Raw genomic sequence first — 115,343 nt, 5'->3', positions numbered from 1 at the left:
GAGGCGGGGAAGACGTAGATCGAGTCGTCCTGGCTGATGATCTCGCCGGTGAGCGGGTGCAGCGTGTAGAGCGCCTCGATCTCGTCGCCGAACATCTCGATCCGCACGGCCAGCTCCTCGTACACCGGGAAGATCTCCACGGTGTCGCCGCGGACCCGGAAGGTGCCGCGGGTGAAGGCCAGGTCGTTGCGGGTGTACTGGATGTCGACGAAGCGGCGCAGCAGCGCGTCCCGGTCGATCTCCTCGCCGACCTTGAGCGGGACCATCCGGTCCACGTACTCCTGCGGGGTGCCGAGGCCGTAGATGCAGGAGACCGAGGCGACCACCACGACGTCCCGCCGGGTGAGCAGCGAGTTGGTGGCGGAGTGGCGCAGCCGCTCGACCTCCTCGTTGATCGAGGAGTCCTTCTCGATGTAGGTGTCCGTCTGCGGGACGTAGGCCTCGGGCTGGTAGTAGTCGTAGTACGAGACGAAGTACTCGACCGCGTTGTTCGGCAGCAGCTCGCGGAACTCGTTCGCCAGCTGGGCGGCCAGCGTCTTGTTCGGCGCCATCACCAGGGTGGGGCGCTGGAGCTTCTCGATCATCCACGCGGTGGTGGCCGACTTGCCGGTACCGGTCGCGCCGAGCAGGACGACGTCCTTCTCGCCCGCGCGGATCCGGCGCTCCAGCTCGGCGATCGCCGCCGGCTGGTCGCCGTTGGGCTGGTAGGGGCTGACGACCTCGAAGGGCGCCTTGGTCCGCTCAATGCTCGTGATGGGTCGCACGGTCCCACCGTACGACCCGGCACCGACAGCGCGGGTCGATTAAGAACCGCAGCTGCCCTATCGGGCGCTGTCCCTATCGGGCGCTGTCCCGGGCCAGCGCGACCAGGCGGGAGATCGCCCGCAGGTACTTCTTGCGGTAGCCGCCCTTCAGCATCTCCTCGGAGAAGACCTGGTCGAACGGGATGCCGGAGGCGGTGATCGGCAGCTCCCGGTCGTACATCCGGTCGGCCAGCACCACCAGGCGCAGCGCGGTGGACTGGTCCTCCACCGGGCGCACCCCGCGCAGGAAGACCGCGTGCACGTCGTCCAGCATCGCGCCGTAGCGGCTCGGGTGGACGGCCGAGAGGTGGCCGAGCAGGTCGCCGAAGTCGTCCAGCGAGGCGCCCGGGGTGCGCGCGGCGCGCTCCTCGACCACCTCGTCCGGGTACGGCGCCGGGGCGTCCGGCAGGCCGCGGTGGCGGTAGTCCTGGCCGTCGATCCGCAGCGGGCGGAAGTGCGCCGAGAGGCCCTGGATCTCGCGCAGGAAGTCGGTGGCCGCGAACCGGCCCTCGCCGAGCTTCTCCGGCAGCGTGTTCGAGGTGGCGGCCAGCTTGACGCCCGCGTCCACCAGGCGGCCGAGCAGCGTGGAGACCAGGACCGTGTCGCCCGGGTCGTCGAGCTCGAACTCGTCGATGCAGAGCAGCTTGTGACCGGAGAGGGTCTGCACGGCCTGCTGGAAGCCGAGCGCGCCGACCAGGTTGGTCAGCTCGACGAAGGTGCCGAAGGCCTTCGGGCCGGGCGCCGCGTGCCAGAGCGAGGCGAGCAGGTGGGTCTTGCCGACGCCGTAGCCACCGTCCAGGTAGACGCCGGCCGGGCCGGCCGGCGCCGGGGCGGAGCGGCGGAACCAGCCGCGCTTGGGTGCCTCGGCGGCGTTCAGGCCGGCCGCGAACTCCTCCAGCACCCGGATCGCCTCGTACTGGCTCGGCTGCGAGCTGTCCGGCAGGTACGAGCCGAAGCTCACCCCGGCGAACCGCGGCGGCGGGACCATCTCGGCCACCAGCCGCTCGGCCGGGACGACCGGACGGCGCGCGGTGAGCGCCACCGGGGCGGCCGCGACGGCGGTCGGGGCGACTATGGCATCGGGGTGCGAGGCAGCGGACACGGTAGTAAAGGGTACGCGCCGTGGAAGACTCGGGATCATGCGCAGCCTGATCCCTCCGTCACACTCGGACATCGACCTCGGCACTCTGCACGGACTCGCCGCGGCCTACGCCTACCCCGGGCAGGTCGACCGCGGCCGCCCGTGGCTGCGGGCGAACATGGTCAGCGGGCTGGACGGCGCGGCCCGGCTGGACGGCCTCTCGGAGGGACTCTCCAGCGAGGCCGACAAGCGGATCTTCGGCGTGCTGCGGGCACTCAGCGACGTCGTGCTGGTCGGCGCCGAGACGGTCCGGGCCGAGGGTTACCGCCCGGCCAGGGCGCGGGCCGACTTCGCCGCCGCCCGGGAGGCGGCCGGGCAGGCGCCGGCCCCGGCGATCGCGATCGTCAGCCGCAGCCTGGCGCTGGACCTGACCGCCCCGCTCTTCACCGAGCCGCTGGTGCGCACCGTGGTGATCACCACCGAGGACGCGCCCGCGGCGGCGCTGGCCGCGGTGGCCGAGGTCGCGGACGTGGTCACGGCCGGCCGCGGCACGGTGGACCTGCCGGCCGCGCAGGCCGCGCTGACCGCCCGCGGCTGGACCCGCCAGCTCACCGAGGGCGGGCCGCGGTTGCTGGCCCAGCTCACCGCGGCCGGACTGCTGGACGAGCTCTGCCTCTCGCTCGCCCCGCTGCTGACGGCCGGCGACGCGCCGCGGATCTCGCACGGTGCCGAGTTGGCTGACGCGCAGCAGATGCAGCTGGTCTCATTGATCGAGCAGAAAGGTTTCCTCTTCGCCCGCTACTGTCGTACCGGCGGGTAATCACTCCCTCGTGGCCCCTGTGCCGCGTGAGCCGCGTGAGGAAAGCTTCCTCCGGGCACTATGGGAGGGGACACCGGACCCACGGGGGCCTGCAGGATGGAAGGGACTCTTGTGTTCAAGACCGTACTGATGATCGAAAAGGCGCTCTCCGACGCCGATGTGGAGCTGGTGACCACGCTCCACGGCGATGAGAAGGTCTCCTTCGTCGTCCTGATGCAGCCGCGCGGCAAGCAGGACGAACTGCTCCGCGCCCTCGACGACGTCGCGCTCGGACATCTGGACAAGGCGGTGCACGAGCACGACGACGCGCAGGGGCCGACGGTGGCCGGGGAGTCCCTGGAGCACAGCCTGCGCCACCTGCGGGCGTCCGGCGCGGAGGCGGTCGGCAAGGTGGTCGAGCAGCACCCGCTGGACACCCTGCGTGCGGTGGTCGAGGAGACCGGCGCGGACGAGGTCCTGGTGCTCACCGCCCCGCACTTCGTGGAGGAGTTCTTCCACCGCGACTGGGCCTCGCAGGCCCGGCACAAGGTCGGCGTCCCGGTGCTGAAGCTCTTCGCCAGCGAGGCCTGAGCCGGCTGCCGCGCCGGAGCGGCACGGGGCTCGGTGGGCCGTGGTGCAGAATCGTCCTTGCGGCTTCGCTCGCGAGGACGATTCGCCGCTTCACGGCACCCCACCGGTTCGGACATGTACGGAGTACTCCCTTGAACGACGCCGCCCACGACCTGCACGCCCCGCACTTCATCGGCATCGGCGGGGCCGGCATGTCGGGTCTTGCGAAGATCCTCGCGGTGCGCGGTGCCAAGGTCTCGGGGAGCGACGCCAAGGAGTCCGACACCGTGCTGGCGCTGCGCGAGCTCGGCGTGAACGTGCGGGTCGGGCACGCCGCCGAGAACGTGCCGGACGGCGCGAGCAGCATCGTGGTCTCCAGCGCGATCCGGGCCGACAACCCCGAGCTGGTCGCCGCCGGCGAGCGCGGCATCCCGGTGGTGCACCGCTCCGACGCGCTGGCCGCGCTGATGGGCGGGCGCCGCGCGCTCGCGGTCGCCGGCACGCACGGCAAGACGACCACCACCAGCATGCTCGCGGTCGCGCTCGACGCGCTCGGCATGGACCCGTCGTACGCGATCGGCGGCGACCTGGACGCTCCCGGCAGCAACGCCCGGCACGGCGCCGGCGAGATCTTCGTCGCCGAGGCGGACGAGAGCGACCGCAGCTTCCACAAGTACGCGCCCGAGGTCGCGATCATCCTCAACGTGGAGCTCGACCACCACGCCAACTACGCGTCGATGGACGAGATCTACGACTCCTTCGAGACCTTCGTCGGGCGGATCCAGCCCGGCGGCACGCTGGTCGTCTCGGCCGACCAGGCCGGCGCCCGGGAGCTGACGCAGCGGGTCGCGGGCCGGGACGGCCTGCACGTGGTCAGCTACGGCGCCGCCGAGGACGCCACCGTTCGAGTGGTCTCGGTGACCGCCCACGGCATGACCAGCAAGGTCACCGTCGAGCTGGACGGCGCCGAGCTCTCCTTCACCGTCTCGGTGCCGGGGCGGCACTACGCGCACAACGCGGTCGCCGCGCTGGCCGCCGGCGTCGCGCTCGGCGTGCCGGCCGCCGAGCTGGCCGAGGCGCTCGGCCGCTACACCGGCGTGCGCCGCCGGCTACAGCTCAAGGGCGAGGTGGCCGGCGTGCAGGTGATCGACTCCTACGCGCACCACCCGACCGAGATGACCGCCGACCTGGAGGCGATCCGCGAGGCCACCACCGGCCGGGTGCTGGCCGTCTTCCAGCCGCACCTCTTCAGCCGCACCCAGCAGCTGGCCGAGGAGATGGGCCAGTCGCTCGCGCTGGCCGACGCCTCGGTGGTGCTCGACATCTACCCGGCCCGCGAGGACCCGATCCCCGGCGTGACCAGCGAGCTGATCCTCGACGCGGCCCGCCGCGCCGGCGCCGACACCGCCGCCGAGCACGACTTCGCCGCCGCCCCCGCGGTGCTGGCCGGAATGGCGAAGCCCGGCGATCTGGTTCTCACCATGGGCGCCGGCGACGTGACCAACCTCGGGCCGGCCATCCTGGACGAGCTGGGGAAGGTGTCACGATGAGTTACGAGATCGAGAAGACCGAGGCCGAGTGGCGCGCGGAGCTGAGCCCGGAGGAGTACCACGTACTCCGCGAGGCCGGCACCGAGCGGCCGTTCGTCGGCGAGTACACCGACACCAAGACCGTCGGCGTCTACAGCTGCCGGGCCTGCGGCTCCGAGCTGTTCAGCTCGGAGACCAAGTTCGACAGCCACTGCGGCTGGCCGTCCTACTACGCCCCGCTCGCCGGCGACCGGGTGCAGTACATCGAGGACGTCTCGATGGGCATGCGCCGCGTCGAGGTCCGCTGCGCGAAGTGCGGCGGGCACCTCGGCCACGTCTTCGAGGGCGAGGGCTACGGCACGCCGACCGACCAGCGGTACTGCATCAACAGCATCTCGCTGACGCTGAAGCCGGCGGAGAACGGCTGAGAGCGGCCGAGCAGGGCTGAGCAGGGCTGAGCACAGCCGAGTCCGGCTGAGTCCGGCTGCGTACGACTGACCGGCGGCGGTACCTCAGCACGGGGTGCCGCCGCCGAGTCGTTGTGACTTGTCCGTACAACTCAACCCAGTTCCCGGCCATTTCGGCCAGAGCGCGTTGGCCCGGCGTTCTTCCCGTGGACAGCGGGGGACGCCATCCTGACCCGACGCGGACAAGGGTCCGCCATGTTCGGAAGGGTCAGCAGGATGAGACGACTTTGGCGGGCACTGGGCGGCGTGTTCGCGCTGCTGGGCGCGCTGCTCGCGGTGATGACACCCGCGAGTGCGGCCACCAGCAGTGGGAACCTGATCGTGAACGGCGATGCCGAGGCGGGGTACTGCACCAAGGACTGGACCGCGGCCACCACGATGCCGGGCTGGACCGTGCTCTCCGGTAGCCCGGACGTGGTCTGTTACTCGGCCGGCAGCTTCGGCCACCCGAGCAGCCCGGCGCCCGGGACGGCGTTCTTCGCCCCCGGCAACCAGGGCGACGGCGCGATGGAGCAGACGGTCGACGTCTCCTCCGCCGCGAGCGCGATCGACGGCGGCGGCGTCAGCTACAACCTGTCCGGCTGGCTGGGTGGTTGGACCACCTACGCGGGCTACGCGCAGGTCTCGCTGCAGTTCCAGAACGGGTCCGGCCAGCAGGTCGGCGCCACGGCCACGCTGCCCACCGTCTCCGCGAGCGACCGCGGCCTGGCCACCTCGTTCCTGGCCCGCAGCAGCACCGGCGCCGTCCCGGCCGGCACCCGGTCGATCCAGGTCGAGGTGCAGTTCCTGCAGAGCTCCGGCGAGTCCGGCTACCTGGACAACCTGTCGCTGACCCTCAACACCCCGGTCACGGCGGCCCGGTTGGCGCCCCCGGTGTCCAAGGTCCCCGGCTACGACCACGTCTTCACGGTCATGATGGAGAACACCGACTACTCCGAGGTGATGAACGACCCGACGGACACCCCGTTCATCCACAGCCTGATGGCCCAGGGCGCGTCGATGGACAACTACCACGGCGTCTACCACCCCAGCGACGAGAACTACCTGGCCGTCGCGGGCGGTGACACCTACACCACCGGTGCCACCTACTTCCCCAACATCAACGACCCGAAGACCAACCTGGGCGACACCCTCGAGGCCGCCGGCAAGAGCTGGAAGGCCTACGAGCAGGGCATGGGCACCCCCTGCAACACCAGCACCCAGTACGACGCGAAGTACGAGCCGGACGACGCGCCGTTCTTCAACTACACCGACGTCAGCGGCAACGCGAGCCGGTGCGCGGCCCACCTCTTCGACACCACGCAGCTGACCACCGACCTGAAGAGCGCGGCCACCACCCCGAACTTCTCCTGGCTCGCCGCCGACGACTACTACGACGGTGAGGCCTCCGGCAACGGCAACGCCACCAGCCTGCAGACCCAGGACGGCTGGCTGAAGCAGACGCTGACCCCGATCATGAGCTCGCCGGCCTGGACCACGCAGACGTCGCTGATCATCCTCACCTGGGACGAGGACAGCAGCCAGGCCGACAACCAGGTGGCCACGGTCGTCGTCGGCTCGCAGGGCACCGTCCCGGCCGGCACCACCAGCACCAGCCGCTACGACCACTACAGCACCGCCCGCACCATCGAGGCGGCGCTCGGCCTGCCCGGCATCACGGCCAACGACACCTACGCGACGCCGCTGAACGACGCCTTCGTGCCGTCCTCGGCCCCGGCGCCGACCAGCACGCTGACCACCGGCACGCCGAGCGTGGCGAACGGGTCGAGCTTCAGCGTCCAGTACTCGACGCCCGCGGCGAGCGTCAGCTCGACCAACTGGATCGGCATCTACCCGGTCGGCGTGACGCCGGGCCAGCAGTCCTCGCTGACCTGGCAGTACGCCCCGAACGGCAGCGGCAGCCTGAGCTTCGCCACCAGCAGCCTGTCCGGCCCCGGCTCCTACGCGATCTGGTACCTGGCCAACGACGGCTACACGCCGCTGGCCGGCCCGCTCGCGCTGACCGTCAGCTGACCGCGAGCTGAGCGTCAACTGACCCACGGCACGGGCCGCCCGGCCGTCCCCGCCTGAACCGTTCGCCTACCGCATATAGTTGCGCGGTAGGCGAACGGCCGTCACACCGCACGCGACCGGCCGCCGAACGGATCCAGTACATTGAGCTGGTCCCCGCTCACCTGCGACCGAGCCGGGGCTGCGACCCGTCCTGATGATCAGAGCCCCGCGTCATGCGGGTCCGCATGGCCGGCGTGCGGTTGACATCCAAGGGAAGCGCAACCTCGATGAACGACGAGTTCCGCACCACTCTGAGCGAGGAGTTGTCCTCGCTCGATCCACCTCCCCTCGGGGACCTGGTCGGTGAGGCGACCCGGCGCGGTCGCAGAGTCCGCCGACGCCGAACCATCGCCACGGTCGGCGGATCGGCGGCCGCACTGGCCGTCGTCACGCTGCTGCTGACCGGCCAACTGGGCGGCGGACCGGCCGTGATCGGCCCCGCCGCCGAGGCGACCATCGCCGTACCGGCGGCGGGCCCGAACAGCACGCCCGATCCGGTACCCACGCCGACACCGACGGCAGCGCCGACCATCGGCGCGCTGGTGGACACCACGCCCGCGGCGCTGCTCGCGGCCGTGCGCAAGGTGCTGCCCGAGGGCCTGACCGTCTCCTCCTACGCCGGCGATCCGGCCAAGGCGGACCAGGGCGTCTCCGTGCAGATCTACCTGACCAACGCCCAGGGCACCGGCATGATCCGGGTCGGGCTCGGAAAGACCGCGGCGGACTGCTCGGACCCCGGCTGCCAGCCGAGGACCAGCATCACGCACGAGCCCGGCAACTGCGTCCAGCAGACCGTCGTCAGCGCCAACCACCGAGACGGCACCGGCGTGTTCGTCGAGGTGGGCAGCTGCCTGGCCTGGGACGGTTCGGGGAACCCACCCGGCGTCGTGCAGCTGACCGACGCGCAGGCGGAGATGCTGGCCGCCGACCCCGGCATCAGCAACCGAATGGACTCGGCCTTCGTCCAGGACTCTGACAACCGCTACACCAACCTGCCCACCTTCAGCTGACCCGTCATCAGCCGGCTGATCGCCAGCGCCGCGGCTCCGCCCCCACGGGGCCGCGGCACCCACCCTGCCCCACGCAACAGAGAAGATCGGGACCGCCGGTGCGCAACGAAGCCGAGTTCACCGCGTTCGCCGAGGCCAGCGCCACCCGCCTGCGGCAGATCGCCTACCTGATGTGCCGCGACTGGCACCTGGCGCAGGACCTGACCCAGACCACGCTCACCAAGATGTACGTGCACTGGAACAAGCTCGCCCGCCGCGACGGCAGCGACCCGTTCCTGTACGCCCGCAAGGTGCTTCTGAACAGCCTGCTCGACCACAAGCGGCTGCGCAGCAGCACCGAACTGGCCGTGGACAACTTCCCGGACCGGCCGACCGGCGACGCCGATCCGACGGCCGTGCGGCTCACGCTGCTGGACGCGCTGGAGCTGCTGCCCAAGCGGGAGCGGGCGATCGTGCTGCTGCGCTACTGGGAGGACCAGAGCGTGGAGCAGACGGCGGAGACGCTCGGTGTGAGCGTCTCGGTGGTCAAGTCGCAGAGCATGCGGGCGCTGAACGTGCTGCGCGCCCACCTCGGCGAGGACCGGCTGCTGCTGCTCGAACACTGACCACAGAATTGTCGCAGTGTCCCGATCGGTTTGACGTAATCCCGTCCCGGGTCACGATTCGGTATCACGGCACCGGTTTACTCTCCCATGGCCCGCCCAAGAGGCATACAAAAGCGCCATGTGGCTGCTCTTCCTGGTCCCGGCCTGCGTACTCGCCGTGCTCTCCTGCCTGCGTCTGGTCCGGGCCGCGGCCACGGCCGACGCACTGGCCGGTCCCGAGAGCGAGCCGTCCGATCCGGTCGCGATCGGACTCTACGAAACCGCCTATCTGGCCGGCGGCCCCGAACGCGTGGTGGACCTGGCGCTGGTGCTGATGAGCGGACGCGGCCGGCTCCACCTCGCGCACACCGGCTGGACCACGGTCGTCGACCCGCGCGGCCGCACCCGGCTGGAGCGGGCGCTGATCGGCGAGATCGGACCGGAGGGGCAGTGCCGCACCGGTGAACTGCGCGACGCGCTGTGCGAGCACCCGGCGGTCACCGAGATCGGCGCCCGGCTCGTCCACGCGGGTCTGGCCACCCCGCCCCCGGTGCGCGAGAGCACCGTGCTGGCGGTGCGCCAGGTCCGGCAGGCGCTGATGCTCTCGCTGGTGCTGCTGATCGCGGCGGTCACGCTGACCGGCACCGGCACGGCCGGGATCGGCACCACGGCCGCCACCCTCGCCTGGTTCTCGCTGCCGCTGATCCTGACCACCGGCACGCTGCTGATGGCCCGGGTCGATGTGCACCCGTACACCCGGTGGGCCGCGCCGGCCGGCCAGCAGGTGCTGCGCGAGCTGCGGGTGCCGCAGCAGCACGGCCGCGGCGAGGCCGCGGCCGATGCCGAGCGCCGGCTGCTCACCGCGGTCGCGATCGGCGGCACCGACGCCGTGCCGGACGCCCGGCTGCGCGCCGCGCTGCGCCCGCTGCGGCGCCGGCTGGTCCGCGAGGACGAGGACCAGTGACCCAGGGCGGTAGCAGCGCGGCGCAGCGGGCGTTCGGCGCCGAGGAAGGGACCGTCAGACCAGGCCGGCGAGCAGCTCGCTGATCGGCTTGCGGCGGCCGGTGTAGAACGGCACCTCCTCGCGGACGTGCAGCCGGGCCCGCGAGGGGCGCAGGTCGCGCATCAGGTCCACGATCCGGTGCAGCTCGTCGGCCTCGAAGGCGAGCAGCCACTCGTAGTCGCCGAGCGCGAACGAGGCGACCGTGTTGGCCCGCACGTCCGGGTAGCCGCGCGCCATCTTGCCGTGCTCGGCGAGCATCGCCCGGCGCTCCTCGTCGGGCAGCAGGTACCACTCGTAGGAACGCACGAACGGGTAGACGCACACGTAGCCGCGCGGCTCCTCGTCGGCCAGGAAGGCCGGGATGTGCGACTTGTTGAACTCGGCCGGGCGGTGCAGCGCCATGTTCGACCAGACCGGCTCCAGCAGCCGGCCCAGGCCGGTGCGGCGGAAGCGGTTGTACGCCTCCTGCAGGTCGTCGGAGTCCTCGGCGTGCCACCAGACCATCAGGTCGGCGTCGGCGCGCAGCGCGGAGACGTCGTACGTGCCGCGGACCGTGACGTCCTTCGCGGCGAGCTGCTCGAACAGCTCCTCGACCTCGGTGGCCAGCGCGGCGCGGTCCTCGGGGAGCGCGCCCTTCAGCTTGAACACCGACCACATGGTGTAGCGGATGACCTGGTTGAGGTCCCGGGCCTTCTTCTTCGGCGTCTGCTCAGCGGTCTCAGCGGTCTCAGTCATGCCCTCATTGTCCCCATCTCGATCGGTGTCCCCGCCGCCGGGGTCAGCAGCTCGTCAGCAAGTCGTCAGCGGTTCGTCAGCAGTTCGTCGGCCGCCCGGCGGGCGCTCGCGATGCAGGCCGGGATGCCCACGCCGTCGTACGCGGCGCCGGCCAGCGCGAGGCCGCCGACGGCGGCGACCCCGGCCCGGATCCGGGCCACCCTGGCCTGGTGGCCGACCGGGTACTGCGGCAGGCCGGACCGCCAGCGGGTCACCGCGGTGTCGTACGGCCGGGCGGTCAGGCCGACCGCGCTGCGCAGGTCGGCCAGCGAGAGGTCGACCAGCTCCCGGTCGTCCAGGTCCAGCGCGGCCTCGTCGCGGTGCCGGCCGAGCGAGGTGCGCAGCACGAAGGTGTCGGGGGCCGAGCGGTCCAGCCAGCCCCACTTCTGCGAGGAGAAGGTCGACGCCTTGATCGAGCGGCCGTCCACCGGCGGCACCAGGAAGCCGCTGCCCGGCAGCGGCTCGGCCAGGTCGGCGCGCCGGAAGGCGAGCGTGACCAGCGCCATCCCCGCGTACTCGACCTCGGCCAGCTCGGCCGCCGCGCCGGGGGCGTCGGCGGCCAGCAGCCGGGCGGCCGCCGGGGCGGGCACGGTGAGCAGCACGGCGTCGAACGAACGGCCGTCCACCAGCCAGCCGTCGGGGGTGCGGCGCAGCTCGCCGACGGGGGTGTTCAGCAGCAGCTCGGCGCCGGCCTTCTCGCAGGCCGCGGCGAGCGCGAGCGGCAGCGTGCCGAGGCCGCCGCGCAGGCCCTGGAAGACCGGGCCGCCGGCCTGCGGCCGGTCCAGCATCGCGTGCACGCCGGCCACCAGCGAGCCGCCGCCCTGGGCGATCTGCAGCAGCTGCGGCACCGCGGCGCGCATCGAGATCTCGTCGGCCCGGCCCGCGTAGACGCCGCCGAGCAGCGGTTCGACCAGCCGGTCGACCACCTCGCGGCCGAGCCGCTCGGCGACGTAACGGCCGATCGCGACGTCCTCGCCGAGCTCGGCCGGGCGCTCCTCGCCCACCCGGCGCAGCCCGTCCTCGGTGAGCACGGTGGAGGCGGCCAGCGCCGCCAGATCGCCGGGCACGCCCATCAGCTGACCGGCCGGCAGCGGGCGCAGCGCGTCCCTGGTCCAGATCGCGGCCTTGGCGGTGCTGGGCGGCTCCAGGAAGTCGGCCAGGCCGACTTCCCGGGCGAGCTGGACGGCCTCGGGACGGCGGGCCAGCATCGACTCGGCGCCGAGGTCCACCTGGACCCCGCCGACCTCGCCGAGCTGCAGCTTGCCGCCGAAGCGCGGCCCCGCCTCCAGCAGCGTGACGGTTGCCCGGGCCGGACCGCCGGCGGCGCCGCTCAGGCAGGCCGCGGCCGTCAGGCCCGCGATGCCGCCACCGATCACCGCGACCCGCGGCAGCGCGGCGGGCGTCAGTGCGGCAGCCATCAGCGCGCGCTGGCCTCGTGCACGAAGGCGACCAGGCGGCTGAGCGCGTCCGGGTCCATGCTCGGCACCACGCCGTGGCCGAGGTTGAAGATGTGGCCGCTGGTGCCGAGCGAGTTCGCCGCGTGCAGCACCTCGCGGGCCTTCGTCTCCACCACCTTGGTCGGCGCGAAGAGCACCGCCGGGTCGAGGTTGCCCTGCAGCGCCTTGCCGGGGCCGACCCGGACCGACGCCTCGTTCAGCGGCACCCGCCAGTCGACGCCGACCACGTCCGCGCCGGCCCGGCCCATCAGACCGAGCAACTCGCCGGTGCCGACACCGAAGTGGATCCGCGGCACGCCGTAGTCGGCGACCGCGTCGAAGACCTTGCTGCTGGCCGGCATGACCGAGCGGCGGTAGTCGTCGGGGGCGAGCGAGCCGACCCAGGAGTCGAACAGCTGGACCGCCGAGACGCCCGCCTCGATCTGCACCTTCAGGAAGCTCGCGGTGATGTCGGCCAGCCGGTCCAGCAGCTCGGCCCACAGCTCGGGCTCGCCGTACATCATGGCCTTGGTGCGCTCGTGGTTCTTCGACGGGCCGCCCTCGATCAGGTAGCTGGCCAGCGTGTACGGCGCGCCGGCGAAGCCGATCAGCGGCTTCTCACCGAGCTCGTCGACGAGCAGGCCGACCGCCTCGGTGATGTAGGGGACGTCGTCGGGCTCGAGCGCGCGCAGCCGCTGCAGGTCGGCCCTGGTGCGGATCGGGTCGGCGATCACCGGGCCGACGCCGGGCTTGATGTCCACGTCGATGCCGACCGCCTTGAGCGGCACCACGATGTCGCTGAAGAAGATCGCGGCGTCCACCTTGTGCCGGCGCACCGGCTGCAGGGTGATCTCCTTGACCAGGTCGGGGCGCATGCAGGAGTCGAGCATCGGGACGCCCTCGCGCACCTTGTGGTACTCGGGCAGCGAGCGCCCGGCCTGTCGCATGAACCAGACCGGTGTGTGCGGCACCGGCTCGTGCCGGCACGCGCGCAGGAACGCGGAGTCGGCCGCGGCACTGCGGCGCGCGGCCGCCTGCTCTACGGCGGAGGACGGCACGGCGGGCTGGGCTGCGGTTGTCTCACTCACGCGGCCATCCTCCCACGCGCTTTGGTGATCAAGTCGTCGGCCCGCTCGTGTGATCCTCCACCGGGCCAGGGGGCCTCGCCCGGCGGGTCTGCGTGCCGGTACGCCGGGAAGCGGCGGGCAGGGCCTAGTCTTCAGATCATGGCAGCGGTCGGCGGGAACCCCGCACAGAATGGCGGAACGAGCAAGGAGTCGGCGTCGATCCCCGCGGCAGAGCCGCCCGTCAACGCCTTCCGCAGCGCGGTCGAGGCGCTGACGGCCGTGCGGCCGCGCCCCGAGGTGCTGCTCGAACCGGCCCCCGCGCCGCGCCGGCTGGCCCCGTACAGCTGGGCGGTGACCGCCTCGGTCGAGCTGGACGGCGAGGAGCTGGCCGACGGGCGCTTCGTGCTTCTGCACGATCCGGCGGCGCCCGAGCCGTGGCAGGGCGAGTTCCGGGTGGTCACGATGACCCGGGCCGAGCTGGAGCCGGAGATCGCCGGTGACCCGCTGCTCTCCGAGGTCGGCTGGTCCTGGCTGATGGACGCGCTGCAGACGCACGGCGCCGGCTTCACCGAGCCGGGCGGCACGGTGACCCGGGCCGCCTCGCAGTACTTCGGCGCGCTGGCCGAGCGCCCGCCGTCCACCGAGATCGAGCTGCGGGCCTCCTGGACGCCCGCCGACGGCCGGTTCGAGCGGCACCTGACCGCCTGGACCGACCTGCTCTGCGTCTGCGCCGGACTGCCGCCGACCACACCGGTGCCGCTGCCGTCGACCGACGCGCCGTCACTCGGCGGAGTGGTCCCGATGCCGGCCCGGCGTCGGCCGCGCTCACACTGAAGGCTGACGGACGCTCAGTCACCCCCGGCATGCCGTAATCGGGCCACCACCTGCGCACGGGGCATCACGGCGCGTCAACTACCGCCCACCGCATGACCGTTTCGCTCCGAAGACGACCGATTTCTTCCGACTTGCGGGCATGTCATGGCAATCGTCCACGCGATTTGTCCGTATTGTGACTCACTAGATCGTGATCATTCGCTAAAGCCGGACACGGTTGATGCCGAAGCAGTCTGTGACCCTATTCCACACGCGGAACACTCCGACTCCTTCGCCCATCGGGGTTCCGTCCGCCACTCCCCCAGGAGGCACGGTGTCGGTCCTTCTCGAGCACCCCGCAAACGTGGTCGCCTACCGCCCGACCAAGCCCACCGCGATGGTGGTGATCGCCGACCCCCGGGTCCGCAGCACCGTCACGCGGCACCTCTGGGCGCTCGGCGTGCGCGACGTCATCGAGGTGTCGTCCATCGCGGAGGCCCGGCCCCGGGTCTCCACCCCGCGCGACATCTGCGTGGCCGACGTCCACCTGCCGGACGGGTCGGGGCTCACCATCCTGGCCGAGACCCGCGCCGCGGGCTGGCCGAACGGCCTGGCGCTGTCCGCCGCCGACGACATCGGCGCGGTGCGCAGCGCGCTGGCCGGCGGGGTGAAGGGTTACGTGGTCACCGGCACCCGGACCAACGTCGCGATGCCGGGCCGCCCCGGGCTGCCGCTCGGCGCCGCGGGGCTGGCCGGACGGCTGCGCCGGCCGGGGATGCCCGGCTCCCCCGGCCACGTCGGAGCGCCCGGCGCACCCGGCGCCACCGGTGCGCCCGGGGCCCCGCCGGCCGCCTACCGGGAGCTGTCCGGGCGCGAGGTCGAGGTGCTGCGGCTGGTCGCGGAGGGTCAGTCGAACAAGGCGATCGGGGTCGCGATGGGACTCTCCGCGCTCACCGTGAAGAGCCACCTGGCCCGGATCGCGCGCAAGCTCGGCACCGGCGACCGGGCCGGCATGGTCGCGGTCGCGCTGCGGACCGGGATCATCCACTAGTGGTCCGCAGGCGGTCCGGAGGAACGTTTCCTCCGGACCGCCGCGCGTATCCGGGCAGGTCCGCGCCCGACGATCAGGCTCCCGCCGGCAAGGCTCGTCGTACCCTTGGGGGGTGACCGACGCCGCAGAAGCCATCGCCCTAGAGACCGCCCCGGTGCCGCTGCTCGAACCGAGGGAGGGGCTGCCACCGGTCGTGGCCGACGACGAAGCGCTCGCCGCCGTCGTCACCGCTTTCGCCGGTGGCACCGGACCGGTCGCCGTGGACGCCGAGCGGGCCTCCGGCTACCGCTACGGCCAGCGGGCCTACCTGATCCAGCTGCGCCGGGCCGGCTCCGGGACGGCGCTGATCGACCCGATCGCCTGCCCCGATCTGAGCGGCCTCGGCGAGGTGCTCGCCGACGCCGAGTGGGTGGTGCACGCGGCGACCCAGGACCTGCCCTGCCTGGCCGAGGTGGGCATGCGCCCGCAGCGCCTTTTCGACACCGAGCTGGCCGGCCGGATCGCCGGGTTCCCGCGGGTCGGCCTCGGGCCGATGACCGAGAGCGTGCTCGGCTACTCGCTCGCCAAGGAGCACTCCGCGGTGGACTGGTCCACCCGCCCGCTGCCCGAGCCGTGGCTGCGCTACGCCGCTCTGGACGTCGAGGTGCTGGTCGAGCTGCGTGACGCACTCGAACAGGAGCTGGACGGCCAGGGCAAGCTCGACTGGGCGCTGGAGGAGTTCGCGGCGATCGCGGCCGCCCCGCGGCCCGCGCCCCGGGTCGACCCCTGGCGGCGCACCTCCGGCCTGCACAAGGTCCGCCGGCGCCGGCAGCTGGCCGCGGTCCGCGAGCTGTGGCAGACCCGGGACAAGATCGCCCAGGAGCGCGACGTCTCCCCCGGCCGGGTGCTCTCGGACGCCGCGATCGTCAACGCCGCGCTCGCCATGCCGCTCGCGCTGCCGACCCTGCAGGCGCTGCAGGGCTTCGGGCCGCGGGTGCACCGGCGGCAGCTGGAGCAGTGGCTGGCCGCGATCGAGCGGGCCCGCGCGATCCCGGAGGCGCAGCTGCCGCCGGCCGCCGCCCCGCACGAGGGCCCGCCGCCGCCGCGCGCCTGGGCCGAGAAGGACCCGGTCGCCGCGGCCCGGCTCGCCGGCGCCCGGGCGGCGATCGCCGAGCTGGCCGAGGAGCACAAGCTGCCGGCCGAGAACCTGATCACCCCCGAGCTGATCCGGCGGATCTCCTGGGACCCGCCGGCCGCGCCGACCGCACCCGCGATCTCCGACGCACTACGCGCGCTGGGCGCCCGCCAGTGGCAGGTCGCCCTGGTGGCCGGACCGGTCGCCGAGGCCTTCGAGGCGGCCCGCGAGGCTTCCTGAGCCAGGACCGCGTAGCGAGCGAGCCAAAGGGCGCGCCGGTGCCGAGAGGGAGAAGGGCCAAGCGACCGAGGTACGAGGGAGCGCAGTGCCCGCCGACCGTCGGCGCCGGGTTCGAGCGCCCGGCGGCGAGCCGAGCACAAAACAAGGGTGTCGGGGGACACACCCCGACGGGGAGACCCGGCCCTGGGCAAGTTGGTTACCGACCAGTAGCATGGCTGGTGAAGCAGCGTGGCTCGTTTCGAGCGCGTCGCTGCGCACCATGCCATGTCCCCTGGGAGGAGAGCCCCCGTGCCTCGTACCGCGAGGGACGTCGTCTTCGTTGACGGCGTCCGCACCCCGTTCGGCAAGGCCGGCCCGAAGGGCATCTACCACGAGACCCGTGCGGACGACCTGGTCGTCAAGTGCATCCGGGAGCTCGTGCGCCGCAACCCGAACCTGCCCGTCGAGCGGATCGACGAGGTCGCCGTCGCGGCCACCACGCAGATCGGCGACCAGGGTCTGACCATCGGCCGTACCGCCGCCATGCTGGCCGGCCTGCCGAAGTCCGTTCCGGGCTACTCCATCGACCGGATGTGCGCCGGCGCGCTGACCGCCGTCACCGCCACCGCGGGCGGCATCGCCTTCGGCGCGTACGACATCGTCGTCGCCGGTGGCGTCGAGCACATGGGCCGGCACCCGATGGGCGAGGGCGTGGACCCGAACCCGCGCTTCGTCTCGGAGAAGCTGGTCGACGAGTCCGCCCTGTTCATGGGCATGACCGCGGAGAACCTGCACGACCGGTTCCCGCACCTCACCAAGGAGCGCTGCGACGCCTACGCGGTGCGCTCCCAGGAGAAGGCCGCCAAGGCGTACGCCAACGGCGACATCCAGCCGGACCTGGTGCCGATCGCGATCCGCAACACCAACCCCGAGGTCGGCGAGACCGGCTGGGGCCTGGCGACCACGGACGAGCCGATGCGCCCGGGCACCACGATGGAGTCGCTGGCGAACCTGAAGACCCCGTTCCGCCCGCACGGCAACATCACCGCGGGCAACTCGGCCGGTCTGAACGACGGTGCGACCGCCTCGCTGCTGGCCGCCGAGGACGTGGCCGAGGAGCTCGGCCTGCCGGTCAAGATGCGCCTGGTCTCGTACGCCTTCGCGGGCGTCGAGCCCGAGGTCATGGGCATCGGCCCGGTGCCGGCCACCGAGAAGGCACTGGCCAAGGCCGGCCTGACGATCGACGACATCCAGGCCTTCGAGGTCAACGAGGCCTTCGCCGTGCAGGTGCTGGCCTTCCTGGACCACTACGGCATCGCGGACGACGACGAGCGGGTCAACCCGTTCGGCGGCGCGATCGCCTACGGCCACCCGCTGGCCTCCTCGGGCGTGCGCCTGATGAACCAGCTGGCCCGCCGCTTCGAGCAGCGCCCGGACATCCGCTACGGCCTGACCACCATGTGCGTCGGTTTCGGCATGGGCGGGACCATCATCTGGGAGAACCCGCACTTCGAGGGTGGTAAGTGATCATGAGCAACACCACTGAGCTCCTCAAGCGCGGCGCCGAGCTGTTCCCGGGCGAGGTCGTCACGACCGCGCACGTGCGCCACCTGGACCTGCCGCTGCAGGCCGGCCGGATCGCGCTGATCACGCTCGACAACGGCTTCGACCACACCAAGCCGACCACCTTCGGCCCGGGCTCGCTGATCAAGCTGTCCGAGGCGCTGGACCAGGTCGAGGCCGAGGCGGCCGAGGGCAAGATCGCCGCCGTCGCGATCACCGGCAAGCCGTTCATCTTCGCGGTCGGCGCCGACCTCAAGGGCGTGGAGATCCTCAAGGAGCACTCCGACGCGCTGGCCATCGGCAAGGGCGGCCACGAGGTCTTCAAGCGGATCGCCGCGCTGCCGGTGCCGAGCTTCACGTTCTACAACGGCGCCGCGATGGGCGGCGGTGTCGAGGTCGGTCTGCACTGCACCTACCGCACCGTCAGCTCCGGCGTGCCGGCCTTCTCGCTGCCCGAGGTCTTCCTCGGCCTGGTTCCCGGCTGGGGCGGCTGCACCATCCTGCCGAACCTGGTCGGCCCGGCGAACGCCGTCAAGGTCATCATCGAGAACTCGATGAGCCAGAACAAGCAGCTCAAGGGCAAGGAGGTGTTCGAGCTCGGTATCGCTGACGCGATCTTCGAGCCGGCCGACTTCCTGGAGCAGTCGATCCTGTGGGCCGCCAAGGTCCTCAAGGGCGAGACCGTCGTCGCGCGCCCCGAGATCGACCGCGGCGAGAACTGGGACCAGTGCATCGCCTGGGGTCGCGCGGTCGCCGACGCCAAGGTGCACGGCGCCGCTCCGGCCGCCTACCGCGCGCTGGACATCATGGCCGCCGCGAAGGACGGCGACCTGCAGAAGGGCTTCGACGCCGAGGACGTGGCGCTGGCCGACCTGATCATGGGTGGCGAGCTGCGGGCCGGTATCTACTCCTTCAACCTGGTGCAGCGCCGGGCCAAGAAGCCGTTCGGCGCGCCGGACAAGTCGCTGGCCCGCCCGGTCACCAAGGTCGGCGTCGTCGGCGCCGGCCTGATGGCCTCGCAGCTGGCACTGCTCTTCGCGCGCCGCCTCGAGGTGCCGGTGGTGCTCACCGACATCGACCAGGCGCGGATCGACAAGGGCGTGGGCTACGTGCACGCCGAGATCGACAAGCTGCTCGGCAAGGGCCGGATCAACGGCGACAAGGCGAACAAGCTCAAGGGCCTGGTGCGCGGCTCGCTGGACAAGGCCGCCGCCTTCGGCGACGCGGACTTCGTCATCGAGGCCGTCTTCGAGGAGATGGGCGTCAAGCAGAACGTCTTCGCCGAGCTGGAGGCCGTGGTCTCGCCGAGCTGCGTGCTGGCCACCAACACCTCCTCGCTCTCGGTCACCGAGATGGCCTCCAAGCTCCAGCACCCGGAGCGCGTGGTCGGCTTCCACTTCTTCAACCCCGTCGCGATCCTCCCGCTGCTGGAGATCGTCCGGGCCGAGAAGACCGACGACGCCTCGCTGGCCACCGCCTTCGGCGTGGCCAAGAAGCTGAAGAAGACGGCCGTGCTGACCAAGGACGCCCCGGCGTTCGTGGTGAACCGGATCCTGACCCGCTTCATGGGCGAGATCCAGAACATCATCGACGAGGGCACCTCGTTCGAGACCGTCGAGGCCGCGGTGCAGCCGCTCGGCCTGCCGATGTCCCCGATCGCGCTGCTCGAGCTGGTCGGCCCGGCCATCGCGCTGCACGTCTCGGAGACGCTGCACGGCGCCTTCCCGGAGCGCTTCAGCGTCTCGGAGAACCTCGGCAAGGTGGTCAAGGCCGGCAAGCGCGGCTTCTACATCTGGCAGGACGGCAAGCAGGTCCTCGACCCCGAGGTGCTGGAGCTGCTCTCGTTCGGTGACAGCGCGCTGACCGAGGAGCAGGTGCGCGCCCGCGCCCTGGACGCGGTCGCGCAGGAGATCGGCCTGATGCTCGACGAGGGCGTCGTCGGCGAGGCGCAGGACATCGACCTGTGCATGATCACCGGCGCCGGCTGGCCGTTCCACCTGGGCGGGATCACCCCGTACCTGGACCGCGAGGGCGTCTCCGAGCGGGTCAACGGCAAGAAGTTCCTGGCCCCGGGCCTGGCGTCGGTCCCGGCCTGACGCACCCGCAGCCCGACTCCGGTCGGCGCAGCTTGAAGGGCGGTCCGCTCCACATCGGAGCGGGCCGCCCTTCGGCTTGCCCGGGCCCAGGAGGCAGTGGGGCAGAGCGTATCGGTTGAGACTCGGCTATGTACACCAAATTCGGACAAAGCGCATAATACCGTTAGGCCAAGCGGTTCAGACTTGCACACGAAGGAGGCGAGTCGTATGGCCGACGTCTCACATCAAGCAAGTGACCTCTCCACCCACCCCGACATCTCGGAGATGCGGGCCCGCTACGCACGGATGATGGACGGGCCGCAGGGGGTGGCCGTCGACGGACTGGTGTTCCTCGCCGGTCTGTACCTGGCGATCTCGCCCTACGTGGTGCACTTCAGCACCGTCAGCCATGAGCTGACGGTCTGCAACCTGATCGTCGGCATCGGTATCGCCGCGCTCGGGCTCGGTCTCACCATCGCTCCGGCCCGGATGTTCGGGCTGACCTGGGCGATGGGCGCGGCCGGGGTCTGGCTGATCATCTCGCCCTGGGTGGCCACGGTCGGCCACACCGCGAACAAGGGGATGATCTGGAACAACGTGATCGTCGGCGGGCTGACCGTGCTGCTGGCCTTCACGGCCGCTGGAATCCTGCAGAACCGGCGCCGGATCTGACCGGCCGGTGCAGCAGGGCGTGGTCTACCGGCCGGTCGGTCCTACTTCCTGAGCCGGTAGACCACGGTGTCGCCGTAGGCGCCGACCACCTCGTAGTGCGAGTCCAGCAGGTCCTCGATCTTGGGCACCAGGGACGGCTGGTACGGCGCGTCGCCGGAGTCGTCCACCACGATCTCGGGCAGGCCCTTGGCGAGCTCCTGGTCGAAGGTCTGCCAGGCGTCCGGCACGCTGTACTGCTCGCCGACGTCCGCGCCGCCCTTGCCGCCGCTGAAGTTGGTCAGGAAGCCGGCCGTCAGGTAGCGGGTGGCCGGGCGGCGGTCGGAGAGCCAGTAGAGCTCCGGGTGCATGCCCCAGACCAGCACGGTGTCCTTGGGCGTGCTGCGCGCGGCGACGGCCGTGGCGACCTGGGTGGTCTGGCTCATCGCCTGGCCGGGCCAGGCGACCGCGAGCACCCAGAACGCGGTGGCGGCGACGGAGCTGTAGACCATCACCGGCTTCCACTTCACCGCCGAGACGGCGACCGCGCCCGCGCCGAGCAGCACCAGCGGCGGCATCAGCTGGAGGTAGTAGTGGCCGAAGAAGTGGAACCCGGTGCAGACCGCGACCACTGAGGAGCCCAGCCAGATCCACAGGTCGCTGACCGAGCCGTGCGCGACGCCCGCGGTCGGCAGGCTGCGCCCGGTGCGCAGGCGCGCCCAGAGCCGGTACGCCAGCGGGAAGAGGAAGCCGAGTCCGGCGGCGGCCAGGATCGCCGAGTTGCCGAGGGCGCGGCCGATCATCAGCAGCCAGTCGCCGTTCAGCGAGGCGTAGTCGCCGCTGCCGGTGACCACCCAGAACAGGAAGCCCTTCGGCTTGGTCAGGATGATCGCGACCAGCGCTATCGGCAGCGCGAAGCCGAACGCGGTCTTGAAGAGCGGGGCCTTCCACGGCGCACCGCGCCGCCGGGCGTCCTGGAAGAGCATCCAGAGCACCGGCAGCAGCACCGCGCCACCGGTCTGCTTGGTCAGCGAGCAGACCGCCACCGCGATGCCGGCGGCCAGCCAGCGACGCCGCTCGGCGTACCGGAACGCGGCCACCATGGCGGGCAGCATGAAGACCTCGAAGGTCGCCGCCTGGGTGTCCTCCGGTGAGAGCCCGATCGAGAGCAGCAGGTAGAGCACGCCGGCCGCGCAGCCGGCCCGGTTGCCCCAGCGGCCGCGGGCGATCGAGGCGAGCAGCACCGCGGTCACCAGGTGGGCGACGATCGCCAGGGTGCGCAGCGGCCAGAGCGAGAGCGAACCGAAGACCGAGAAGCAGGCCTCGTAGAGCCAGGGCAGCAGCGGGGGCTTGCGGTCCACCACGGTGTCGTAGAGCACACCGCCGTCGGCCAGCATCCGGGCCTGGGTGGCCAGGTAGCCCTCGTCGGGGCTCCAGACCGGCCGCAGGAAGGACGGGATGTGGGTGAGCACCGCCAGCAGCGCCAGCACCGGCACGACCCGGGTCCAGTACCCGGTCCGCACGCGCGCGGTCAGCCGTGCCGCCGGCCCGGGGGGCTCGGTGGCCGGCTCCGCCGGCGGCGCGGCCGGGCGTGGCGGGGTGGCAGTGTCGATCGGCACGAGGGACAACCTACCTGGCGGAACCGGCGGTCAGTCCGCCGATCCCGCCTTTGGGTATGACTGTCACTTTGTAACACCGGCTACTTCGGCGTTGACGTCCAGCCGTGACACCAGCGCGGTGACCTGACGGGCGATGTCGGGCGCGGTCAGCCCGATCTCGGCCATGATCTCCTCGCGCTTGGCGTGGTCGAGGAACTCCTGCGGGATGCCGAAGTCGCGCAGCGGCAGGTCCACCTCGGCGTCGCGCAGCGCCTGGGCGATCGCCGAGCCGACGCCGCCGGCCCGTCCGTTGTCCTCGACCGTGACGACCACCCGGTGCTCGGCCGCCAGGCCGGGCAGCGCGGCGTCCACCGGCTTGACCCAGCGCGGGTCGACCACGGTGGCGCTGATGCCCTGGGCGTCCAGCAGGGCGGCGGCCTCCAGGCAGAGCGGGGCCAGCGCGCCGACCGAGACGATCAGCACGTCCGCGCGCCGCTCGCCGTCAGCGACCGGGTCCGCGCTGCCGTGCAGCACGTCCATCCCGCCGATCCGGCCGACCGCGGCGACCGCCGGGCCGACCGAGCCCTTGGAGTAGCGCAGCACGGTCGGCGCGTCCTCGACCGCGACGGCCTCGCGCAGCTGCGCGCGCAGCTGCTCGGCGTCACGCGGCGCGGCGAGCCGCAGACCGGGCACGACCTGCAGGATCGACATGTCCCACATGCCGTTGTGCGAGGCGCCGTCGGTGCCGGTGACGCCCGCGCGGTCGAGCACGAAGGTGACGCCGAGCCTGTGCAGCGCGACGTCCATCAGGACCTGGTCGAAGGCCCGGTTGAGGAAGGTCGCGTAGACCGCGACGACCGGGTGCAGGCCGGCGGTGGCCAGGCCGGCCGCCGAGACGGCCGCGTGCTGCTCGGCGATGCCGACGTCGAAGGTGCGCTGCGGGAAGGCCTTCGCGAAGTCGGCCAGGCCGACCGGGTGCAGCATCGCGGCGGTGATCGCCACGATGTCCTCGCGCTCGCGGCCGAGCTCGACCATCTCGTCGGAGAAGACCGAGGTCCAGTCCTTGCCGGAGGTCTTCACCGGCAGGCCGGTGTCCGGGTGGATCACGCCGACCGCGTGGAAGCGGTCCTCGTCGTTCTGCAGCGCGGCGTGGTAACCGCGGCCCTTCTCGGTGATGCAGTGCACGATCACCGGGCCGCCGAAGCCGCGCGCCTTGCGCAGTGCGGACTCCAGCGCGGTGATGTCGTGGCCGTCGATCGGGCCGAGGTACTTCAGGCCGAGGTCCTCGAACATGCCCTGCGGGGCGATGAAGTCCTTCAGGCCCTTCTTCGCGCCGTGCAGCGCGCCGGCCAGCGGCTCGCCGATCACCGGGGTGCGCTGCAGCGCGTCCTTGCCCCAGGTCAGGAAGCGCTCGTAGCCCTGGGTGGTGCGCAGCGTGCTCAGGTGGTTGGCCAGGCCGCCGATGGTCGGGGAGTAGGAGCGCTCGTTGTCGTTGACGACGATCACCAGCGGGCGGTCCTGCGACTCGGCGATGTTGTTCAGCGCCTCCCAGGCCATGCCGCCGGTCAGCGCGCCGTCACCGGTGACCGCGACCACCGGGCAGTCCTTCAGGCCGCGCAGCTGGTTCGCCTTGGCGATGCCGTCGGCCCAGCCGAGCACGGTGGAGGCGTGCGAGTTCTCGATCACGTCGTGCTCGGACTCGGCCCGGGACGGGTAGCCGGAGAGGCCGCCCTTCATCTTCAGCCGGCTGAAGTCCTGCCGGCCGGTCAGCAGCTTGTGGACGTAGGACTGGTGCCCGGTGTCGAAGAGGATCCGCTCCCGGGGGGAGTCGAAGACCCGGTGCAGGGCGATGGTCAGCTCGACCACACCGAGGTTCGGGCCCAGGTGTCCGCCGGTCTTGGCGACCTCCTCGATCAGGAAACCACGGATCTCCTCGGCGAGGGCAGACAGCTGCCCGGGGGTGAGCCGGTCGAGATCGCGCGGTCCCCGAATGCGGGTCAGCAGGGACACCCGTTCCTCCTCTATCGGTACGAATCAGGGCAGGCTCTCGGTCCACCCAGCTGGTCGAGTCTAATGTCCACCCGTCGGACGCTTCGCGGCGCGGGCCCCGTTCGGGTCGATGAGCAGGCGCGCAAACGCCCGGGACGCGCCCCTTGATTCGGGCGCGTCCCGGGCTTCACACCTCTGATCGGGCTCGGGGCGGCGTCAGCCGCGGCCGGAGGACTTCTGGGTCTTGCGGGAGACCGCGTCCAGCACCACCGCGGCCAGCAGCACCGCACCGGTGATCATGTACTGGATGGACTGGTTGATGCCCAGCAGGTCCAGGCCGGTGATGATGGACTGGATCACCAGCGCGCCGAGCAGCGCCGACCAGGTCTTGCCCCGGCCACCGAACAGGCTGGTGCCGCCGATCACGGCCGCCGCGATGGCGTCCATCAGCGTGTTGCCGCCGCCCAGCTGCTTGTCCGCGAAGCCGGACTGCGAGGCGATGAAGAGACCGCCGACCGCGGCCAGACCGGCGGAGATCATGTAGACCGAGATCCGCACCCAGGCCACGTTGATACCGGCGCGGCGGGCCGCCTCGATGCCACCGCCGACCGCGAAGACCTTGCGGCCGTAGGTGGTGCGGCGCAGCACGAAGTCGGTGATGACGACCACACCGAGGAAGACCACCAGCGCCAGCGGCAGCCCGCGGTCCTGGTTCAGCACGTAGGCCACGGCGAAGGCGAGCACGGCCAGCAGTGCGGCGCGCACCACGATCTCGCCGACCGGCTTGGCCGGCAGGCCTGCCTCGCGACGGCCCTTGGCGCCCAGCAGCGCGGCCGCCAGGTACCCGGCCACGCCGAGCGCGGCCAGCCCGTAGGCGGCGGCCACCGAGTTGAAGAAGTAGTTGTCCAGGTTGGCGATCACGCCGTTCGGGATGTTGTTGAGCGTCCCGGTGGTGCCCATCACGTAGCCCTGCAGACCGCTCCAGCTGAGGAAGCCGGCGAGCGTGACCACGAAAGCGGGCACGCCGATCTTGGCGAAGAAGAAGCCGTGCAGCGCGCCGATCGCCAGCGCCGTGACGATCGCGACCAGGATCGCCAGGTACTCGTTGACGCCGTGCTGGACGGCGAGCACCGCGGATATCGCGGCGGAGGCACCGGCCACCGAGCCGAGCGACAGGTCGATCTCACCGAGGATCAGCACGAAGACGATGCCGACCGAGATCAGGCCGGGGCCGGCGACGTAGAGGGCGATGTCGGAGAGGTTGTGCGGGTCCAGGAAGTGGCCGTTGAGACCCTGGAAGATCACCGCGATCAGGATCAGGCCGAGCACCACCGGGAGCGAGCCCAGCTCGCCGCCGCGCAGCTTGCGCTGGAACTCGGCCAGGTAGCCGGCGAAACCCTGCTCACGGACCAGCAGGCGGGGGTCTACGGCGGGGATCGGCGCCGCGCTGTCGGAGGTCTGAGTCACCGTAGAGGCTTTCTGGCTCGTCTCGTTCTTGCTCACTTGGTCGTCTCCGCGACTCGGGCCTGACGGCGGGTCACCGCGTTGTCGGTGGCACCGGTGATGGCCGAGATGATCGTTTCCTGGCTGGCGCTGGCGACCGGGAAGACACCGTTGTTGCGGCCCAGGCGCAGCACCGCGACCTGGTCCGCCACGGCGCGCACGTCGGCCATGTTGTGGCTGATCAGGATCACGCCGAGGCCGCGCTCGCGCAGCCGCTCGACCAGGTCGAGCACCTGGGCGGTCTGCTCGACGCCGAGTGCGGCGGTCGGCTCGTCCAGGATCACGATCTTCGGGTCGCCGATCAGCGCGCGGGCGATCGCGACCACCTGGCGCTGGCCGCCGGAGAGGGCGGCGACCGGGATCCGCACGCTCGGGATCCGGATCGAGAGCGTGTCCAGCAGCTCCTTGGCCCGCTTCTCCATGGCCACCTCGTCGAGCCGGCCGCCGCGGACGAGCTCGCGGCCGAGGAAGAGGTTCGCGACCACGTCGAGGTTGTCGCAGAGCGCGAGGTCCTGGTAGACCGTCGCGACACCGAGCGCCTGGGCGTCCTGAGGGCGGTTCAGCTGGACCGGCTTGCCGGCCCACTCGATGCTGCCCTCGTCGATCGGGTGGACGCCCGCGATCGTCTTGACCAGCGTGGACTTGCCTGCGCCGTTGTCGCCGACCAGCGCGACGACCTCGCCGGCGTGCACCTCGAGGTCGACGTCGGTCAGCACCTGGACGGCACCGAAGCGCTTGGAGACGCCCCGCAGCGCGAGGACGGGTATGTCTGACTGAACCATCTGTGGCTCCTTCGGGGGTCAAAAGGGGCGCACGTGGTTCAACCTCGCACGCCGAACTGCCGACAGGGGCCGGTCGGACCGGTACTCAGGTCCGGCCGGCTCGTCGTTCTGCTGAAGCCGCGTCTACTACTGGATGCCCGCGGCCTTGCAGGCGTCGGCGTACTGGGCGGTGCAGATGTCCGAGGCCTTGTAGAGGCCGTCGGCGATCACGGTGTCCTTGACGTTGGCCTTGGTCACCACGACCGGGGTGAGCAGCAGGGACGGGATCTTCAGACCGTTGCTGTCGGAGGAGGCGGTGGCGGTGCCGGTGACGTCCAGACCGTGCAGCAGGTCGACCGCGATGGTGGCGGCGCCCTCGGCCTCCGGCTTGTACGCCTTGTAGATGGTGTAGGACTGGTCGCCGGTGAGGATCCGCTGGATCGCGTCGGAGGCGGCGTCCTGGCCACCGACCGGCATGTTGTTGATGCCGGCGGTCTTCAGCGCGGTGATGATGGCGGCGGCCATGCCGTCGTTGGCGGAGTAGACGGCCTGGAAGCCGTTCTTGCCGAGCGAGGTGATCGCGGCGCCGATCTTCTGGCTGGCCACGGTGGGCTTCCACTCACCGGACTGCTCGTAGACGACCTTGCCCACGGCGGAGTCGAGCACCTTGTGCGCACCGGCCTTGAACATGCCGGCGTTCGGGTCGTTGTCGTCGCCGTTGATCATCACGATGTTGGCGCTCTTGGCGTTGCCGCCGTTCGCGTTGAGCGCGTCCACCAGGGCCTGACCCTGGAGCTCGCCGACCTTCTCGTTGTCGAAGGAGATGTAGGCGGCGACCGGGCCGGAGGCGAGCCGGTCGTACGCGATGACCTTGACGCCCTGCTTCTGCGCGTCGGTCACCCAGGACGCGGTGCCCTTGGCGTCGACCGCGTCCAGCAGGATCACCTTGACGCCCTGCGCGACCAGGGTGTCGAACTGCTGCTTCTGGGTCGCCGCGTCGCCGTTGGCGTTGTTGTACTTGACGGTGCAGTCGCCGCAGAGCGCCTTGACCTTCGCCTGGATGAGCGGCTTGTCGAACGACTCGTAGCGGACCGAGGAGGAGTTCTCCGGCAGCAGCAGGCCGACCGTCTTGGTGTCACCCGAGCTCGCGCTGGTGCTGCTGCTTCCACCCGCCTTGCCACAGGCGGCCATGGTGAGGGCCATCGAGACCGCGGCGGTGCCGATGACGACGCGACGCATCATTGCGTTCATGGTGGGGGAGACCTCCCTGACAGGGCCGCAACATTGCGGCGAGGTGGAAGGAGTCAACCCGCCACCTCGGCTTGGCGTCAACAAGTAAAACCAAGACAGCCGCGATCCAAACCCTTTCGTTATCTTCCCGAAGCCCAAGTCGCGACTAAACGGACAGAAGCCACCTACCACCCTGACTCGGCGGCAGGTTTCCGAGCGTCAGCCGCGGGTCGTGGCAGCCTGTCCGGCATGTCCGAGTGCGCCCGTTTCGCCCATTTCGCTCATCACCAGCGCGAGCGCCCCCAGCACCTCCGCGCGGCCACCCAGGGTGCCCGGAACGATGGAGAGCTGACGGGCCGCCGAGGGGATCGCATAGCGCGCCACCGAGTCCCGGATCGGGGAAAGCACCAGCTCACCGGCCTCGGCGAGGTCCCCGCCGAGGATCACCCGGCGCGGGTTGAGCAGGTTGCACAGGGTCGCCACACCGGTCCCGATCTGCCGCCCGGCGTCCGCGATCACCCGGCGGCAGCCGAGGTCGCCCTGCTGCGCCAGCTGGACCACCTTCGAGAGGGTCAGCTGCTGTTCGTGGCTCGCGTTCAAGAGGTTGAGCAGGTAGCGGGAGCCGACGAAGGTCTCCAGGCAGCCGCGGTTGCCACAGCGGCAGACCGGCCCCGCCTCGTCCAGCGTGATGTGCCCGATCTCGCCGGCCGTGCCGCCCGGACCGCGGTAGATCTGACCGTTGATGACCAGTCCGGAGCCGACGCCGCTGGCCACCTTGATGTACGCCAGGTCGCTCAGCCCGCGGCCCGCGCCCCAGACCAGCTCGCCGAGCGCACCGAGGTTCGCGTCATTGTCGACGTGTACCTCCATGCCGAGGCGCTTGGCCAGTTCACGGCCCGGCGCGATGCCCGTCCAGCCCGGCAGGATCGCGGTGGAGCCGAGCGCGCCGGTCTCCACGTCGATCGGGCCGGGCACACCCAGGCCCACCCCGATCACCTTGTCCGAGCGGAAGCCGGCCTGCTCCAGCAGCCGCGCGACCAGCGCCTCGGCCCGGGCGAAGCCCTGCTCGGCGGAGACGTCGACGTTCATCGGCTCGCTCTCCTCGGCGAGCACCCGGTGGGCCAGGTTGCCGACCGCCACCCGCAGGTGAGAGTGGCCGAAGTCGATGCCGACGACGATCCCGGCGTCCCCGCTCAGCGAGACGCTGCGGGCCCGGCGGCCGCCGGAGGAGGTGTCCGCCACCACCACAGTGCCGGCCTCCTTCAGCTCCCGGACGATGTTGGAGACCGTGGCCGCCGAGAGCCCGGTGGCGCGGGCGATCTCGGCCTGGGTGAGCGAGCCGGCCATCCGCACCGCGCGCAGCACGCGTTCGAGGTTGGCGCGGTGCAGTGAGGACTGCGAACCCGGCGTGTCCATGGACATGTTTAACCCTCTCTCGGGGCACGGGGACTCGACCGTTCCCGTGCCGCGCCGCGCCATTGCGACGGAGCTCGCTTGCCGATACCGCCGAACCTCCCGGTGGCGGTGGCTCAACCAGATGTTCACCTTCAACTTGTGAACTCTATGCTGCTCCGGGCCCCGGCAGCCGCGTCAAGGCCGAAGCCGGTTCGTTGCGCGACCCGGGCGGCAGGCGTGGGGGCGTCGCCGAGCGCCCCGCGCACGCGGCGGAGCGAAGCCGGGGCGGGCGCGGGGGCGGCGCAGGGGCGAAACGGGGTGGAACGGGGTGGATGGGGGCAGAGCGGTACGGGTCCGGACAGAGCAGAGCAAGGCGGGGCAAGGCCCAGCAGAGCGGCAGGCAAAGGGCTGGTCAACGGCAGGGCGCCGGCCGGGCCCGACCTGGGGATGGCCGAAAACAGTCCGCCCTTACGATGTCCTTACTCTCAGCTGTCCCACCAGTACCAGCCGTTCACTGGGCCGGGGTGGGCGGCCCGCATCAGCAGAATGACGGGGATTCACATGGCAGGGGATCAGCACAGCGCCGGGCCAAACGGCCCGCAGGACGCCGCACCGGGCTTCGGCCCTGCCCCGGGGAACTGGCCGGCCGCCGACCCGGCCGCTGCGGCGGCTGCGGCTGCGGCTGCGGCTGCGGCTGCCGTGGCGGAACAGGCGACCCAGCTCGACGTCTCGGCGATCCCCGCCAAGCCCGGCGCGGCCGTGCCCCCGCCGCCGGCTGCCGCCCCGGCTGCGGGCGCTCCGGCTGCTCCGGTTGCTCCGGCTCCGGGTGCCCCGGCTCCTGGCGCTCCGGCCCCGGGTGCTGCGGCCGCCGGCGTCGCGTACCAGCCGACCGAGCTGGCCTTCCCCGCGCAGGCTCCCGCTCCCGGCCCCGCTCCCGCCGTCGCTCCCCCGGCCGCCGGGTACGGCTACCCCCAGCCGGTGGGCGCCCCGCCGCAGCCCGCGCCCGGTTTCGGCGCGCCGCAGGGCTACGGCCCGCCGGTGCCGCCACCGGCCCAGGGTGGTTACGGCGTCCCGCAGCCCGGCTACCCGCAGCAGCAGCCGGCGCCCGGCGGCTACGGCTACCCCGGCGCGGCGCAGCCCGGCTTCGGCCAGCCTGGCGTCGGCCAGCCCGGCGTCGCGCAGCCCGGTGGCGTGCAGCCCGGCTGGGTGGTGCCCGGCGCCCCGGCCAAGCAGCGCAACCCGGTCCTGGTCTTCGGCGCGATCGCCGGCACGGTCCTGGTGATCGCCATCGTGATCGGCCTGGTCGTGCTCGGCAGCGGGGCGAAGAAGAACACCGCGTCCGGCAGCACCGGCGGCACCGCCCTGACCAGCGGCGGCGCCACCGGTAGCACCGGAACCAGCAGCAGCGGCGGCGGCACCCAGGCCGGCAAGCTCAACCCGGTCTGGACCGTGCCGAAGTCCACCGCCGGCACCAGCGACTCGCGCACGCTCGGCCAGTGGACCACCGACAAGCTGCTGGTGCGCGGCGACGCCACCGGTCTGACGGGATACAACCTGACCGACGGCAAGGTCGCCTGGACGCTCCCGACCCCGAGCGGCACCAAGGCGATCTGCAGCATGTCCAGCAACGTCAACAAGGACAACATCGGCGGCGTCAGCTTCAACCTCGGTGACAACGACTGCTCGGCGGTCGGCGCGATCAACGCCGCGACCGGGCAGCTGATCTACAAGGTCGGCTCGCCGCAGAACAACAAGAGCTTCGACACCAAGGTGACCGTCACCGACAACACGCTGGCCGCCGCCAGCGGCTCGCTGCTGGCCGGCTTCAACCTGACCAACGGCCAGCCGGTCTGGAGCTACCACGACCGCGGCCAGTTCTGCAACGACAGCGCGGACGCGGCCGGTTCGGTCGTGGTGGTCAGCGACTACTGCCCCGAGGCCACGCCGAACCAGCAGGTGATGGTGCTGGACGCGGACAGCGGCAAGACCACCCAGACCTTCCCGCTGGCCAGCGAGGAGGACCACCTCGAGGCGATCGTCTCCGCCAAGCCGCTGGTGCTCGCGATCTACTCGGGCACCGACAACGACTTCGTGCAGGGCATCGACGCGTCGGGCAACCCGATGGCGCGCATCCCGCTCAAGGTCACCGGCGCCGACAAGCTGCAGCTCTCCGCCGCCTCGGACCCGTACACCAAGAGCCTGGTGATCGGGAACACGCTCTACGTCGAGGTGATGCAGAGCGACAAGAACGCGATCGAGGCGATCGACCTGACCTCGGGCAAGACGCTGTGGACCACCGACGGCAAGGCCCTGGACGGGCTGCGCCTGGTGGACCGGCACGACACCAGCGGCAACGCGACCGCGATCGCGATGGACGGCTACGACAAGGGCAACCGGCTGGTCACGCTGTCCGCGGCCGACGGCACGGTGACCCAGACCGGGTCGTTCGCCACCAAGAGCTCGACCTTCATGCCGTTCCAGAACGCGCAGGTCTACGCCTCGGACGACGGCCGGGTGCTGAGCATCCCGCAGCTGCCGATGGACTCCACCGCGACGCTCTACGCCAAGGGCTGACGGCTGCGCAGCAGCCGCCGGCACCCGCCGCACCGCAGGGCCCGCGCTTCGGCGCGGGCCCTGCGGCCGTTCCGGTCGGTCTTCAGATGGCCTCCAGGCCGTCTCCACGTGGTCTCCAGCGGCTTCCGGTAAGGAAATTTCCGTGGTGCGGTGTGGAGGGCGTGGGAGGATTCGGGCAAGAAGCCTGACGAAGGAGTCCTGCCAGTGCCCGGCACCAACTTGACCCGTGAGGAGGCCCGTACCCGGGCCGCTCTCCTGCACGTGGATGCGTACGACGTCGAGCTCGACCTGAGCTCGGCCCGCGACGGTGGCACGTTCCGGTCCACCACAGTGGTCCGCTTCACCGCCGCCCAGCCCGGCGCCGCCTCGTTCATCGACCTGGTCGCGCCCGCCGTGCGGGAGATCGTGCTGAACGGCGAGCAGGTGGAGCTCTCCGCCTTCGCCGACAGCCGGATCGCGCTGACCGGCCTGGCCGCCGAGAACGAGCTGCGGGTGGTGGCCGACTGCGCGTACACCAACACCGGCGAGGGTCTGCACCGCTTCGTCGACCCGGTGGACGGCGAGACGTACCTGTACAGCCAGTTCGAGGTGCCGGACGCCCGCCGGGTGTTCGCCAGCTTCGAGCAGCCCGACCTCAAGGCGACGTTCCGCTTCACCGTGACCGCGCCGCGCGGCTGGGTGGTCGTCTCCAACTCCCCCACCCCCGAGCCCACCGGCGACGGGGACACCCAGCTCTGGGAGTTCTCCCCCACCGGCCGGATCTCCACGTACATCACCGCGCTCGTCGCCGGCCCGTACGTCGGCGTCTTCGACGAGTTCACCCACGGGGAGCAGGTCGTCCCGCTCGGCATCTACTGCCGCCCCTCGCTCAAGGAGTACCTGGACGCCGAGGCGATCTTCGACGTCACGAAGCAGGGCTTCACGTACTTCCAGGAGAAGTTCGACTTCGCCTACCCGTTCGAGAAGTACGACCAGCTCTTCGTACCGGAGTTCAACGCCGGCGCGATGGAGAACGCGGGCGCGGTGACCCTGCGCGACCAGTACGTCTTCCGGTCCAAGGTGACCGACGCGTCGTACGAGCTGCGCGCCGCCACGATCCTGCACGAGCTGGCCCACATGTGGTTCGGCGACCTGGTCACCATGGAGTGGTGGAACGACCTCTGGCTCAACGAGTCGTTCGCCACCTACGCGGAGATGGTCGCGCTGGTCGAGCCGGCCGGCACCCAGTGGCCCAACGGTTGGACCACGTTCGCCAACCAGATGAAGACCTGGGCGTACCGGCAGGACCAGCTGCCCTCGACCCACCCGATCATGGCCGAGATCAACGACCTGGAGGACGTCCAGGTCAACTTCGACGGCATCACGTACGCCAAGGGCGCCTCGGTGCTCAAGCAGCTCGTCGCGTACGTCGGCCAGGACGCCTTCTTCGCGGGCGTGCGGGCCTACTTCAAGGCACACGCCTGGGGCAACACCACGCTCGCCGACCTGCTCGGCGCGCTGGAGAAGGCCAGCGGGCGCGACCTGAAGGCCTGGTCCAAGGCCTGGCTCGAGACGGCCGGCATCAACGTGCTGCGCCCGGAGATCGAGCTGGACGCCGAGGGCCGGATCACCGCCTTCGCGGTCCGCCAGGAGGCCCCGGCCCTGCCCGAGGGCGCCAAGGGCAGCTCGGCGCTGCGCCCGCACCGGATCGCGATCGGCTGCTACGAGCTGGTCGACGGCAAGCTGGTGCGCACCGACCGGGTCGAGCTGGACGTCGACGGCGAACTGACGGCCGTCCCGCAGCTGGTCGGCCGGCAGCGCCCGGCCGTCGTGCTGCTGAACGACGACGACCTCTCGTACGCGAAGCTGCGGCTCGACCCGGCCTCGCTCGCCGTGGTCACCGAGCACCTGGGCGACTTCGCCGACCCGCTGCCGCGCGCGCTCTGCTGGTCGGCCGCCTGGGACATGACCCGGGACGGCGAACTCGCCGCCCGCGACTACCTCGCGCTCGCCGTGGCCGGCCTGCCGCGCGAGTCCGACATCGGCGTGGTGCAGTCGGTGCACCGCCAGGCCAAGCTCGCGCTCGACATGTACGCCGACCCGGTCTGGCGCGAGCAGGGCCTGGTCCGCTGGGCCACCGCCGCCGAGGAGCAGCTGCGCGCGGCCGCCGCCGGCAGCGACCACCAGCTCGCCTGGGCCCGCGCGTTCGCCTCGGTCGCCCGCACCGACGAGCAGCTCGCGCTGCTGGCCGGCCTGCTCGACGGCTCCACCGAGCTCCCCGGCCTCGCCGTGGACACCGACCTGCGCTGGGAGCTGCTCACCCGCCTGGTCGCCACCGGCCGTTCCGGCGAGGAGGCCATCGCCGCCGAGCTGACCCGCGACAACACCGCGGCCGGCCAGGAGAAGGCCGCCACCTGCCGCGCAGCCCGTCCGACCGCCGAGGCGAAGGCGCAGGCCTGGGCCTCGGTCGTGGACTCGGACGAGCTGACGAACTACATCCAGGACGCCGTCATCGGCGGCTTCAACGTCGCCGACCAGCGCGAGCTGCTGGCCCCGTACACGGGCAAGTACTTCGACGCGCTCAAGGGCGTCTGGGAGAGCCGCAGCCACGAGATCGCCCAGCAGATCGCCGTGGGGCTCTACCCGTCCTACCAGGTCTCGACGGCCACCCTGGAAGCCACCGACACCTGGCTGGCCACCGCCGAGCCGGCCCCGGCCCTGGCCCGCCTGGTGATCGAGTCCCGCTCAGGCGTGGAGCGGGCCCTGAAGGCCCAGTCGGCCGACCGCGCAGCGGGCGCGCAGAGCTGACACCCCGTTCGGGGTAAGGGGCGGCGGGGGCGAACCCCGCCGCCTCCGTGCAGTAGTAAGCAGAGAAGGGCCCTGCCAGAGAGATCTGGTGGGGCCCTTCGTCGTTGTGCGTGATCAACTGCGTGACTATTACTCAGGATCCTGCTGGAACACTCCTCAGCCGGATACCCAACGGCGCACCCGGGACCTCCAGGTGCTGGCGAAGCCGCCCGATCGAGGATCGAACCGTCCCGCTCGGCGGCCTGCCTGCCTTCAGCCACCTATCGCTCGATCATTTCCAGTCACACAAGGAACTCGGGACTGCCAAGTTCAATCAGTTCAGTCCACCTCTCCCCACACCAAGCCTGGTTGACGCTGGAATGGACTGTCCGAGCGGCATGGTAACGCTCAACGCGACGAGGACATGCAACTGGGAGGAATCCATGAGCAATCGCAGGAAGAAGAAGCCGGGGGCAAGCCCCGCCAAAAGCCCCAAGGCCATCGCGATATACCATGACGTGCTGGTCTACGAGAATTTTGAGCGCGCCGCCCAACGGATCTTCGAGTGCCTGCAGTGGGCACAGGCAAACCACCCCAACCGCAATCGAATCCTCTATCTCGACATCCAGGGACACAAGAACGACGCAGGGGGGTTCGATCACGACGCTTTCGAGTTGATGCAAGATTTCGCTCTGGGATTTCTTGGCGACTATCTATCCGAAATCCACACCCCACTGTTCCGCGCAAAAAATTCCAAGGCGCAAGTTAATGATATTCCGGATCTTCTGCAGTTTCAGTACCCGGACGACGGAAGCGACTACGGATACGACGCCGGCAATCTTCCCCTTAGACCCCGGGAGAACCAACCGGCCAACCGGAAGTCTCGCCCAACAGTGCGAGCCATCTCGGAATACCTGGGAATGGACGAGCCAGCCTGCCTAGTGTGCTGGCGCACACCCGTGGAGCGGGCCCATGTTGTACCTACCTCACTTGGCGGCTCCATGGACGTGCGGAACTTCGCCCTTCTCTGCGCAGCACATCACGCGGAGGCACCAGACGCGGCTGACGCCGAAAGCTTCTGGGCATGGGTGGACTATGCAGAGCTGCGAGACGGCCCAGATAAATGGCTGGATGCACCAGATGACCACAAGAAGTGGCTGGAATCTCACGGCATGCAGATCGGGATTCAGAATCGAGAACCGGCCTCCTTCTTCTCTGCCGTCAGGCGCGAGCTAAGGGAGCTATACGGCTGGAGCGATTCCGACTTCAAAGCCGCGGACTGGCAGAGTCTGATGGACGAGTTTCACCAGGTTTTGGATTCGGCCACCGGAAAGCACTTCTCGATAGAGAAGAAGATCTCGACGCATGCATGGGCATACGATGTGGCCCGCAGTCGACTAAATTCCAAGAGCAGCCGAATCCCTCCTATCTCGAAACTCAGACACGATCACACCGAAGGCACCCCCGAGGGTGAAAATATGTGACGCTCAAATCGGCTGCGTCCCGCGGGTTGCCGACCGTGGCCTAGGGTGGGTCGCCCGCCCGTGTGCCGAGTCCCGGAGTAGGCGTCGTGTCCAGTAAGCCGAGTGTCGATGCGGTGCTGTTGACGATGAACGATCGTGCTGCCGAGCTTGAGGTGGCGATGGGGTCGTTGCTGGCTCAGCGCGAGGTTGATCTTCGGGTCGTGATCGTGGGCAACGGGTGTGAGCCGGACTGCGTGCCTCCGGGGGTCACGGCCGTCTCGCTGCCGGAGAACCTGGGCATCCCCGGTGGGCGCAATGTCGGCGCCGAGGCGCTGGGCGGTGAGGATGAGGGCGAGTTCATCCTGTTCTTCGACAACGACGCCGTGCTGCCTGATCCGGACACCGTCGCCCGGCTCGCCGCGGAGTTCGATCGGCACCCCGATGCCGCCTACGTCCAGCCGCGGATCGTCGATCCCGCCAGTGGCACCACGCTCGGGCGGTGGGTTCCGCGCCTGCGGTCGAAGGATGCCGGGCGACCGGGCATTGTCACCGTGATGGCCGAGGGCATCGTGCTTGTGCGCCGGGCCGATTTCGCGGCCGTGGGCGGGTGGCCCGGGCACTTCTTTCTGTTCCACGAAGGGGTGTGGCTCGCCTGGCACCTCTGGGATCTGGGCCGGATCGGCTGGTACGCGGCGGACGTTCAGGTGCACCACCCGGCGACGAATCCGGCCCGTCACAAGCCCTACTACCGGCTGGTGGCGCGCAACCGTGTCTGGGTTGCCTACCGGCTGCTGCCGGTCCCGCTCATCCCGGTGTACCTCGCCAGTTGGGTGGTCATCAGCGTCTGGCGGTTCCGGTCGTCGGGGAACCTCGGTGTCTGGCTCAGGGGTCTGGCGGAGGGGCTGCGCGGCGGGCATGGTGAGCGGCGGCCGATGAGGTGGCGGACGGTGTGGCGCCTGTCCCGGGCGGGCCGGCCGCCGGTCGTCTGAGGCGGGCGTTCCTTCAGGGCTTGGGGGCGGGTGAGCCGGTGTCGCCTTGGGAGAGCAGCAACTTGCGGAGCAGGGCGTCGAGTTGGTGGCGCTCTTCGGGGGTGAGGGCGCTGATCAGCTGTTCCTCGTTCTCGACGTGGCCGATCAGGATCGTGTCGATCAGTTCCTTGCCGGCCGGGGTCAGCCGGATCAGCACTGCGCGGCGGTCGGTCGGGCTGGGGTGGCGCTCGACCAGGCCCTTGGCGGAGAGCTTGTCGACCCGGTTGGTGATCGCGCCGGAGGTGACCATCGCCGACTCGAGCAGTGCGCGGGCGTTCAGCTCGTACGGCTCGCCGGACCGGCGGAGGGTGGCGAGGACGTCGAACTCGGAGAAGTCCAGGCCGTGTTGGGCGAAGTAGCCGCGCAGTGCCGTGTCCACATGGCTGTGGAAGCGGTTGAAGCGGCCGATCAGGGCCATCGCCTCGGGGTTCATGTCGGGGCGGGCCCGGCCCCACTGGTCGATGATGTCGTCAACGGCGTCGCGCTCGTGCTCCCGCATGCGTCCTGGCCTTCCTGCCGGTCGTCGGATGAGCCTCCTGGGCCCCGATATTTATCTTAGCGTTGAGATACTTGACGTTCGCACATCCCTGGGTGGAGAATTTATCTCAACGCTAAGATAGTCAACGTTGAGGGGGTTGGTGGCTGCCATGGGTGGGGTGCTTGGGTTCGCAGGCAAGGGGCAGGCCGGTCGGCTCGGGGTGGCCGCGGCGGCGGCGCTGGCGCCCGCGGCCTGGGGCACGACGTATCTGGTGACCACGCAATTGCTGCCCGAGGGCCGCCCGTTGCTGCTCGCGGCGATGCGCGCGCTGCCGGCGGGACTGCTGCTGCTGGCGATCGGCCGCAAGCTGCCGAAGGGCAAGTGGTGGGGCCGGGCCGCCATCCTCGGCATGCTGAACATCGGGCTGTTCTTCCCGCTCACCTTCACCGGCGCCTATCGGCTGCCCGGCGGGGTCGCGGCGACCATCGGGGCGATCCAGCCGCTGCTCGTGGCCGGACTCTCGATCGGTCTGCTCGGCGTGCGGCCGGGGCGGCGGACGCTGCTCGCCGGCCTGGTCGGGGTGGCCGGGGTCGCGCTGCTGGTGCTCAAGAGCGGCGCGCGGCTGGACGGCGCCGGCATCGCCGCGATGGTCACCGCGATCGCGCTGATGGCGACGGGCACCGTGCTGACCCGCAAGTGGGGCAGGCCCGAGGGGGCCACGATGCTCGATCTGACCGCGTGGCAGCTGGTCGCGGGCGGCCTGTTCCTCGCCCCGCTGGCGGCCGTGCTGGAGGGCGCACCGCCCGCGTTGAGCACGGCGAACCTGATCGGCTTCGGCTACCTGGGTCTCTTCAGCACCGCGCTCGGGTACGTGCTGTGGTTCCGCGGCATCGAACGGCTCGGCGCGGGGCCGGTCTCCTTCCTCGGCCTGGTCAACCCGCTGGTCGCGACCGCGGGCGGGATCGTGGTGCTGGGGCAGACGCTGACCGGGTGGCAGGTGCTCGGCCTGGCGCTTGCGCTCGGCGCGATGCTCGTGGGCCAGGCGCCGGCGCGGAGGGTAAAGCAGGTGGAGGTAGAGGGGAAGGGAACGGTGAAGGTGGAGGAGCGGGTGGTGGAGGTGGGGGCGGGGCGCTAAGGCGGTCAGTTGGGGGCGGCGAGGTCGAGCGTCCAGAGCAGGCCGCCGCTCCCGCCGTCCGCCGTGCCGACGCCCGCGTCCGTGTACTGGCCGTTGAGGACGTTCTGCTGGTGGATCGCGCCGTCCAGCCAGTCGTTCAGCACCTCGGCGGGCGCCGTCCGGTTCTGGTCGAGGTTCTCGCCCCATGCGCTCCACTCGTAGCCGGCCGCCGTGATCCGGCTGTCGGCGTTGGTGCCGCTCGGGTCGACGTGGTCGAAGTAGTGGTGCGCGGCCATGTCGTCGGAGTGCTGCTGTGCGGCGGCGTGCAGCCGCGGGTCTATGCGCAGCGGGCGGACGCCGCTCTTCGCGCGCCGGGCGTTGATCAGATCGACCAGCTGCTGTTCGAGACCGCGCGGGGAGGGGCTGGGGGTGGGAGTTGGAGTGGGAGTAAGGGTGGGAGTCGGTGCTGGGGGCGGGGTGCTCGGCGCGGGCGGGGTGGGTGTGGGGGTGGTCGGGACAGGGGACGGCGTGGGGCTCGGTGATGGAGTCGGGGTCGGTGACGGGGTGGCGAGCAGGACGGCCGTCGTCGGCGTGGCGGTGGAGCTCGGGGCCGGGGCCGCGCTCGGGTGACCCGGCTGCGCGAGGACGACGCCGAGCACCGCCGCGCCGACCGCGACCGCCCCGGCCGCGTGCAGGACGTGGCGCGGCAGACGGCTCACCGAGCGCCTGATGCCGCGCCGCCCCACTCCGGCCAGGTGTGAACTGCCCAGCTTCCCGGCCACGTTGGCGGCGGTCAGCGCGCTGTGCAGGCCGTTGAAGCCGTGCGGTGGGAGCACCAGCACGAGGCCGGCCAGCAGCCCCTCGGCGGGCACCAGGTCCCGGCCGGCCGCCGAGCACCGGCGGCAGTCGCGGGTGTGCCGGGCGATCCGCTTGCGCCACAGCGCGCTCGGCTGCCCGTCCCAGGCGGCGGTGACCTCGGCGAGTTCGGCGCAGCGCGGCTCGGCGGCGAGCGCCCGGAGCACCATCCGGCTGAGTTCGAGCTGCTCCTTCATCCGCTGGACGCGGACGGCCGCGTGCTGCGGGGTGAGCTCCATGGCCGCCGCCAGTTCGGCCCGGGTGAGCTGCCCGGCCGCCTCCAGCCACCAGAGCGCGAGCAGGTCGCGATCGCGCTCGTCCAGCCAGCGGGTCGCCTCGGCGACCTCGCGGCGCTGCCCGGACAGGCCGAGGCGGAGCATCGTCAGCTCGACGAAGTCCCCGCCCGGGTCGGCGACCTGCTCCATCCCCTCGTCGAGCGTGGCGGCGGCGGCCCCCGTGCGCCGGGCGGCCCAGTTGCGGCGCACCTCGTTCATCGCGACCGCGACCAGCCAGGACCGGAACGAGGACAGGTCGCGCAGCTCACCGAGCCCGCCGACCACGCGGATCATGGTCTCCTGCACCACGTCGTCCACGTCCGGGTGCCCGTTCATCGCCCGGCCGACGATGTTGTAGACGAGCGGCAGGTACCCGGCGATCAGCTGTTCGCGCGCCGCTTCGTCCCCGGCGCGCGCAGCCGCGACCGCCTCGGCGTCGTTCCCGTCTCCGACCCGCATCCGCTGCCCTCACTCGTCCTGCTCGGTCCCGCTCGTCCTGTCCGCACGGACCCCGTGACGTGGAGACCCTAGGCAGTTCGTCGGATAACAGGAATTTCACCCCCGCTCTCGGGCGGCAATGGTGACCCGGATCACCCCGCCGCGCGCTGTGGTCAGGGCGGGCGACACGCCAGGGGTGGATCCGCGCCACGGCGGTGCGGCGGCCGGGAGACTGGGCGGGTGGAAGACGACAGCGCGCAGCACGTGGAACCGCACCATGTCGGGGCCAACGGGCTCGGGACGCGGTTGAACTGGCTGCGAGCCGGGGTGCTCGGGGCGAACGACGGGATCGTGTCGACGGCCGGGCTGGTGGTCGGGGTGGCCGGGGCGACGTCCTCGTCGAGTGCGCTGCTCGCGTCCGGGCTGGCCGGGCTGTTGGCGGGGTCGCTGTCGATGGCGTCCGGCGAGTACGTGTCGGTGAGCACGCAGCGTGACTCGGAGCGGGCCGCGCTCGCGGTCGAGCGGCGGGAGCTCGCGGAGCAGCCGGCCGCCGAACTGGACGAGCTGACCGAGCTGTTGGAGGGCCGTGGGCTGACGCCCCAGCTGGCCCGTGAGGTAGCCGAGCAGTTGACGGCGCGGGACGCGCTGGCCGCGCACGCCCGGGTGGAGCTGGGCATCGATCCGGAGCAGATGGCGAACCCGTGGCACGCCGCCGGGGCCAGCTGCCTGGCCTTCACGGTCGGCGCGCTGCTGCCGCTGCTGGCCATCGTACTGCCGCCGGCAAACCTGCGGGTGCCGGTGACCGTGGTCGCCGTGCTCTGCGCGCTGCTGCTGACCGGCTGGCTGGGCGCGCGGCTGGGGGAGGCGCCACCGCGGCCGGCGGTGCTGCGCAACGTGCTCGGCGGCGGGCTCGCGATGGCGGTGACCTACGCGGCGGGCACGCTGCTCGGTGCGGTGGACGCCTGACAGCCCCTGACAGTGGCCGCACACATGCCACCGCCCCGCCGCCCAGGGGGCGACGGGGACGGCGGACGGCGTCCGCTACTTCTGCTTGAGCTGCTTCTTCTTCTCAGCCGAAGGGCTGCCCAGCATGACCAGGCCCGCGATGACCGCGAACGCGGCGATCGGGATCACCACGTACAGGCCGATGCTCTCGGCAACGCTCAGACCCGGACCCGTTTGGGTGCCGTCGAACTGGGTCAGGGCGAAGGCGGGCGACGACAGCAGCATCATCAGCGTGGCCGCTGCGGAGACCGCACCAGCGCGCAAAGCGTTCCTCTTGTCCACGATTTCCACGGTACCGGCCCTTTATGGGGCCTCGCGCGTCGGGGTCGGCCTTCCGGTGGCCGGTGCTCCTGTGACCGGTGCTCCTGTGGCCGGTGCGCCGGCGGCCTCCCGCAGGCCGTCGGTCAGGACCCGCCCCAGCGCCGTGCCGCCCGGCGCCGCGGTGAGCTGCTCCAGGGTGACCGGCCGGCCGCTCGCGTCGGCGATCGGCAGGCGCCAGTTCGGGTACTGGTCCCAGGTGCCGGGCAGGTTCTGCGGGCGCGGGTCGCCGACGATGTCCGGCAGCCAGACGCCGACCAGTTCGGCCGGGGTGGCCAGCAGGAACCGGTAGAGCGCCTCCTGGTCCAGCGGCGCGCCGTCCGGCAGCAGGCCGAGCCGGACGAGTTCGGCCCGCCAGTCGGCCAGTTCCGCCCGCGCCGCCGCCTGCTCCTCGGCCAGCGGGTGCACCAGCAGCCCGAGCTGGTGGCGCAGCTCGACGTGCTCGCCGGTGAGCCGGGCGGCGGTGCTCGGCAGGTCGTGCGTGGTCAGCGTGGCCAGGCAACCGCGCCGCCAGCGGGCGGGTGCCAGCGGCGCGCCCTTGGCGCCCTCGCGGCCGGTCCAGTCCCGCTCGAACCAGAGCACCGAGGTGCCGAGCACGCCACGGGCGGTGAGCTCCTCGCGCACGCCCGCCTCGACCGTGCCGAGGTCCTCGCCGATCACGTCGGTGCCGGCCCGGTGCGCCTCCAGGGCGAGCACGCCGAGCATCGCCTCGGCGTCGTACCGCACGTAGGTGCCCTCGGTCGGCGGACGGCCGGCCGGCACCCACCAGAGCCGGAAGGAGCCCATCACGTGATCGATCCGGATCGCGCCGGCGTGCCGGACGGTGGCCCGCAGCAGCTCCGCGTACGGGGCGTAGCCGGCGGCGGCCAGCGCGTCGGGGCGCCAGGGCGGCAGGCCCCAGTCCTGACCGTGCGCGTTGAACGCGTCCGGCGGCGCGCCGACCGAGATGCCGGCCGCCAGGGTGTCCTGGAGCACCCAGGCGTCGGCGCCGTCGGGGTGGCAGCCGATCGCCAGGTCGTGGATCAGCCCGACCGCCATGCCGGCCACCTCGGCCGACCGCTGCGCCTCGCCGAGCTGCTCGTCCAGCTGCCAGGCCAGCCAGCGGTGGAACTCGACCCGCTCGGCGAGCTCCGCCCGCGCGGCGGCCACCTGCGGGGTGCCGGGGTGGCGCAGGCCCTTGGGCCAGGCGTGCCAGTTGCCGCCGTGCTTCTCGGCCAGCGCGCACCAGAGCGCGTACTGCTCCAGCCAGTCGCCCTCGCGCCGGACGAAGGCGCGGTAGGCGGCCTCCCGGCCCGGACCGCGCGGGACGGTGTGCAGCAGCTCCAGTGCCTCGCGCTTGACGGCCCAGACGGCGTCCCGGTCGATCAGGCCGTCGTGCTCGAGCACCTCGGCGCGCAGTCGGCCGGCCTGCTCGGCCAGCTCGGCGACGGTGGCCCGCAGGGCGGGCTCGGCGTACGGGTACTCGGCGACCGCCTGCACCCGCAGGTGGACCGGGTCGGCGAAGCGGCGCGAGGACGGGCGGTACGGCGAGGGGTCGGACGGCTGGCCGGGCAGCGCCGCGTGCAGCGGGTTGATCTGCACGAAGTCCGCACCCAGCTCGCCGCCGGACCACTGGACCAGCTCGGTCAGGTCGCCGAGGTCGCCCATCCCCCAGGAGCGCTCGGAGAGCACCGAGTAGAGCTGGGCCATGAAACCCCAGCTGCGGCCGGGGCGCTGCGCCAGCCGTTCGGGAGCGACGATCAGCGCCGCCGACTCGGCCCGGTCGGCCAGCGTGACGTGCAGCGTGTGCCGGCCGAGCGGCAGGTCGGCCGGCAGCCAGTGCGAGCGGCCGGGCGGCAGTTGCCAGTGGCCGCCGTCCTCCAGCTCGACGCTGAGCCGGGCGGCGGCCGGCACGTCGAGCGCGGTGCGCCGGCCGGCCCGGGTGACCAGGCAGGCGGGCAGCAGGCGGCGGTGTGCCTGGGCCCGGTGCTCGGCCAGCTCGCGGTCGACGGCCTCGGGCGTGCCGGCGTCCACGCCGAGCGCGGCGAGCACCGCGATCAGCGTCGCCGCGGAGACCTGGACCAGCCGGCCGTCGCCCGTGTCGTAGCCGGTGTCGACGCCGTGCGCGTGGGCCAGCGCGGCCAGCGCCGGGCTCGGCGCGGGGGCGACCTCCTCGGGAGCCGTGGCCGGGGCGGCGGGGGAAGCAGCGGCCGTGGCGGCGGCCGGCGCGGCGGCTCGCGACAGCGGGTCGACGACGGTCGGGTCGGCGGCGGCCGGCGGCCCGTCCACGGGGGACGGCTCGGCGGCTGAAGGGTCGTCAGCGCTGCTCTCGGAATTGTTGAGGTATGCGGCCAACGCGGGCTCCTGCGGAAGAGTCGGGGCGAACCGGAGGTGGCGGATCGGCAAATCAGTGGGTCCACTCCTACCCGCCGCACCCCACCGCCACCCGTGACGGCGCGCCGGGCAGGTCACGTATCCGTGCCGGGCAGTGCACGCATCACGGTCCATCAGTCCGCTTCGCCCCGAAGCGACACGGACAATATCGGACAGAACGACCATAGAAAGGGCTCACTTTGACAGGTGCGCTGTCACCCTGGTGGGGTATGCCAGCGAGGGTCTGGCGTGGTCGGCGGGGGGCCGGTGGTGCAGTCTCCGCGCGCCCGTCGATCACCCCGTTCGGCCGACTGCCCCCGGCCGCGAGGAGGCCCCCGTGCAGACCCGTGTGTCCGCAGCCGCCGGGAGGCGGTTGCGACAGCAGCTCAAGCAAAGTCCGGCCCTGCGCGAGGCGCTTCAGCACCCCGCCGTCCTGGTCACCCGCCGCGCCACCGCCCGTACCGCCCGCGCGGTCGCCCCGCGCGCCGCGGACCGGCTGATCGCCGACTTCAAGGGCACCGATCCGCTGCTCGCCGAGATCCGCGCCGAACGCACCGGCACCGCGCTGCGCGTCCAGCAGGCCCGGCGGCGGCTGACGCACCGCCAGGCGGCACTGCGGATAGCCGCGACGCTCTCCGCCGCCGCCGTGATCGGCGGCGGCCTGCTGGGCCCGGTCGCGGCGCACGCGGACGGCCCGGCGACCACCGTCTCGGTCAGCGCGCCGGCCCTCACGCCGCTGGGCAGCCTGGCGAACCCGCAGGTCTACCCGCGCCCGCAGCAGCTGATGCTCTCCGGCAAGCCGGTCACGGTGCCCGCCGAGGTCGCCCTGGTGGCCGGCGCGCAGGCCGACCCCGGCGCGGTGGCGGCCGTCCGCGAGGTGCTGGCGCAGGCCGGCGCGACCTCGGTGACGGTGCCGCAGCAGTCGATCGCGGCGCCCGCGCCCGGCGCGCTGGTGGTCTACGTCGGCGGTCTGGACGAGCAGCCCGACCCGGCCACCGACCAGGTGCTCCAGCAGCTCGGCGTCGAGGGTCCGGGCGAGCTGCCGGACGGCGGCTACGTGCTGGCGTCCGGTCAACTGCCGGTGCCCGGCGGCAGCTACGGCGCGATCGTGCTCTCCGGCGTGGACGCCGAGGGCACCTTCGACGCCGCGCAGAGCCTGCGCCAGCTGCTCACCGCCGTGCCCGCCGGGCAGGGCCAGGGCGGCGGCGCGCTCGGGTTCCCCGGCCTGACGATCCGTGACTGGCCGAGCGGCGCGCTGGTGCGCGGCACCGCGGAGTCGTTCTACGGCACGCCGTGGACCACCCAGCAGCGGCTCGACCAGATCGACTTCCTGGGCCGGACCAAGCAGAACTTCTTCCTCTACTCCCCCGGTGACGACCCGTACCGGCAGGCCCAGTGGCGCGACCCCTACCCGGCCGCGCAGCAGGACGACCTGCGCAAGCTGGCCGACCGGGCCAGGACCAACCACGTGACGCTCGGCTACGCCGTCGCGCCCAACCAGAGCTTCTGCTACAGCTCCGGCAGCGACGTGGCGGCGCTGGTGAACAAGCTGGAGGCGATGCGCGCGCTCGGCTTCGGCGCGTTCCAGCTGCAGTTCCAGGACGTCAGCTACGACGAGTGGCACTGCTCGGCCGACCGGCACGCCTTCGGCACCGGCCCGGCCGCGGCCGCCAAGGCGCAGGCCCAGCTCGCCAACGCGGTGCAGGCCCGGCTGATCGCCAAGCACCCCGACCTGGCCGCGCTCTCGGTGGTGCCCACCGAGTTCCACCAGCAGGGCGCCACGCCGTACCGGACCGCGCTGGCCGGCGCGCTGGCGAACGCCGTCCAGGTCGCCTGGACCGGGGTCGGGGTGATCCCGGCGCAGATCACCGCCGATCAGACCACCGCCACTGCCGCGCTCTTCGGCCACCCGTTGTTCACCATGGACAACTACCCGGTCAACGACTCCACCCCCGACCGGCTCTACCTCGGCCCGTACACCGGCCGCGACCCGGAGCTGGCCGCCCGGTCGGCGGTGCTGCTGACCTCCGGCATGCAGCAGGCCGCCGCCTCCCGGATCGCGCTGGCCACCGCGGCCGACTACGCGTGGAACCCGACCGGCTACCAGCCCGACGCGTCCTGGCAGTACGCGCTGCGCTCGCTGGCCGCCGACGCCGTCCCGAACGCCCCCGCGCCGGGCGACCCGGCGGGCGCCGCGCAGGTCGGCGCCGGGCCCGCGCTGGCCGCGCTCACCGCGCTGGCCGGCAACAGCTCCTCCTCGCCGCTCTCCGCGCCGGAGTCGGCTTATCTGACCCCGCTGATCGACGCGTTCTGGGCGCAGCTGCAGCCGGCCGGCGGCGGCAGCATCGACCTCGGCAAGCTCCAGCAGGCCGCCGACCCGCTGCGGGCCGCGTTCAGCACCATGGCCGGCGCCCCCGACGCGCTGCGCGGCACCGACTCGGTGGCCGGCGCCGGCCCCGAGCTGGCCGACGAGACCGGGCCCTGGCTGGACCGGCTCAGCGCGTACGGACGGGCCGGCCAGGCCGCGCTGGACATGCTGCTGGCCCAGCACCGCGGCGACGGCTCGGCCGCCTGGCAGGCCCGGGTGACGCTGCGCCGGCTGCGCGACCAGCTGGCCGGCGGCCCGGTGACGATCGGCGCCGGCGTGCTCGACCCGTTCCTGGACCGGGCGCTCAACGCCGCCGACAACTGGTCCGGGGCGAGCGCCGGCACCCTCACGCCGACCAGCACGATAGTCGGCGCCGCCAACGGCCACCCGGTGGCGCTGATGGCCGACTCCGACCCCGGCACCTTCTACTGGAGCTCGCAGCCGCCGCAGGTCGGCGACTCGGTCGGGGTGGACCTCGGCGACGGGCGCCCGGTGGCCTCGGTGACGGTCCGGATGGGCGGCACCGACGATCCGAACACCACCGACAGCGACGCGGCCGCCGCGGCCGACGACTACCTGCGCGACGGCGTGCTGGAGTACTCCACCGGCGACGGCGGCTGGCAGCAGCTGCTGACCGTCCACAACCAGAAGACCGTCACCGCGCAGCTGCCGGCCGGCGTGGTGGTCCGGGCGATCCGGCTGCGCGCCACCAAGACGCAGCAGACGGCGCTCGCGGTGCGCGAGTTCAGCGTCACCGCGCCGGACACCGCGAAGGTCACGGTGACCGGCGGCCCGGCGGCCGCCCCCGGCTCCTCGCCGAGCGCGATCCTGGACGGCAACCCGGACACCGCGTACCGGGCCGCCGCCGCACCGACCGCCACCGACACCCCGCTCACCGTGGACCTGGGCGGCACCCGGCCGCTGGACCGGCTCACCGTGCTGACCGATCCGAACGTGCAGGCCACCGCGACCGTCGAGGTGCGCAGGGCGGACGGCAGCTGGACCGGCATCGGCACGCTGCACCCCGGCTACAACGAGCTGCCGGCCGGCGGCCAGCCGGCGGGGGCGGTCCGGCTCAGCTGGCTGCCGGGTCCGGACGCGCCGGTGGTCAACCAGATCGTGCCGTGGTACTCGGACACCCCGCTGGCCCGGCTCACGCTGGCCGATCCGGTGCTCGACGTGATCGCGGGCGCGCCCGCACCGGCGCAGACCCAGGCGATCGTGGACGCGCTGCGGCCGGACGGCGCGAACGGCGAGATCAGGGCCACGGCGCCGGCACCGACTCCGGCGAGTGGTGCACCGGCCGAGCCTGGTGCGGCTGGCAAGCCCGGTGCACCCGGTACGGCTGGTGCTGCTGGTACGGCTGCCGCGCCCACCGCGCCCGGGCTGACCGTCACGCCCTCGCCCGCGCCCGGCAAGCCCGGCGCGCCGGTCAGCGTGCCACGCGGCGGGGAGGGCAGCACCACGGTGCAGGTCTCGGCCGCGGCCGGCACGCCGTCCGGGATGTACCAGGTGCCGGTGACCTTCAGCAGCAACGGCACGACGATCAGTCAGACGCTCCAGGTGCACGTGGTGCCCCCGACCAGCGGCCCCGACCTGGCGCCCGGCGCGACCGCGAGCTCCTCCGGCGACGACTCGGCGAAGACCCCGGCCTCGAACGTGAACGACGGCGACCCGGCCACCCGGTGGTCCTCGCCGGCCGCGGACAACGCCTGGGTGCAGCTCGCGCTGCCGCAGGCCGCGCACCTGGGCGAGGCGGTGCTGCACTGGCAGACCCCCAACCCCACGGCCTTCCAGCTCCAGGCCTCGCAGGCCGGCTACGCCGCGGCCTACCAGCTCCAGGCCTCGGCGGACGGCGTGAACTGGACCACGGTCGCGACCGTGGCCAACGGCCACGGCGGCACCGAGACGGTGCGGTTCGACGCGCCGAACGCGCGGTTCCTGCGGATGCAGGGCGTCAGCCGGTCGTCGAAGTACGGGTACTCGCTGTACGGCTTCGAGCTGTACGCGGTGACCGGCCCGACGGCCGCGACGCCGACGCCCGGGACACCGGGGACCGCTCCCGGCGCCCCGGTGCCGGTGCCCGTACCCACGCCGACCGGGACGCCCGCGCCCGGCACGCCCACCACGCCCACGGCACCGGGCGGGCCCGGGGTGCCGGCCGCCACGCTGTCTCCGACCGGGGTGCCGGGCACGCCGCCGAGCGGGGCACCGACGACGCCGGCCACGCCCGCGCCGGGCGTGACGCCCGGTCCGACGCCGACCGCGGGCAGCACGCCCGGCACGACGCCGTCCCCGGGCAGCACGCCGCTGCCCGGGACCAGCGCGCCGGCCACGCCCGCGCCGAGTCTCTCGGCGACGAAGCACTGACCCGGCGGCACCGGCCTTACCCCTCCAGCAGCTCCAGCAGGGCCGCCAGGGTCGGGATCTCCACGATCCCGGCCTCGGCGGCCCGCCGGGAGTTGGGGCCGGGGCCGCGGCGGTTGAGCCAGCGGGCCTGAAGGCCGGCCTCGCGGGCGCCGAGCGCGTCCTGGATCAGGTGGTCACCGACGTGCAGCACGGCCGCCGGCGCGACACCGAGGCGCTCGGCGGTGAGGTGGAACATCCGCGGGTCGGGCTTCTGGAAGCCGCTCTCGTACGGGTTCGTCACGCAGACGAAGTGGCGGTCCAGGCCGACCACCGCCGGGTCGGTGTTGCCGTTCGTGGTGACGGCCAGCGGGAAGCGGGCGGCAAGCGCGTCCAGCACCTCGCGGACCTCGGGGAAGAGCGCCAGGGCGAACCAGCGCTTGCGGGTGTACTCGGTGTAGTAGTCCTCGACCCGCTCGGGGTCGGCGGCGGCGCCGCAGCGCAGCAGCGCGAGCTCGAAGCCGCCCTTGCGAGTCTCGTCGAGGGTGGCGCCCGGGCGGGCGGCGGTCACCTCGTCGCGGAGCAGGTTCAGCCACTCGGCGGTGACCGGGCCGTGCGGGGCGCGCAGGCCCTCGGCGGTGAAGCGGGCGGCGATGGCGGTGCGGGCGGCGAGGCTCGACGGCTCGAAGTCCCAGAGCGTGTCGTCGGCGTCGAAGGAGATCGCGGCTATCGCGGCCGTCGCGGCTGTCGGTGGCATGCGGGCGACCCTAGCGGGGACGCGGGCAGCCGGTGGGCCGGCGGCGCGCCCGTCTCGGGGGTGCGCCGCCGGCCCATGAGGCGTACCGGTGGCCGGTGGCCCTGCTGGTCAGGCGGTGAGCGCCTCCGGGTGCTCGCCGCGGTGGACGGGTCGGGACCTGCCGAGCGCGTGGGCGGGACCCGCGTGATCGGTATGGTCGAAGTGCTCGAAGTCACGGAACTGGTCCGTGCCGCCGTACGGCTCCAGGTAGGGCCGCCAGCGCGGGTCCCTGATCCCGGTGCCGATGATGCGCCAGGCCAGCCCGCTGGGCGGGGCCGGAGGTCGCTTCATCCGCCACCCGAGCTCGGTCAGGTGGCGGTCGGCCTTGACGTGGTTGCAGCGGCGGCAGGCCGCCACGACGTTGTCCCAGCGGTGCTGCCCGCCACGGCTGCGCGGGATGACGTGGTCGACGCTGGTCGCGGCGGCCCCGCAGTAGACGCAGCGCCCGTGGTCACGGGCGAAGAGTGCGCGGCGGGTGAGGGGAACCGGCCCGCAGAACGGGACCCGGACGAACCGGGTGAGCCGCACTACGGAGGGCGCCGAAACGGCGCTGGTGGCGCTGTGCATAGTGACACCCGAGTCCTCCAGGCTGACTGCCTTGTGATTGAGGACCAGGATGAGGGCGCGGCGCATCGATACGACACCGAGTGGCTCGTAAGACGCGTTGAGGACCAGGACATGCGGCACGGATGCCTCCTTGGACGCCTGCGGCGCGTGGCTCGCGCCGGGACGAGCGGATGACCGCGCATTGCTGCGCGATCACCCCCAGTGTCGCCTTACGACTTTGTACGGCGCCACCATTACCGGGTAACGGGCTGGCGTGGCTTCGGGCACAACTTGTTGCTCTGGGTCTATGCCCAGACCTGCGCCGAAGTGCACTCGAACGGCCCTCACGGCGCCCGCGCGGGTGGTTCAGGGCCTCTGTGAAAGCGATTCGGGGCACGATCGGACCGGGCGGCGGGGCCTGCGGCGAGCGCTAGGCTGGCGGAATCGTTTGACCGTTTCCGAATCGTTTGACCGTTCTGGTTTGACCGTTCTGCAGGAAGGTTCCCGCCGTGAGCTGGTCCGGTATCCCGGCCCTCCTCCCCCAGGCCGCCGGCACTTCGACGACTCCCGGCCTGCTGCCCACCAGCCCGACCGACGTCTCGCGCAGCACCGAGCGGGCGGCCAGCTGGCTGGATGCGAACTGGCAGTCCTGGGTCGAGGGCGCTGTGCGGATCGTCATCATCGTGCTGCTCGCGCTGATCCTGCGGGCCGTGGTCCGCAAGGTGATCGACCAGTTCATCCACCGGATGACCCGCGAGCCGGTGGCGGACGCCGAGACCACCAGCCGGCTCGGCGGACTGCTGGTCAACACCGAGCGCCGCCAGCAGCGATCGGCGGCGATCGGCTCGGTGCTGCGCAGCGTCGCCTCGTTCACCATCATGGGCACCGCCGCGTTGATGGTGCTCTCGGACATCGGGGTGGACCTCGCGCCGCTGCTGGCCAGCGCCGGTGTGGCCGGTGTGGCGCTCGGCTTCGGTGCGCGCAACCTGGTCACGGACTTCCTGTCCGGGGTCTTCATGATCATGGAGGACCAGTACGGCGTCGGGGACGAGATCGACACCGGCGTCGCCACCGGGACCGTGCTGGAGGTCGGCCTGCGCGTGACCAAGCTGCGCGGGGCGGGCGGCGAGATCTGGTACATCCGCAACGGCGAGGTGAAGCGGATCGCCAACATGAGCCAGGGCTGGTCCACGGCGACCGTGGACGTCCAGGTCGGGTACACCGAGGACCTGGTCCGGGTGGAGCAGCTGATCCTCGCGACGTCCGAGGTGTTCGCCAAGGAGGCCCCCTGGGACGAGCTGCTCTGGGAGCCGGTGCAGGTGCTCGGCGTGGAGTCGGTCTCGGCGGACACCGTGGTGGTGCGGGTGGAGGCCAGGACCATGCCGAGCAAGGCGGCGCTGGTCGCCCGCGGGCTGCGCCAGCGGCTGAAGACCGCGTTCGACGTGGCCGGGATCAAGCTCAAGGAGGATCCGGCCGCTTCCCCGGCGTCCGGCACCGTGCCGAAGCCCACGGCGCCGGCGGACGCGCTGCCGCCGTCCGCGCTGGCCGACCCGGCCTCGGCCCGCTCGCTGGCCAGCCGACCGATACCGCCACCGAGCCCGGAGGAGCAGCAGGCCTTCAGCAAGCTGCCGTAACGCCGCCAGAGCACGACGGAGCCCCGCCCCCCACTCGCCGTGGAGGGCGGGGCTCCGTCGTCGTTTCCCGGCTGCCTGCGGTCGGTGTGGACGGCCTGCGCACCGAGCCGAAGCCGGACGGATCCACATTCACTGCGCGCACGGTCATTGACACCCGGGCGGGAACTGTTAGTAAAGTTTCCAATCATCGCGAGCCCGTCCCCCCCGGGCTCGCGCCGGAACCCGCCGCCGGAGGAGGATCAGCACGTGAACGACACCACCCGCCCCGCCGCAGGCTCCGCCACCACCGCTCCGCGTCCCGGCACCCCGAGCCGGCTTCGGGCGATCAACGACCGGGCTGCGCTCGACCTGCTGCTGGAGCACGGGCCCCTGTCGCGCACCCGGATCGGCGCGCTGACCGGCCTCTCCAAGCCGACCGCCTCCCAGCTGCTCGCCCGGCTGGAGGCGGCCGAGCTGGTGATCCCGGTCGGCACCACGGCCGGCGGCCCCGGCCCGAACGCGCAGCTGTACCAGGTGAATCCGGCGGCCGGCTACGTGGCCGGACTCGATGTGACGCCCAGCCAGATCCGGTTCGCGGTGGCCGACATCACCGGCCGCACGCTCGCCGAGCTGCTGCTGCCGACTCCCGGGCGGCAGGCCGGCGGAACCGTGCAGCGGGTCACCGAGGGGATCACCGAGACGCTCCGGCAGGCCGGGCTCGCGCCCGGCAGCCTGCGCGAGATCACCATCGGCACCCCTGGCGCGCTGGACCCGAACACCGGCAAGCTGCGGTACGCCGCCCACCTGCCCGGCTGGCACTCGCCCAGGCTGCCGTCCGAACTGGAGCAGGCGCTCGGTGCGCCGGTCGCGATCGAGAACGACGTCAACCTGGCCGCCGTGGCCGAGCGGGCGATCGGCTCGGCGCAGGGCTGCGAGGACTTCGTGCTGCTCTGGGCCGAGGAGGGCGTCGGCGCCGCGATCGTGATCGCCGGACGGCTGCACCGGGGCTTCACCGGTGGCGCCGGTGAGGTCGGGTACATGCCGGTGCCCGGTGCGCCGGTGATCCGCAACGTCCGCCGGGAGAACTCCGGTGGCTTCCAGGAACTGGCCGGCGCCGCCGCCGTGCTGGCGCTCGCCAAGCAGTACAAGCTGTCCGCCCGCACCGCCGAGCTGGCGATCGTCCGCGCGCTGGAGACCCCCGGCGCGGGCGACGAGTTCCTCTCGGTGCTGGCCAACCGGCTGGCCACCGGGCTGGCCGCGATCGTGGCGGTGATCGACCCCGAGCTGGTCGTGCTCTCCGGCGGGATCCCGACCGCCGGCGGCGAGCGGCTGCGCGAGCTCGTCCAGGAGGAGCTGACCGGGCTGGCGGTGCCCCGCCCGGTGCTGCGCAGTAGCAGCGTGCCCGGCTCACCCGTGCTGCACGGCGCGCTGCAACGCGCGCTGACCGCCGCCCGGGAGACGGTCTTCACCACCGCCTGACATCACGAAACCACCCACCGCACCCCACACCCCGCACCCACACCCGCACCCCGCTCCACCGTTCCCCTTCTCCCCCATCGGGCGGACGGGCGATGACGCCTGCCCCCGCACCCCCAGGAGGACCACCGTGAGCAGCACCCGCACCCCCGGCGGATCCCATCGGCTGGCCGCCGCGATCGCGCTGAGCGCGTCCGTCGCACTGCTGGCCGGCGCCTGCACCGGCACCGACTCCACCGGCAGCGCGGCCGACGGCTCGGCCGGCGGCAAGGACGTCACCATCACGTTCTGGCACGGCTGGAGCCAGGACAACGAGACCAAGGCGATCAACGCCAACATCGCCGGCTTCGAGAAGCTGCACCCGAACATCCACGTCAACGTCGTCGCCAACGTCTCGGACGACAAGAGCGAGCAGGCGCTGCGGGCCGGCGGGCCGGACGCCCCGGACGTGGTCTCCTCGTTCACCACCGACAACGTCGGCAAGTTCTGCGCCTCCAAGGTCTGGGCCGACCTGACGCCGTTCCTGAAGAAGGACGGCATCGACCCGGCCGCCACGTTCCCGGCGGCGATGCTCAAGTACAGCGCCTTCCAGGGCGACCAGTGCTCGCTGCCGCTGCTCGGCGACACGTACGGGCTGTACTACAACAAGAAGGCGTTCGCCGCCGCCGGCATCACCGCTCCCCCGAAGACGCTCAGCGAATTCGACGCCGACGCGGTGAAGTTGACCATCCCCAGCGGCGACGGCTACCAGCAGCTCGGCTTCATGCCGGACTACCACGGCTACGAGTCGGCCCCCGCGCACTACCTCGGCCAGTGGGGCACCGAGTACTTCACCGCGGACGGCAAGTCGAACCTGGCCGCCGACCCGACCGTCACCGACATGCTGACCTGGCAGAAGAACCTGGTCGGCAAGCTGGGCGGCTTCGACAAGCTGGAGAAGTTCCGCACCACGTTCGGCGACGAGTTCAGCGCCAAGAACCCGTTCGAGACCGGCCAGGTCGCGATGGCGATCGACGGCGAGTGGCGCACCCAGTCGATCGCCGACGACAGTGCCTCGATCGACTGGGCGACCGCGCCGTTCCCGGTGCCGGACGCGCTGGCGAGCACGTACGGCCGCGGCTACCAGACCGGCACCATCGTCGGCATCGCGCAGGGCAGCAAGAAGCAGTCCGCCGCCTGGGAGTTGGTGAAGTACCTGACCACCGACACCGACGCGGTGGTGAGCTTCGCGAACGCGATCCACAACGTGCCGAGCACCATCGCCGCACTCGACTCGCCGAAGCTGACCAGCGATCCGAACTTCAAGACGTTCCTGGACATCGCCAGGAACCCCAACTCCAGCACCACGCCCGCCAGCATCAACGGCGGCGCGTACCAGGTGAGCCTGCAGAACCTCGGCTACGACGTGGAGAGCGGCAAGCAGACCGACCTGGCGGCCGGCCTCAAGGCCACCGACAAGGAGATCGACGCCGCGATCGCCCAGGCGAAGTGACCACGGCCATGGCACTGTTGGACTCCATCCGGCCCGACTCCAGCCGGCCCGGCGGCGTCGCGCCCGCGCTACGCCGCAAGCGCCGGCGCGAGGCCGCCCGCACCGTCGCGTTCCTCTCGCCCTGGCTGATCGGCTTCTGCGTCTTCTTCGCCTACCCGCTGATCTCGACCGTCTACTTCTCCTTCATGAAGTACGACGGCTTCAGCGCCCCGGTCTTCACCGGCCTGAAGAACTGGACGTACGTCTTCACCAGCTACCCGTTCTTCTGGCAGGGGCTGCGCAACACGCTCTGGCTGGTCGTCGCGATGGTCACGCTGCGGGTGGCCTTCGGGCTGGGGATCGGGCTGCTGATCACCAAGGTGAAGAGCGGCGCCGGCTTCTTCCGCACCGCCTTCTACCTGCCGTACCTGGCACCACCGGTGGCCGCCACGATCGCCTTCGCGTTCCTGCTCAACCCGGGCACCGGGCCGGTCAACCACTTCCTCGGCGACCTCGGACTGCCGCAGCCGGGCTGGTTCAACGACCCCACCTGGTCGAAGCCGGCCCTGACACTGCTCGCCATGTGGGGCATCGGCGACCTGATGGTGATCTTCATGGCCGCACTGCTGGACGTGCCCAGGGAGCAGTACGAGGCCGCCGAGTTGGACGGCGCCGGACCGTGGCAGCGGTTCCGCTACGTGACGCTGCCGAACATCTCGCCGATCGTGATGTTCGCGGTGGTGACCGGCGTGATCCAGACCATGCAGTACTACACACAGGCGATCGTCGCGGGGAAGGTCGCCAGCGGCATCATCGGCGGCTCCGGCCAGACCTTCGAACCGGGCTACCCGCACGGCTCCACCTGGACGCTGCCGCAGATGGTCTACAACCTGGGCTTCCAGCGCTTCGACACCGGCTCCGCGTGCGTGGTGGCCCTGGTGCTGTTCGCGCTCTCGATGGCCTTCACCTCCCTGCTGCTGCGCCGTCGGGCCGGCTTCCTGTCGAGCGAGGACTGACCCCTGATGACGCTGACTTCCCCGACTTCCGCACTGTCCGGACGCGCCGCACCGGCCGGGCTCCGGACCGCCGCCCGGCAGGCCGCCCGCCGGCGCGCCGCGCTGCACTGGGTCGCGGTGCACTCGCTCGCCATCGCCGCCGCGCTCTTCTTCCTGCTGCCGTTCGTCTTCGTCTTCCTCACCTCGGTGATGACCGACCGCCAGGCGCTCACCTCGGACTTCTGGCCGCAGCACTGGCAGTGGGGCAACTACGCCAAGGCCTGGAACACCCCCGGGTTCCTGACCTGGTGGCGCAACACGCTGGTGTACGCCGGGGCCGGCACGCTGCTGACCGTGCTGTCCAGCCTCCCGGTCGCCTACGCGCTGGCCCGGTTCCGGTTCCGCGGCCGCAACCTGGCGCTGATGGCGGTGATCTCGATGATGATGCTGCCGCCGCAGGTCACGGTGATCCCGATGTACCTGTTCTGGGCCAAGCAGCTCCATCTGACCGGCACGCTCTGGCCGTTGATCATCCCGATGGCCTTCGGTGACGCGTTCTCGATCTTCCTGCTGCGGCAGTTCCTGCTGACCATCCCGAAGGAGTACACCGAGGCCGCCCGGGTGGACGGCTGCGGGGACCTGCGCACGCTGCTGCGGGTGATCGTGCCGATGGCCCGGCCGGCCATCGCGGCGGTCGCGCTGTTCCAGTTCTTCTACTGCTGGAACGACTACTTCGGGCCGCAGATCTACTCCAGCGAGAACCCCGGTGCCTGGACGCTCAGTTACGGCCTGGAGTCGTTCAAGAGCGCGCACCACACGAACTGGAACCTCACCATGGCAGCAACCCTCCTCGTCATGGCACCCGTCATCGTTCTCTTCTTCTTCGCACAGAAAGCCTTCATCGAAGGCGTGACACTGACAGGGGTCAAGGGCTGATGTCCCTCAAACTCGCCATCGTCGGCGGCGGATCCACCTACACACCCGAACTCATCGACGGCTTCGCGCGGTTGCGCGACAGCCTGCCGATCGGCGAACTCGTGCTGATCGATCCGGCCGCCGACCGGCTGGAGTTGATCGGCGGCCTGGCCCGGCGGATCTTCGCCAGGCAGGGCCACCCGGCGGTGGTCTCCACCACCTCCGACGTCGATGCCGGCACGGCCGGGGCCGACGCGGTGCTGCTGCAACTGCGGGTCGGCGGCCAGGCCGCCCGCAACGAGGACGAGACCTGGCCGCTGGAGTGCGGCTGCGTGGGCCAGGAGACCACCGGCGCGGGCGGGCTGGCCAAGGCGCTGCGAACGGTCCCGGTGGTGCTGGACATCGCCGAGCGGGTCCGGCGGGCCAACCCCGACGCGTGGATCGTCGACTTCACCAACCCGGTGGGCATCGTCACCCGGGCACTGCAGACCGCCGGCCACAAGGCCGTCGGGCTGTGCAACGTGGCGATCGGTTTCCAGCGCAAGTTCGCCGGACACCTCGGCGTGGCACCGGAGTTGATCCGGCTCGACCACGTCGGGCTGAACCACCTGACCTGGGAGCGCGGCGTCACCCTGCTGGACGCGCCGGGCGCCACCGGCGGCCGGGAGGTGCTGCCGGAGCTGCTCGGCGGGTTCGGCGAGGCGATCGCCGAGGACCTGCACCTGCCGCTGCCGGTGATCCGGCGGCTCGGCGTGGTGCCCTCGTACTACCTGCGGTACTTCTACCAGCACGACGTGGTGGTGGAGGAGTTGCGGGCGAGCGGCTCACGGGCCGCTCAAGTCGCCGAGATCGAGCGGCAGTTGCTGGAGATGTACGCGGACCCGACGCTGGACGAGAAGCCGGAGCTGCTCGGCAAGCGCGGCGGGGCGTTCTACTCGGAGGCGGCGGTGCAGCTGATCGCGGCGCTGCTCGGCACGTCCGCCGACGCGGCCGCAGCAGCCGGAGCGGCCGGAGCGGCGGTGGACGTCCAGGTGGTGAACACCCGCAACGACGGGATCCTGCCGTTCCTCCCCGACGACGCGGTGATCGAGGTGCCCGCCGAGGTGGACGCGAACGGTGTGCGGCCGCTGCCGCAGCGCGCGGTCGAGCCGCTCTTCGCCGGCCTGATCGCGAGCGTGACGGCGTACGAGCAGCTCGCGCTGGAGGCGGCGCTGAAGGGCGGCCGGGACCGGGTCTTCGATGCGCTGCTGGCGCACCCGCTGGTCGGCCAGATCGAACTCGCCGACCAGCTGACGGACCGCCTGCTCGCGCACAACCGGGCCCATCTCGCCTGGGCCTGAGCCGCGCACCCACCGCATCCACTGACTCGGGGAACGATGGACCACCACCAGTTGACACCACACCTCAGCACGTCGGCCGCGCCGGCCGGTGTGCTGGCGATCGACGCCGGCAACAGCAAGACCGATGTCGCGCTGGTCGCCACCGACGGCCGGCTGCTGGGCGCCGCACGCGGCGGCGGCTTCACCCCGCACCTGGACGGCCCGGAGGCGGCCGTCGCCGCGCTCGCGCCGCTGGTCGCGGCCGCGGCGGCCGCAGCCGGGCTCGCTCCGGGCACCGGCGGCGGTGGCGGTGGCGGCGGCGGGAACAACGGCAGCGCCGCCCCGCTCGCCGAGCACCTCAGCGCCTGCCTGGCCAACGCCGATCTCCCGGTCGAGGAACAGCAGTTGGAGCGAGCGCTGACCGGCTGGGGCTGGGGTCGCACGGTCGCCGTCGCGAACGACACCTTCGGCCTGCTTCGGGCCGGCACCGACACCCCGCGCGGGGTCGCGGTGGTCTGCGGCGCCGGGATCAACTGCGCCGGACTGCTCCCCGACGGCCGGACCGCCCGGTTCCCCGCCCTCGGCCAGCTGACCGGCGACTGGGGTGGCGGCAGCAGCCTGGCGGCAGAAGCGATGTGGCACGCGACCCGGGCGGAGGACGGCCGCGGCCCGGCCACCACCCTGGCGACCGCGATCGCCGCGCACTTCGCCCTGCCGAGCGCGACCGCGGTCGCCGAGGCGAGCCACCTCGGCGAACTCGGCCGCGACCGGCTGCACGAGATCGTCCCGGTGCTCTTCCGCTGCGCCGAGGCGGGCGATCCGGCCGCGCTGGCGCTGGTCGACCGTCAGGCGGACGAGATCGCCAGGCTGGCGGTGGTCGCCCTGCGCCGGCTCGACCTGCTCGCGGAGCCCGCACCGCTGGTGCTCGGCGGCGGGGTGCTCGCGGCGCGCCACCCGCTGCTGCTGGACAACCTGACGGACCGGCTGCGCTCGGCCGCCCCACTCGCGGTGCCGCGGATCGTCACCGCACCGCCGGTCCTGGGCGCGGCGCTGCTCGGCCTCGACCGGCTGGCGGCGGCCGGCCTGGGCGGCGGCGCGGCGGCGCAGCAGCGGCTGCGGACGACGTACGCGGGTACGACGGCCGCCGCGACGGCTGCCTGAGCCCGTCCCGCTTGAGCCCCCTGCTTGAGCTCCTCCTGATCGTGGCGTCCGCCATCCCCGCCGAAGCAGTCACCGGTCCGCACACCGGTGCCGCCGCTCCGGAGCGCGGACGCCATCCGCCGGGTCGCCCCGTGGGGGCGGCGGCCCGGACGCGCGTGCGGTCCCCGTCCGCCTGACCGGACGGGCACCGCACGACGCACGCCATTCCCCGCCCCGCCCAGCCCCGCTCAGACTCCCTCGCGCACCGTCAACATCCGCAGCGGTCGGCAGAGCAGCACCGCCGCCGTGGCCAGCGTGATCAGCAGCATCGCCGCGTAGAGCGTCGACCGGGTACCGAGGTGCTGGGCCAGCGGCCCGGCCGCCATCTCACCGACCGGCAGCGCCAGGAACGAGCCGACCGCGTCGAAGGAACTCACCCGGGCCAACCGGTCCGCCGGTATGTGCTGCTGGAGCGAAAGGTCCCAGGCCACCGCGAACAGTTCGATGCCGAAGCCGCTGACGAACATCGCGGCGGCCAGCACTCCCGCCGCGGGCCACTGGGCGAGTGCCAGCACCGGCAGCACCGCGGTGAAGATGGCGGCGACTCCGAGCAGCAGCGCCCGCCGCACCCGCAGCCGGGCGATCAGCAGACCACCCGCCAGCGCGCCGACCATCTGGGCGCCGAGCGCCAGGCCCCACGCGCTGCGCCCGATCGTCGCGGTCGCGATCCCCGGGCCGATCACCTCGACCGCACCCGAGTACGCCGCGTTCACCACCATGAACTGCAGCACCACCGACCAGACCCAGCTGCGCGCGATGAACTCCCGCCAGCCCTCGCGCAGTTCGGCCACCGGCCGACTCCGGACCGACTCGGCGCCGCCCACCGCCCCGGCTTCCTCCACCTCACCGGCCCTCGCCACCGTCTCGACCTTCTCCACCACCCCGGCCTCGGCCGGCGGCGAAACCCGGACCCCGGTGTAGCACCCTGCGGCGCCGGCCAGCGCGGCCGCGACGACACCCAGCGCCCACCCCGGCCCGACCGCCGCCGCGAGCAGGCCGCCCAGCGAACTCCCGGCGACCACACCGCTGTTCGCGCCCATCCGGCTCAACGCGTTGGCCTGCCTCAGCTGTTCGGCGGGCACCGTCTGCGGCAGCAGCGCGGTGGCGGCCGGCAGTGAGAGCGCGGCCAGCACGCCGTTCAGCGCGCCCAGCACCATCAGCAGCGGCACCGAGGCCCACCCGCCGAGCACCGAGAGCGCCAGCACCCCCTGCACCACCGCCGACCCGAACGCCGACCCCTGCAGGATCAGCGCCCGGCTCACCCGGTCCGCGAGCACCCCGCCGAAGAGCAGCGCCAGCACGTTCGCCAACGACCGCGCGCCGACCACCAGCCCGAGATCGGACATCGACCCGGTCAGATCGAGCACCGCGAAGGCCAGCGCGACCGGAGCCATCGCGTTGCCCAGCACCGCACAGGCGCGCCCACCGACCAGATAACGGAACGCCGGCCGCCGCAGCGGAGCGAACACCGAGTCCGGGCCGCCCATCACCGGGCCGCCCACTCGTCGCGCAGGATCCCCATCAGCACCGTGTCGTAGTACCGCCCCGCCGCGTACACCGCCCGGCGCAGCCGGCCCTCCTCAGTGAAGCCGCAGGCCAGGAAGGACCTGATGGCCCGCTCGTTGCCGGACCAGGTGTCCAGCTGGATCCGCTCCAGATTGAGGTTCGTGAAGAGGTGGTCGAGCAGCAACCGCATCGCGGCGGTGCCGTGACCGGCGCCCCAGACGTCCTTCTCGCCGATCGTGATGCCCACCACGGCGGAGCGCGCCCTCGCATCGACGTCCCGGTAGTCCACCATCCCGATCGCCCGGCCCTCGGCCGTACAGACGGCGAACACGCCCCCCTCGGCCGGGTCCAGGTGCAGCACCCTGCTCTCGAACCTGCCCTCGACGGCCTCCGCCGTCACCGGCCCGAAGCCCGGATCCCCGCCGGTGGCCCAGTAGCCCACCTGCGGATCGTTGCGCCATCGGACGTGATCGGCGGCATCGGCCCTGGTCAGCGGACGCAGCAGCGTCCCCGCCGCCCGCCCCGCGAGCGAGAACCCGGACGGGACCACCGGAACGGACGGGGACAGGGACGGGGGTTGCGAGCTGCCGTCGGTATGCATGCGCCGCATCCTTCCCCGCCAAGCCCCCGCACGACCACCGGTTTTGGCCCGCCCACACCCTCCCCGCCACCGGCCGTACCCCCCGTGGTCAGCACAGCCCGCACGATCGGCTAGTATTTGGTCATCACCTTGCGCGGGTGGCGGAATAGGCAGACGCGCTGGATTCAGGTTCCAGTGCCCGAAAGGGCGTGGGGGTTCAACTCCCCCCTCGCGCACCATGGTCAACCGACCGAATGTGGCCGGTCAGATCGACAGACGTCGATCTGACCGGCCACATTGCTTTGTGGAGCGCGACTTGGCACCGCGACTTGGCACACGGCTCCGCCCACCGCCCCGCCCGAGTCTCCGGGGCGGGGCAGTGGGCGGATGCGGTCAGGCCTGTGCGGTGCCCGGCTGGTGGCCCGGGGCGTCGGCGGCGGCGCGCTTGAGGACGGCGGTGTCGGCCGTGACGGTGCCGGGCTTGACCCCGTTGGCCTCGGTGACCTGGACGCTGCGCTCGCCCAGGAAGGCGTACGAGGTGCGGTCGAAGATGATCTCGTCGCGGGAGCCGCTGGCGGTGTTGGTCCGGGCGATGGCGATGCCGGTGCGGCCGGCGGCATCGGTGGCGGTGTCGACCAGGACGACGCCGGGGATACCGGCCGCGGCCTGGTAGAGCGCGGCGGCGAGCTTGCCGGGCACGGCCTGTTCGCGGATCAGGTCGCCGATGGTGACGAAGGCCTCCTGGTCCGGACTGCTGCCGGCCCCCTTCGTCTCGGCGTAGATCTTCCGCAGCAGTTCCTGCGGGTCGGTGGGCAGGGTGCGCAGGTAGTCGTAGGAGGGAGCGTTCAGCGAGGCGCCGGCGCCCGACTTGAGCGCCTCGCCGCCTTCCGGGGTCTTGCCTTCCTCGGTGAGCCAGCCGGTGCGGCCGTCGGCCGAGGACCACACCTGCCGCTGGTGCGGCTTGTCGACCCACACCTGCGACGTGCCGCTGCTGAGGTCGACGGAGCCCGCGAGGTGGGACACGGTGCTCTCGATGTAGACGTACTGCCCCGGGCGCAGGACGAGGTCGGGCGCGGCCTGCGCGGCCGAGGAGATCCGCTCCACGGCGCCGGCCAGGCCCGTGGTGGAGCCGACCGCGACCGGGACGACGGGCGCAGCCACGCGCCCGCTCGGCACGGGGGCCACTCCCTGGCTGCCAGGCATGAGGACCGCCACGGTGGCGGCCAGGGCGAAGGCCGCCGCCGTGGCGGGCACGGCGATCAGCAGCCGGCGCCGGCTCCTCGACACCGGACGGACCGGACGGACCGGACGGACCGGACGGCCCGGCACTGCGACCTCGGGGGTGCGGGTGATCTCGCTCATCAGGAACTCCTCGATCTGGCGTTGCCGGCCGAGCGGGTCGGCGGCTACTGCGGCCGCGGGCAGCAGCTGCCCCAGCTCCGTGTCGTCAAGCGGCTGCCGCCGCTGCGGGATGCTGGTCATCTGCTCCACTCCTTGTCCGACCGGGCCGGAACCATCCGGCCACCCTGTACTTGTCCGGCGCCCAGCAGGGGTTCCGGCCGAGTTTTCGCAGCGCGCCGCAGTTCCTTGTCGGCCAGCGCACGCAGCCGGGTGCGGGCCCGGGAGAGTCTGGAGCGAACGGTGCCGACCGGGATGCCCAGTGCCTCAGCGGCCTCGGGATAGCTGAGGCCGGCCCACACGCACAGCGCGAACACCTCACGCTCCGCACGCCGGAGTTTCTCCAACGCAGCTTTGGCGGCCAGGAGTTGCTCGTGGTCGGCGAGACGGCCGACCAGCTCGTCGGCGAAGTCCGGGGCCGGCTCGGGGCGCGGCATGCGGGCGAGGGCAGCCGCATGCCGGCGGGCGGCCCGCGCCCGGTTGCGCAGCACGTTGACGGTGATGCCCATCAGCCACGGGCGGGGAGTGGTCCCCTCGTCGCGCAGCTTGTCCCGCAGCCGCCAGGCCTCCAGGAAGACCACCGCCATGACGTCCTCGGCCCCGGCGCGGTCCCCGCTCACCCGGACGGCGTGCGCCAGGACCGCCTGCGCGTGCTCCTGGAACAACTGCCGGAATGCGCCGGGATCCCCGGCTCTGATCCGTTCGTGCATCGAAAAGTCCACACCTCTGGTTGTCCGCCGGCCCGGCACGGTTCCGGTGACCTGCGTCACAGAAGAGCCCGCCACGGTCGGCGGACTGCTCAGCCGAGGAAGTCGACGCGGTCGATCAGGCCCTCGCGCACCCGGTAGGCGACCAGCACGCGGACCGGCTCGTCGGCCAGGCCGTGGGCGATCTCGTGGTCGACCACCCAGTCGCCCTCGGTGAGCCGCCCCACGATCTCCGCCCGGCAGCGGCCTTCGGCGAACTGTCCGGCGTACCGGTCACGCAGAGCCTGACGGCCCTGCAGCCGGATGCCGTCACGCCGGTTGACCACGACGTCCTCGGCATAGGTGGCGGCGAAGGCGTCGATGTCGTGGCTGTTGTAGGCGACGAGCTGCTGCTCGACCACGTCGCGCGGTTCGGTCATGTGCTTGTTCGTTCCTTCTCTGGTCACGGGTTCGGGCCGCGGCTACGGGTACGGGCTCAGGCCGCGAGGCGGCGGGCGGCGAGTTCGGCGAACAGCGCGGCGCCGTCGGGGAGCACCGCGTCGTCGAACTCCGCGTAGGGCGAGTGGTTGAGCGGCAGGTCCTCGGGGTCGGTCCCCTTCGGGGCGGCGCCGAGCCACACGTACGAGCCGGGAACGGCGTCGAGCACCCGGGAGAAGTCCTCCGAGCCGGTCATCGGGTTCACCAGGGGCTGGTACCGCTCCTCACCGAAGACCTCCCGCACGGTGTCCGCCAGGAAGTCGGTCTCGGCCCCGTCGGTCACGGTCACCGGGTACTGGGGACGGTACTCGACCTGCGCCCGCAGGCCGTGGGCGGCCGCGACGGACCTGACCAGCTCCACCACGATGTCGGCCACCCGGAACTGCGCCTCGGCGGAGAAGGTACGCACGGTCGCCTCGAAGTGGGCGGTCTCGGGGATGATGTTGCGCTGGGTGCCGGCCTGGAGGAGCCCGACGGTGATCACCACCGGATCGAAGACGTCGAAGCGGCGGGTCACCATGGTCTGCAGGGCCGTGATCATCTCGCAGGCCGCCGGGATCGGGTCCTTGGCCCGGTGGGGCGCCGAGCCGTGGCCGCCCGCGCCGTGGACGGTGACGTCCAGCGCACCGGAGGCGGCCATGATCGGGCCGCGCCGGGAGCCGAACTCCCCGTGCCGCATGGCCGACGCCACGTGCAAGGCGTATGCGGCGACCGGACGTTGGCCCGCGGCGTCGAGCACTCCCTCGGCCAGCATGGCGCCGGCTCCGTCGAAGCCCTCCTCACCGGGCTGGAACATGAAGACCACGTCGCCGTGGAGCTGCTCGCGCCGCGCGGCCAGCAGGTGCGCGGCGCCCGCGAGCATGGCGGTGTGCAGATCGTGTCCGCAGGCGTGCATGGCACCGTTGTCGGCGGCGAACGCCAGCGGGGCCTTCTCGGTGACCGGCAGGCCGTCCATGTCGCCGCGCAACAGCACCGCCGGTCCCGGCCGGCCGCCACGCAGCACCGCGGTGACCGAGCTCAGCGAGGAGCCCTGGCTCACCTCCAGCGGCAGTCCGTCGAGGGCCTGCAGCACCCGCTCCTGGGTGCGCGGGAGGGCCAGGCCCAGCTCGGGGAACCGGTGCAGGTCGTGGCGGAGCCGGACCAGCTCCGGGGCCAGCCCGAGAGCGTCGTCGTGCAGGGACACGGGTACCTCCCATCGACCCCGCGTGCGGCGGGATCTCGCGTGATGCGATCGTGTGCAGTTCGATCTTGTTCGGCGATTCTGAATCTCTCGGCAGGAGTTCGAGCAGTTTCGTAGGATCACGTCACGAAGAGGCCATCTGATGAACGATTCCACCGGCAGCCACCGGTGACCGGCCCCGACGTGCGGGTCGACGAGCTGGACCTCGCCCTGGTGAACGCGCTGCAGCTGCAACCCCGGGCGCCCTGGTCACGGCTCGGCCAGACCCTCGGGATCAGCCCGGTCACCGCCGCCCGCCGCTGGCAACGGCTCTCCGAGGCCGGGATCGCCTGGGTGACCGCCTACGGCCTGCCGGCCCCCAGCGATCGCGGGTGCATCGCCTTCTTCGACCTCGGCTGTGCTCCCGGCCGGCTCCGGCAGATCGCCGAGCAACTGGCCGAGGAGCCGCACGTGATGAGCGTCGAACACGTCTCCCAGGGCTGCGACCTCGTCGTCACGGCGGCCTTCACCGATCTGGCGACGGTCTCCCGCTACAGCACCGAACGGCTCGGCCTGCTCCCCGGGATCACCTCCGTCCGCCTCCACCTGGCGACCTGCTTCTACTCCGAGGGAAAACGCTGGCGACTGGACTCACTGGACCCCGCCCAGCGACTCGAACTCTACGACGACCACCCGGCGAACAACGGCTCATCGACCGAAGTCCGGCGAGAAGACCGGGAGTTGCTCATCCTGCTGGGCACCGACGGCCGCCTCGACCAGGCCGAGCTGGCCGCCGCCACCGGGCTCAGCCCGTCCACCGTGCGCCGCCGCCTCGACAAGATGGCCGCCGCCGAGACGATCCACTTCCGCTGCGAGATCGCCGCCCCCGACGCCGGGCGGCCGGTCCTGGCGACCTTCCGGGCCGAGCTGCCGCCGGACCGGCTCGACGAGGTCGGCCCCCGACTCGCCCGGCTCCCCGAGGCCCGGCTGTGCGTGTCGGTCACCGGCACGCACAACCTCGTCCTCACCGTCTGGCTGCGCTCCCTCGCCGACGGTCAGCGGCTGGAGGCCGCCCTCGTCCGCAGGTTCCCCGACCTGCGGGTGACCGAGCGGCGGGTGTCGCTGCGCACCGTGAAGCGGATGGGCCGGATCCTGGACGCGCAGGGCCGCGCGGTCCGCGCCGTTCCGATGGACGTCTGGCGGGACCCGGTCCCGGCCGCCTGACGGACGGGGGCCCTGCGCCGGCTGCGCAGGGCCCCACGGGTGCTCGACGGTCGGCGGGTCGGCCGCTGACGGTGGATCAGCCGCTGACGCTCACCGCACCGGTCTCGATGTGGCCGGTGGCGCGGCGGGACCAGCTGGAGTCGCTGCTGACGGTGACGGTGAAGTCGTACCAGCCCTGGGCGATGGTGACGGCGTTGAAGTAGTCCGAGAAGGAGGCGCCGGGCGCGACCTGGTAGGTCCAGGTGCCGCCGCGGTAGTTGTTCGAGGTGATGGTGAAGGTGACCGTGCTGGTGCCGGTGTTGGTCATCTTGAACCAGACCGCCTGCTTCCCGCTGTCCGGTGCCGGGGCGTAGTACGTCGAGGCCTCGGTGGTCCCGCCGGGGGCGGTGGCGTTGCCGGTGAAGTGGCGCAGGAAGCGGTTGGGGCCGACCACGGTCAGGTCGTACTGGCCGTTGCCGTAGTTGGCGCCGATGTTGAAGAAGTCACTGGCGCTGCCGTCGGTGCCGGTCGAGGCGTTGTAGGGGGCGACGGTGTACTGCCAGGGGCCGCCGGTGCGGAAGTTGTTGGCGTAGACCGAGTAGTGCGCGTACGCGGTGGCCTGCGGGCCCTGGTTGGCCATGTCGATCCAGAGCAGGATCTGGTTGTTCGCGTCGTACTCGATCCGGTCCACCCAGGCGTTCGGCTGGTACGGGAGCGCGCGGGCCGGCTTGGTGCCGGTCTCCTGGGCGGGCATGGCGTTGTTGCCGGGGCTCGGGTTGATCTGGACGTTCGCGGTGGCCTGGCTGATCGTGGCGCTGGTGTCGGGCATCGCGGGGACGCCGTAGACGGGGTTCGCGAAGTCGAAGGCACCGGTGAGGTCGCCGCAGACCTGGCGGCGCCAGGTGCTGATGTTCGGGCAGACGGCCGGGGTGCCGAGCGCGGCGGTCCAGGTCTCCAGGAAGCGGATGACACTGGTGTGGTCGTAGACCTGGGAGTCCACGAAGCCGCCGCGGGTCCACGGCGAGGCGATGATCATCGGGACCCGGAAGCCGAGGCCGATGTTGGTGCCGGAGTAGAACTCGCCGGCGGTCCCGGCCGGTGCGACGGGCGGCGGCACGTGGTCGAAGAAGCCGTCGTTCTCGTCGTAGTTGAGGAACAGGACGGTGGAGTTGAAGGTGTCGCTGTCCGCCGCCAGCGCCTGGAGCACGAGGTTGACGAAGTGCGCGCCGTTCTCCGGCGGCCCGTCCGGGTGCTCGGAGAAGAGCTGGTTGGCGACCACCCAGGAGACCTGCGGCAGCGTGCCCGCGAGCGCGTCGGCCTTGATGGCGGCCGCGATGTCGTCCGGCGTCGAGCCGGTGCTGGGCACCGAGCCCATGCCGCGCTGGCTCAGCGGGCTCGAACTCGGCGCGCCGGTGAACTGGTTGAAGTAGGCGAGCGCGTTGTCGCCGAAGTTGTCACCGGCGTTCTGGTAGACCTTCCAGCTCACGCCGGCGTTCTGCAGCGCCTCGGCGTAGGTCTGCCAGTGCAGGCCGCTCTCGCTGCCGCCGTCGTAGGCCGCGCCGCCCGCCGTCGCGTTCGGGTCGATCATGCCGGACCACAGGTAGGTGCGGTTGGGGCCGGTCGCGGAGAGGATCGAGCAGTGGTACGCGTCGCAGATGGTGTAGGCGTCGGCCAGCGCGTAGTGGAACGGGATGTCCGAGCGGGTCATGTAACCCATGGTCCGGTTGGAGCCCTTGGCGGATATCCAGGAGTCCATCTTGCCGTTGTTCCACGCCGCGTGCTGGGTGGACCAGGAGTGGTCGAGCGAGCCGTCGCACTGCGCCAGCGTCTCGCCGCTGCTGCCCCACCACCAGGTGCTGGTCGCGCTGAGCTGCCACGGGTACTGCCGGCCGCTGCCGTTGGGCTGGTTGAAGACGCTGTTGCCGCCCGCGATCTGGATCGCGCTGCGGTCGGCGAAACCGCGCACGCCCTTCATCGAGCCGAAGTAGTGGTCGAAGCTGCGGTTCTCCTGCATGAGGACGACGACGTGCTTGACGTCGTTGATCGTCCCCGTCGTCGCGGCGGACGCGCGCGGTGCCAGGCCGGGCAGGGCGTCCAGGCCCACGGCTGCGCCGAGCGCGGCGGCGGAGCCGAGAAAGGTACGACGGGTCACGGGCGACACGAGGGGCCTCCAAAAGAGGTACAGACAGCTTCCGGCTTGGGGACTGTCGGCCAGCCAGGTGTCTACCGGCCGGTAGCAAGGTAGCGGCCAGATGAAACGGTGTGAACGCTTGGCACAGACTTGTCAGAAATCGACGACGAACGATTCGCCCGCACCCCGGAGACCCCCGGGGCACTCAGGAGCGTTCAAGAGCGCTCAGTGCCGATGGTGGTCCTGCATCTCGGAGGTCTCGTCGGCCGGCTGTGCGTCAGCGGCGGCCTCGCGGCGGCGCCGGCGCCAGAGCCAGACGCCGATCACCAGCACCGCCAGCACGCCGATCGCGATCCCCAGCACCCGCCCGACCAGGCTCTCGACCTTCGCGTACGCCGATCCGGCCGCGAAGCCGAGCAGCACGAAGCCCGCGCCCCAGATCGCGCCGCCGGCCGCGTTGAAGAACGCGAACTGCCCGTACGGCATCCGCGCGGCGCCGGAGAGCGTCGGCACCAGCGCGCGGAAGAGCGCGACGAAGCGGCCGAAGAAGACCGCGGCGGGCCCCTTCGCGCGGATGAAGCCCTGGGCCTTGCCGATCTTCGCCTCGTGCTTCAGCGCCGGGCCGGTGCTCAGCAGCCGCGGCCCGAAGTAGCGGCCGACGCCGTAGCCGACCGTGTCACCCAGGATCGCCGCGAGCACCACGACCGCGATCATCAGCGGCAGGTCCACCCCGCGGTGCGCGGCCGCGATGGTCCCGCCGATCACCGCCGCTGTCTCCCCGGGCAGCACGAAGCCGACGAAGAGCGCGTCCTCCGCGAAGACCAGCAGCGCGACCACGGCGTAGACCAGGGGGCCGGAGAGCCCCTGGATCCAGTGGATGACCGAGTTCACGTCCGCGCCCCTTCGCCGGCGGCAGGTTTGGCCTGGGCAGTCGAGCCGGCCGACTTCCACCGTAGACGAGCCGAGCCGTTTCGCCCGGACGGCGGGTCTACAGCGTCAGGTGCGCCCGGGACCGGCTGCGGCTCAGCGGCCGACCGCGCCGTCCGCCTGCTCGCGCAGGATGTCCGCGTGGCCGGCGTGCCGGGCGGTCTCCTCGATCATGTGCACCAGCACCCAGCGCAGCGAGGGAGCGGGCGTCTCGCGCAGCGAGCGCGCGCCCGGGGTGGTGAGGTCGGCGGCCGCGTGCACCACCTCGTTCGCGCGCAGGACGGCCGCGCGGTACTCGGCGGCCAGCGAGGCGGCGGTGTCCTCGGCGGTCACCGAGGGCTCGTCGTCCCACGGCTCGCGGTCCGCGCCGCCGTAGGCCCAGACGAACCAGTTCAGCTCGACCGCCGTCAGGTGCTTGACCAGCCAGAACAGGCTGGTGCCGGACGGCACGCCGGGCGCGGCCGACACGGCGTCGGGCACGCCCGCCAGCTTCGCGAGCACGGATTCGCGCAGGTAGTCGAGGAAGCCGAGCAGCGTCGTCTTCTCGTCGGCCTCGATGCCGGGCGGGCGCAGGTCGTCGCGTGGTTGCGTGGGAGTCATGGCGACGGAGCCTAGCGGCCGCGCCCCCGCAGGCTCAGAGGTTTTCCCGGACCCACTCGGCCAGCAGCTTCGCGCAGTCGTCCACCGAGTCGCGCCAGGCCTTCGCGGCGCCCTCGCCCGCCTCGTCGCTGACGTGCTTGACGAGCCGCACCGGCACGCCGGCCTGCTGGGCGACGGTGGCCAGCGCGTAGCCCTCCATGTCGACCAGGTGGGCGCGCTCGGCGAGGCGGTCGCGGGCGGCGGGGTCGGAGACGAAGAGGTCACCGGTGGCGAGGGTGGGTCCGTCGGCGGCGAGCTCCAGCGGGGCGCCGTAGCTGTGGCCGGTGAGCTGTCGCAGCACGGCGCCGTCCAGGTCGTGCTGGATCACGGTGCCGATCACGTGCGTGCGCCCGTCCAGTCCGGGCCGCAGCGCACCGGCCGTGCCGAGGTTGACCACCTCGGCCGGGTGCGGGCCGCCGGCCAGCATGGTGGCCAGCGACGCCGCGGCGTTGACCTTGCCCATGCCGGTGAGCAGGACGGGCAGGCCGGAGCCGAGGTGGGCGGCCTCCTCGGCGACGGCGAGGACGAGGAGCGGGCGGTCGGGGGCGACGGTTCCGGTCAGCTGCATGACACCGATGGTAGCCAGCCGACGGCGGCCGCCCGGCTGCCCCGGCCGGCCGCCGTCAGCCGCCCGCGCCGTAGCGGTGCTTCAGGTTCGGGTCGTCGAGCCACCACGGGCGCATGCCCTGCTCGTCCTCGGCGGCGTCGGCGTCCCCGGCGGCCACCGCGGCGGCGGCCGCCTCGAACCGGGCGTCCAGCTCGGCGTCCACCGCGGCGGTCTCCTCGCGGCCCTGCACGATCATGCGGCGGACCAGCGCGCAGAGGAACGGCAGGCCGACCAGGTCGCCGAGCACCCAGAGCGAGTTGCCGCCCCAGGTCTGGTCCTGCGCCAGGGTCGGTCCCCACGGCCGGGCCAGCGCCGTGTAGTAGTGCTCGGCGACGATGTGGCCGCCGTAGATCAGCACGATGCCGAGCGCCGCGTCGAAGATCACCTCGGCGAAGGTGATGAAGAGGCCGAGCAGGTGCGGGTACTCGTGGCCGACCGGGTCGATCTGCAGCCGCGGCCAGAAGTAGGCCAGGCCCAGCAGCACCAGCGAGACGTGCAGGCCGATGTTCCAGGCACCGCTGCTCAGGCTCTTCTCGTACCAGGGGGTGAAGTAGAGCAGCCACGGCGGCGCCATCAGCAGCGCGGTCGAGACGGCGGGGAACATCAGCAGCTTGGACGGGCCGCTGCGCAGCGCGCGCAGCAGCCGCTCGCGGCGGGCCGGCGGCGAGGTCTCGACCAGCAGCGAGACCGGCGCGCCGAGCGCCAGCAGCAGCGGGACCAGCATCAGCAGCAGGACGATCTGCACGGCGCGGTCGGTGAACAGGATCCGCTCGTAGACGCCGACGCCGGAGCAGGTGACCCAGATCCACAGCAGCAGGCCGCCGAGGAAGGCCGCGGTGCGGGTGGGCTGCCAGCGCTCGCCGGCGCGGGCGAGGCGGCGCACGCCGAGCAGGTAGCCGCCACCGAGCAGGACGGACAGCGCCAGCACGACCGGCTCGGCGGTCCAGGAGGTCGCCAGGTCGCTCCACTGCCAGGGCGGCGGGCCGTGGTAGCCGTCGGCCAGGACCGAAGCGGCCAGAACTGAGGTCTGCATTGTTCGCACTCCATGCTCCGCCCGGTGTGGCGGGTTCCGAGCCATCATCGCCGACCGCGAGACGATCACGGCGGGCGGGGGCGGACCCCGGCCGGGCGTGTCCCGGGCGTGCCCGGAGCGTGCCCGGAGCGTCTCCCGGGCGCGGCAAGGGATCGGCATGGGCGGGGGCACGGTCGCGGGCACGGGCGTCGCGGACGTATGCCCAGCTGACGGGCCAACGGCAGCCCGCCCGGTGGGCCCGTACCGGAACCGCATAAGGTGCCCCTCGCGTCTTGGACCCGCCGGGCCCGAAGACCGCACAAGCTCAAGACCGGCGCAACTCACGTGTGGCCGTCCGACCCGGTGGCCATACTGCTGGCAACGGGCCGGCACCCGAGCGTCGGGCGGTCTCTGGGGAGGGGTGGGGCGCGTGGTGACACCAGCGCAGCAAGGGGCGCAGCCCTCGAGACCGGGCACGGTCGCACGGCCGTCCGGACAGTTCGGACCGGTGCAGAGCACTCTCGGACGAGCACAGGGGGAACTCGAACGGCCGTCGGCGGCGCCGCAGCCGCCCGCCGGCCGGCCGCTGCGAGGGCCGCGCGCGGTGCGCGCCCGGCTGCGGGCCGCGGCCGAGACCGCGCCGGGCCGGCTGCGGATCGCCGGTGTCACGCTCACCGTGCTGGTGCTCGGCTTCGGCGCGCTGACCGGGTGGCAGGTGACGAGCCGGACCGACGCGGCCGACCAGGTCGTCACGCACAGCCAGCCGCTGAGTCAGAACGCGGCCGAGATCTACCGCTCGCTGGCCGACGCGGACAGCACCGCCGCCGGCGGCTTCCTGCTGGCGAGCAACGAGCCGCGCGCGGTGAGCCAGCGCTACCAGGCCGACCTGGCCACTGCCTCGCAACTGCTCTCGCAAGCCGCCGCGCAGAGCACCGGCTCCGCGCAGGCGCAGGCCGCGGTCAGCCAGCTCAACCAGCAACTCCCGGTCTACGCGGGCCTGGTGGAGACCGCCCGGGCCAACGACCGGCTGGGCCTGCCGCTCGGCGGCGCGTACCTGCAGTACGCCTCCAACCAGATGCAGACCCAGCTGCTGCCGCTCGCCCAGCACCTCTCGAACACCGAAGTCGCCCGGGTGGGCGGCGACTACGCCGACGCGCGGGCCACGCCCTGGGCCGCGTACGTGCTCGGCGCGCTCGTGCTGATCGCGCTCGGCTACGTCCAGGTGCTGCTCTTCCAGCGCACGAACCGGGTGTTCAACCCCGGCCTGCTCGGCGCCACGGCGGCGGTGCTGGCGCTGCTGGCCTGGCTGGTGCTGGCCGTCGGCTCGGCCGACTCCGCGCTCGCGGACAGCATCGCCCACGGCGTCACACCGCTGCGGGCGCTCAACCAGGCCCAGGTGGACTCGCTGCAGGCGCGCTCCGCGGAGAACCTCAACCTGGTCTCCCGCGGCTCCACCACGGCCTACGCGGATCAGTGGACGACGGCGGCCAAGGGCGACGGCAGCGCGCTGGCCACCGCCGAGCTGCTGGCCCCGGCGGGCCCGGCGGCGAGCAGCATCCACGCGGCCCGCGACCAGTTCGCGCTGTGGACCAACCGGCATGACGCGGCCTCGGCCAAGAACGACCAGGGCGACTACCAGGGCGCGCTGGACGCCACGGTCGGCAGCGGCGCGAACAGCGCGCAGCCGGCCTACCAGGCACTGGACCAGGACCTCACCGCCGCGGTGAAGGTCGAACAGGCCGACGTCCTGAGCAAGGCGAAGAACGGACGGGACGCGACCGGAGCGGTCACCGTGGCCGCCGGGGTGCTGGCGCTGCTGGCCGCCGCCGGCGTGCTGCGCGGGATCGGCCGACGACTGGCGGAGTACCGGTGACACCGGCGACAGGGGGCGATGTGATGCGCAGCAGAAGCATGCGGGTGCGGGCGCTGTCGACGGCGGCGGCGCTGCTGGCGGCGGCAGCGGTGGCAGTGCTGACGGTGCCGGGGCCGGCGACTCCGCTGCCTGCCACGACCGCGGTCGTGGCCGTGCAGGCGGGCAGCGTGCAGGCGGGCGGGATGCAGGCGGGCGGTGCCTTGAAGGAGCAGGCGGGGGCCGCCACCTGCGATCCCACCAAGAGCCTGCGCCCGAGCAGCGACGACAGCGGCCCGGCGGTGGCCGCGATCAAGGCGCGCGGCTACCTGATCGCCGGCGTCGACCAGAACGACTACCGCTGGGGCTTCCGCGACCCGACGACCGGTCAGCTCGCGGGCTTCGACATCGACATCATCCACGCGATCGCCAAGGCGATCCTGGGCGACGCGAGCAAGGTCCAGTACAAGACCGTGCCCACGGCCATGCGTATAGAAGCCATTAAGACCGGTCAGGTCGACGTGATCGCGCGTACCATGACGATCACCTGCGATCGCCTCAATGACGTGGCCTTCTCGACCGTTTACTTCCAGGCCGGACAGCAGGTCCTGGTGCCGAGGTCGGCGAAGGCGACGAGCGTCGATGACGCGCTGAGGGGGAAGACGGTGTGCGTGGCTGACGGCGGGACCGCACAGGACCAGCTGAAGCAGAACCCGCGCGGCACGACAGCGGTCGTACCGGTCGGCAACGACCTCGACTGCCTGGTGAAGATGCAGCTCGGCCAGGTGGACACCACGCTGACCGACAACGCGGTCGCGGTCGGCATGGCCGCCCAGGACCCGAGCCTTCAGGTGGTCGGCCCGTCGATCACCTCGGAGCCGTACGGCGTCGCGATCTCGAAGTCCTCGCCGGATCTGGTGGCCCGGGTCAACCAGGTGCTGGCCGACTACCGAAGCAGCGGCGCCTGGCAGGCCAGCTACAACCAGTGGCTGGCCCCGTACCTCGGCCCGTCCGACGGTCCGCCGCCGGCCAACTACCTGCCGTAACAACACCGTTCAAGCGACGACGAAGACGAAGAGGAGAGGAAGGGCGTGGCGTTCTCAGGACCTGCCGGCCCCGTGCTGAGCCGGGAGGAGGTGGACCGTGAACTCGCTCGGCTGGGCGCCGAGCGCGAGGCCGTCGAGGCCGCCCTGCTGGCACTGCAGGACCACCCCGGCCGGCGACTGCTGGAGGGGGCGACCCTGTCCGGGCGCACCGAGGAGCGCTGGTCCGTCGCCGCACAGGGCCTGACGCTGCTGTGGACGCTCTTCGACCGCTACTCGGAGGCGCTCGCCTCGGCGCGCGCCGTCCGGTCCCGCCGGGTGCGGCTCGGCTCGCCCGAGCTGGCCGAGCTCAACCAGCTGCTGCGCGGCCCCGCGGTCACCGTCCCGGGCGGCCAGCTGCCCGATTCGGCCCGTCAACTCGGTGGCCCGACCCGGCTCGTGGAGCAGATGTCGCTGGCCGATCTGATGGACCGGATGAACGTCTGGTACGCCACCGTGCTGGAGGTGGCGGGCGCCGCCGACGCGGTCTGGTCGGCGCTGCCGGCCCGGATCGACCTGCTGCTCGCCGAGCTGCGCCGGGTCCGGACGCTGGCCGGCTCGGTCGGCGTCCAGGCCGGGGCGCACCCGCTCGGCGACGACCTGGCCGAGCTGGAGACCCGGCTCGGCGAGCTGCGGGCCGAGGTGCTGACCGACCCGCTGGCGCTCTGGCGCCCGGCCAGGGTGCCCGCCCAGCGCGGCACCGCGGCGGTCGGCACCACCTCGGGCACCGCCGCGGGCGTGGTGGACACCGAGCGGTTCGACCAGGCCGGGCGGGCGCTGGACGGCATCCGGGTCGAGCTGGAGCAGCTGCTCCGGCTGCGCGACGAGGCCGACGAGCGGCTGCAGCAGGTCGCCGACCTGCTGCGGCGCGCGGACGCGACGCTGGCGCAGGCGCGGCAGGCGCGCGGCGAGGTGCTGGCGAAGATCGCCGCCACCGAGGTGCCGGCCGTGCCCGGACCGCTGCAGACGCTGCGCGACGGCGTGCACCAGGCGGTCGAGCTGCGCCAGACCGGGCAGTGGCACCGGCTGGCGCCGCTGCTGGACGCGCTGGAGGAGCAGGCCGCGCAGGAGCTGGACCGGGCCCGGCACTCGCTCGGCGAGGTCACCCAGCCGCTCGCGGTGCGCGCGGAGCTGCGCGGACGCCTCGACGCGTACAAGGCGATGGCCGCGCGGCTCGGGGTGGCCGAGGACCCCGAGGTGATCGAGCGTTACGAGAAGGCCCGCTGGCTGCTGTGGAGCGCACCGTGCGATCTGCGGGCGGCAGCGGCGGCGGTGGCGCGGTTCCAGCAGGCGCTGCGCCCGGCGGCGGGGCCGCGGGACGCGCAGCCGTACAACGGATTCCAGAACGGTCAGGGGGCTTGAGGGTGATGGGCGAAGCGTGTGTGCGGCCGGAGTGCGGCCTGGGAGTGATCGACGCGGACGGCTACTGCACCGAGTGCGGGCTGGCGCCGCTCGCGGTGTCGGGCACCGCCGCCGCGAAGAGCGCGCCGACGAGCACGCCGGCGGGCGGTGCCACCGCCACGGTCGGCTCGCCCTGCCGGCGCACCCCCGGCTGCCCGGGCACGATCGACGCGGACGGCTACTGCGACACCTGCGGCCTGGCGGCCGAGGCGGCCGGCAGCACCCGGACCGGCACCCCCGCCGTCCCGGCCGCCCGGCAGGCGCCCGACGAGGCCCACTCCGGCTCGGTCGGCTCGGTCGGCTCCTCGCGCACCGGCTCCTCCCGCACCATGTCGGGCCGCTCCCGCTCGCACCGCTCGACCCGGACCGGCACCCGCGGCTCGGTCTCGGTGCGCAGCAGCAAGGGAACGGCCGGCACCAGCGCGCGCAGCCGGCTCGGCGCCGGCCTGGTGACGGTCCCGCCGGTGCCGAAGCTGGACCCGGCCTCGGCGGTGCTGGAGAACCCCGAGGTCCCCGAGCGCAAGCGGTTCTGCAGCAAGTGCGAGTCGCCGGTCGGCCGGGAGAAGAACGGCCGCCCGGGCCGCCCGGACGGCTTCTGCACGCAGTGCGGGACGGCGTACTCGTTCACCCCCAAGCTGCAGCGCGGCGACCTGGTCGGCGGCCAGTACGAGGTGCTGGGCTGCCTGGCGCACGGCGGGCTCGGCTGGATCTACCTGGCGGTGGACCGCCGGGTGAGCGACCGCTGGGTGGTGCTCAAGGGCCTGCTGGACACCGGCGACGAGGACGCCCTGGCGGTGGCGATCGCCGAGCGGCGGTTCCTCGCCGAGGTGGACCACCCGAACATCGTGCGCATCATCAACTTCGTCGAGCACCCGGACCTGCGCACCGGCTCGGTCGACGGCTACATCGTGATGGAGTACGTCGGCGGCAAGTCGCTCAAGGACATCGCGAACGAGCGTCGCACCGAGCAGGGCCGGCGCGAGCCGCTGCCGGTCGAGCAGGCGATCGCGTACGCGCTGGAGGCGCTGCCGGCGCTCGGCTACCTGCACAGCCGGGGCCTGGTCTACTGCGACTTCAAGATCGACAACGTGATCCAGAGCGAGGACTCGCTCAAGATCATCGACATGGGCGCGGTGCGCCGGTTCGACGACGACGGCCCGATCTACGGCACGGTCGGCTACCAGGCCCCCGAGATCGCCACCGACGGACCGTCACCGGCCTCCGACCTCTACACCGTGGCGCGCACGCTGGCCGTGCTCAGCTTCGACTTCCAGGGCTACAGCACCACCTACCGGGACGAGCTGCCCGGCCCCGAGCAGGTGCCGGTCTTCGAGCAGTACGAGTCGTACTACCGGGTGCTGGTGCGCGCCACCGACCCGGACCCGAGCCGCCGGTTCGGCTCCGCCGAGGAGATGGCCGACCAGCTGACCGGCGTGCTGCGCGAGATCCTGGCCCTCCAGGACGGCAAGCCCAGGCCCGCTCCCTCCACCCTTTTCGGCCCCGAACTGCGCGTGGTGGACACCGAGTTGGTGGCCGATGGGGCCTCGCCCGCAGCCGGCCTGCCGAAGCTCGCCGCGCTCGACGGCGCCGGCGCCGCGCTGGCCCTGCCGGTCCCCCGGGTGGACCCGAGCGACCCGAACGCGGGCTTCCTGGCCGCGCTGGTCGCCACCCGCCCCGGCGAGGCGATCGCCGCGCTGGCCGGCGCGCCGGTCAACTCGGTGGAGCGCCGGCTGCGCGAGCTGCGGGCCCGGATCGAGCTCGGCGAGCACGAGGCCGCCGAGCAGAACCTGGCCGAGCTGCAGTCCGAGTACCCGGACGACTGGCGGGTGGTCTGGTACCGCGGCCTGGCCCAGCTGACCTCGGCCGGCGAGACCGCCGAGCCGGCCGTGCTGCGGGCCCGCGCCCAGGCCGCCGCCGAGGCCTTCGACGCGATCTACGACGCGTTCCCCGGCGAGGCCGCCCCGAAGCTGGCACTGGCCGTCTGCGCCGAGCTGCTCGGCAACGGCGAGGACGCCGCCGAGTTCTACCGGCTGGTCTGGTCGGCCGACCACTCCTACGTCAGCGCCGCCTTCGGCCTGGCCCGGGTCCGGCTGGCGGCCGGCGACCGCACCGGCGCGGTGCGGGCGCTGGAGAGCGTGCCGGAGACCTCCAGCCACTACACCGCCGCACGGATCGCGGGCATCCGGGCCCGGCTGCGCGCCCGCTCGCCGCAGGAGCCGCTCGGCGAGGACCTGTCGGCCGGCTCGGCCCAGCTGCAGAGCCTCGGACTGGACGACCGCCGGCGCGAGGAGCTCTCGGTCGAGGTGCTGGACGCGGCGCTCGGCTGGGTGCTGGCCGGCCGGCCGGTACCGACCGCGAGCCGGCCGCTGCCGGTCAGCGAGAGCGGGGTCGAGGTGCTCGGCCACCCGGCCGAGGAGCGCGACCTGCGGTTCGCGCTGGAGCGCTCGTACCGGGTGCTGGCCCGGCTCGCCGAACAGCCGCAGACCCGGATCGCGCTGGTCGAGCGCGCCAACCGGACCCGCCCGCGGACCTGGGTGTGACGCCGATGTCCGCACCGATCCTGTGCCCGAACTGCGGCGAGCCGCTCGACCCGGACGACGTCTTCTGCGGCGTCTGCGGGCTGAGCCTGGCCGAGCCCGTCGAGCCGGCCGCCGCCGTCCCCGCTACCGCCCCTGCCGCTGCCGCTGCCGCTCAGGCCGTCGCCGCTCACGCTGCCGCCGGTGGCGAGCCGGTGGCGGCCGGGGCCGGCGGGTGCGTGCAGTGCGGCTCGCCGCTGATCTCGCCCGACGGCTACTGCGAGGCCTGCGGCGCCGCCCAGCCCCGCCCGCGCGACCACATGGAGCGTGCGCTGGCGGGCGTCGCGGCCGTCAGCGACCGCGGCCTGCGCCACCACCGCAACGAGGACTCGTTCACCGTGGCCGCCACCTCGCTGCCCGACGGCACGCCCGCCGTGGTCGCCGTGGTCTGCGACGGCGTCTCCTCGGCCACCCGTCCGGACGAGGCCTCGCAGACCGCGGCCGACACCGCCTCGGAGGCCCTGCTCGGCGCACTGGAGCACGGCAGCGCGCCGGAGCAGGCGATGCGGCTCGCGATCCTGACCGCCGCCGAGGCGGTCGCCGCGCTCGCCTACGACGGCACCGCGCCCGAGGTCGACCGCAACTCCCCCGCCTGCACCTTCGTCAGCGCGGTCGCGGCGGCCGGCGCGGTCACCGTCGGCTGGGTCGGCGACAGCCGGGCGTACTGGATCCCGGACGACCGGGAGGGCGCCGAGCCCTACCGGCTGACCGAGGACGACTCCTGGGCCGCCCGGATGGTCTCGGCCCGCCTGATGAGCGAGGCCGAGGCGTACGCGGACGCCCGGGCGCACGCGATCACCGGCTGGCTGGGCGCCGACGCCGAGGAGGTGGACCCGCACACCGCGGGCTTCACCCCGCACGTGCCCGGCGTGCTGCTGGTCTGCACCGACGGCCTGTGGAACTACGCCGAGGCCGCCACCGACCTGGCCGACCTGGTCCGCACCGACGCGCGCACCGACCCGCTGCGGGCGGCCCGGGCGCTGGTCTCGTTCGCGATCGCGGCCGGCGGGCACGACAACATCACCGTCGCGATCCTGCCGGTGCAGCCGGCGGTCGCGGCCGAGTACACCGAGACCCTGCTCGACCTGCCGGTGATCAGCCCGACGCCGACCAGCCGGACCGTCCCGCTCGGTGGCGCGAAGGGCGCGGCGCACGCCGCACCGCCGACGGCGCCGCCGACGCCGCCGGCCGCGGCGACCGAGCAGCCCGGCTGATCCCACGGCCCCGGCGGCCTCAGCGGTTCCGATCGTCTGATCGCCCGAACCGTCCGTGCCTGCCACCCCGGCCTACCCCCCCCGACTCAGCACCACGATCCCCACGAGAGACCCTCAGGAGCCCACGGCCATGGCCAGTCTGGCGAAGTCGAACCTGCCCCGATTCACCACCGAGATCTTCCAGAACGAGTACCTCGCCGAAGGTGCCCGCGAGGTCAACGCGATCGTCAGCGTCACCGCGACCGGCGGCGGCACCACCGGCGGGCGTCCGCTGGGCGCGCAGGACGGCGGCGGCGCGGCCGGCGGGGACGCCGCCGTGGTGCTGATGGTCGACTGCTCGGGCTCGATGGACTACCCGCCCACCAAGATGCGCAACGCCCGCGACGCGACCGCCGCCGCGATCGACATCATCCGCGACGGCGTGGCCTTCGCGGTGGTGGCCGGCACCCACGAGGCCAAGGAGATCTACCCGGCCGACGGCGGGCTCGCGGTCTCCTCGCCGGCCACCCGGGAGGAGGCCAAGCAGTCGCTGCGCCGGCTGACCGCGGGCGGCGGCACGGCGATGGGCACCTGGCTGGAGAAGGCCGACAAGCTCTTCCTGACCCGCCGCGACATCGCGATCCGGCACGGCATCCTGCTCACCGACGGCCGCAACGAGCACGAGAAGCCCGAGGACCTGCAGCGCGTGCTGGACCGGGTGACCGGCCACTTCACCGCCGACTGCCGCGGCGTCGGGACCGACTGGGAGGTCGCCGAGCTGCGCCGGATCGCCTCCACGCTGCTCGGCACCGTGGACATCGTCGCCGAGCCGTCCGGCCTGGCCGAGGACTTCCGCGGCATGATGGCGGCCGCGATGGGCAAGCAGGTCGCCGACGTCGCGCTGCGCGTCTGGACGCCGGCCAACGCGGTGGTCAAGTTCGTCAAGCAGGTCGCCCCGAACCTGGAGGACCTGACCGGCCGCCGGGCCGAGGCCGGTCCGCGGGCCGGCGACTACCCGACCGGCTCCTGGGGCGACGAGAGCCGCGACTACCACGTCTGCGTGGAGGTCCCGGCGGCCGCGGTCGGCAACGAGATGCTCGCGGCGCGGATCAGCCTGGTGCTGCCGCAGGCCGACGGCAGCAGCGAGGTGCTCGCCCAGGGCCTGGTCAAGGCGGTCTGGACGGACGACCTGGCCTCCTCCACCCGGATCAGCCCGCAGGTCGCCAACTACACCGGCCAGGCGGAGCTCGCCGAGTCGATCCAGGAGGGTCTGGAGGCCTACCGGGCGGGCAACGAGGACCTCGCCACCGCCAAGCTCGGCGCGGCCGTCAGGCTCGCCCAGCAGACCGGGAACGAGGGCACGTTCAAGCTTCTGCAGAAGGTGGTGGATGTGGTGGACCCGAAGGAGGGTACGGTTCGGTTCCGTAAGGACGTGAGCGAGGAGGCCTCCACCACGTTGGAGACCCGCTCCACCAAGACCGTTCGTGTGAAGAAGTGAACTTACGTGACCTGGTTCCGCTCCGGGCCGAACCTGCCGAAAAGTGGGGGACTTGATGCCGATCTGCCCTAGCGGCCACGAGTCGCAGTCCGACGACTACTGCGACTACTGCGGCCTCGCCATGCACCCTGCCCAGGGTGGCGGCGCCCACGGGCAGTTCGGCGCGCCGCCGCCGATGCCCCCGCAGGCGCCGCCGATGCCCCCCGGCATGCCGGGGATGCCCGGCATGGGCAGCCTGAGCGGCATGGGGGGCATCCCCGGAGCGACCGAGGGCCTGGTCACCTGCCCGATCTGCCGTACCCCGAAGACCGGTCGGTACTGCGAGGAGTGCGGCTACGACTACGAGCTGGCCGGCAGCCAGTCGCTGCCGCAGATGCAGCAGCCCCCGCAGCAGCCGCAGCAGCCGGGGTACGGCTACCCGCAGCCCGGCCAGCCGCCGCAGGCCCCGCCGTCGCACGGTTACGGCTACCCGCAGCCGGGCGAGCAGCAGCAGTACCAGCAGCAGCCGATGCACGCCGAGCAGCAGTACCAGCAGGCGCCGTACCAGCCGGAGTCGCCCTACCAGCCGGAGCCGCAGCACCAGCCGCAGCAGCCGGAATCGCCGTACGGCGAGCCGCAGCACCAGCAGCAGCCGCCGCAGTACGGCGAGCAGCAGTACCAGGCGGCCCCCGGTGGCTACCCGCCGCCCGCCCCGCCGGCCGGCGAGTTCGGCACCTCGTTCCACCTGCAGCCGCCCTCGGCGCCGGTGCGCCAGGAGCCGGCCCCGCAGCCGCCGCAGCGGACCAACTGGATCGCGGTGGTCAGCGCCGACCGGGACTACTTCACCGACATGATGGCGCGCAGCGGCCCGGACGCGGCCGGGCTGTTCTTCCCGCCGTACTGCCCCGAGCGGCGGATCCCGATCACCGGGCGCGGCCAGCTGCGGATCGGCCGGCGCAGCCAGCACCGCGGCACCGTGCCGGAGATCGACCTGTCGGTGCCGCCGGAGGACCCGGGCGCCTCGCACCAGCACGCACTGCTGGCCGAGCAGCCGGACGGCAGTTGGGTGCTGGTCGACCAGGACTCGACGAACGGCACCACGATGAACGGTGGCGCCGAGCCGCTCGCCCCGCACACCGCGATCCCGCTGAACGACGGCGACCGGATCCACATCGGCGCCTGGACCACGATCACGCTGCACCGGGCGTGACGCTTCGGGCCCGACCCGCCGCTCGGGTCGGGCCCCTCGGAGCGGGCAGCTCGGGCGGGCGGTTCGGGCGGGCGCGGAAGTCCTCCTTCACGGCGCCCGCGGCGGTCTGCGACCATGGTCGGGTGACGACTAGTGGACGCGGTGAACTTCGCGAGGAGACCTTTTTCGATGCGGTGGGCGGCGAGGCCGCCTTCCGCAAGCTGGTGCACCGCTTCTACCAGGGGGTGGCCGAGGACGAGCTGCTCCGGCCGATGTACCCCGAGCAGGACCTCGGCCCGGCCGAGGAGCGGCTGACGCTCTTCCTGATGCAGTACTGGGGCGGCCCGCGCACGTACCGCGACGAGCGCGGCCACCCCCGGCTGCGGATGCGGCACGTCCCGTTCAAGGTGGACCGCGCCGCGCACGACGCCTGGCTGCGGCACATGCGGGTCGCGGTGGAGGAGCTGGAGCTGCCGGCCGACGCCGAGCAGCAGTTGTGGGACTACATGACGTATGCCGCCGCATCGATGATCAACACCGCCGACTGACCGCCGACTGACCGCCGACTGACCGCGGGCCGCCCGTTCCCCCAGCCTGCCCCGCGGCACCGGGCCCACCACCGGCCCGCCCCTTCGGGCAACACCGCCCCTTCGGGCAGGATCCTCGGCCGTCCCTTCCGGTCGGTGCCTGCGCTCTGGCAGCATCCTGCCCTGTTCGGTACGGCGCCATCGTGGTCCAGTGCGACCCGCCGCCCTGGAATGCCCCACTCCTTCGCGCCGTCACGGGGCGGCGCGAAGGAGCCGGCGTCAACGGGTGGAAAGCAGGCGACATCCGTGCCGTCCTTCGACACGGGGGAGGACCGTGACCATCGGGGACCGGGCGGCCATGGGCCTATTCGTCCTGCGCCGGCTGCGCAGCAGGCCCGCGCTGGCCTGCGCCGCGATGCTGACGATCGTGCTGACCGCGGCCGTGCTCGCCGCGCTCACCGCTTTCGACGGCGGCGTGGGCGACGCCGGAGTGCGCAGGGCGCTGGCCGTCCAGGACCGGGCCCGGGCCACCGTGCAGGTCACCGACGAGACCCCGTTGTCCGGCCGGGCGGCGGCCGATCAGCAGGTCCGCACGCTGGCCACCGACGTCTTCGGCGGCCTGCCGACCACCGTCCGGCAGATCAGCCGCAGCCATCCGTACGCGCTGCCCGGCCCCGGCGCGCCCGGCCCCGACGGCCGTCCCGGCGATCCCTACCTCACCCTGCTCGCTTCGCTGGATCCGGCCCGGGTCGCGGTGACCGCCGGTCACCTGCCCGAGGCGGGTGCCGCCGGACCGGTGCAGGTGGCGGCGCCGGACGCCGCCGTTCACCGGCTCGGTCTGCGCCCCGCCGACCTGCCGGCGAAGCTGCACCTGGTGGACCGGTTCGACGGCAGCGGTATGGACGTGCTGGTCACCGGCACCTATCACGCGGCCGACAGCACCGACCCGTACTGGCAGCTCGACCCGCTGGCCGGGCGCGGCCTCACGGTCAGCGGCTTCACCACCTACGGCCCGCTGCTCGTCGGCGACCAGGCCTTCGCCAGTGGCGCGGTCACCCAGTCCGGGCTCAGCTGGCTGATCACCGGCGACTTCGCCCAGGCCCACGCGGCCGACCTGGACGCCCTGGGCACCCACACCGGCGCCCGGCTGGCCGACTTCCGCACCAGCAGCGGCTTCCAGGTGACCAGCGAGCTCCCGGCCGCGCTCGCCGACCTGCGCGGCGACCTGCTGGTGGCCCGCTCGACGCTGCTGATCGGCGCGCTCCAGCTCACCGTGCTGGCCGCCGCCGCGCTGATCCTGGTGACCCGCTTGCTGAGCGAGCGTCAGCAGGCCGAGAACGCGCTGCTCACCGCGCGCGGCGCGGCCCGGGGCCGGCTGGTCGCGCTGAGCACGGCCGAAGCCGCGCTGCTCGCGCTGCCGGCCGCGCTGTTCGGACCGCTGCTGGTCCCCGCACTGCTCGCCCTGCTCGGCCGCTACGGGCCGCTGGCCCGGGCCGGCGTGCGGCTGGGCGGCGGGCTGTCGCTCGGCAGCTGGGCGGTCTCGTTCGCGGTGGCCGGCGTGGCCGTGCTGGTGGTGCTGCTGCCGAGCGTGCTGCGGGCGGCCGGCGCCGCGGTGCAGCGGCGGGCCGGCCGGCGCCAGGCGCTGGCCGGGGGGCTGGCCCGGTCCGGCGCCGACCTCGCGCTGCTCGCCCTGGCCGTCCTGGGCTACCTCCAGCTCTCGCACTACTCCCCCGCCGGCGGCTCATCGGGCGGCGCGACGGCGGGCGCCGGCACCGCGGGCGGCGGCGCGATCTCGACCGACGCGAGCGGGCGGCTCGGGATCGACCCGGTGCTGGTCCTCGCGCCCACCCTGGCGCTCTGCGCCGGCACCGCACTGGTGCTGCGGGTGCTGCCGTTCGTCGCCAGGCTCGGCGAACGCCTGTCCGCCCGCGGGCGGGCGCTGCCGGCCGCGCTGGCCGGCTGGCAGTTCGCCCGCCGCCCGCAGCGCAACAACGGTCCGGTGCTGCTGATGGTGCTCGCGGTCTCGATGGGCATGCTGGCGCTCGGCCAGGCCGCCACCCTGGAGACCTCGCAGCGTGACCAGGCCGACTTCGCCACGCTCGACGGCCTGCGGGTCGCCGACCTGGGCGTCCCCTCGCTCGGCCAGGGCGGCGTGATCGACGCGCTGCCGGGCGGCAGCCGGTTCCTGCCGGTCTCCCGGCAGCCGATGCCGCTGCACGACGGCGTGAACGGCCAGCTGCTCGCCGTCGACACCAAGGCGGCCGGCTCGATCCGGCTGCGCCCCGACCTGACCGGCGGGCGCAGCGCGACGCAGCTCTTCGCGCCGCTGGCCGCCCCGGCGCCCAGCGGACCCGCGGCGGGCATCGTGCTGCCCGGCCGGCCGACCCGGATCGACCTGGACGCCACGGTGCGCACCACCGGGCCGGGCCCGGTCGCGTTCCCGCACCCGGCGCATCCGTACCCGGACGGCACCTACCCGGACGCCACGCCGCCGCCCGCGAGCCCGCCGGCGCTGCGCCTCGAACTCCAGGACCGCCTCGGCGTCCACTTCGAGGCGGTGGTCCTCGGGCTGCCGGCCGACGGCGACGGCACCTACTCGGCCGACCTCGGCGCGCAGTTGGCCGCCCCGCAGGGCCAGGGCGCCTACCCGTTCACGCTGACCGGCGCCGAGGTCTCCTACCCGGAGGACCAGGGCAGCGGCTACCAGCAGCAGTTGACGATCCATCAGATCCGTGCGGTGGACGGCTCCGCCGCCCCAGGCACGCCGGCGGCAGCCGCCACGGTGCCGGCCGGGCTGTCCTGGCAGGTGCACACCGCACCGGCGTCGGACCTCGCCCAGATGAAGGAACTGCTCGGCCCCAAGCTGCCGAGCACGGACGCCACCGTGGCGCCTACCGGCCCACAGGCCCCGCTCTCGCTCAGCTGGTACACCGGCGTGGGCACGGCCATCAGCACCGCGACGGTCTCCGCCGACGGCCCCGGTGCCACGCCGGTGCCGCAGAGCGTCGACGGGGTCGCCACCAAGGGCTTCCTGGCCGCCACCGGCGCCTCGGTCGGCCAGACCGTCCCGGTGTCGCTGGGCACCAGCCACCTCACCGTGCGGATCGCCGCCGCCGTCAACGCGCTGCCCACCGCGGGCGGCGACGGCGGCGGGCCGAGCGCCGCACTGCTGATCGACCTGGCCGGCGCCGACCGGGTGATCGCCGCCACCGGCGGGGACTCGCTGGTGCCCACCGAGTGGTGGCTGCCCGGCAACGGGCCCGGCGACGGCGTGCCGGCCCGGGCGGCCGCCGCGCTGCGGGCCGGCACCGTGCCGGCCGAGCTCCAACTGAACGGTGACATGCTCGACGGCCTGCGGCACGACCCGCTGGCCGCCGCCCCGCAGAGCGCGCTGCTCGCGCTCACCGCGGCCGCCGCCGTGCTGGCCGCGATCGGCTTCGCGGCCGCCGCGGTGGGCGCGGCCGGCGAGCGGGCCGCCGAGTTCGCGGTGCTGCGCGCGCTCGGCACGCCGTACCGGCAGCTGGCCCGCACCGCCGCGGCGGAGCAGGGCGTGCTGATCGTGCTCGGCCTCGGCGTCGGCACGCTGCTCGGCGCGGTGCTGGTGCGCCTGGTGGTGCCGCTCACCGTGCTCACCCCGGCCGCGCACCGGCCGGTCCCCGCCGCGCTGGTCCAGCTGCCGCTCGGGCCGGTACTGGTGCTGCTGCTCGGGATCGCCGTGCTGCCGGGAGTACTGACCGTCCACCGGGTGCTCCGCCGGCCACGCGCCGCCGAGACCGTCGCCCGGCTGCGCCACCAGGAGGAGTTGTGAGCGAGCGAACCGAGGTCGCCGGCACCCGGTCGACCGCCGGTGCCCCGTGGGTGCGGACCAGGCTGCGGACCAATCGGGGTGCCGCGCTGCTGCTCGCGGTGCTGGTGCTCGGCACCGCGTTCCTGGCCGCCGCGCTGCCGCGCACGGTGGACCGGGACGCCGACCAGGCGGTGGCCCGGCTGCTGCACGACACCCCGCCGTACGCGCGCAGCCTGAACGCGAGCGCGAGCCAGCCGGCTCCGGACGGCAGCGCGGGCAGCGGTGCGGCCGGTACCGACCCGCCGTTCTACACCGACCAGCGCGCCGTGCACGTCGCACAGGTGCTGGACGCCCAGCTCGTGGCACCGCTCGCGCCGTCCGCCGCCGAGAACGCCTACGGCGTGCACACCACCGGCTTCCGGTACCTGACCAACCCCGAACTGTCGCGCCCGGACGGCTACGACCCCAGGCTCTCGCTGATCGCGCTGCACGGCGCCCAGCCGCACCTGAAGCTGCTGGCCGGCCGGCTGCCGGCCGGCCCCACCACCATCGCCGCCGACGGCGCCGCCCGCTTCGAGGTCCTGCTCTCCAAGGTCGACGCCGACCAGCTCGGCGTCACCCTCGGCAGCGTGCTCGGCAGCACCATGCGCAACCGCATGGCGCCGATGCCGCCGAACTTCCACGAGCCGACGGTCGAAGCGGTCGTGGTCGGCCTCTACCAGCCGAACGACCCCGGCGAGGCGTTCTGGAGCACCACCGGCTGCCTCAACAGCCCGTGCCTGGAGAAGACCGGCGTGCCGCCGTCCGACTACTGGAACGTGCAGGCCCTGGTCAGCTCCGAGCAGGCACCCGCGCTGACCGGCTGGGCCAAGACCGAGCTGTTCTGGCAGCTCCCGATCGATCCGCAGCACCTGCACGCCTACCAGCTCGGCCAGGCGCAGACGCTGATCGCCTCGATCCTGGACGGCCCGCAGGGCGCGGCACTGCCGACCGCGACGGGCATCGACCGGTTGCTGGTGACCTCGCAGCTGCCGACCGCCTTCGGCAACGCCCGGCAGCAACAGGCGGCCTCCGCACCGCTGTTCGCGATCGGCCCGCTCGGCGCGGGCGCGGTGGCGCTGGTGGTGCTGCTGCTCGCTGCCGGGCTCGCGGTGGACCGGCGGCAGGCCGAACTGGTCCTGCTGCGGGCCCGTGGCGGCTCGCTGCTCGGCGTCGGCCGGCGGCTGCTGGCCGAGACCGCCGTGCTGGTGCTGCCGGCCGCCGCGGCCGGCACCGCACTCGCGCTGGCGCTGCTGCCCACCCCGCGCTGGGGCACCGCGGTGCTGACCGGGAGTGCGGTCGGGCTGCTCGCGCTGCTGGCCTTCCCGCTGCGCGCGCTGGCCGCGCTCCGGGCCGCCGCGCCGGGCCGGATCCGGCGCGGCGGCGCGACCGGGCGGCGCACGGCGCGCGGCCGGTTCGCCGGCCTGGCCGCCCGGCTGCTCGGCGACCCGCGCCGGCTGACCGCCGAGCTGGCCGCGCTCACGCTGGCCGTCGGCGCCGTGCTGGCGGTGCGGCGACGCGGTGTGACACCGGCCGGCAGCTCGCTCGACCTGCTGCTGAGCGCCGCGCCGCTGCTGCTCGCGGTGGCGGGGGCGGTGCTGCTGGCCCGGCTCTTCCCGCTGCTGCTCGCACCGTTCGTGCGGCGGGCGGCGGGGCGTGCGGGCGGCATCGGGTTCCTCGGGCTGGCCCGGGTCACCCGGACCGGCAGCCGTTCGCCGGGTGGCGGTGCTGGTGGGGGCGGCGGTGCTGGTGGTACGGGTGGCGCCGGCGGCATCGGAGGCGCCGGGCAGGCGCACTCCGGGCCGACCGTGCTGCCGCTGATGGCGCTGCTGCTGGCGGTCACCACGGCCGGCTTCGGCGTCACGGTGCTGACCGCCACCGACGCGGGCCGCCAGCTGGCGGTGCGCCAGCTCGTCGGCGCCGACGCCCGGGTGTCCGCCGCCGATGCGGACACCCTGCCGGCCGGCTTCGCCGCGGCGGCCGCCGCGCTGCCCGGGGTGCGGGCGGGCACCAGCGTGGTGGTGGACAACGACGCGTCGGTGAGCACCGACGACAACGGCATGCTCGACAGCATGACGCTGGTGATCGTCGATCCGCAGGGCTACGCGGCGCTGGCCCGGCGGGTCGGCATCGGGCAGTTCGACCCGGCGCTGCTGGATTCGTCCAAGCTCGGGCCGAACGACCCGGTACCGGCCCTGGTCAGCGGGGTGATCGCCGGGCGGCTCGGCACCGGGACCGAGGCGACCCAGCTGCCTGGCGGGTACGGGGAGCTCCAGTTCAAGGTGGCCGGCACGGTCACCGGCACGCCGGTGCTGGGGACCGGTTCGAACCGGCCGGTGCTGGTGCTTCCGGCCGACGGCGTGCTGCGCCAGCTGCCGGGCGCGAAGGCGCTGCTGGACGGGCCGACGACGTGGTTCGGGACCGGGGACGGGATCAGCACGGCCTCGCTGGCCGGGCTGCTGGAGCGGCTGACCAAGCACGGCGGCAGCGGAGCCAGTGGTGCTTCGGCAACCGTCCCGGCGGCCGCCGGGGATCCGTACCAGCTCGCCGCGGACGGCAGGTCGGTCAGTGGCGGGTTCGCCGTGGCCACCCGGGCTGACTACGTCCGTGCGCTGAGCTCCGACCCGCTCCAGCACTCGGCCGACCGGCTGTTCTGGGCCGCCGTCGCGGCCGCCGCCGGCTACAGCCTGCTGGCGCTGCTGCTGACCCTGCTGCGGGCGGCCCCCGAACGTGCCGCGCTGCTGGCCCGGTTGCGCACCATGGGCCTTCGGCCGCGGCAGGGGCTGGCCCTGATCCTGATCGAGTCGTTGCCGCAGCCCCTGGCGGCGGCCGCCGCCGGAGCGGGCGTCGCCTGCCTGACGGCGCCACTGCTCGGTAGCGCCGTGAACCTCTCGGCCATGGTCGGGGCGAGCGTGCCCGGCGGGTTCCCACCCGCGCCCGGGCCGGTGGCCTGGCAGGCGGGCGGGCTGGCCGCGCTGTCGGCGGCAGTGGTGCTCGCGGAGACCGTCATCGCCGGACGGCGGCAGATCACTACCGAGTTGAGAGCGGGTGACCAGCGGTGAGCGCTTCGAAGGACGACACTTCGCGGGACGTCTCGGGAGGAGGCACCTCTACGGGGAGCCTCCCGGAGGGCCGCGCGGGGGACCTTTCCGCATCGGACATCGGCTCGGCCGACGTCCTGGTCGGGGGCCCGGTCGGCGGGACCGAGCCGAGCTACCAGGAGTTGCAGCGCCGGGCTACGGCCGGGCGCAGCGGCCCGGCCTACGGGCACGACTCGGTGATCGCCTGCGACCGCCTGGTGCGGATCTTCAGTGCGGACCGGGTCGAGGTGCAGGCGTTGCAGGGCCTGGACCTGCTGGTCGACAAGGGTGACCTGATCGCCCTGGTCGGCGCCTCGGGCAGCGGCAAGTCCACGCTGCTCAACATCCTGGCCGGGCTGGACGTGCCGACCGCCGGCTCGGCCACCGTGGGCGGCTGCGACCTGCTGACGATGACGCCCCGGGAGCGGCTGCGCTACCGGCGCGCGGTGGTCGGCTTCGTCTGGCAGCAGACCGCGCGCAACCTGATGCCGTTCCTGACGGCCGCTCAGAACGTCGCGCTGCCGATGCAGGTGAACGGCGAGTCCTGGTCGGCCGGGCGCGGTCGGCGCCGGGCCGCCCGGGCCGCCGAGCTGCTGGAGGCGCTCGGCATCGCGCACCTCGCCGACCGTCGGCCCGCCCAGCTCTCCGGCGGCGAGCAGCAGCGGGTGGCGATCGCGGTCGCGATGGCCAACAACCCGGCGGTGCTGCTGGCCGACGAGCCGACCGGCGAGCTCGACTCGGAGACCGCCGCCGGTATCTTCGAGGCCTTCCGCACGGTCAACCGGGAGCTCGGCGCGACGGTCGTGATCGTCACCCACGACCCGATGGTGGCCGGCGAGGTGCGCCGCACGGTGGCGATCCGGGACGGGCGGACCAGCTCCGAGGTGCTGCGGCAGACCCGGACGGACGCGGACGGCCGGGAGTCGGTCAGCGAGCGGGAGTACGTGATGCTGGACCGCACCGGGCGGGTGCAGCTGCCGCGCGAGTTCCTGGCCGCGCTCGGAATGGAGCACCGGGTCGCGGTGGACCTGGCCGCCGACCACATCGCGGTCCGGCCGGACGACCACCCGGGGGCGTAGCACAGCCGGGCGTATGGCCGGGCGGCCAGAGCAGGCCGCCCGGCCCCGGGTCGGTGGCGCGTCAGGCGTCAGGCGTCAGGCCAGCGGGGTGAGCCCGAGGCCGACGCCCGGGGCGGGGGCCGCACGCAGCAGGACCGTGCCGAGCGGCGAGCTCAGCCGCAGCCAGCTGCCGGCGCGGTGCGCGGAGAGCGGTGCGCCCGGGTGCAGGAAGCCGATCCGGTAGGCCGCGTGCACGGCCCGCAGCGGGAGCTCGGGCAGCGCGGTGAGCGGGCGGGACCAGATCTCGTCCGCGATCGCGTCCAGCGCGGCCCGGGTCCGGTGGTGCTCCGGGACCTCAGCCGTGCGCTGCTTGAACTCAGCTACGGCGGCGAACAGTTGAGGCAGCACCAGATCGGCGCCGAACTCGGCCTGAGCGGGCAGCCGCAGCGATCGCCAGCCGGTGCGCGGCGGCAGCAGGCCGGCCCAGGCCGGGCCGGTCACCGGCGGCGGCACGGCGAGCTCGCCGCGCTCCTCGTCCACGCCCTCCAGCAACTGCCCCGCCGAGACGGTGACATCGGCCGGACCGGTGCCCCCCTCGCCCGCCGCGCCCTCGCCTGCCGCACCTTCGGCGGGCGCACCTCCGGCGGGCGCTGCCAGGCGCGCCGTGCGCACCGCGAGCACCGCGGTGCTGCCGAGCGGCAGCCGCCCGAAGACCGCGAGCACACCGCCCACGGCCGCGCCCTCACCAGCCGGATGCGCCTGGATCCGGACCGCGGCCGCGCGGTCGAAGCGCAGCAGCCGGCCCAGGAACGCGCCGAGGTCCGCCGCCTCACGCGGATCGGCGAGCCGGAGGGGGGCGGTCACGATCACGCCGCGACCTTCGTGCCGCGGTCGGCCGTCCTCGACTCGTCCACGCCGGCCACGTCGTCCGCGCCGTCCATGAACCGGCTGAGGAACTCGCGCTCCACCGGGCTGATCCGGCGCGGGCGCGCGGCCTTCAGGTCGTACGGCACCACAACGGTGGACGCTCGGACGTACACCGTCTCCTTGCCGTCCTCGGCGACGTCCTTGACCTCGTAGCAGACGGTGAGCGAGGCGCCACCGATCTTCGTCACCCAGGTCTCGACGGTCACCGGCTCCGGGCGGTGCACCAGCGGCAGCTTGTAGTCGATCTCGTGCCGGGCCACCACCGAGCCGCCCGCGAACTCCCCCGCGCCGGCGGCGGTGGCCTGGGTGAACATGAAGTCGATCCGGGCCTCCTCCAGATACCGCAGGAAGACCACGTTGTTCACGTGACCGAAGGCGTCCATGTCGGACCACCGCATCGGGCAGGCGTAGATGTGGCGCGCCACGACAGTCTCTCCTTCATCCACTCATTCGACCGGCCCGGCCGGGCGCCCCAACGGGCACTCGACCGGGCCGTTTCCTGACGTTGCGTCGAAGACCGACAGCGTCAGCCGCGGGTCAGCTTCTTGTAGGTCGCCCGGTGCGGACGAGCCGCTTCGGCGCCCAGCCGCTCGATCTTGTTCTTCTCGTACGACTCGAAGTTGCCCTCGAACCAGAACCACTTGCTCTCACCCTCGTACGCGAGGATGTGGGTGGCGACCCGGTCCAGGAACCAACGGTCGTGGGAGATGACCACGGCGCAGCCCGGGAACTCCAGCAGCGCGTTCTCCAGCGAGGAGAGCGTCTCGACGTCCAGGTCGTTGGTCGGCTCGTCGAGGAGCAGCAGGTTGCCGCCCTGCTTGAGGGTCAGCGCCAGGTTGAGGCGGTTGCGCTCACCACCGGAGAGGATGCCGGCGCGCTTCTGCTGGTCCGGGCCCTTGAAGCCGAAGGCCGAGACGTAGGCGCGGGACGGCATCTCGACCTGGCCGACGTTGATCCAGTCGAGCTCGTCGGAGACCACGGCCCACAGCGTCTTCTGCGGGTCGATGTTGGCCCGGCTCTGGTCGACGTAGCTGGTCTTGACCGTGTCGCCGACCTTGATGGTGCCGCCGTCCGGCGTCTCCTCGCCGAGCAGCATCTTGAAGAGCGTGGTCTTGCCGGCGCCGTTCGGGCCGATCACGCCGACGATGCCGTTGCGCGGCAGGGTGAAGCTGAGGTCGTCGATCAGGACCTTGTCACCGAAGGCCTTGGAGAGCTTCTCCACCTCGACGACGATGTTGCCCAGACGCGGGCCCGGCGGGATCTGGATCTCCTCGAAGTCCAGCTTCCGCATCTTGTCCGCCTCGGCCGCCATCTCCTCGTAGCGAGCCAGACGGGCCTTCGACTTGGCCTGACGGCCCTTGGCGTTGGAGCGGACCCACTCCAGCTCCTCCTTGAGCCGCTTGGCGCGCTTGGCGTCCTTCTGGCCCTCGACCTTGAGACGCGACTGCTTCGTCTCCAGGTAGGTGGAGTAGTTGCCCTCGTACGGGTAGGCGCGACCGCGGTCGAGCTCGAGGATCCACTCGGCGACGTGGTCCAGGAAGTACCGGTCGTGAGTGACCGCGACGACGGTGCCGGCGTACTTGGCCAGGTGCTGCTCCAGCCAGTTCACCGACTCGGCGTCGAGGTGGTTGGTGGGCTCGTCGAGCAGCAGCAGGTCGGGTGCCTCGAGCAGCAGCTTGCAGAGCGCGACGCGGCGACGCTCACCACCGGACAGGCTGGTGACCGGCCAGTCACCGGGCGGGCAGCCCAGCGCGTCCATGGCCTGCTCCAGCTGGGCCTCGAGGTCCCAGGCGTTGGAGTGGTCCAGCTTCTCCTGAAGCTGGCCCATCTCGTCGAGCAGCGCGTCCGAGTAGTCGGTCGCCATCAGCTCGGCGATCTCGTTGAAGCGGTCCAGCTGCGCCTTGGTCTCCTTGACGCCGTCCTGGACGTTCTCCAGCACCGTCTTGGACTCGTCGAGCGGCGGCTCCTGCAGCAGCATGCCGACGGTGTAACCAGGCGTGAGGAACGCGTCGCCGTTGGAGGGGTGCTCCAGTCCGGCCATCATCTTCAGCACGGTGGACTTACCGGCGCCGTTGGGTCCGACAACGCCGATCTTCGCTCCGGGGAGGAAGCTGAGGAACACGTCGTCAAGGATGACCTTGTCGCCGTGTGCCTTGCGCACCTTGCGCATGGTGTAGATGAATTCCGCCACGTGAGATCGCTCCGGCGTCGTCGAGGAGTAAGTCGATGTGTGTTCGGGCTTGCAGCGTTCCATTGTGCCGCACCGGGGGCCGCATCCCGAATTTTTACCCGGCGCAGCGGGGTCGACGGGGGTGTTGCGAGGGTGGGCGCAGGGGTGGGCACGGGGCGCGGGCACGGGGCGCGGGGAGGGGCCCAGGAGACGCAAAGGCCGGTGGCCCGGCCCCAGGAGGGACCGGACCACCGGCTAGTCACTCAGAGTGACTCAGGGCGCCTCAGGCCGCGGTGCGGCTGTGGCGACCACGGCGGCGCATCATGAAGACCGCTCCGCCACCGACGAGCACCAGCGCACCGGCGATGCCCGCGATCAGCGGGGCGGAGCTGCCGCCACCGGTGAAGGCCAGGCTGGAGCCGCCCGTGGTACCGGTCGAACCGGTGGTACCCGTGCCGGCGGTGGTGCTGGCGCTCGCGCTCGCGCTCGGCGTGCCACTGGCGCTCACCGAGGCACTCGCGGACGGGCTGGCCGAACGGCTCGGGGTGCTGCCGGCCGGGGTGCCGCTCGGCGAGGTGGCCGGCTTGCTCGGGGTGGTGCTGGCAACCGGGCTGGGCGCCGGGCCGGTCGGGGCGACCTGGCAGTTCAGCGTGCCGGTGAAGTGCTGGACCTTGTTGTCCAGGCCGGTCACCGCGATGTCGTAGGAGTTGCCCTGCGGCACGCTCACCGAGACCTGCTGGCTGCCGCCCGCCTTCACGGTCACCGTCTGGCTGGGCTGACCGGTCGGGGTCAGCGTGAAGGTGAAGTCCTGGTCACCGTTGTTGGTGGCCGTGACGACGACCTGGCTCTTCGCGCAGTCCACCTTGGCCGAGAAGGCCGGGGCCGGACCGTTCGGCGTCCAGGTGGCGGCCGCGGTGGCGGTGACGCTGTCGGTCTGGGTGCCGGCCAGGATCAGCGTCTGGTGCTTCTGCTCGCTGGTGCTGACGAACGCCCGGCCGACCTGGATCGGCGCCGAGGTCGAGGCCGTGATGGTCGCGGCGCCCGCGTTCGCACCGGCCGGGGCCTTGACGAAGAGCTGCTCGTTGTTCGTGGCGGCGGCGGTGAGCTTGCCGTCCGAACCGGAGAGCACGTTGCCGGACTTGTCCGCCAGGACGACGCCGGCGGCAGCCGAGGTCGCGTCGAGGCCGGCGCTGACGGAGGTACCCGTGGTGCTGACGGTGATCGGGCCGAGCAGCGCACCGCTCTTACCGGCGACCGCGGTGGGCGCCAGGGCCAGCGAGGGAGCCGGCTCCTGCGTGTCGTTGGCGTGCTTGGCGGCCTCGGTGATCAGATCCTGGGCCAGGGTGTTGGCCGTCTTGTCCGTCGGAGTCGCCGTCACGTTGTCCGAGAAGTGCCAGATGGCCGCCTGGGTGGCCGCGGCCGCCTGGTTCTCGTCGAGCTGCCCGACGTTGGCCCACTTGGCACCCAGCGCGTCCGCGCTGACCTGCGGGTAGGAGTTCTGCAGGATCCAGTTGATGCTCTGCGCGAACTTGTTCTGCTGGAGCGAGGTCTGCGACCAGTCCGCCTCGCGGTACGGCACGCCCTTGTAGGTCGGGTCGTAGAGGTCGATGCAGTAGGTGAGGAGCTTGGCGCCGTTGGAGGTCGTGAGCTCGATCAGGCCGCCACCGACCGGGTGGGCGTCATCGTTGATCATGATGTCGCCGCCGACGTTCACACCATTGCCGCTGAGCGTCGCGGTCGCACCCGAACCACCGGTGCCACCGTCAGCTGCGGCCGCACCCGCCATGGCGATCCCGCCACCGACTGCCAAGCTCGACGTGAGCATGACAGCGGCTATGCGGGAGACGACCCGCCCTTGCTTGTTGAACATAGATGACCCCTCCGGGCTAAGCCGCGTGCATGACGGCCCGCCGCGCATTGCCGCGCCCCCTGAGGCGCTGCCGCACTTGCCTGAACCAGACGCATCATATTGAGCGCAACCTGGCGAAAAACCTCTGCGCCCCCGAATGCCACTTCCGTATCAGAATCGTTATCAAGCCGACGGCCTGCCCTCGGAGCTGACGGCTCGACAGATTTTTCGTCACTTTATCGACTCTCTGACCCTCCATTGCCTGCGGCAGCGCGAGAAGTGTCGTCGAATGCTCAACGAATGCTCAAGTCGCGCCGCACTTGAACGCAGAAACAACACCAATTCCGATCGCACCCCACCCATCCCATCGGGCCAAGGCTCAGACCGCCGAGAGAACCTGACGCCCCGTCCGCCAGGCCACCCCGGCGGGCCCCGCGACCGTCCGACCATCGGTCACCACCACCCGCCCGCCGGGTCCACCCGGTCCGCCGGCCGCCCAGACCACCCGAGCCGGTGTCGCCTCCGGTTCACCACTCTCCTTCACCACTCTCCCTTGGCCCACGCCCACAGCTCAGCGGATCGAGCAGGTGCCCCCCAAGCACTTGGCGCAGCCCCGAGCCCCGCCCAGGCTCACCCACTCTCCCTCTCCCCTACTCACCCTCGACGCCCACCAACTCCGCCTCGACCACCTCCCCTTCCCCCTGCCCCGACTCCCGCTCCCGCCCTCCAGCTCCAGCAGCCCGCGCACCCCGAGCGGGTCTCACCGCCGCGACGCCCTCCCCCGCGCCACCGGCCGCCCGCCGCCGACTCCGAGCACCCGCCGCCCCCGAAGTCCTTTCACTCCCACCAGCCCCGCCAGTAGCCGCGGACCCCTCTCCGCCCATCACCAACTCGCCTGCCGGCAAGGCCTCCTGGACTCCTCCGCCGGCCCCGCCACCGACCTTCCCAACCGCCACCGCCGCCGCGGCATCACTGGCCCGCTTCGCCCGAACCGCCTCCACAATCCACTCCGGCACCGCCTCACCGACCGGCTGCACCACCTCACGCGCCGCCGGTTCAGCCCCGAACCATCCGTCACCACGCGCCTCGCCCCCGGTCGGCCAATCACCCCCCGAACCCATCGGCCCGGCCGGCCGCCCCACCGCCTCACCCACGGCCACCTCACCCACCGGCGCCGCACCCGTCCGCCCGCGCACCGCCCAGCGGAACGCCGACGTCCCCCGCGCGAGGTCGTGCCCCACCGTCCGAGCGTCGATCTCGACCACGGACCTCCGCTTGCCGCCGTCCTCCCACTCACGAACCCTCAGCCGCCCACAGACCACCACCGGCTCCCCCTTGCTCAACGAACTCACCACGTTCGCCGCGAGCCAGCGCCAGGCCACCACGTTGACCCAGTTGGTCTCGCCATCGACCCAGTCGCCCCGCGCCCGGTCGTAGCGCCGCTCGGTGGCCGCAAGCCGGAACTTCGCGGTCGGGACTCCGTTCGGCGTCTGGCCGTAGCTGACCGTCGACGCAACATTCCCGATCATCGTCACCAGCGTCTCGTTCATGGCATACCCTCCGCATCACATCTGCGACCTACCGAATCGACCGGTCACAGATGATGATTCCGGCATTCCGAATCCGACACGAGAAGAGAAAGGAATTCTGTGGATAACCCAACCCCTGTGGAAAACTTTGCAAGCCTATGATGTTGCAATTCACCCGACCCCCCACGCGAAACATTCTGCGTCCATGACAACAACCCGCCCACACCCCTTCGCCCCACCCCTGAACGAGTGGCATCAGGTGCGTTCTGTCCACGTCATCCGACCGGAGGAACCAAAATCCCCCCCGGCTCCGCCCCTGCTCAACCGTCACGTTCCCTGCACACCCCGCAACCAGCAAGCCAAGTCCATAACGGGTGAGGAGACAGCGCCGTAACGACTGCACAACGTCCGGCGGCAACAGACCCCGGAACGCTGCACCGCGAGCATGCACCTGCGATTATCAGACCGCTCTCGCGAGGCCGACACACCCGCTCCTCCACCAGAAAGCCAAGCAAGACCGCAACGCCCCCTTATCCTGTCCCCGGCAGGGCAAGGACCTCATCAACCCCCACCCCGCCCCAAGGGATGAGCCACCGGACGTACCAACGCCCCACTCACCCCGGGCCCACGCCCAAACCCCGCCCCCGTAGCTCAGCGGATAGAGCAGGTGCCTTCTAAGCACTTGGCCGCAGGTTCGAGTCCTGCCGGGGGCACACAGAACATGGCTGGTCGTTGGATCTGCCACAGTCACAGCGATCGTGGTCGTGATCGCCGAGGCCGACCGCCGGCCGGTCGGACCCGCTCGCCGGGCTCGACCAGCCGACCCGGTCCGCCAACCCCAGGAGCCCACCGGCCACAGCCCGGGCGATCGTGACCTGGAGCTCCACCTCACGCCGCTTCCGGTTGAAGCACAGCTCGCGCTGAAGCTCCTCCGGTACCTCGGCCAGGCGAGTGCGGAGCCGGGGATGGCGTCGAGCAGGCTCGCGTCCTGCGGCTCAGCACCAGCGTCCCGCTCCACCTGAAGGCCCTTGAGCTCTTTGCGCAGCAGTTGGGCAGCCTGCTCGAGCTCCCTGAAGCTGGTCCGGTCCGAGGGCCCGCAAGGCGAAGAACGTGTGGACCAGGTCGGTCAGCGCCGTGCCGCTCACCCAGGCCGCGTTCGGGTGCGCCTCGTACCAGGGCCCCTTGAGATGGACCTGCTTCTTGGGCTGGCACACGTAGTACTCCGAGCCCTTACGGAACTTCCCGAACATCCGCCGCCCGCAGAAGCCGCACCACACGTAGGAGCGCAGTAGGTAGCTGCACCCGGTGGCCGGGTGCGAGCTCTGCTCCACGCCACTGCGTGTGCCGGGCACGGAACGGCGGCGTCGAACATCTCCCGGGTGACCAGCGGCTCGTGGGTCGGCTGCGGGGACCAGGCCCACTCGCTGGGCGGGTTGTTCTTCCCACCCCTCTTACGGGCTCGGCGGTTCCACACTTGGTAGCCGATGTACTTCGGGTTCTCCAGGATTCCGCGCACCGTCGAGGGGTCCATCGCCCGGCCGTGGCATCCGGCCGGTTCGCCACCGGCGGCGGGTACGACACGCCGTCCGCACCCAGCTGCGCCGCGATCGCCGCGTAGCTCAGCCGGCTCAACACCCGCAGCCGGACGATCTCCGTGACCGCCTTCACCGCCTCCCCCCGTCGGCCCTCATCCGGTGACCGCGGAGGTAGGCTCCGCAGCCATGACACCAGTTCACCTGGCCGGCTCCCGTCTGGCGCTGCGCGAAGTCGAACTCGAGGACGCTGACGCCCTCTTGGCGATCTACGGCGACCCCGAAGCCACCCGGCACCTCAGCTTCGAACCTCGCACGCCCGAGCAGGTCCAGCTGATCGTGGACCGCTCCATCGCGTCGGCGAAGGACGACCCGAGGAGCGAGTTCTGCCTCGCCGTCACCAAGCTCGACCAACACGAACTGATCGGCTACGCCCGCCTGGCGACCGAGCCCCAGCAGGCGGCCACCATCGGCTTCGCCCTGCACCCGGCAGTGTGGGGCAAGGGGTTCGGCACGGAGACAGTCAGGCTGCTGTGCGGGCTGGGCTTCGGGGTCCTCGGCCTGCACCGGATCTGGGCCGCGCGGTCACCGCTCAACGAGGCTTCAGCGCGCACGCTGCTTCGGGTCGGCATGACGGAGGACGGGCGGATCCGCGACCACGTCTTCGTCAACGGCGCCTGGCGGGACTCGATCACGTACTCGATCCTGGAGCAGGAGTGGTCAGCGAGCAGGGCCTAGGCGAGTAGCGGCCCAGTGCGCTCGTTCCATCGTGCTTGTTCAGGACAGGGTGGGGCTCCTGCGCTCGACGAGTACGACGTCGCGCCACTTCCCATAGTGGCGCCGTTCGAGCTAGCGCAGGCCAGGCCCTCGGGCCCGATGACAGAGAGCCCGTAGTCCTCGTGGTGCACGCGGCGACCGCCGACGCTGACGTGCCCGAAGAACCGCTCGCACGAACGCTCTCGTGGAGTCCTCCGCTATGCGGCCTTGGTCTCATGACAGGCCCTGGCTTGCGTCTTGCTGATGATCCGTTCGAACTCCGCGGGCGGTAGGCCCACCAGCCTCACTGAGCCGGCGTCGGGTGTTGTAGAAGCCGGTAGTACCGACAGCTGCTATTCCGGGCACGTCTACGGACCGTCCCCGTCGGGCGGCGGCTCATATTCCACCGGAATCTACGTCGTGGTCGAGGAAACTACACCAGCGAGATCGCCAATCCCTACGGGAATGACTGACCCACCAGCGAGATACGGGCTGATCCCGCATCCCGCTAGACCCATTCCTGCTTCCCGAGGCAGGCCCTGAAAGTACGTTGATGCCAGCGCTTCGGATGCAGGCTCTGATCGGTGACACGCAGCGCAATATTCCCCGATGCGACGTGACCGCATGCTGATTGCAGCTACCGGCACGGCGATCAGCAGCGGATCGCCTGGTCCGTTGGCCCAACATGGCAGGACCTCTCTGAGGAATCGTCAACACCCGTGCGAGACTTGGCCCATGTCTGCCACCCCACACCCCCGCCTGGTAGCTCTCGTCACATCGCTGGCAGCCGCCGCCACGCTTGCCGGCTGCAGCTCATCGGCCTCGGCGGGTGCGGGTTCACAAGCCGGCTTCGTCGCAGGAAAGGGCGGCTTTGATACGGTTTCGCCAGCTTCCCGGCAGTCAGCCCCTGGGATCGCTGGAACCGACCTGGAGGGCAAGCAGCTCGCACTCCCGGACTACCAGGGAAAGATCGTCGTGATCAATATCTGGGGCTCCTGGTGCTCTGGTTGCCGGGCGGAGGCAAGCGGCCTCGAACGGGTCTATCAAGAGTACAAAGGACAAGACGTAGAGTTCCTGGGAATCAACACTCGCGACACCGATCGCACGAACGCCAAGCGGTTCGAGGACGTCAACGGCATCACGTACCCGAGCCTTTATGACCCCGATGGCGTGCAGCTCCTGAAATTCCCCAAAGGGATCTTCGACCCTCAGTTTCTGCCTGACACATTGATAGTTGATCGTCGGGGTCGGCTTGCAGCCCGGGCAATGCACGCTGTGAGCGCCGACGACCTTGCTTCGGCGCTCGACCCGATCGTTGCGGAGAAATGACCCCAGTCTCCCGGAAATTGCTTGGTATCCGACTGGCATGCACCGCCGCCCAGCAGGGCCGCGCTCCGTCCACCAGCAGGGACGCCACTGCGTCCCGCGACCCCCGGGCGGGGGCTGCGGGACGCAGTGATGGTGTCCCGGGCGTTCGGGTCAGTGGCCGGCGATGGCGGGGTTGGTGCCGCTTGCCATGCCCTCAGTGGTGTTGAGCAGGCCGCCGTTCGAAGCGCGGAGGTAGAGCGCGTTGTTGTTCGCCTCGAAGGCCACCAGGTAGCTGCCGTCGGACTGCGCGACCATCGCCGGGCTGGTGCCGGCCATCATGCCCTCGCCGGTGTCGATCAGGGTTCCGGAGGAGTCACGGGTGAACAGGTCACCGGTGTTGGCCTGGAACGCGGCCTGGAAGCTTCCGTCGGCCTGAACGGCGATCGCCGGGTTGGTGCCGCGCATCATTCCCTCGCCGGTGTCCACGAGCGCGCCATTGGAGGCACGGGTGAACAGGCCCGTGGTGTTCGCCTCGAACGCCACCTCGTAGCCGCCCGAGGGCACCGACGCGATCGCCGGGCTCGTGCCCGCCATCATCCCCTCACCCGTGTCCACGAGACCGCTGGCGGTGTCACGGGTGAACAGGTTGTGCGTGTTCGCCTGGAACGCCACCTCGAACGTCCCGTCCGGCTTCGCCGAGATCGCCGGACTCGAAGCATGGTCCATCGCCTCACCCGTGTTCACCAGCACACCCGACGAACTCAGCACATACAGCACACCCGTGTTCGCCTGGAACGCCAACTCGTAACCACCCGAAGGCAACCCAACGACCGCCGGGCTCGTGCCCGCCATCATCCCCTCACCCGTGTCCGTCAACCCACCCGACGAGCTACGCGTGAACAGATCGTTGGTGTTCGCCTCGAACGCCACCAGGTAACTACCGTCCGACAGCCCCGCGATCGCCGGACTCGTCCCCGCCCTCATCCCCTCACCCGTGTCTGTCAGCGCACCCGAGGAATCCCGCGTGAACAGATCCGTCGTACTCGTCTGGAACGCCACCTGCGACGTCGGAGCCGGCGGAGGAGTCGGGGTCGGAGTGGGCGTGGGGGTCGGCGTCGGGTCGGGGTAGGGGTTGGCGTGGTCGGCGCCGAGGCCGACCAATGGGCCGCAGTGCGGCCAGGCGTTCTGGCCCTGGGAGGCGAGGACCTTCTCACCGATCAGGATCTGCTGCTTCTCGGTGGCGAGGTCGGCGCGCGGAGCGTAGGCGGCCCCGCCGTAGCCGATCCACGTGCTTGCGTTGAACTGCAGGCCCCCGTAGTAGGAGTTACCCGTGTTGATGCTCCAGTCGCCGCCGCTCTCGCAGGCGGCGACCTTCTCCCAGGTGCTGACGGATGCGCCGTGCGCGGTTCCAGCGGACAGCAGCGGAACGCTCACGGCGGCGGCAGTGGCGAGGAACGCGGCGAGCGTCTTCTTCTTGCTGTTCTCGGGCATGGGTCAGTCCTTCGGGCAGGTGCCGGCGGCAGAGGTTCCGTCGCGAGCGCGACGGGGAGAGGCGGGGTGGGTGGCCTGGGGCGGTGTCACCAGGCCGGTGAGCGGTCATGGCTGAGAGACGGTCCGTCCACGCCCCGGCCGTGAGGCGGGGACGCGGACGGACCGCAGTGCTGCGAGTGCTCGATCAGTGGCCGGCGATGGCGGGGTTGGTGCCGCTTGCCATGCCCTCGGTGGTGTTGAGGAGTCCGCCGTTCGAAGCGCGGAGGTAGAGCGCGTTGTTGTTCGCTTCGAAGGCCACCAGGTAGCTGCCGTCGGACTGCGCGACCATCGCCGGGCTGGTGCCGGCCATCATGCCCTCGCCGGTGTCGATCAGGGTTCCGGAGGAGTCACGGGTGAACAGGTCACCGGTGTTGGCCTGGAACGCGGCCTGGAAGCTGCCGTCGGCCTGAACGGCGATGGCCGGGTTGGTGCCGCGCATCATTCCCTCACCGGTGTCCACCAGTGCGCCATTGGAGGCACGGGTGAACAGGCCGGTGGTGTTCGCCTCGAACGCCACCTCGTATCCACCCGAGGGCACCGACGCGATCGCCGGGCTGGTGCCCGCCATCATCCCCTCACCCGTGTCCACGAGACCGCTGGCGGTGTCGCGGGTGAACAGGTTGTGCGTGTTCGCCTGGAACGCCACCTCGAACGTCCCATCCGGCTTCGCCGAGATCGCCGGACTCGAAGCATGGTCCATCGCCTCACCCGTGTTCACCAGCACACCCGACGAACTCAGCACATACAGCACACCCGTGTTCGCCTGGAACGCCAACTCGTAACCACCCGAAGGCAACCCAACGACCGCCGGGCTCGTGCCCGCCATCATCCCCTCACCCGTATCCGTCAACGCACCCGACGAACTACGCGTGAACAGGTCGTTGGTGTTCGCCTCGAACGCCACCAGATAACTACCGTCCGACAACCCCGCGACCGCCGGGCTGGTGCCCGCCCTCATCCCCTCACCCGTGTCCGTCAACGCACCCGAGGAATCCCGCGTGAACAGATCCGTCGTACTCGTCTGGAACGCCACCTGCGACGTCGGAGCCGGCGGAGGAGTCGGGGTCGGCGCCGGGTCGTCCACGATGTTGTTGTACCGGAGCGCGATGTAAGCACTGTTGGAGTGGCTGTCGAACTTGGCGGCGTTGATCGAGACGTTCTGCATGTGCTTCACCGGCGTCGAGCCGAACGAGTAGTAGGAGAAGGTGCTATGAGCCGCGTCATCCCACTTCTCGAAGAGGATCACATGGTCGTCGGTGTCGTCCAGGATGTCACCGGGCTCCAGGTCGCTCCGCGATATCGAGTGCGTGTAGGAGGAGTCGGCAAGAGTATGGGTGTCGGGGTCGGCCCCAAGGTGCCAGGCCATCGAGACGTAGCCGGAGCAGTCGGTCCGGTAGTTCCTGCCCTGCTGATCGGGGTAGGCGCCACCCTGGTCGTAGCTGATGGGCAGCCCCAGCCAGGACTGGGCCCGAGCGATCACCTCCGAGCGGGTGATCTGACCACCGACCACCGAGCTGCCGGCCGCGTAGGCGGCAGGCTGGGCGATGACCGCAGTGCTGACTGCGCCGCCCAGGACGATGGAGGCGGCAAGCGCGATACGGGTGATCTTGGTTAGGCGAGCGGACATGGCAGAACTCCTCGGGAAGGCGGGGAAGCCGGAAGGCGGGCGGGCGGAACGGAGGCCGGTACGCCGGCCAGGCAAGGGGGGTGAGCGTCACTCAGCCGGCCGACCGGCCCGGCACGCTCCCCTGCGGCGTGCCGAGCCATCGACCCGTGCCGTCCCCCTGCGCTCGCTCAGCCGACCGGTCCGGCGCGAGTGGGGAGCGGCATGCCGTCGCTGTGCTCCTCGTTGAGGATGTCAGGGCGTCGCCCGGCCGTGTTGGCGCTGCGTCGACGGTTCCTTGGCGTTGCGTCTACTCGCACGCGCACCCGGACAGTGCCTGATGCCGGTGCTCGCTGGGCGAGAGGCCGTACACGGACCGGAAGGCGCGGCTGAAGTCGGAGGCGCGGGAGATGCCCCAGCGGGCGCCGACATCGTGGATCGACATCGTGCCCAGCGCGGGGTTCGCCAAGTCGCAGCGTGCCTTCGCCAGCCGCTGGCGGCGGATCCAGGCGGCGACCGTCTCGCCTTGCGACTGCTCACTGAAGAGGCGGTGCAGATAGCTGACGGAGATGTGGTGTGCGGTGGCGATCGCCGATGGAGACAACTCGGGGTCGTGAAGGTTCCGTCGGACGAACGCCCGGACGTTCTCGACCACGGTCCGCCGCCGGGAGTCCTCCGGCACTGCGGCCTCGGCGTCCAGCTCCCGAGCCACCCAGGCGGTCACCAGGTCGACCAGGACCGTTCCGAGACGGGGCGCCTCGGCAGCTCCCGGGACGGCGGCCTGTCGGTCCAGGCCGACGAGGAAGTCCGAGAGCAGCGCAGGGACACCCTCCTGCCCGGAGAACCCCCGGCCCAGCAGGTCGCGCAGTCGGTGTGGCGGCAGAGGCAGCAACGACTCGGGGAAGTCGACGCCCACTGCTTCGACCCGGAGGTCCTCCCGGCCGGTGGCGCGAGCGCCGAAGGCCCGCAGGTCGAACGGCTGCGAGCTGTGGATCATATGCAGGTCACCTGGCCCGAACGTCGTTGTCGGACCGGCGCCGCGCGTCAGCGCCATGCCTCCGTCGAGCAACAGCGTCAGGTTGTACACGCCCGGATCGGACCGCCGCGCCATGGCCGCGGTCCGCTGGAACCGCGCTGCCGGGAACGACGTCCTGAGGAGGCTCACCGGGCCCAGTTCCAGGCGCCGCATCTCCGCCTTGAAGTCGTCCGCGTGGGCACTGGTCACCTCGCTGGCCCGCGTCTGTCCGATCAGTTCCCGCCAGTAGTCGAACTCCTCGCTCCCGGAGGCACCCTCACTCCCGGACACGCCCCCCGTTGTCACTGCCATTTCCGCTCCCCCTTCAGGTTCTTCCCTCGTCGCGGCAAGCCCCCCCGGCCGAGTTCGACGAGTCCTGTGACAACTCACCCGAGCGGAAGGGTGCCGATTGCAAGGTGGCTGCCGGGAACCGGTCCCGACTGACGCCCACTCAAACTCCCGCTCCGCTGTGGGTATCCGCGATGCTGCCGAGCTTCAGCGGCACCAATGTCGGGTCCGGCCAAGGCAGGCTGTGATGCCCCATGATTATGTGACATCACCACCAGGTCGGCAGTGCCTGGTCAGCGGGTGATGGGTGGCCGGCTTGATACGCGGTTCAGCCTCGCAGTCCCGTGCTGACCAGCAGGCCCACGAACGCTGCGTTGCGCGTCTCGGTCCGCCCGACCCACCCCGGCTCCGCCAATCGGAGTCGTAGATTGAACACGTTCAATTAGTCTGACAAGCTAACTCCCGGCTGGTCCAGCACGTGGCCATACGTTGCAGCTCTGACATCCGGGGGGAGCGCATGGAACCGGGACGCGGGTTCTCGGCGGCGGCCGACAAGGATGCGCCGCAGGCAGGTTCCGGAGAGCGCCGTTGGACGCATCAGACCGGCCGGCGAGGTCGGCGGGTCACCATGGTGCTGGGGTGTCTACTCCTTGGGTGCACCGCGTGTGCGGGTGCCGGGGGCCAGGCCGCCGTGATCGGGCAGGCCGATCTGGTGGGCGACTGGGGCAACGCAGCCGGCGCCCGGCTGCACCTGGCGGAGGGGCACAGTGCGGCCGTGAGTGGCCTCAACCATGCCGTGCCCGACACCACGTGCTCTGTGGACGTGCCGGACGCCGCATGGCAGTTCTTGGTGCAGGACGGCGCGCCGGGCAGCTACACCGCCTCCGATTCGGCGACCAAGGGTGATTGGTTCACGCTGGCGCTGAACACGACCGCTGCCGGCACCGCCGAGGGGTGTGACGTCAGCGTGGCGGTGCAGCGCGATGACTGGGGCTTCAACCTCTTTCTCGTCATGGACCCCGACCAGACCTGCACCTCTGGGGAGCTCCTACGCAAGGCAGCGGCGCGACCCCGATGAGATCGATCAGCGGACGGTCACCCGCCGCTGTCCTCGCCCGAACCCTCGGCATCGACATCACCGTCGCCGTGAAGTGGCAGCGAGCTGCCGCCGGAGGCTGGGGCGCCCACGCCGCCCAGGTCGGCCAGGTCGGCCAGGTCGCCCGGGTCAGCCAGCGCAATGCACCGCACCAACCGATCCACGATCCAGGAGCCACACCATGAGATTGGACAACCACCGGGTCGTCATCACGGCCGCCGGCCGGGACTTCGGGCGAACCCTGGCCATCCGCCTCGCGGACCTCGGCGCAGAGGTCTTCCTCTCGGCACGCGAACTCGCGGCCGCTCAACGAGTCCGCGACGAGATTCGCGACCGCGGCCACCAGCGGGTGCACGCCTTTGCCTGCGACCTGACCGACCCCGCTTCAATCCGCGACTTCGCCTCCAGCGTGGCGGAACACACGGACCGCATCGACGTGCTCATCAACAACGGCTCCCGCTGGCTCCAAGGATCGGACCTGCTGTCCGCAACCGACGCCGACGTGGTCGACACCATCGCCTCCGGCGCCACCGGCACAGTCCTGACGACGAAGAGCTTCCTGCCTCTCCTGCTCAACTCGGACAAGCCCGATGTGGTGACGATGGTCTCCACCTGCGGAACACCGGGTCACCACCGATCGGGCGCCCACGACGCCTTCTACGCAGCCAAGAGCGCCCAGGCAGGGTTCACCGAGATCCTCTCCAAGCGCCTGCGGCCGCAAGGAGTCCGGGTGATATCTCTCTACCCGCCCGACTTCGACAACGCCGACCCGCTCTCCGAAGAGTGGGAAACCACCCCACGCGGTTCCAAGGACACCCTTACCGCTCACTCGCTCGTGGAGTGCATCCTCTTCGCAGTCGCCCAGCCCCGTGACTGCTTCATCAAGTCCTTCCACTTCGAACAGGTCTGAGCGATCCGCTCCATGAGCGGCGGCTGATGCCCGGTCCGCAGAACGCGCCACAGCTCCGGACCGGGCAGGTATTCCGACCGGGCGATCCGAATTCCCAACTCCGGAGCCACCCGCAGGCCAGTGTCGGCTGAGCCCGAGTTCGGCCGATCGCGGCTCGGCCTGGCGTGCCCGGAGGTCCTCGGCGAGCAGTTGCTGTCCGTCCGGGCCCCGTAGCAGGGCTTTCCTTCACGGCCCGGGTGGACACAAGGTGCCAGGCCACCCAGTGCCACCGTGCGGTGCTTCCGGGCGCCGCACGCCGCGGCCAGACTCTTGTTCAGCAGCCGGGAAGCAGAACGGGGACCGGCGAAGTCCGGCTCCGGGACCAGGATCTGGCCCAGGACCGAAGCCCACCACGACCATGCCGAACGGGGATACCGCCATGCCTTCCTGCGCCCGCACCCGTACCCGCACCGCCCTGCGTATCGCGACGCTCGCCCTAGCGCTCGGGGCCGCCGTGACCGGGGCCGCAGGCGCGGCCACCGCGCAGGACCAGTCGGCGGCGGCCCCGAACAACACGGTCACCGGCGTCCAGGACACCAGCACGCCCCAGAGCCTGCCGTGCCCGGCGTGCTGGTGAGCTGACGGGAATCGAGTTCCGCCGCTACGCCGAACCCCCGCCCGCCCGACACCGCCGAAGTACTGATCTGACAGCTCGCTCTCTCCACAGCCCGTCAGGCCATCGGACCATCAACTCTTCCGCACTGGAGAATCCCATGCGCTCGCTCCGTACCCGTGCCACCCGCCTCACCGCCACGCTCAGCTGCGCGGCACTAGGGGCCCTCGGGCTGTGCACACTCAACGCTTCCGGCGCCTCGGCGACCACGCTGAATCAGGCGATCGCCACGAAGGCCACCTCCTACATCGGGGCTGACCACACCATGGGCCCGTGGAGCGAGCTTTGGTGCGCCGACTTCGTCCAGCGGGTCTGGAACCAGGAGGGGGTCGCGACTCAGAGCTGGATGACGAGCTACGTCCCGGACTGGACCAGTACGTCCAACTACCACCCCAACAACGGAAGTTATACTCCGCAACCGGGTGACGCGGTGGTCTACGGGTCCAGCCAGTACCCCACCGGCAGCCACATCGCCATCGTCACCAACTACGCCAACGGTCTGCTGTCCGACGTAGGTGGCGACGAGGGCGGCAGCGGCAGCCCGTACTGGGCCAGTAGCCATGTGTACGCCGACGAGAACAACGGCGGCTACCCGTTCGACCCGACCAAGCACCTCTTCCCCGGCCAGTCCTACGACATGTGGGTGATCGGCTACGTTTCCGTGCCCGGCGCCCCGGCTCCCGTCTCCCATTCGACCAACCAGAGCTCGCAGATCGCGGCGATCGGCAACGACGGCAACATCTACCACGAAGTCCGCAACGCCGACGGCAGTTGGAGTGGCTTCCAGCCGGTCTTGGGCTATGGCAGCGCGTCGACCTTCAGCGCGAGCTCGGTCTCCGTCGCGGGCATGCCCGGCGGCTCCGCCCAGTTCGTCGCGGTGGGCAACGACGGGAACGTCTACCACAACATCCGTTACGCGAACGGAACTTGGCAGGGCTGGGGGCCGCTCGCCCTGGCCGCGAAGCAGGTCTCGATCGCCGCGATGCCGGATGGATCGGCGCAGGTCCTGGCGATGGCACCGGACGGGACGCTGTACCACAACATCCGCTTCACCCCCTCGGGCAGCTGGCAGGGCTGGCAGGCTCTGACCGGCGTCAACGGTGCCGCCACCTTCCAGGCCGGCTCGGCCGCGATCACGGGCCTGCCAGACGGTTCGTCCCAGTTCGTCGCGGTGGGCAACGACGGGAACGTCTACCACAACATCCGTCACGCGGACGGCACCTGGCAGGGCTGGAACTCGCTCGGCTTCAGCGCGTCCTCGGTGGCCGCCGCCGGCATGCCCGCAGGCGGCTCCGCCCAGTTCGTCGCGGTGGGCAACGACGGGAACGTTTACCACAACATCCGTTACCCGGACGGCACCTGGCGGGGCTGGAACTCGCTCGGCCTCTCCGCCTCCAAGGTCTCCATCGCCGCCATCGCGGATGGCAGCGCCCAGGTGCTCGCCGAAGCACCCGACGGCACCGTCTACCACAACATCCGCTTCACTCCCTCGGGCAGCTGGCAGGGCTGGAGGGCTCTGGCCGGCGCCAACGGTGCCGCCACCTTCCAGGCCGGCGCCGTCGCGATCGGCGGCTTTCCCTACTGATCGCCCATCACCCGGAAACCTGCTGCGGCCGCGTCAACCCTCGACGCGGCCGCAGCACGTGGTGCCGCACCGAGCCACCGGCGTCGCCGGATGCCCGACCGGGTGTCGGCTCGCTGATCAGATCGCGGCGGCGGTGTCGTCGGCCTGCGAGGGCACGGGACGCAGGACCATGAGCGAGTCTTCCAGGGCCGCCACCATGGCAAAGGGAAACCGGTCGAGTTCGAGGCAGAGTGCAACGTCATCGGGATGCACTCCCTGGCGCACGCCCTCCGCGAGCTCGGCAGCGGCGCGCGAATTGGCCGCGCGGCGAAGGAACTCGGCAGCGTCCGCCCCATCGTCGACGGCTCTGCGAGCGATGTACTGAGCGCACGCCAGGTCTTCGTCGGCCTGTCCGTCTTCCCCGGTGACGACGAACGTGACGCTGTCGCCCTTGCGTGTCCGCAGGAGCCGGGCGGTTGCCTCCGCCACCACGAAGCCGGCACACAGCACCAACGAGGCGTCCTTGACGGCGAGGGCGCCGACCGTTCCTGCGGTGGTCTTCTGCACCACGGTGCGTCCGCGAAGGTCGGCGGACCGCAGCAGGCCCGGCGAGTTGACCATGTCGAACCCAGGCGCGGGCGGACCGTCCTTGAGTGCCGCCCACTCCGGGTGGCGGGCCTTGAGCGCCAGAGCTTCGTCCAGCGACTCGGAAAGAACGATCTTTTCCGCCCCTTGGGAGAAGGCCCAGGCGGCCACCGTGAAGGCACGCATGACGTCGACCACGACCGCCACGGACGGGGGCTCGACCAGCTCAGCGATACCAACGAAACGAGCGTCCATACCGATCATGCTGACGCAGTCTACTCAGGCCGCCGGTGGACGAAGTCGCGGTCGGCCGGGTCGCCATCCTGGAAGGCGGACGGATTGCCGCCCGGAATGGCCTTTCCGAAGCCGCCCCAACTCTTTGTAACCGAGGTTTCGAGAGCACCATAGTTCGCCATCGAACAGATGAGACAGAAGGTGGACGCCCTTGCCCATCCCCAGCTGCATGCGCATGGCCACATTTCGACGTTTGAGTACCCCAGGAGCCCACCCAGCACCACCCCAAACGCTCTCCATGCCCTCCACTCCCCCACTGCACCGAGTCACCCGAGCAGCTCCGATGGCCTCACCAGCCAAAACCGGTCCACACCGCCCCACGATCAGACCTGCCCGGATCCAGCCATTTGTCATGAACCCACTGTCCGGTGGATCTCCTGCCCCGTAGGGTAATCCGAGCAACCGTTCCAGAGCGGTCATTTTTGTTCGAGAAGGATACCGGGATTCCAAGGACGGCCATGCCGCAATATGCACCGGAGTGCCCGCATTGAGCCTGTCCGACGTCCTCATTTTCGTCGTCTCCATGGCCGGCACCGCCATCGGGCTGTGGCTGGTGCAGCACTTCGTCCCGCATCCGCGCCGGGAAACCCACAACGATGTCGCCGGATTCATCTTCGCGGGCGTCGGGGTTCTCTATGCCGTCCTGCTGGCTTTTGTCGTCATCGCCGTCTGGGGCAATGTCGATGCGGCCCGGAAGACCACCTTCAGGGAAGCCGACGCCCTGGCCGGGGTGTACTGGGTGTCCCGCTCGATGCCGTTACCGCTTGGCGCGGAGATCGAGAAGAACACCCTCGCGTACGCCCACACCGTCCGGGACACCGAGTGGCCACTGATGGCCGATCACGGGAACAGCCCGGCGGCCACTCAACTCGTCTACCAGATCCGGAACGAGGTGTTCTCCTACCAGCCGACCACTCCCGCCCAGCAGGTCCTCTTCGATCACGCGGTCAGCCACGTCGAGGACCTGGCCTCGGCGCGACGCGAACGGCTGAACGAGGAAGGCAACTTGGTGCCGTCGATCATGTGGGTGGCGCTGATCACCGGCGCGGTGCTGATGATCGGCTTCACCTTCCTGTTCGGGCTGTCCAACACCGTGGCCCACGCGCTGATGGTGTTGAGCATGGCGGCGCTGGTGGCGCTGTCGCTGATCCTGATCAAGGAGATGAACTTTCCCTTCGGCGGCGTCACGAAGGTCAAGCCGACGGCCCTGCAGGTCTTCCTGGAGCGGCTCCCCCCTCCCCGTTGAACTCATCCTCGCCCTCGCCCTCGCCCTCGCCCTCGCCCTCAAGGGCACCGTGTCGGCGGCGCGTGAGTTCCGACCCGATTTCGTCGGTTGCCGCGCGCCGCCGACACAGTCGAGTCAGCGGACCGGAAGCGAGGGCAGATGCACGGCGTCGAAGCTGCCGCCGACCAAGGTCGAGGCAGCATTGGCCACACCGTCGTGTGGCACTCCGAGGACGGGTGCGCTGGCCAGGCTGAGTCGATCGACCTGCTCCGCAGTCAGCTCCACGCTCAGAGCCTCGATGTAGGAGTCCAGGTGCTTCACCGACCGCGGGCCGATGATCGGCACGCGGGGGGCCGCTCCGGCCGGCTGCCGCCCGAGCAACCAGGCCACGGAGACCTGGGCCGGCGAAAGCCCGGTTTCCTCAGCGATCGCCAGTACCGTATCGACGGTCTCCGTCTTCTGCCGAGTGTCCTCCTTCTGCAGCACGCCACCGTTCCAGTCCTGCAGTCGCCCCGTCGCGCCCCGGCGGTACTTGCCGGTGAGCAGTCCGCCGCCCAGGGGCGACCACGTGCTGACGCCGAGTCCGAAGGCGTCGGCCATGGGCAGCAGGTCCCGCTCGGCGCTGCGCTCGACCAGCGAGTACTCGAACTGGAGCGCGGTGAGCGGGGCCCAACCGCGCAGCTCCGCCAGCGTGGCGGCGCGAGCGGCTTGCCAGGCGGGGAAGTTCGACAGGCCGACATAGAGCACCTTGCCGGCGCGGACCAGATCGTTGAGGCCGGCCATGATCTCATCGGTCGGGGTGAGCGGGTCGGGCCAGTGCACCCAGAGCAGATCGACGTAGCTCGTGCCGAGCCGCCTGAGGCTGCCCTCAAGGGCCTGGACCATGTTCTTGCGATTGTTTCCGGTCGTGGAAATCTTCACATCGCCCGTGCCCAGACCGTACTTGGTGGCGAGCACGAAGTGCTCGCGGTCGGCGGCGATGAACTTTGCGAGCATTCGCTCGGAATCACCGTCGCTGTAGACGTCGGCCGTGTCGATGAAAGTGCCGCCCGCCTCGGCGAACCGCTCGAACATCGCGCGGGATTCGGTCTCCTCGGCCCCTCCACCCCAGGCGGTTCCGAAGTTCGCGGTTCCGAGCGCGAACCGCGATACGCGAAGACCGCTGGCACGACCAAAGGTCGTATATCGCATGTGCCACTTCCCCTTCTCTGTCATCGCGCACAGCTGGCGGAACCGCAGGGTCAGGCCTTGTGCTGGAGGGTGTAGCGAACCGTCTGCAGCCGGATCTTGCCGTCGCGGAAGATCAGCGTGTCGATGCCGTCGTCCACCTTGGTCTTCTCGGCCTCGGCGGCCCACTCGAGGAGCAGGGCATCGCCGGCGTAGATCTCCGTCTTCACGGTCCAGTCCGCACTCGGCACGTCGGCGAGCAGGTTGGCGAACGCCTCCCTGACGCCGCTCTTGCCGTGCTTGGTGCCGGCCGGGGTGACGAAGACCGCGTCGTCGGAGTAGTCGGCGACGATCTCGTCCAGGTCGCCGGCGCCGAGCGCCTGGACGTGGTGGGCGAAAACCTCCTGGGGAGTCCTGCTCATGACAATTTCCTTTCCATGGGGTTGCCTTTTTGACTTAGAGCGTCCGCCAGTAGGTCCGGTGATCGCTCGCGCTGGTGCTCTGTTCCGTTGTCGGCAGGTGGTGTGCTCCGGTTTGCCGCTACGCTCGGTATCGGCAGTGGGACAGCGATAGAGGGCTTGGGGAACTGGGTTGGGTAAGCGCAACCAGGAGCGTCGGCGGGCCAAGAAGAAGCAGCGGGACGCGAGAGGGCGGAGCGGGGCGGGGCAAGGGGCGGCTTTCGGGTTCGCTTCCTGCGAGTGCGGTGATCCGTTCTGCCTGGGTAGTGGCGGGCCCGTTCCTCGGCCGGGTGGTGCGCGGACTGTCGCGGATCTCCTGGATGAGGCGATGGCACGGTTGTGTGCTGTGCCGGCTGGAGACGCCGGGCGTCGCGCAGCGGCGCTTGAGCGAGCCGCTGCGCTGTTCGCCCGGCGCGGTATCGGCCGTGCGGTGCTCCAGGTGGGTGGAGTGGTGGTGCACGATCTGTGGCACCGTGGCTGGCAGCCAATGGATGTGGTGCGTGTCGCACGCCGGGAGCTGGCCGTGCGGCACGCGCGGATCGCCGCCGATCTGGTCGCCGCGGAGCACCGCGAGTATCCGGCGAGGCGGTTGCCCAATCGCTGGGCCGAGCAGCTTGCGGAGGCATCGGCTACGGCGTGGTGGGGTGACGACGACGCCTACGTCGACGGTGCGGCCGCGCGGGAGAAGAGCGATCCGGTGGTGCTGGGACGGGCCGTCGTTGAACTGTTCGAACTGCTGAGCCGGCTTCCCGAGGTGCCGCGGCTGATGCCGGTGCCCTGTGAGACCGGCAGCGCTGGGATGGTCGAGGCCGGCGGGGTGGAGTCTTCGCTGCTGGGCAAGATTCGGGCACTGCTCGCGAAGGCCGAGTCGACCTCTTTCCCCGAGGAGGCGGAAGCGCTGACGGCCAAGGCGCAGCAGTTGATGTCCCAGCACAGCATCGACATGGCGCTGCTGGCGGTGGAGCGGGGTGAGCGGCAGACGCCGGGCGGGGTGCGGGTGGCGGTGGATGCCCCGTATGAGGAGCCGAAGGTGGTGCTGCTGCAGGCGGTGGCGGAGGCGAACCGCTGTCGCACGGTGTGGTCGAGGAACCTGGGGTTCTCCACGGTGGTCGGCTTCGCCTCCGATGTGGAGGCGGTCGAGTTGCTGTTCACCTCGCTGCTGGTCCAGGCCCAGGCGGCGCTGCAGGCGGCGGGCGCGCGCAAGCGTGGGGACGGTAGCTCGCGCACCCGGTCCTTCAGGCAGTCGTTCCTGGTGGCCTACGCCGCCAGGATCGAGGAGCGGCTCGGGCGGGTCGCCGAGCAGGCGGTGAAGGCGGCCGGAAAAGTCGGCCGGACGGCAGGGCTGCTGCCGGTGCTGGCCTCGCGGGCCGAAGCCGTGGACGACCAGGTGGACGAGCTGTTCGGCGAGCTGTCGTACAGTCACGGTTCGGCATACGCCAACGACCGCGAGGGGTGGGCCCACGGCACGGCCGCCGCCGACCGGGCCGAACTGCACACCAGGGCCGGCGCGCTGCGCTGAACCGCCCGGGCGCGGCGCTGTGACGTCCGCGTGTTCGGGGAGGGCTCGTGCCTGTCGTTCCTGCCTGCATCCTGGATCCGCTGCGCAAGGAGTTCCTCGCGCTGCTGCCGGAACACCGGGACGACCACCCGCTGGGCTGCCACAACCCGCGCATCCCCGACGCGCTGGTCTTCGACAGGCTCATCCTGGTCCTGGTGTCCGGCATGGGCTACGAGCGCGTGGCGGACCAGGCCTGCTCAGCCACCACGATCCGACGCCGCCGGGACCACTGGATCGCCCTGGGGATGGGCGAGGTCCTGCGCCTGGCGGCTCTGGCCGCTTACGACCGCATGGTCGGCTTGGAGCTGGAGCATCTGGCTGCCGACGGCTGCCAGACCAAGGCACCGTCCGGAGGCGAATGCGCCGGCAGGAGCCCGGTTGACCGTGCCAAACAAGGCGTCAAACGCTCGCAGTTGACCGAGGCCTACGGCATCCCGCTGGTCACTCACCCGGCCCCGGCCAACATCCGCGACCACACGCTCCTTCCGACGACCCTCGACCAGTACCGCGACCTTGGCAAGGAACTCGGCCCGCTGCCCGAGCACCCCAGCCTCAGCCTGGACGCCGGATACGACTACCGCATCGTCTACGAGGACCTGACAGAACGCCAGATCGCTCCGCGGATCGCCAAACGCGGCCAGCAGACCCCGATCCAGGCGGACGGCCGCTGGGTGGTGGAGAGAACGAACTCGTGGCTGAACAACTTCGGCAAGCTCCGCCGCTGCACCGAGCGCCGCCGGGCGTGCGTCGAGTTCTACATCGCCCTGGCTACGGCCATCGTCACCATCCGCAGCCTGATACGACGAGCATGGTTCACCCACCGCTGGGACACACGCCCCCACAGCCCCCGCATCCGATGACCTACTGGCGGACGCTCT

At 71.8% G+C, this 115,343-nt stretch carries 90 protein-coding genes, 2 tRNA genes and 1 pseudogene (1 of these 93 running past the window's edge); 51 read left to right on the top strand and 42 right to left on the bottom strand.

Features of this window, described 5'->3' with window-relative positions:
- Both uvrB and zapE read right to left on the bottom strand, forming a co-directional pair.
- A protein-coding gene (uvrB, locus tag AC060L_RS20245; protein ID WP_483800219.1) for an excinuclease ABC subunit UvrB crosses the window boundary here: on the bottom strand, positions 1–764 show its start. The gene continues 1,330 nt to the left of window position 1, outside the view; the window shows 764 of its 2,094 coding nt (coding positions 1–764); the start codon lies at positions 762–764; its stop codon lies beyond the left edge, outside the window.
- 73 nt (positions 765–837) lie between these two features.
- Positions 838–1,944, bottom strand: coding sequence for a cell division protein ZapE (gene zapE / locus AC060L_RS20240; protein ID WP_483800218.1), 1,107 nt, complete (start codon positions 1,942–1,944; stop codon positions 838–840).
- Here zapE and AC060L_RS20235 point away from each other — a divergent pair.
- The 8 genes from AC060L_RS20235 (at position 1,943) to AC060L_RS20200 (ending at position 9,859) form a co-directional block, all read left to right on the top strand.
- A complete protein-coding gene (locus AC060L_RS20235) occupies positions 1,943–2,704 on the top strand; it encodes a dihydrofolate reductase family protein (RefSeq protein ID WP_483800217.1) in 762 nt (253 codons plus the stop codon). The two genes, zapE and AC060L_RS20235, sit on opposite strands and share 2 nt — an antisense overlap.
- A 111-nt stretch (positions 2,705–2,815) precedes the next feature.
- A complete protein-coding gene (locus tag AC060L_RS20230; protein WP_483800216.1) occupies positions 2,816–3,274 on the top strand; it encodes an indole-3-glycerol phosphate synthase in 459 nt (152 codons plus the stop codon).
- Positions 3,275–3,405: 131 nt separating this feature from the next.
- Positions 3,406–4,803: a UDP-N-acetylmuramate--L-alanine ligase gene (murC, locus tag AC060L_RS20225; protein WP_483800215.1), complete on the top strand. Its 1,398-nt coding sequence runs from the start codon at positions 3,406–3,408 to the stop codon at positions 4,801–4,803.
- Positions 4,800–5,210, top strand: a complete 411-nt coding sequence (gene msrB / locus AC060L_RS20220) for a peptide-methionine (R)-S-oxide reductase MsrB (RefSeq protein ID WP_483800214.1) — start codon at positions 4,800–4,802, stop codon at positions 5,208–5,210. The genes murC and msrB overlap by 4 nt, the downstream gene beginning before the upstream one ends.
- A gap of 255 nt (positions 5,211–5,465) precedes the next feature.
- The gene (locus tag AC060L_RS20215) at positions 5,466–7,262 is read left to right on the top strand and encodes an alkaline phosphatase family protein (RefSeq protein WP_483800213.1); all 1,797 of its coding nucleotides are present in this window, start codon (positions 5,466–5,468) and stop codon (positions 7,260–7,262) included.
- Positions 7,263–7,528: 266 nt separating this feature from the next.
- Positions 7,529–8,311 (top strand): hypothetical protein, encoded by a 783-nt coding sequence (locus tag AC060L_RS20210; RefSeq protein ID WP_483800212.1) that lies wholly within the window; start codon positions 7,529–7,531, stop codon positions 8,309–8,311.
- A 98-nt stretch (positions 8,312–8,409) separates the two neighbouring features.
- Complete coding sequence (locus tag AC060L_RS20205) at positions 8,410–8,916, top strand: SigE family RNA polymerase sigma factor (protein WP_483800211.1); 507 nt, start codon at positions 8,410–8,412, stop codon at positions 8,914–8,916.
- A gap of 118 nt (positions 8,917–9,034) precedes the next feature.
- Complete coding sequence (locus AC060L_RS20200) at positions 9,035–9,859, top strand: TIGR04222 domain-containing membrane protein (protein ID WP_483800210.1); 825 nt, start codon at positions 9,035–9,037, stop codon at positions 9,857–9,859.
- Positions 9,860–9,913: 54 nt separating this feature from the next.
- On the opposite strand, the gene hemQ is transcribed toward AC060L_RS20200, so the two are convergent.
- The 3 genes from hemQ to hemE all read right to left on the bottom strand — a co-directional run bounded on the left by hemQ (position 9,914) and on the right by hemE (position 13,166).
- Complete coding sequence (hemQ, locus tag AC060L_RS20195) at positions 9,914–10,633, bottom strand: hydrogen peroxide-dependent heme synthase (protein WP_483800209.1); 720 nt, start codon at positions 10,631–10,633, stop codon at positions 9,914–9,916.
- 65 nt (positions 10,634–10,698) lie between these two features.
- Positions 10,699–12,090: a protoporphyrinogen oxidase gene (gene hemG, locus AC060L_RS20190; protein WP_483800208.1), complete on the bottom strand. Its 1,392-nt coding sequence runs from the start codon at positions 12,088–12,090 to the stop codon at positions 10,699–10,701.
- On the bottom strand, positions 12,090–13,166 hold the full coding sequence (gene hemE, locus AC060L_RS20185) for a uroporphyrinogen decarboxylase (RefSeq protein WP_483800304.1): 1,077 nt from the start codon (positions 13,164–13,166) through the stop codon (positions 12,090–12,092). Before hemE ends, hemG begins: the two co-directional genes overlap by 1 nt.
- Positions 13,167–13,334: 168 nt before the next feature.
- On the opposite strand from hemE, the gene AC060L_RS20180 reads away from it, so the two are divergent.
- The 6 genes from AC060L_RS20180 to AC060L_RS20155 all read left to right on the top strand — a co-directional run bounded on the left by AC060L_RS20180 (position 13,335) and on the right by AC060L_RS20155 (position 20,682).
- Positions 13,335–14,009 (top strand): DUF3000 domain-containing protein, encoded by a 675-nt coding sequence (locus tag AC060L_RS20180; RefSeq protein WP_483800207.1) that lies wholly within the window; start codon positions 13,335–13,337, stop codon positions 14,007–14,009.
- 313 nt (positions 14,010–14,322) lie between these two features.
- Entirely contained in the window at positions 14,323–15,039 is a 717-nt protein-coding gene (locus AC060L_RS20175) for a LuxR C-terminal-related transcriptional regulator (RefSeq protein WP_483800206.1), read from the top strand.
- Positions 15,040–15,151: 112 nt separating this feature from the next.
- The gene (locus tag AC060L_RS20170) at positions 15,152–16,393 is read left to right on the top strand and encodes an HRDC domain-containing protein (protein WP_483800205.1); all 1,242 of its coding nucleotides are present in this window, start codon (positions 15,152–15,154) and stop codon (positions 16,391–16,393) included.
- A 288-nt stretch (positions 16,394–16,681) separates the two neighbouring features.
- Positions 16,682–17,899 carry a thiolase family protein gene (locus tag AC060L_RS20165; protein ID WP_483800204.1) on the top strand — a complete coding sequence of 406 codons (1,218 nt, stop codon included), beginning with the start codon at positions 16,682–16,684 and terminating at the stop codon, positions 17,897–17,899.
- Between the two features lie 2 nt (positions 17,900–17,901).
- Positions 17,902–20,031: a 3-hydroxyacyl-CoA dehydrogenase NAD-binding domain-containing protein gene (locus AC060L_RS20160; protein ID WP_483800203.1), complete on the top strand. Its 2,130-nt coding sequence runs from the start codon at positions 17,902–17,904 to the stop codon at positions 20,029–20,031.
- A gap of 207 nt (positions 20,032–20,238) precedes the next feature.
- Positions 20,239–20,682 (top strand): SPW repeat protein, encoded by a 444-nt coding sequence (locus AC060L_RS20155; RefSeq protein ID WP_483800202.1) that lies wholly within the window; start codon positions 20,239–20,241, stop codon positions 20,680–20,682.
- A gap of 41 nt (positions 20,683–20,723) precedes the next feature.
- Here AC060L_RS20155 and AC060L_RS20150 read toward each other — a convergent pair whose 3' ends face one another.
- The 6 genes from AC060L_RS20150 to AC060L_RS20125 all read right to left on the bottom strand — a co-directional run bounded on the left by AC060L_RS20150 (position 20,724) and on the right by AC060L_RS20125 (position 29,155).
- Complete coding sequence (locus tag AC060L_RS20150) at positions 20,724–22,271, bottom strand: ArnT family glycosyltransferase (protein ID WP_483800303.1); 1,548 nt, start codon at positions 22,269–22,271, stop codon at positions 20,724–20,726.
- A 69-nt stretch (positions 22,272–22,340) separates the two neighbouring features.
- A complete protein-coding gene (gene dxs / locus AC060L_RS20145) occupies positions 22,341–24,266 on the bottom strand; it encodes a 1-deoxy-D-xylulose-5-phosphate synthase (RefSeq protein WP_483800201.1) in 1,926 nt (641 codons plus the stop codon).
- A 195-nt stretch (positions 24,267–24,461) separates the two neighbouring features.
- On the bottom strand, positions 24,462–25,748 hold the full coding sequence (locus tag AC060L_RS20140) for a sugar ABC transporter permease (protein WP_483800200.1): 1,287 nt from the start codon (positions 25,746–25,748) through the stop codon (positions 24,462–24,464).
- Positions 25,745–26,530, bottom strand: coding sequence for an ATP-binding cassette domain-containing protein (locus AC060L_RS20135; protein WP_483800199.1), 786 nt, complete (start codon positions 26,528–26,530; stop codon positions 25,745–25,747). The genes AC060L_RS20140 and AC060L_RS20135 overlap by 4 nt, the downstream gene beginning before the upstream one ends.
- Before the next feature lie 126 nt (positions 26,531–26,656).
- A complete protein-coding gene (locus AC060L_RS20130) occupies positions 26,657–27,760 on the bottom strand; it encodes a sugar ABC transporter substrate-binding protein (RefSeq protein WP_483800198.1) in 1,104 nt (367 codons plus the stop codon).
- Positions 27,761–27,958: 198 nt separating this feature from the next.
- Positions 27,959–29,155 (bottom strand): ROK family transcriptional regulator, encoded by a 1,197-nt coding sequence (locus AC060L_RS20125; RefSeq protein ID WP_483800302.1) that lies wholly within the window; start codon positions 29,153–29,155, stop codon positions 27,959–27,961.
- A 540-nt stretch (positions 29,156–29,695) separates the two neighbouring features.
- On the opposite strand from AC060L_RS20125, the gene AC060L_RS20120 reads away from it, so the two are divergent.
- From AC060L_RS20120 to AC060L_RS20105, 4 genes are all read left to right on the top strand, one after another.
- Positions 29,696–31,708, top strand: coding sequence for an outer membrane protein assembly factor BamB family protein (locus AC060L_RS20120; protein WP_483800197.1), 2,013 nt, complete (start codon positions 29,696–29,698; stop codon positions 31,706–31,708).
- 204 nt (positions 31,709–31,912) lie between these two features.
- Positions 31,913–34,495, top strand: coding sequence for an aminopeptidase N (pepN, locus tag AC060L_RS20115; protein ID WP_483800196.1), 2,583 nt, complete (start codon positions 31,913–31,915; stop codon positions 34,493–34,495).
- A gap of 422 nt (positions 34,496–34,917) precedes the next feature.
- Positions 34,918–35,958, top strand: a complete 1,041-nt coding sequence (locus tag AC060L_RS20110) for an HNH endonuclease (RefSeq protein WP_483800195.1) — start codon at positions 34,918–34,920, stop codon at positions 35,956–35,958.
- 125 nt (positions 35,959–36,083) lie between these two features.
- On the top strand, positions 36,084–36,926 hold the full coding sequence (locus tag AC060L_RS20105; RefSeq protein WP_483800301.1) for a glycosyltransferase family 2 protein: 843 nt from the start codon (positions 36,084–36,086) through the stop codon (positions 36,924–36,926).
- Positions 36,927–36,939: 13 nt separating this feature from the next.
- Here AC060L_RS20105 and AC060L_RS20100 read toward each other — a convergent pair whose 3' ends face one another.
- Entirely contained in the window at positions 36,940–37,464 is a 525-nt protein-coding gene (locus AC060L_RS20100; RefSeq protein WP_483800194.1) for a MarR family winged helix-turn-helix transcriptional regulator, read from the bottom strand.
- Positions 37,465–37,621: 157 nt separating this feature from the next.
- Here AC060L_RS20100 and AC060L_RS20095 point away from each other — a divergent pair, with 157 nt between their 5' ends.
- On the top strand, positions 37,622–38,578 hold the full coding sequence (locus tag AC060L_RS20095) for an EamA family transporter (protein ID WP_483800193.1): 957 nt from the start codon (positions 37,622–37,624) through the stop codon (positions 38,576–38,578).
- Between the two features lie 5 nt (positions 38,579–38,583).
- Here AC060L_RS20095 and AC060L_RS20090 read toward each other — a convergent pair whose 3' ends face one another.
- Positions 38,584–40,146, bottom strand: a complete 1,563-nt coding sequence (locus AC060L_RS20090; RefSeq protein ID WP_483800192.1) for a sigma-70 family RNA polymerase sigma factor — start codon at positions 40,144–40,146, stop codon at positions 38,584–38,586.
- A 219-nt stretch (positions 40,147–40,365) separates the two neighbouring features.
- Here AC060L_RS20090 and AC060L_RS20085 point away from each other — a divergent pair, with 219 nt between their 5' ends.
- Positions 40,366–41,091, top strand: a complete 726-nt coding sequence (locus AC060L_RS20085) for a VIT1/CCC1 transporter family protein (RefSeq protein WP_483800191.1) — start codon at positions 40,366–40,368, stop codon at positions 41,089–41,091.
- A gap of 75 nt (positions 41,092–41,166) precedes the next feature.
- On the opposite strand, the gene AC060L_RS20080 is transcribed toward AC060L_RS20085, so the two are convergent.
- Entirely contained in the window at positions 41,167–41,412 is a 246-nt protein-coding gene (locus tag AC060L_RS20080) for a hypothetical protein (protein ID WP_483800190.1), read from the bottom strand.
- Between the two features lie 21 nt (positions 41,413–41,433).
- Positions 41,434–43,572 (bottom strand): 4-alpha-glucanotransferase, encoded by a 2,139-nt coding sequence (gene malQ / locus AC060L_RS20075; RefSeq protein ID WP_483800300.1) that lies wholly within the window; start codon positions 43,570–43,572, stop codon positions 41,434–41,436.
- Positions 43,573–44,137: 565 nt separating this feature from the next.
- Here malQ and AC060L_RS20070 point away from each other — a divergent pair.
- Positions 44,138–48,538, top strand: a complete 4,401-nt coding sequence (locus AC060L_RS20070; protein ID WP_483800189.1) for a beta-N-acetylglucosaminidase domain-containing protein — start codon at positions 44,138–44,140, stop codon at positions 48,536–48,538.
- Between the two features lie 16 nt (positions 48,539–48,554).
- Here AC060L_RS20070 and AC060L_RS20065 read toward each other — a convergent pair whose 3' ends face one another.
- Together AC060L_RS20065 and AC060L_RS20060 are read right to left on the bottom strand one after the other, a co-directional pair.
- The gene (locus tag AC060L_RS20065) at positions 48,555–49,271 is read right to left on the bottom strand and encodes an HAD family hydrolase (protein ID WP_483800188.1); all 717 of its coding nucleotides are present in this window, start codon (positions 49,269–49,271) and stop codon (positions 48,555–48,557) included.
- 108 nt (positions 49,272–49,379) lie between these two features.
- Positions 49,380–49,997 carry an HNH endonuclease gene (locus AC060L_RS20060; protein ID WP_483800187.1) on the bottom strand — a complete coding sequence of 206 codons (618 nt, stop codon included), beginning with the start codon at positions 49,995–49,997 and terminating at the stop codon, positions 49,380–49,382.
- Between the two features lie 368 nt (positions 49,998–50,365).
- Between AC060L_RS20060 and AC060L_RS20055 the strand changes: the two genes are divergently transcribed.
- The 7 genes from AC060L_RS20055 (at position 50,366) to AC060L_RS20025 (ending at position 58,806) form a co-directional block, all read left to right on the top strand.
- Complete coding sequence (locus AC060L_RS20055; protein ID WP_483800186.1) at positions 50,366–51,490, top strand: mechanosensitive ion channel family protein; 1,125 nt, start codon at positions 50,366–50,368, stop codon at positions 51,488–51,490.
- Between the two features lie 246 nt (positions 51,491–51,736).
- Entirely contained in the window at positions 51,737–52,948 is a 1,212-nt protein-coding gene (locus AC060L_RS20050; RefSeq protein ID WP_483800185.1) for an ROK family transcriptional regulator, read from the top strand.
- 127 nt (positions 52,949–53,075) lie between these two features.
- Positions 53,076–54,437 carry an ABC transporter substrate-binding protein gene (locus tag AC060L_RS20045; RefSeq protein ID WP_483800184.1) on the top strand — a complete coding sequence of 454 codons (1,362 nt, stop codon included), beginning with the start codon at positions 53,076–53,078 and terminating at the stop codon, positions 54,435–54,437.
- Positions 54,438–54,445: 8 nt separating this feature from the next.
- The gene (locus tag AC060L_RS20040; protein WP_483800183.1) at positions 54,446–55,432 is read left to right on the top strand and encodes a carbohydrate ABC transporter permease; all 987 of its coding nucleotides are present in this window, start codon (positions 54,446–54,448) and stop codon (positions 55,430–55,432) included.
- Positions 55,433–55,438: 6 nt separating this feature from the next.
- Positions 55,439–56,347: a carbohydrate ABC transporter permease gene (locus tag AC060L_RS20035; protein WP_483800182.1), complete on the top strand. Its 909-nt coding sequence runs from the start codon at positions 55,439–55,441 to the stop codon at positions 56,345–56,347.
- Positions 56,347–57,666 carry a 6-phospho-beta-glucosidase gene (locus AC060L_RS20030; protein ID WP_483800181.1) on the top strand — a complete coding sequence of 440 codons (1,320 nt, stop codon included), beginning with the start codon at positions 56,347–56,349 and terminating at the stop codon, positions 57,664–57,666. Before AC060L_RS20035 ends, AC060L_RS20030 begins: the two co-directional genes overlap by 1 nt.
- A gap of 36 nt (positions 57,667–57,702) precedes the next feature.
- Positions 57,703–58,806, top strand: coding sequence for an N-acetylglucosamine kinase (locus tag AC060L_RS20025; RefSeq protein WP_483800180.1), 1,104 nt, complete (start codon positions 57,703–57,705; stop codon positions 58,804–58,806).
- A gap of 227 nt (positions 58,807–59,033) precedes the next feature.
- Here AC060L_RS20025 and AC060L_RS20020 read toward each other — a convergent pair whose 3' ends face one another.
- Both AC060L_RS20020 and AC060L_RS20015 read right to left on the bottom strand, forming a co-directional pair.
- Positions 59,034–60,347 carry an MFS transporter gene (locus AC060L_RS20020; protein WP_483800179.1) on the bottom strand — a complete coding sequence of 438 codons (1,314 nt, stop codon included), beginning with the start codon at positions 60,345–60,347 and terminating at the stop codon, positions 59,034–59,036.
- The gene (locus AC060L_RS20015; RefSeq protein ID WP_483800178.1) at positions 60,332–60,952 is read right to left on the bottom strand and encodes a GNAT family N-acetyltransferase; all 621 of its coding nucleotides are present in this window, start codon (positions 60,950–60,952) and stop codon (positions 60,332–60,334) included. Before AC060L_RS20015 ends, AC060L_RS20020 begins: the two co-directional genes overlap by 16 nt.
- A 131-nt stretch (positions 60,953–61,083) precedes the next feature.
- Between AC060L_RS20015 and AC060L_RS20010 the strand changes: the two genes are divergently transcribed.
- Positions 61,084–61,170: transfer RNA gene (locus tag AC060L_RS20010), tRNA-Leu, on the top strand.
- Positions 61,171–61,324: 154 nt separating this feature from the next.
- Here AC060L_RS20010 and AC060L_RS20005 read toward each other — a convergent pair.
- The 4 genes from AC060L_RS20005 to AC060L_RS19990 all read right to left on the bottom strand — a co-directional run bounded on the left by AC060L_RS20005 (position 61,325) and on the right by AC060L_RS19990 (position 64,696).
- Positions 61,325–62,413 (bottom strand): CU044_5270 family protein, encoded by a 1,089-nt coding sequence (locus tag AC060L_RS20005; RefSeq protein ID WP_483800177.1) that lies wholly within the window; start codon positions 62,411–62,413, stop codon positions 61,325–61,327.
- Positions 62,410–63,039 (bottom strand): RNA polymerase sigma factor, encoded by a 630-nt coding sequence (locus tag AC060L_RS20000; protein WP_483800176.1) that lies wholly within the window; start codon positions 63,037–63,039, stop codon positions 62,410–62,412. Before AC060L_RS20000 ends, AC060L_RS20005 begins: the two co-directional genes overlap by 4 nt.
- Before the next feature lie 89 nt (positions 63,040–63,128).
- Positions 63,129–63,455 carry a nuclear transport factor 2 family protein gene (locus AC060L_RS19995; RefSeq protein WP_483800175.1) on the bottom strand — a complete coding sequence of 109 codons (327 nt, stop codon included), beginning with the start codon at positions 63,453–63,455 and terminating at the stop codon, positions 63,129–63,131.
- 56 nt (positions 63,456–63,511) lie between these two features.
- Positions 63,512–64,696 carry a M20 metallopeptidase family protein gene (locus AC060L_RS19990; RefSeq protein ID WP_483800174.1) on the bottom strand — a complete coding sequence of 395 codons (1,185 nt, stop codon included), beginning with the start codon at positions 64,694–64,696 and terminating at the stop codon, positions 63,512–63,514.
- Between the two features lie 165 nt (positions 64,697–64,861).
- Between AC060L_RS19990 and AC060L_RS19985 the strand changes: the two genes are divergently transcribed.
- On the top strand, positions 64,862–65,896 hold the full coding sequence (locus AC060L_RS19985; RefSeq protein ID WP_483800173.1) for an Lrp/AsnC family transcriptional regulator: 1,035 nt from the start codon (positions 64,862–64,864) through the stop codon (positions 65,894–65,896).
- Between the two features lie 76 nt (positions 65,897–65,972).
- Here the strand turns inward: AC060L_RS19985 and AC060L_RS19980 are convergent, their stop codons facing one another.
- The 5 genes from AC060L_RS19980 to AC060L_RS19960 all read right to left on the bottom strand — a co-directional run bounded on the left by AC060L_RS19980 (position 65,973) and on the right by AC060L_RS19960 (position 71,212).
- Positions 65,973–68,036 (bottom strand): phosphocholine-specific phospholipase C, encoded by a 2,064-nt coding sequence (locus AC060L_RS19980; RefSeq protein ID WP_483800172.1) that lies wholly within the window; start codon positions 68,034–68,036, stop codon positions 65,973–65,975.
- Between the two features lie 195 nt (positions 68,037–68,231).
- A complete protein-coding gene (locus AC060L_RS19975; RefSeq protein WP_483800171.1) occupies positions 68,232–68,897 on the bottom strand; it encodes a DedA family protein in 666 nt (221 codons plus the stop codon).
- A gap of 132 nt (positions 68,898–69,029) precedes the next feature.
- On the bottom strand, positions 69,030–69,533 hold the full coding sequence (locus tag AC060L_RS19970) for a DinB family protein (protein ID WP_483800170.1): 504 nt from the start codon (positions 69,531–69,533) through the stop codon (positions 69,030–69,032).
- A 34-nt stretch (positions 69,534–69,567) separates the two neighbouring features.
- Positions 69,568–70,140 (bottom strand): nucleosidase, encoded by a 573-nt coding sequence (locus AC060L_RS19965; protein WP_483800169.1) that lies wholly within the window; start codon positions 70,138–70,140, stop codon positions 69,568–69,570.
- 55 nt (positions 70,141–70,195) lie between these two features.
- Positions 70,196–71,212, bottom strand: a complete 1,017-nt coding sequence (locus AC060L_RS19960) for a cytochrome c oxidase assembly protein (RefSeq protein WP_483800168.1) — start codon at positions 71,210–71,212, stop codon at positions 70,196–70,198.
- A 487-nt stretch (positions 71,213–71,699) separates the two neighbouring features.
- On the opposite strand from AC060L_RS19960, the gene AC060L_RS19955 reads away from it, so the two are divergent.
- The 11 genes from AC060L_RS19955 to AC060L_RS19905 all read left to right on the top strand — a co-directional run bounded on the left by AC060L_RS19955 (position 71,700) and on the right by AC060L_RS19905 (position 90,470).
- A complete protein-coding gene (locus AC060L_RS19955) occupies positions 71,700–73,064 on the top strand; it encodes a hypothetical protein (RefSeq protein ID WP_483800167.1) in 1,365 nt (454 codons plus the stop codon).
- Positions 73,065–73,087: 23 nt separating this feature from the next.
- Complete coding sequence (locus AC060L_RS19950; protein ID WP_483800166.1) at positions 73,088–74,086, top strand: glutamate ABC transporter substrate-binding protein; 999 nt, start codon at positions 73,088–73,090, stop codon at positions 74,084–74,086.
- A 45-nt stretch (positions 74,087–74,131) separates the two neighbouring features.
- Positions 74,132–75,484 carry a coiled-coil domain-containing protein gene (locus tag AC060L_RS19945; RefSeq protein WP_483800165.1) on the top strand — a complete coding sequence of 451 codons (1,353 nt, stop codon included), beginning with the start codon at positions 74,132–74,134 and terminating at the stop codon, positions 75,482–75,484.
- Between the two features lie 5 nt (positions 75,485–75,489).
- The gene (locus tag AC060L_RS19940) at positions 75,490–78,063 is read left to right on the top strand and encodes a serine/threonine-protein kinase (RefSeq protein WP_483800164.1); all 2,574 of its coding nucleotides are present in this window, start codon (positions 75,490–75,492) and stop codon (positions 78,061–78,063) included.
- A gap of 5 nt (positions 78,064–78,068) precedes the next feature.
- Entirely contained in the window at positions 78,069–79,313 is a 1,245-nt protein-coding gene (locus tag AC060L_RS19935; protein ID WP_483800163.1) for a PP2C family protein-serine/threonine phosphatase, read from the top strand.
- Positions 79,314–79,443: 130 nt separating this feature from the next.
- Entirely contained in the window at positions 79,444–80,790 is a 1,347-nt protein-coding gene (locus tag AC060L_RS19930) for a VWA domain-containing protein (protein WP_483800162.1), read from the top strand.
- Between the two features lie 55 nt (positions 80,791–80,845).
- Positions 80,846–81,979: an FHA domain-containing protein gene (locus AC060L_RS19925; protein ID WP_483800161.1), complete on the top strand. Its 1,134-nt coding sequence runs from the start codon at positions 80,846–80,848 to the stop codon at positions 81,977–81,979.
- Between the two features lie 122 nt (positions 81,980–82,101).
- Positions 82,102–82,506 carry a globin gene (locus tag AC060L_RS19920; RefSeq protein ID WP_483800160.1) on the top strand — a complete coding sequence of 135 codons (405 nt, stop codon included), beginning with the start codon at positions 82,102–82,104 and terminating at the stop codon, positions 82,504–82,506.
- Between the two features lie 337 nt (positions 82,507–82,843).
- Positions 82,844–86,293, top strand: coding sequence for an FtsX-like permease family protein (locus tag AC060L_RS19915; RefSeq protein WP_483800159.1), 3,450 nt, complete (start codon positions 82,844–82,846; stop codon positions 86,291–86,293).
- Positions 86,290–89,373 (top strand): hypothetical protein, encoded by a 3,084-nt coding sequence (locus tag AC060L_RS19910; protein WP_483800158.1) that lies wholly within the window; start codon positions 86,290–86,292, stop codon positions 89,371–89,373. Before AC060L_RS19915 ends, AC060L_RS19910 begins: the two co-directional genes overlap by 4 nt.
- Before the next feature lie 116 nt (positions 89,374–89,489).
- Positions 89,490–90,470, top strand: a complete 981-nt coding sequence (locus tag AC060L_RS19905) for an ABC transporter ATP-binding protein (RefSeq protein WP_483800299.1) — start codon at positions 89,490–89,492, stop codon at positions 90,468–90,470.
- Between the two features lie 75 nt (positions 90,471–90,545).
- Here the strand turns inward: AC060L_RS19905 and AC060L_RS19900 are convergent, their stop codons facing one another.
- The 5 genes from AC060L_RS19900 to AC060L_RS19880 all read right to left on the bottom strand — a co-directional run bounded on the left by AC060L_RS19900 (position 90,546) and on the right by AC060L_RS19880 (position 96,945).
- Entirely contained in the window at positions 90,546–91,313 is a 768-nt protein-coding gene (locus tag AC060L_RS19900; RefSeq protein WP_483800157.1) for a DUF8010 domain-containing protein, read from the bottom strand.
- A 2-nt stretch (positions 91,314–91,315) separates the two neighbouring features.
- Positions 91,316–91,801 carry an acyl-CoA thioesterase gene (locus tag AC060L_RS19895; RefSeq protein WP_483800156.1) on the bottom strand — a complete coding sequence of 162 codons (486 nt, stop codon included), beginning with the start codon at positions 91,799–91,801 and terminating at the stop codon, positions 91,316–91,318.
- Positions 91,802–91,902: 101 nt separating this feature from the next.
- The gene (gene ettA / locus AC060L_RS19890; RefSeq protein WP_483800155.1) at positions 91,903–93,567 is read right to left on the bottom strand and encodes an energy-dependent translational throttle protein EttA; all 1,665 of its coding nucleotides are present in this window, start codon (positions 93,565–93,567) and stop codon (positions 91,903–91,905) included.
- 262 nt (positions 93,568–93,829) lie between these two features.
- Positions 93,830–95,371: a Cys-Gln thioester bond-forming surface protein gene (locus AC060L_RS19885; RefSeq protein WP_483800154.1), complete on the bottom strand. Its 1,542-nt coding sequence runs from the start codon at positions 95,369–95,371 to the stop codon at positions 93,830–93,832.
- Between the two features lie 674 nt (positions 95,372–96,045).
- Positions 96,046–96,945 (bottom strand): single-stranded DNA-binding protein, encoded by a 900-nt coding sequence (locus AC060L_RS19880; protein WP_483800153.1) that lies wholly within the window; start codon positions 96,943–96,945, stop codon positions 96,046–96,048.
- A gap of 619 nt (positions 96,946–97,564) precedes the next feature.
- Here AC060L_RS19880 and AC060L_RS19875 point away from each other — a divergent pair.
- A tRNA-Arg gene (locus AC060L_RS19875) sits at positions 97,565–97,637 on the top strand.
- A 282-nt stretch (positions 97,638–97,919) separates the two neighbouring features.
- Here the strand turns inward: AC060L_RS19875 and AC060L_RS19870 are convergent.
- On the bottom strand, positions 97,920–98,255 hold the full coding sequence (locus AC060L_RS19870; protein ID WP_483800152.1) for a recombinase zinc ribbon domain-containing protein: 336 nt from the start codon (positions 98,253–98,255) through the stop codon (positions 97,920–97,922).
- Between the two features lie 38 nt (positions 98,256–98,293).
- Positions 98,294–98,455 (bottom strand): annotated as a pseudogene (locus AC060L_RS19865) (recombinase family protein); the annotation flags it as partial.
- 190 nt (positions 98,456–98,645) lie between these two features.
- On the opposite strand from AC060L_RS19865, the gene AC060L_RS19860 reads away from it, so the two are divergent.
- Together AC060L_RS19860 and AC060L_RS19855 are read left to right on the top strand one after the other, a co-directional pair.
- The gene (locus AC060L_RS19860; protein ID WP_483800151.1) at positions 98,646–99,194 is read left to right on the top strand and encodes a GNAT family N-acetyltransferase; all 549 of its coding nucleotides are present in this window, start codon (positions 98,646–98,648) and stop codon (positions 99,192–99,194) included.
- 753 nt (positions 99,195–99,947) lie between these two features.
- Positions 99,948–100,541, top strand: coding sequence for a TlpA family protein disulfide reductase (locus tag AC060L_RS19855; RefSeq protein WP_483800150.1), 594 nt, complete (start codon positions 99,948–99,950; stop codon positions 100,539–100,541).
- 150 nt (positions 100,542–100,691) lie between these two features.
- Here the strand turns inward: AC060L_RS19855 and AC060L_RS19850 are convergent, their stop codons facing one another.
- From AC060L_RS19850 to AC060L_RS19840, 3 genes are all read right to left on the bottom strand, one after another.
- Positions 100,692–102,011, bottom strand: a complete 1,320-nt coding sequence (locus AC060L_RS19850; RefSeq protein ID WP_483800149.1) for a transglycosylase family protein — start codon at positions 102,009–102,011, stop codon at positions 100,692–100,694.
- A 184-nt stretch (positions 102,012–102,195) separates the two neighbouring features.
- Positions 102,196–103,677 carry an NlpC/P60 family protein gene (locus AC060L_RS19845; RefSeq protein ID WP_483800148.1) on the bottom strand — a complete coding sequence of 494 codons (1,482 nt, stop codon included), beginning with the start codon at positions 103,675–103,677 and terminating at the stop codon, positions 102,196–102,198.
- 286 nt (positions 103,678–103,963) lie between these two features.
- Complete coding sequence (locus tag AC060L_RS19840; RefSeq protein ID WP_483800147.1) at positions 103,964–104,980, bottom strand: helix-turn-helix domain-containing protein; 1,017 nt, start codon at positions 104,978–104,980, stop codon at positions 103,964–103,966.
- Positions 104,981–105,647: 667 nt separating this feature from the next.
- Here AC060L_RS19840 and AC060L_RS19835 point away from each other — a divergent pair.
- A complete protein-coding gene (locus AC060L_RS19835) occupies positions 105,648–106,034 on the top strand; it encodes a hypothetical protein (RefSeq protein ID WP_483800146.1) in 387 nt (128 codons plus the stop codon).
- A gap of 17 nt (positions 106,035–106,051) precedes the next feature.
- On the opposite strand, the gene AC060L_RS19830 is transcribed toward AC060L_RS19835, so the two are convergent.
- A complete protein-coding gene (locus AC060L_RS19830) occupies positions 106,052–106,204 on the bottom strand; it encodes a hypothetical protein (RefSeq protein ID WP_483800145.1) in 153 nt (50 codons plus the stop codon).
- Positions 106,205–106,233: 29 nt separating this feature from the next.
- Here AC060L_RS19830 and AC060L_RS19825 point away from each other — a divergent pair, with 29 nt between their 5' ends.
- The 3 genes from AC060L_RS19825 (at position 106,234) to AC060L_RS19815 (ending at position 109,199) form a co-directional block, all read left to right on the top strand.
- Positions 106,234–106,962 (top strand): SDR family oxidoreductase, encoded by a 729-nt coding sequence (locus AC060L_RS19825; RefSeq protein WP_483800144.1) that lies wholly within the window; start codon positions 106,234–106,236, stop codon positions 106,960–106,962.
- Between the two features lie 418 nt (positions 106,963–107,380).
- Complete coding sequence (locus tag AC060L_RS19820; protein WP_483800143.1) at positions 107,381–107,578, top strand: hypothetical protein; 198 nt, start codon at positions 107,381–107,383, stop codon at positions 107,576–107,578.
- A gap of 136 nt (positions 107,579–107,714) precedes the next feature.
- Complete coding sequence (locus AC060L_RS19815; protein WP_483800142.1) at positions 107,715–109,199, top strand: DUF8189 domain-containing protein; 1,485 nt, start codon at positions 107,715–107,717, stop codon at positions 109,197–109,199.
- A gap of 117 nt (positions 109,200–109,316) precedes the next feature.
- Here the strand turns inward: AC060L_RS19815 and AC060L_RS19810 are convergent, their stop codons facing one another.
- A complete protein-coding gene (locus AC060L_RS19810) occupies positions 109,317–110,018 on the bottom strand; it encodes a 2-phosphosulfolactate phosphatase (protein WP_483800298.1) in 702 nt (233 codons plus the stop codon).
- Between the two features lie 526 nt (positions 110,019–110,544).
- Between AC060L_RS19810 and AC060L_RS19805 the strand changes: the two genes are divergently transcribed.
- Complete coding sequence (locus tag AC060L_RS19805; protein WP_483800141.1) at positions 110,545–111,303, top strand: bestrophin-like domain; 759 nt, start codon at positions 110,545–110,547, stop codon at positions 111,301–111,303.
- A 114-nt stretch (positions 111,304–111,417) separates the two neighbouring features.
- On the opposite strand, the gene AC060L_RS19800 is transcribed toward AC060L_RS19805, so the two are convergent.
- Together AC060L_RS19800 and AC060L_RS19795 are read right to left on the bottom strand one after the other, a co-directional pair.
- The gene (locus tag AC060L_RS19800; RefSeq protein ID WP_483800140.1) at positions 111,418–112,473 is read right to left on the bottom strand and encodes an aldo/keto reductase; all 1,056 of its coding nucleotides are present in this window, start codon (positions 112,471–112,473) and stop codon (positions 111,418–111,420) included.
- Between the two features lie 50 nt (positions 112,474–112,523).
- Entirely contained in the window at positions 112,524–112,871 is a 348-nt protein-coding gene (locus AC060L_RS19795) for a nuclear transport factor 2 family protein (RefSeq protein WP_483800139.1), read from the bottom strand.
- A gap of 523 nt (positions 112,872–113,394) precedes the next feature.
- Between AC060L_RS19795 and AC060L_RS19790 the strand changes: the two genes are divergently transcribed.
- The gene (locus AC060L_RS19790) at positions 113,395–114,426 is read left to right on the top strand and encodes a DUF2786 domain-containing protein (protein WP_483799145.1); all 1,032 of its coding nucleotides are present in this window, start codon (positions 113,395–113,397) and stop codon (positions 114,424–114,426) included.
- Between the two features lie 47 nt (positions 114,427–114,473).
- Positions 114,474–115,325: an IS5 family transposase gene (locus AC060L_RS19785; RefSeq protein WP_483799146.1), complete on the top strand. Its 852-nt coding sequence runs from the start codon at positions 114,474–114,476 to the stop codon at positions 115,323–115,325.
- Positions 115,326–115,343: the final 18 nt, after the last annotated feature.

Source organism: Kitasatospora sp. NEAU-69 (assembly GCF_057158765.1).
This window is presented reverse-complemented; position numbering and strand designations above follow the sequence as displayed.

Bases quoted from the DNA above. Each gene is read 5' to 3' on its own strand.
- AC060L_RS20235 (WP_483800217.1), top strand. From the start codon at position 1,943: ATGCGCAGCCTGATCCCTCCGTCACACTCGGACATCGACCTCGGCACT.
- zapE (WP_483800218.1), bottom strand. From the start codon at position 1,944: ATGATCCCGAGTCTTCCACGGCGCGTACCCTTTACTACCGTGTCCGCT.
- msrB (WP_483800214.1), top strand. From the start codon at position 4,800: ATGAGTTACGAGATCGAGAAGACCGAGGCCGAGTGGCGCGCGGAGCTG.
- AC060L_RS20215 (WP_483800213.1), top strand. From the start codon at position 5,466: ATGAGACGACTTTGGCGGGCACTGGGCGGCGTGTTCGCGCTGCTGGGC.
- AC060L_RS20210 (WP_483800212.1), top strand. From the start codon at position 7,529: ATGAACGACGAGTTCCGCACCACTCTGAGCGAGGAGTTGTCCTCGCTC.
- AC060L_RS20200 (WP_483800210.1), top strand. From the start codon at position 9,035: ATGTGGCTGCTCTTCCTGGTCCCGGCCTGCGTACTCGCCGTGCTCTCC.
- hemQ (WP_483800209.1), bottom strand. From the start codon at position 10,633: ATGACTGAGACCGCTGAGACCGCTGAGCAGACGCCGAAGAAGAAGGCC.
- hemG (WP_483800208.1), bottom strand. From the start codon at position 12,090: ATGGCTGCCGCACTGACGCCCGCCGCGCTGCCGCGGGTCGCGGTGATC.
- AC060L_RS20180 (WP_483800207.1), top strand. From the start codon at position 13,335: ATGGCAGCGGTCGGCGGGAACCCCGCACAGAATGGCGGAACGAGCAAG.
- AC060L_RS20160 (WP_483800203.1), top strand. From the start codon at position 17,902: ATGAGCAACACCACTGAGCTCCTCAAGCGCGGCGCCGAGCTGTTCCCG.
- AC060L_RS20155 (WP_483800202.1), top strand. From the start codon at position 20,239: ATGGCCGACGTCTCACATCAAGCAAGTGACCTCTCCACCCACCCCGAC.
- AC060L_RS20135 (WP_483800199.1), bottom strand. From the start codon at position 26,530: ATGGTTCAGTCAGACATACCCGTCCTCGCGCTGCGGGGCGTCTCCAAG.
- AC060L_RS20130 (WP_483800198.1), bottom strand. From the start codon at position 27,760: ATGAACGCAATGATGCGTCGCGTCGTCATCGGCACCGCCGCGGTCTCG.
- AC060L_RS20125 (WP_483800302.1), bottom strand. From the start codon at position 29,155: ATGGACACGCCGGGTTCGCAGTCCTCACTGCACCGCGCCAACCTCGAA.
- AC060L_RS20120 (WP_483800197.1), top strand. From the start codon at position 29,696: ATGGCAGGGGATCAGCACAGCGCCGGGCCAAACGGCCCGCAGGACGCC.
- AC060L_RS20110 (WP_483800195.1), top strand. From the start codon at position 34,918: ATGAGCAATCGCAGGAAGAAGAAGCCGGGGGCAAGCCCCGCCAAAAGC.
- AC060L_RS20105 (WP_483800301.1), top strand. From the start codon at position 36,084: ATGAACGATCGTGCTGCCGAGCTTGAGGTGGCGATGGGGTCGTTGCTG.
- AC060L_RS20100 (WP_483800194.1), bottom strand. From the start codon at position 37,464: ATGCGGGAGCACGAGCGCGACGCCGTTGACGACATCATCGACCAGTGG.
- AC060L_RS20090 (WP_483800192.1), bottom strand. From the start codon at position 40,146: ATGCGGGTCGGAGACGGGAACGACGCCGAGGCGGTCGCGGCTGCGCGC.
- AC060L_RS20065 (WP_483800188.1), bottom strand. From the start codon at position 49,271: ATGCCACCGACAGCCGCGACGGCCGCGATAGCCGCGATCTCCTTCGAC.
- AC060L_RS20040 (WP_483800183.1), top strand. From the start codon at position 54,446: ATGGCACTGTTGGACTCCATCCGGCCCGACTCCAGCCGGCCCGGCGGC.
- AC060L_RS20035 (WP_483800182.1), top strand. From the start codon at position 55,439: ATGACGCTGACTTCCCCGACTTCCGCACTGTCCGGACGCGCCGCACCG.
- AC060L_RS20030 (WP_483800181.1), top strand. From the start codon at position 56,347: ATGTCCCTCAAACTCGCCATCGTCGGCGGCGGATCCACCTACACACCC.
- AC060L_RS20025 (WP_483800180.1), top strand. From the start codon at position 57,703: ATGGACCACCACCAGTTGACACCACACCTCAGCACGTCGGCCGCGCCG.
- AC060L_RS20015 (WP_483800178.1), bottom strand. From the start codon at position 60,952: ATGCATACCGACGGCAGCTCGCAACCCCCGTCCCTGTCCCCGTCCGTT.
- AC060L_RS20005 (WP_483800177.1), bottom strand. From the start codon at position 62,413: ATGACCAGCATCCCGCAGCGGCGGCAGCCGCTTGACGACACGGAGCTG.
- AC060L_RS20000 (WP_483800176.1), bottom strand. From the start codon at position 63,039: ATGCACGAACGGATCAGAGCCGGGGATCCCGGCGCATTCCGGCAGTTG.
- AC060L_RS19995 (WP_483800175.1), bottom strand. From the start codon at position 63,455: ATGACCGAACCGCGCGACGTGGTCGAGCAGCAGCTCGTCGCCTACAAC.
- AC060L_RS19970 (WP_483800170.1), bottom strand. From the start codon at position 69,533: ATGACTCCCACGCAACCACGCGACGACCTGCGCCCGCCCGGCATCGAG.
- AC060L_RS19965 (WP_483800169.1), bottom strand. From the start codon at position 70,140: ATGCAGCTGACCGGAACCGTCGCCCCCGACCGCCCGCTCCTCGTCCTC.
- AC060L_RS19960 (WP_483800168.1), bottom strand. From the start codon at position 71,212: ATGCAGACCTCAGTTCTGGCCGCTTCGGTCCTGGCCGACGGCTACCAC.
- AC060L_RS19950 (WP_483800166.1), top strand. From the start codon at position 73,088: ATGCGCAGCAGAAGCATGCGGGTGCGGGCGCTGTCGACGGCGGCGGCG.
- AC060L_RS19940 (WP_483800164.1), top strand. From the start codon at position 75,490: ATGGGCGAAGCGTGTGTGCGGCCGGAGTGCGGCCTGGGAGTGATCGAC.
- AC060L_RS19935 (WP_483800163.1), top strand. From the start codon at position 78,069: ATGTCCGCACCGATCCTGTGCCCGAACTGCGGCGAGCCGCTCGACCCG.
- AC060L_RS19930 (WP_483800162.1), top strand. From the start codon at position 79,444: ATGGCCAGTCTGGCGAAGTCGAACCTGCCCCGATTCACCACCGAGATC.
- AC060L_RS19925 (WP_483800161.1), top strand. From the start codon at position 80,846: ATGCCGATCTGCCCTAGCGGCCACGAGTCGCAGTCCGACGACTACTGC.
- AC060L_RS19915 (WP_483800159.1), top strand. From the start codon at position 82,844: ATGGGCCTATTCGTCCTGCGCCGGCTGCGCAGCAGGCCCGCGCTGGCC.
- AC060L_RS19885 (WP_483800154.1), bottom strand. From the start codon at position 95,371: ATGCTCACGTCGAGCTTGGCAGTCGGTGGCGGGATCGCCATGGCGGGT.
- AC060L_RS19880 (WP_483800153.1), bottom strand. From the start codon at position 96,945: ATGAACGAGACGCTGGTGACGATGATCGGGAATGTTGCGTCGACGGTC.
- AC060L_RS19860 (WP_483800151.1), top strand. From the start codon at position 98,646: ATGACACCAGTTCACCTGGCCGGCTCCCGTCTGGCGCTGCGCGAAGTC.
- AC060L_RS19855 (WP_483800150.1), top strand. From the start codon at position 99,948: ATGTCTGCCACCCCACACCCCCGCCTGGTAGCTCTCGTCACATCGCTG.
- AC060L_RS19850 (WP_483800149.1), bottom strand. From the start codon at position 102,011: ATGCCCGAGAACAGCAAGAAGAAGACGCTCGCCGCGTTCCTCGCCACT.
- AC060L_RS19845 (WP_483800148.1), bottom strand. From the start codon at position 103,677: ATGTCCGCTCGCCTAACCAAGATCACCCGTATCGCGCTTGCCGCCTCC.
- AC060L_RS19840 (WP_483800147.1), bottom strand. From the start codon at position 104,980: ATGGCAGTGACAACGGGGGGCGTGTCCGGGAGTGAGGGTGCCTCCGGG.
- AC060L_RS19825 (WP_483800144.1), top strand. From the start codon at position 106,234: ATGAGATTGGACAACCACCGGGTCGTCATCACGGCCGCCGGCCGGGAC.
- AC060L_RS19820 (WP_483800143.1), top strand. From the start codon at position 107,381: ATGCCTTCCTGCGCCCGCACCCGTACCCGCACCGCCCTGCGTATCGCG.
- AC060L_RS19815 (WP_483800142.1), top strand. From the start codon at position 107,715: ATGCGCTCGCTCCGTACCCGTGCCACCCGCCTCACCGCCACGCTCAGC.
- AC060L_RS19810 (WP_483800298.1), bottom strand. From the start codon at position 110,018: ATGGACGCTCGTTTCGTTGGTATCGCTGAGCTGGTCGAGCCCCCGTCC.
- AC060L_RS19800 (WP_483800140.1), bottom strand. From the start codon at position 112,473: ATGCGATATACGACCTTTGGTCGTGCCAGCGGTCTTCGCGTATCGCGG.
- AC060L_RS19795 (WP_483800139.1), bottom strand. From the start codon at position 112,871: ATGAGCAGGACTCCCCAGGAGGTTTTCGCCCACCACGTCCAGGCGCTC.
- AC060L_RS19790 (WP_483799145.1), top strand. From the start codon at position 113,395: ATGGATGTGGTGCGTGTCGCACGCCGGGAGCTGGCCGTGCGGCACGCG.